This window comes from Vibrio sp. R10-SG3-ISO3 (assembly GCF_059834225.1).
In genome coordinates this window covers 1-115,343 of record NZ_JCBDHE010000016.1, presented here as the reverse complement: position 1 = coordinate 115,343, position 115,343 = coordinate 1, and the positions used below count along the sequence as shown (strand labels likewise).

The 115,343-nt window shown below is 49.8% G+C and carries 93 protein-coding genes, 2 tRNA genes, 1 other RNA gene and 1 other annotated feature (1 of these 97 running past the window's edge); of the genes, 30 read left to right on the top strand and 66 right to left on the bottom strand.

The genetic code is table 11. The features are described from left to right. On the top strand, positions 1 to 402 hold the 3' portion of the coding sequence (locus AC6R1A_RS03960; RefSeq protein ID WP_500633942.1) for a DUF721 domain-containing protein. It extends 54 nt beyond the left edge of the window; only the last 402 of its 456 coding nucleotides appear in the window; its start codon lies off the left edge, out of view; it ends in the stop codon at positions 400 to 402. Between the two features lie 109 nt (positions 403 to 511). Here the strand turns inward: AC6R1A_RS03960 and lpxC are convergent, their stop codons facing one another. From lpxC to rsmI, 16 genes are all read right to left on the bottom strand, one after another. Further along, positions 512 to 1,429 (bottom strand): UDP-3-O-acyl-N-acetylglucosamine deacetylase, encoded by a 918-nt coding sequence (gene lpxC / locus AC6R1A_RS03955; RefSeq protein WP_487901315.1) that lies wholly within the window; start codon positions 1,427 to 1,429, stop codon positions 512 to 514. A 99-nt stretch (positions 1,430 to 1,528) separates the two neighbouring features. Further along, on the bottom strand, positions 1,529 to 2,752 hold the full coding sequence (gene ftsZ, locus AC6R1A_RS03950; RefSeq protein ID WP_500626517.1) for a cell division protein FtsZ: 1,224 nt from the start codon (positions 2,750 to 2,752) through the stop codon (positions 1,529 to 1,531). A gap of 30 nt (positions 2,753 to 2,782) precedes the next feature. Then, positions 2,783 to 4,045: a cell division protein FtsA gene (ftsA, locus tag AC6R1A_RS03945; protein WP_487901317.1), complete on the bottom strand. Its 1,263-nt coding sequence runs from the start codon at positions 4,043 to 4,045 to the stop codon at positions 2,783 to 2,785. Then, positions 4,038 to 4,820, bottom strand: a complete 783-nt coding sequence (locus AC6R1A_RS03940; RefSeq protein ID WP_500633943.1) for a cell division protein FtsQ/DivIB — start codon at positions 4,818 to 4,820, stop codon at positions 4,038 to 4,040. The genes ftsA and AC6R1A_RS03940 overlap by 8 nt, the downstream gene beginning before the upstream one ends. 179 nt (positions 4,821 to 4,999) lie before the next feature. Beyond that, positions 5,000 to 6,460, bottom strand: coding sequence for a UDP-N-acetylmuramate--L-alanine ligase (gene murC / locus AC6R1A_RS03935; protein ID WP_334554346.1), 1,461 nt, complete (start codon positions 6,458 to 6,460; stop codon positions 5,000 to 5,002). 9 nt (positions 6,461 to 6,469) lie between these two features. Next, complete coding sequence (gene murG / locus AC6R1A_RS03930) at positions 6,470 to 7,534, bottom strand: undecaprenyldiphospho-muramoylpentapeptide beta-N-acetylglucosaminyltransferase (RefSeq protein WP_500633944.1); 1,065 nt, start codon at positions 7,532 to 7,534, stop codon at positions 6,470 to 6,472. After that, positions 7,521 to 8,714, bottom strand: coding sequence for a cell division protein FtsW (gene ftsW / locus AC6R1A_RS03925; RefSeq protein WP_500631762.1), 1,194 nt, complete (start codon positions 8,712 to 8,714; stop codon positions 7,521 to 7,523). The genes murG and ftsW overlap by 14 nt, the downstream gene beginning before the upstream one ends. 13 nt (positions 8,715 to 8,727) lie before the next feature. Continuing rightward, positions 8,728 to 10,071: a UDP-N-acetylmuramoyl-L-alanine--D-glutamate ligase gene (gene murD / locus AC6R1A_RS03920; RefSeq protein WP_500633945.1), complete on the bottom strand. Its 1,344-nt coding sequence runs from the start codon at positions 10,069 to 10,071 to the stop codon at positions 8,728 to 8,730. A gap of 39 nt (positions 10,072 to 10,110) precedes the next feature. Beyond that, positions 10,111 to 11,193: a phospho-N-acetylmuramoyl-pentapeptide-transferase gene (gene mraY, locus AC6R1A_RS03915; RefSeq protein WP_334554339.1), complete on the bottom strand. Its 1,083-nt coding sequence runs from the start codon at positions 11,191 to 11,193 to the stop codon at positions 10,111 to 10,113. After that, entirely contained in the window at positions 11,190 to 12,548 is a 1,359-nt protein-coding gene (locus tag AC6R1A_RS03910) for a UDP-N-acetylmuramoyl-tripeptide--D-alanyl-D-alanine ligase (protein WP_500631765.1), read from the bottom strand. Before AC6R1A_RS03910 ends, mraY begins: the two co-directional genes overlap by 4 nt. Then, positions 12,545 to 14,023, bottom strand: a complete 1,479-nt coding sequence (murE, locus tag AC6R1A_RS03905) for a UDP-N-acetylmuramoyl-L-alanyl-D-glutamate--2,6-diaminopimelate ligase (RefSeq protein WP_500633946.1) — start codon at positions 14,021 to 14,023, stop codon at positions 12,545 to 12,547. Before murE ends, AC6R1A_RS03910 begins: the two co-directional genes overlap by 4 nt. A 12-nt stretch (positions 14,024 to 14,035) precedes the next feature. Further along, positions 14,036 to 15,763: a penicillin-binding transpeptidase domain-containing protein gene (locus AC6R1A_RS03900; protein WP_500633947.1), complete on the bottom strand. Its 1,728-nt coding sequence runs from the start codon at positions 15,761 to 15,763 to the stop codon at positions 14,036 to 14,038. Beyond that, positions 15,760 to 16,077 carry a cell division protein FtsL gene (gene ftsL, locus AC6R1A_RS03895; protein WP_500626510.1) on the bottom strand — a complete coding sequence of 106 codons (318 nt, stop codon included), beginning with the start codon at positions 16,075 to 16,077 and terminating at the stop codon, positions 15,760 to 15,762. Before ftsL ends, AC6R1A_RS03900 begins: the two co-directional genes overlap by 4 nt. A gap of 6 nt (positions 16,078 to 16,083) precedes the next feature. Continuing rightward, positions 16,084 to 17,034: a 16S rRNA (cytosine(1402)-N(4))-methyltransferase RsmH gene (gene rsmH, locus AC6R1A_RS03890; RefSeq protein ID WP_500631768.1), complete on the bottom strand. Its 951-nt coding sequence runs from the start codon at positions 17,032 to 17,034 to the stop codon at positions 16,084 to 16,086. 183 nt (positions 17,035 to 17,217) lie between these two features. After that, positions 17,218 to 17,621, bottom strand: an RNA gene (gene rnpB / locus AC6R1A_RS03885) — RNase P RNA component class A. Between the two features lie 81 nt (positions 17,622 to 17,702). Next, positions 17,703 to 18,563 carry a 16S rRNA (cytidine(1402)-2'-O)-methyltransferase gene (rsmI, locus tag AC6R1A_RS03880; protein ID WP_500626508.1) on the bottom strand — a complete coding sequence of 287 codons (861 nt, stop codon included), beginning with the start codon at positions 18,561 to 18,563 and terminating at the stop codon, positions 17,703 to 17,705. Between the two features lie 63 nt (positions 18,564 to 18,626). Between rsmI and AC6R1A_RS03875 the strand changes: the two genes are divergently transcribed. The 4 genes from AC6R1A_RS03875 to AC6R1A_RS03860 are packed head-to-tail and all read left to right on the top strand — an operon-like array spanning position 18,627 to position 21,972. Continuing rightward, positions 18,627 to 20,441, top strand: coding sequence for a penicillin-binding protein activator (locus tag AC6R1A_RS03875; protein ID WP_500633948.1), 1,815 nt, complete (start codon positions 18,627 to 18,629; stop codon positions 20,439 to 20,441). Next, complete coding sequence (locus AC6R1A_RS03870) at positions 20,383 to 20,793, top strand: YraN family protein (protein WP_500633949.1); 411 nt, start codon at positions 20,383 to 20,385, stop codon at positions 20,791 to 20,793. The genes AC6R1A_RS03875 and AC6R1A_RS03870 overlap by 59 nt, the downstream gene beginning before the upstream one ends. Positions 20,794 to 20,796: 3 nt before the next feature. After that, positions 20,797 to 21,387: a phosphoheptose isomerase gene (locus tag AC6R1A_RS03865; RefSeq protein WP_334554322.1), complete on the top strand. Its 591-nt coding sequence runs from the start codon at positions 20,797 to 20,799 to the stop codon at positions 21,385 to 21,387. A 3-nt stretch (positions 21,388 to 21,390) separates the two neighbouring features. Further along, the gene (locus tag AC6R1A_RS03860) at positions 21,391 to 21,972 is read left to right on the top strand and encodes a BON domain-containing protein (protein WP_500626505.1); all 582 of its coding nucleotides are present in this window, start codon (positions 21,391 to 21,393) and stop codon (positions 21,970 to 21,972) included. A gap of 95 nt (positions 21,973 to 22,067) precedes the next feature. Here the strand turns inward: AC6R1A_RS03860 and sspB are convergent, their stop codons facing one another. From sspB to zapE, 8 genes are all read right to left on the bottom strand, one after another. Next, a complete protein-coding gene (sspB, locus tag AC6R1A_RS03855; RefSeq protein WP_334554318.1) occupies positions 22,068 to 22,538 on the bottom strand; it encodes a ClpXP protease specificity-enhancing factor in 471 nt (156 codons plus the stop codon). 8 nt (positions 22,539 to 22,546) lie between these two features. Next, positions 22,547 to 23,182 (bottom strand): stringent starvation protein SspA, encoded by a 636-nt coding sequence (gene sspA, locus AC6R1A_RS03850; protein WP_334554316.1) that lies wholly within the window; start codon positions 23,180 to 23,182, stop codon positions 22,547 to 22,549. 96 nt (positions 23,183 to 23,278) lie between these two features. Further along, positions 23,279 to 24,016: a cytochrome c1 gene (locus AC6R1A_RS03845; RefSeq protein ID WP_487901329.1), complete on the bottom strand. Its 738-nt coding sequence runs from the start codon at positions 24,014 to 24,016 to the stop codon at positions 23,279 to 23,281. Beyond that, a complete protein-coding gene (locus tag AC6R1A_RS03840) occupies positions 24,013 to 25,278 on the bottom strand; it encodes a cytochrome b (RefSeq protein WP_334554312.1) in 1,266 nt (421 codons plus the stop codon). Before AC6R1A_RS03840 ends, AC6R1A_RS03845 begins: the two co-directional genes overlap by 4 nt. Further along, the gene (petA, locus tag AC6R1A_RS03835; RefSeq protein WP_334554311.1) at positions 25,278 to 25,871 is read right to left on the bottom strand and encodes a ubiquinol-cytochrome c reductase iron-sulfur subunit; all 594 of its coding nucleotides are present in this window, start codon (positions 25,869 to 25,871) and stop codon (positions 25,278 to 25,280) included. The genes AC6R1A_RS03840 and petA overlap by 1 nt, the downstream gene beginning before the upstream one ends. Positions 25,872 to 26,210: 339 nt before the next feature. Beyond that, positions 26,211 to 26,603, bottom strand: coding sequence for a 30S ribosomal protein S9 (gene rpsI / locus AC6R1A_RS03830; protein ID WP_005436094.1), 393 nt, complete (start codon positions 26,601 to 26,603; stop codon positions 26,211 to 26,213). A 15-nt stretch (positions 26,604 to 26,618) separates the two neighbouring features. Then, positions 26,619 to 27,047 (bottom strand): 50S ribosomal protein L13, encoded by a 429-nt coding sequence (gene rplM / locus AC6R1A_RS03825; protein ID WP_005372872.1) that lies wholly within the window; start codon positions 27,045 to 27,047, stop codon positions 26,619 to 26,621. Between the two features lie 247 nt (positions 27,048 to 27,294). Further along, the gene (zapE, locus tag AC6R1A_RS03820) at positions 27,295 to 28,401 is read right to left on the bottom strand and encodes a cell division protein ZapE (RefSeq protein ID WP_500633950.1); all 1,107 of its coding nucleotides are present in this window, start codon (positions 28,399 to 28,401) and stop codon (positions 27,295 to 27,297) included. 151 nt (positions 28,402 to 28,552) lie between these two features. On the opposite strand from zapE, the gene zapG reads away from it, so the two are divergent. From zapG to degS, 3 genes are all read left to right on the top strand, one after another. After that, positions 28,553 to 29,020: a Z-ring associated protein ZapG gene (zapG, locus tag AC6R1A_RS03815; protein WP_500631773.1), complete on the top strand. Its 468-nt coding sequence runs from the start codon at positions 28,553 to 28,555 to the stop codon at positions 29,018 to 29,020. A gap of 116 nt (positions 29,021 to 29,136) precedes the next feature. Next, positions 29,137 to 30,504 carry a DegQ family serine endoprotease gene (locus AC6R1A_RS03810; RefSeq protein ID WP_500638699.1) on the top strand — a complete coding sequence of 456 codons (1,368 nt, stop codon included), beginning with the start codon at positions 29,137 to 29,139 and terminating at the stop codon, positions 30,502 to 30,504. Positions 30,505 to 30,657: 153 nt separating this feature from the next. Further along, a complete protein-coding gene (gene degS, locus AC6R1A_RS03805; protein WP_487901332.1) occupies positions 30,658 to 31,725 on the top strand; it encodes an outer membrane-stress sensor serine endopeptidase DegS in 1,068 nt (355 codons plus the stop codon). Between the two features lie 91 nt (positions 31,726 to 31,816). Here the strand turns inward: degS and parC are convergent, their stop codons facing one another. From parC to nudF, 6 genes are all read right to left on the bottom strand, one after another. Next, positions 31,817 to 34,099 (bottom strand): DNA topoisomerase IV subunit A, encoded by a 2,283-nt coding sequence (gene parC / locus AC6R1A_RS03800; protein ID WP_500633472.1) that lies wholly within the window; start codon positions 34,097 to 34,099, stop codon positions 31,817 to 31,819. A 3-nt stretch (positions 34,100 to 34,102) separates the two neighbouring features. Beyond that, positions 34,103 to 35,983: a DNA topoisomerase IV subunit B gene (parE, locus tag AC6R1A_RS03795; protein WP_500633471.1), complete on the bottom strand. Its 1,881-nt coding sequence runs from the start codon at positions 35,981 to 35,983 to the stop codon at positions 34,103 to 34,105. Between the two features lie 205 nt (positions 35,984 to 36,188). Continuing rightward, positions 36,189 to 36,770, bottom strand: coding sequence for an esterase YqiA (yqiA, locus tag AC6R1A_RS03790; protein WP_500628720.1), 582 nt, complete (start codon positions 36,768 to 36,770; stop codon positions 36,189 to 36,191). Between the two features lie 2 nt (positions 36,771 to 36,772). Next, entirely contained in the window at positions 36,773 to 37,594 is an 822-nt protein-coding gene (cpdA, locus tag AC6R1A_RS03785; protein ID WP_500633470.1) for a 3',5'-cyclic-AMP phosphodiesterase, read from the bottom strand. 9 nt (positions 37,595 to 37,603) lie between these two features. Then, positions 37,604 to 38,044: a DUF1249 family protein gene (locus tag AC6R1A_RS03780; protein ID WP_334554536.1), complete on the bottom strand. Its 441-nt coding sequence runs from the start codon at positions 38,042 to 38,044 to the stop codon at positions 37,604 to 37,606. 16 nt (positions 38,045 to 38,060) lie between these two features. Then, entirely contained in the window at positions 38,061 to 38,696 is a 636-nt protein-coding gene (gene nudF, locus AC6R1A_RS03775) for an ADP-ribose diphosphatase (RefSeq protein ID WP_500633469.1), read from the bottom strand. Positions 38,697 to 38,927: 231 nt separating this feature from the next. Between nudF and tolC the strand changes: the two genes are divergently transcribed. Next, a complete protein-coding gene (tolC, locus tag AC6R1A_RS03770) occupies positions 38,928 to 40,259 on the top strand; it encodes an outer membrane channel protein TolC (protein WP_500633468.1) in 1,332 nt (443 codons plus the stop codon). Positions 40,260 to 40,341: 82 nt separating this feature from the next. On the opposite strand, the gene AC6R1A_RS03765 is transcribed toward tolC, so the two are convergent. From AC6R1A_RS03765 to mnmL, 3 genes are all read right to left on the bottom strand, one after another. Continuing rightward, the gene (locus AC6R1A_RS03765) at positions 40,342 to 40,788 is read right to left on the bottom strand and encodes a hypothetical protein (protein ID WP_500633467.1); all 447 of its coding nucleotides are present in this window, start codon (positions 40,786 to 40,788) and stop codon (positions 40,342 to 40,344) included. 4 nt (positions 40,789 to 40,792) lie between these two features. After that, positions 40,793 to 43,135 (bottom strand): aerobic respiration two-component sensor histidine kinase ArcB, encoded by a 2,343-nt coding sequence (arcB, locus tag AC6R1A_RS03760; protein WP_487901340.1) that lies wholly within the window; start codon positions 43,133 to 43,135, stop codon positions 40,793 to 40,795. 133 nt (positions 43,136 to 43,268) lie between these two features. Continuing rightward, positions 43,269 to 44,213, bottom strand: coding sequence for a tRNA modification radical SAM protein MnmL/YtqA (gene mnmL, locus AC6R1A_RS03755; protein WP_500633466.1), 945 nt, complete (start codon positions 44,211 to 44,213; stop codon positions 43,269 to 43,271). 513 nt (positions 44,214 to 44,726) lie between these two features. Here mnmL and gltB (AC6R1A_RS03750) point away from each other — a divergent pair. From gltB (AC6R1A_RS03750) to AC6R1A_RS03730, 5 genes are all read left to right on the top strand, one after another. Next, positions 44,727 to 49,265 carry a glutamate synthase large subunit gene (gene gltB / locus AC6R1A_RS03750; protein WP_500633465.1) on the top strand — a complete coding sequence of 1,513 codons (4,539 nt, stop codon included), beginning with the start codon at positions 44,727 to 44,729 and terminating at the stop codon, positions 49,263 to 49,265. Further along, the gene (locus AC6R1A_RS03745; protein ID WP_500628114.1) at positions 49,265 to 50,734 is read left to right on the top strand and encodes a glutamate synthase subunit beta; all 1,470 of its coding nucleotides are present in this window, start codon (positions 49,265 to 49,267) and stop codon (positions 50,732 to 50,734) included. Before gltB (AC6R1A_RS03750) ends, AC6R1A_RS03745 begins: the two co-directional genes overlap by 1 nt. Before the next feature lie 397 nt (positions 50,735 to 51,131). After that, positions 51,132 to 55,595, top strand: a complete 4,464-nt coding sequence (gene gltB, locus AC6R1A_RS03740; RefSeq protein WP_500633464.1) for a glutamate synthase large subunit — start codon at positions 51,132 to 51,134, stop codon at positions 55,593 to 55,595. A gap of 14 nt (positions 55,596 to 55,609) precedes the next feature. Then, positions 55,610 to 57,022, top strand: a complete 1,413-nt coding sequence (locus AC6R1A_RS03735) for an FAD-dependent oxidoreductase (protein WP_500631784.1) — start codon at positions 55,610 to 55,612, stop codon at positions 57,020 to 57,022. 43 nt (positions 57,023 to 57,065) lie between these two features. Further along, the gene (locus AC6R1A_RS03730) at positions 57,066 to 57,506 is read left to right on the top strand and encodes a DUF1499 domain-containing protein (protein WP_500633463.1); all 441 of its coding nucleotides are present in this window, start codon (positions 57,066 to 57,068) and stop codon (positions 57,504 to 57,506) included. Positions 57,507 to 57,581: 75 nt separating this feature from the next. Here AC6R1A_RS03730 and truB read toward each other — a convergent pair whose 3' ends face one another. From truB to ubiT, 10 genes are all read right to left on the bottom strand, one after another. Further along, the gene (gene truB / locus AC6R1A_RS03725) at positions 57,582 to 58,526 is read right to left on the bottom strand and encodes a tRNA pseudouridine(55) synthase TruB (protein ID WP_500631786.1); all 945 of its coding nucleotides are present in this window, start codon (positions 58,524 to 58,526) and stop codon (positions 57,582 to 57,584) included. Then, entirely contained in the window at positions 58,526 to 58,927 is a 402-nt protein-coding gene (rbfA, locus tag AC6R1A_RS03720) for a 30S ribosome-binding factor RbfA (protein ID WP_500631787.1), read from the bottom strand. Before rbfA ends, truB begins: the two co-directional genes overlap by 1 nt. Positions 58,928 to 59,036: 109 nt before the next feature. Next, positions 59,037 to 61,748: a translation initiation factor IF-2 gene (infB, locus tag AC6R1A_RS03715; RefSeq protein ID WP_500633462.1), complete on the bottom strand. Its 2,712-nt coding sequence runs from the start codon at positions 61,746 to 61,748 to the stop codon at positions 59,037 to 59,039. A gap of 22 nt (positions 61,749 to 61,770) precedes the next feature. Further along, positions 61,771 to 63,258, bottom strand: a complete 1,488-nt coding sequence (gene nusA / locus AC6R1A_RS03710; RefSeq protein ID WP_334554270.1) for a transcription termination factor NusA — start codon at positions 63,256 to 63,258, stop codon at positions 61,771 to 61,773. Positions 63,259 to 63,282: 24 nt separating this feature from the next. After that, a complete protein-coding gene (gene rimP, locus AC6R1A_RS03705; RefSeq protein ID WP_334554268.1) occupies positions 63,283 to 63,738 on the bottom strand; it encodes a ribosome maturation factor RimP in 456 nt (151 codons plus the stop codon). A 252-nt stretch (positions 63,739 to 63,990) separates the two neighbouring features. Next, positions 63,991 to 64,067 (bottom strand) — tRNA-Met (locus tag AC6R1A_RS03700). 55 nt (positions 64,068 to 64,122) lie between these two features. After that, positions 64,123 to 64,206: transfer RNA gene (locus AC6R1A_RS03695), tRNA-Leu, on the bottom strand. 27 nt (positions 64,207 to 64,233) lie between these two features. Next, positions 64,234 to 64,566 (bottom strand): preprotein translocase subunit SecG, encoded by a 333-nt coding sequence (gene secG, locus AC6R1A_RS03690; RefSeq protein WP_500631789.1) that lies wholly within the window; start codon positions 64,564 to 64,566, stop codon positions 64,234 to 64,236. 215 nt (positions 64,567 to 64,781) lie between these two features. Further along, positions 64,782 to 65,285, bottom strand: a complete 504-nt coding sequence (locus AC6R1A_RS03685; RefSeq protein ID WP_500633461.1) for a GNAT family N-acetyltransferase — start codon at positions 65,283 to 65,285, stop codon at positions 64,782 to 64,784. Further along, entirely contained in the window at positions 65,269 to 65,796 is a 528-nt protein-coding gene (gene ubiT / locus AC6R1A_RS03680) for a ubiquinone anaerobic biosynthesis accessory factor UbiT (protein ID WP_500626487.1), read from the bottom strand. The genes AC6R1A_RS03685 and ubiT overlap by 17 nt, the downstream gene beginning before the upstream one ends. 199 nt (positions 65,797 to 65,995) lie before the next feature. On the opposite strand from ubiT, the gene AC6R1A_RS03675 reads away from it, so the two are divergent. The 4 genes from AC6R1A_RS03675 to AC6R1A_RS03660 all read left to right on the top strand — a co-directional run bounded on the left by AC6R1A_RS03675 (position 65,996) and on the right by AC6R1A_RS03660 (position 70,721). Then, positions 65,996 to 68,035, top strand: a complete 2,040-nt coding sequence (locus AC6R1A_RS03675) for a sensor domain-containing protein (RefSeq protein WP_500633460.1) — start codon at positions 65,996 to 65,998, stop codon at positions 68,033 to 68,035. Between the two features lie 165 nt (positions 68,036 to 68,200). Further along, entirely contained in the window at positions 68,201 to 69,214 is a 1,014-nt protein-coding gene (gene ubiU / locus AC6R1A_RS03670; protein WP_500633459.1) for a ubiquinone anaerobic biosynthesis protein UbiU, read from the top strand. Between the two features lie 20 nt (positions 69,215 to 69,234). Further along, positions 69,235 to 70,116: a U32 family peptidase gene (locus AC6R1A_RS03665; protein WP_500633474.1), complete on the top strand. Its 882-nt coding sequence runs from the start codon at positions 69,235 to 69,237 to the stop codon at positions 70,114 to 70,116. 101 nt (positions 70,117 to 70,217) lie between these two features. After that, positions 70,218 to 70,721 carry a type II secretion system protein gene (locus tag AC6R1A_RS03660; protein WP_500633458.1) on the top strand — a complete coding sequence of 168 codons (504 nt, stop codon included), beginning with the start codon at positions 70,218 to 70,220 and terminating at the stop codon, positions 70,719 to 70,721. A gap of 50 nt (positions 70,722 to 70,771) precedes the next feature. On the opposite strand, the gene nlpI is transcribed toward AC6R1A_RS03660, so the two are convergent. The 3 genes from nlpI to rpsO all read right to left on the bottom strand — a co-directional run bounded on the left by nlpI (position 70,772) and on the right by rpsO (position 74,534). Then, positions 70,772 to 71,689, bottom strand: coding sequence for a lipoprotein NlpI (gene nlpI, locus AC6R1A_RS03655; protein ID WP_500633457.1), 918 nt, complete (start codon positions 71,687 to 71,689; stop codon positions 70,772 to 70,774). Positions 71,690 to 71,818: 129 nt separating this feature from the next. Then, a complete protein-coding gene (pnp, locus tag AC6R1A_RS03650) occupies positions 71,819 to 73,948 on the bottom strand; it encodes a polyribonucleotide nucleotidyltransferase (protein ID WP_500633456.1) in 2,130 nt (709 codons plus the stop codon). A 316-nt stretch (positions 73,949 to 74,264) separates the two neighbouring features. Continuing rightward, a complete protein-coding gene (gene rpsO, locus AC6R1A_RS03645) occupies positions 74,265 to 74,534 on the bottom strand; it encodes a 30S ribosomal protein S15 (protein ID WP_032551549.1) in 270 nt (89 codons plus the stop codon). A 235-nt stretch (positions 74,535 to 74,769) separates the two neighbouring features. Between rpsO and mtnN the strand changes: the two genes are divergently transcribed. From mtnN to AC6R1A_RS03625, 4 genes are all read left to right on the top strand, one after another. Then, the gene (gene mtnN, locus AC6R1A_RS03640) at positions 74,770 to 75,465 is read left to right on the top strand and encodes a 5'-methylthioadenosine/S-adenosylhomocysteine nucleosidase (RefSeq protein ID WP_500626482.1); all 696 of its coding nucleotides are present in this window, start codon (positions 74,770 to 74,772) and stop codon (positions 75,463 to 75,465) included. 15 nt (positions 75,466 to 75,480) lie between these two features. Then, positions 75,481 to 76,455 carry a cobalamin biosynthesis family protein gene (locus AC6R1A_RS03635; protein ID WP_500633455.1) on the top strand — a complete coding sequence of 325 codons (975 nt, stop codon included), beginning with the start codon at positions 75,481 to 75,483 and terminating at the stop codon, positions 76,453 to 76,455. Next, positions 76,455 to 77,273, top strand: coding sequence for a vitamin B12 ABC transporter substrate-binding protein BtuF (btuF, locus tag AC6R1A_RS03630; protein ID WP_500631796.1), 819 nt, complete (start codon positions 76,455 to 76,457; stop codon positions 77,271 to 77,273). Before AC6R1A_RS03635 ends, btuF begins: the two co-directional genes overlap by 1 nt. Positions 77,274 to 77,342: 69 nt before the next feature. Beyond that, complete coding sequence (locus AC6R1A_RS03625; RefSeq protein ID WP_500626479.1) at positions 77,343 to 77,963, top strand: TRIC cation channel family protein; 621 nt, start codon at positions 77,343 to 77,345, stop codon at positions 77,961 to 77,963. A gap of 86 nt (positions 77,964 to 78,049) precedes the next feature. On the opposite strand, the gene thrC is transcribed toward AC6R1A_RS03625, so the two are convergent. Genes thrC through thrA form a run of 3 tightly spaced genes read right to left on the bottom strand, consistent with a single transcriptional unit; the run spans position 78,050 to position 82,762 of the window. After that, positions 78,050 to 79,333 (bottom strand): threonine synthase, encoded by a 1,284-nt coding sequence (gene thrC, locus AC6R1A_RS03620; protein ID WP_500633454.1) that lies wholly within the window; start codon positions 79,331 to 79,333, stop codon positions 78,050 to 78,052. After that, complete coding sequence (gene thrB, locus AC6R1A_RS03615; protein WP_500633453.1) at positions 79,330 to 80,286, bottom strand: homoserine kinase; 957 nt, start codon at positions 80,284 to 80,286, stop codon at positions 79,330 to 79,332. Before thrB ends, thrC begins: the two co-directional genes overlap by 4 nt. Before the next feature lie 16 nt (positions 80,287 to 80,302). Next, positions 80,303 to 82,762, bottom strand: a complete 2,460-nt coding sequence (thrA, locus tag AC6R1A_RS03610; RefSeq protein ID WP_487901359.1) for a bifunctional aspartate kinase/homoserine dehydrogenase I — start codon at positions 82,760 to 82,762, stop codon at positions 80,303 to 80,305. A 29-nt stretch (positions 82,763 to 82,791) separates the two neighbouring features. Further along, positions 82,792 to 82,913: a sequence feature (Thr leader region), on the bottom strand. Between the two features lie 366 nt (positions 82,914 to 83,279). Between thrA and AC6R1A_RS03605 the strand changes: the two genes are divergently transcribed. Then, positions 83,280 to 83,744 carry a hypothetical protein gene (locus AC6R1A_RS03605; RefSeq protein WP_500633452.1) on the top strand — a complete coding sequence of 155 codons (465 nt, stop codon included), beginning with the start codon at positions 83,280 to 83,282 and terminating at the stop codon, positions 83,742 to 83,744. On the opposite strand, the gene AC6R1A_RS03600 is transcribed toward AC6R1A_RS03605, so the two are convergent. Together AC6R1A_RS03600 and AC6R1A_RS03595 are read right to left on the bottom strand one after the other, a co-directional pair. Then, a complete protein-coding gene (locus AC6R1A_RS03600; protein WP_500633451.1) occupies positions 83,741 to 84,223 on the bottom strand; it encodes a putative 4-hydroxy-4-methyl-2-oxoglutarate aldolase in 483 nt (160 codons plus the stop codon). The genes AC6R1A_RS03605 and AC6R1A_RS03600 overlap by 4 nt on opposite strands. Before the next feature lie 81 nt (positions 84,224 to 84,304). Beyond that, on the bottom strand, positions 84,305 to 84,694 hold the full coding sequence (locus AC6R1A_RS03595; RefSeq protein ID WP_500631800.1) for a DUF3293 domain-containing protein: 390 nt from the start codon (positions 84,692 to 84,694) through the stop codon (positions 84,305 to 84,307). A gap of 326 nt (positions 84,695 to 85,020) precedes the next feature. Here AC6R1A_RS03595 and arcA point away from each other — a divergent pair, with 326 nt between their 5' ends. Continuing rightward, positions 85,021 to 85,737 (top strand): two-component system response regulator ArcA, encoded by a 717-nt coding sequence (arcA, locus tag AC6R1A_RS03590; protein ID WP_334554234.1) that lies wholly within the window; start codon positions 85,021 to 85,023, stop codon positions 85,735 to 85,737. A gap of 84 nt (positions 85,738 to 85,821) precedes the next feature. On the opposite strand, the gene hldE is transcribed toward arcA, so the two are convergent. The 3 genes from hldE to AC6R1A_RS03575 form a co-directional block, all read right to left on the bottom strand. Next, complete coding sequence (gene hldE, locus AC6R1A_RS03585) at positions 85,822 to 87,252, bottom strand: bifunctional D-glycero-beta-D-manno-heptose-7-phosphate kinase/D-glycero-beta-D-manno-heptose 1-phosphate adenylyltransferase HldE (RefSeq protein ID WP_500631801.1); 1,431 nt, start codon at positions 87,250 to 87,252, stop codon at positions 85,822 to 85,824. A gap of 141 nt (positions 87,253 to 87,393) precedes the next feature. Next, entirely contained in the window at positions 87,394 to 90,252 is a 2,859-nt protein-coding gene (gene glnE / locus AC6R1A_RS03580) for a bifunctional [glutamate--ammonia ligase]-adenylyl-L-tyrosine phosphorylase/[glutamate--ammonia-ligase] adenylyltransferase (protein ID WP_500633450.1), read from the bottom strand. Between the two features lie 135 nt (positions 90,253 to 90,387). Beyond that, positions 90,388 to 91,644 (bottom strand): methyl-accepting chemotaxis protein, encoded by a 1,257-nt coding sequence (locus AC6R1A_RS03575; RefSeq protein WP_487901363.1) that lies wholly within the window; start codon positions 91,642 to 91,644, stop codon positions 90,388 to 90,390. A gap of 122 nt (positions 91,645 to 91,766) precedes the next feature. On the opposite strand from AC6R1A_RS03575, the gene AC6R1A_RS03570 reads away from it, so the two are divergent. Continuing rightward, entirely contained in the window at positions 91,767 to 92,549 is a 783-nt protein-coding gene (locus tag AC6R1A_RS03570; protein WP_500631803.1) for a potassium channel family protein, read from the top strand. A gap of 28 nt (positions 92,550 to 92,577) precedes the next feature. Here AC6R1A_RS03570 and AC6R1A_RS03565 read toward each other — a convergent pair whose 3' ends face one another. Then, a complete protein-coding gene (locus AC6R1A_RS03565) occupies positions 92,578 to 94,095 on the bottom strand; it encodes a CYTH and CHAD domain-containing protein (RefSeq protein ID WP_500631804.1) in 1,518 nt (505 codons plus the stop codon). A gap of 207 nt (positions 94,096 to 94,302) precedes the next feature. Here AC6R1A_RS03565 and AC6R1A_RS03560 point away from each other — a divergent pair, with 207 nt between their 5' ends. The 3 genes from AC6R1A_RS03560 (at position 94,303) to AC6R1A_RS03550 (ending at position 97,173) form a co-directional block, all read left to right on the top strand. Then, positions 94,303 to 94,983 (top strand): TIGR00153 family protein, encoded by a 681-nt coding sequence (locus AC6R1A_RS03560; protein WP_334554222.1) that lies wholly within the window; start codon positions 94,303 to 94,305, stop codon positions 94,981 to 94,983. A gap of 127 nt (positions 94,984 to 95,110) precedes the next feature. Next, positions 95,111 to 96,370 carry an inorganic phosphate transporter gene (locus AC6R1A_RS03555; RefSeq protein WP_500626469.1) on the top strand — a complete coding sequence of 420 codons (1,260 nt, stop codon included), beginning with the start codon at positions 95,111 to 95,113 and terminating at the stop codon, positions 96,368 to 96,370. A 191-nt stretch (positions 96,371 to 96,561) separates the two neighbouring features. Then, positions 96,562 to 97,173, top strand: coding sequence for a TIGR04211 family SH3 domain-containing protein (locus AC6R1A_RS03550; RefSeq protein WP_334554218.1), 612 nt, complete (start codon positions 96,562 to 96,564; stop codon positions 97,171 to 97,173). A gap of 84 nt (positions 97,174 to 97,257) precedes the next feature. Here the strand turns inward: AC6R1A_RS03550 and AC6R1A_RS03545 are convergent, their stop codons facing one another. Both AC6R1A_RS03545 and AC6R1A_RS03540 read right to left on the bottom strand, forming a co-directional pair. Continuing rightward, entirely contained in the window at positions 97,258 to 98,025 is a 768-nt protein-coding gene (locus AC6R1A_RS03545) for a general secretion pathway protein GspB (RefSeq protein ID WP_500633449.1), read from the bottom strand. Further along, a complete protein-coding gene (locus tag AC6R1A_RS03540) occupies positions 98,025 to 99,680 on the bottom strand; it encodes an ExeA family protein (protein WP_500633448.1) in 1,656 nt (551 codons plus the stop codon). Before AC6R1A_RS03540 ends, AC6R1A_RS03545 begins: the two co-directional genes overlap by 1 nt. 116 nt (positions 99,681 to 99,796) lie before the next feature. On the opposite strand from AC6R1A_RS03540, the gene AC6R1A_RS03535 reads away from it, so the two are divergent. Then, positions 99,797 to 101,044 (top strand): multifunctional CCA addition/repair protein, encoded by a 1,248-nt coding sequence (locus AC6R1A_RS03535; protein WP_500633447.1) that lies wholly within the window; start codon positions 99,797 to 99,799, stop codon positions 101,042 to 101,044. 82 nt (positions 101,045 to 101,126) lie between these two features. On the opposite strand, the gene AC6R1A_RS03530 is transcribed toward AC6R1A_RS03535, so the two are convergent. The 6 genes from AC6R1A_RS03530 to rlmD form a co-directional block, all read right to left on the bottom strand. Continuing rightward, a complete protein-coding gene (locus AC6R1A_RS03530; protein ID WP_500631808.1) occupies positions 101,127 to 102,500 on the bottom strand; it encodes an L-cystine transporter in 1,374 nt (457 codons plus the stop codon). 390 nt (positions 102,501 to 102,890) lie between these two features. Next, on the bottom strand, positions 102,891 to 104,192 hold the full coding sequence (gene eno, locus AC6R1A_RS03525; protein ID WP_500633446.1) for a phosphopyruvate hydratase: 1,302 nt from the start codon (positions 104,190 to 104,192) through the stop codon (positions 102,891 to 102,893). An 82-nt stretch (positions 104,193 to 104,274) separates the two neighbouring features. Beyond that, positions 104,275 to 105,915, bottom strand: coding sequence for a CTP synthase (pyrG, locus tag AC6R1A_RS03520; RefSeq protein ID WP_500633445.1), 1,641 nt, complete (start codon positions 105,913 to 105,915; stop codon positions 104,275 to 104,277). Between the two features lie 172 nt (positions 105,916 to 106,087). Next, a complete protein-coding gene (mazG, locus tag AC6R1A_RS03515; protein ID WP_500631809.1) occupies positions 106,088 to 106,897 on the bottom strand; it encodes a nucleoside triphosphate pyrophosphohydrolase in 810 nt (269 codons plus the stop codon). A gap of 101 nt (positions 106,898 to 106,998) precedes the next feature. After that, positions 106,999 to 109,218, bottom strand: coding sequence for a GTP diphosphokinase (relA, locus tag AC6R1A_RS03510; protein WP_500628645.1), 2,220 nt, complete (start codon positions 109,216 to 109,218; stop codon positions 106,999 to 107,001). A gap of 50 nt (positions 109,219 to 109,268) precedes the next feature. Next, positions 109,269 to 110,588: a 23S rRNA (uracil(1939)-C(5))-methyltransferase RlmD gene (gene rlmD / locus AC6R1A_RS03505; protein ID WP_500633444.1), complete on the bottom strand. Its 1,320-nt coding sequence runs from the start codon at positions 110,586 to 110,588 to the stop codon at positions 109,269 to 109,271. A 175-nt stretch (positions 110,589 to 110,763) separates the two neighbouring features. On the opposite strand from rlmD, the gene barA reads away from it, so the two are divergent. Beyond that, complete coding sequence (barA, locus tag AC6R1A_RS03500) at positions 110,764 to 113,556, top strand: two-component sensor histidine kinase BarA (protein ID WP_500633443.1); 2,793 nt, start codon at positions 110,764 to 110,766, stop codon at positions 113,554 to 113,556. Positions 113,557 to 113,570: 14 nt separating this feature from the next. Here the strand turns inward: barA and acpS are convergent, their stop codons facing one another. The 3 genes from acpS to recO form a co-directional block, all read right to left on the bottom strand. Beyond that, entirely contained in the window at positions 113,571 to 113,954 is a 384-nt protein-coding gene (gene acpS / locus AC6R1A_RS03495) for a holo-ACP synthase (protein ID WP_500633442.1), read from the bottom strand. 5 nt (positions 113,955 to 113,959) lie between these two features. After that, a complete protein-coding gene (gene pdxJ, locus AC6R1A_RS03490) occupies positions 113,960 to 114,691 on the bottom strand; it encodes a pyridoxine 5'-phosphate synthase (protein WP_500646144.1) in 732 nt (243 codons plus the stop codon). Next, positions 114,691 to 115,343: DNA repair protein RecO (gene recO, locus AC6R1A_RS03485; protein ID WP_500646143.1), on the bottom strand; the 653-nt coding region annotated here is incomplete at its 5' end. The genes pdxJ and recO, both read right to left, overlap by 1 nt.

Sequence of the window (115,343 nt, the reverse complement as noted above, 5' to 3'; positions counted from 1 at the left end):
TCGACACTGCAACAACACGCTGAAGAGATCATCTTGATCAACCGAGCACTGCAGGCCATTTTGCCTCGTGGTACGGAAAAGCATTGCCGGGTGGCAAACATCCGTGAAGGGCAATTGATCCTCGAGGTGGCTAGCGCAGGGATCAAAATGAAGATCGATCGTGATCGTCTGCATATTTTGAATCAATTACGATCTCAGGGATTCGCTCGACTGATCGCTGTCAGCGTACAAATCAATCCAGAGCTATATCGATCAACCAGTGAGAAAGGCGAGCAGTCAGCTCCCAAAAGGGATCCGATCTCTTCCACTGCCGCGAGCTATCTTGAAATGATCGCCTCAAACGCCTCGCCCAAAGTAAAGGCACGACTTGAAAGCTTGGCGAAATTAGCCAAGAAGTCGTAGGACTTCGCCACACTGATATTTGGCTGATATTTGTTAGGGCGATCAAAAAAGGCCAGATCCTGCGATCTGGCCTTTAAAATTTTTAGCTTGTTGGCTTAATACCCGCGCTTTATGCAAGCACCATATTAGGCTCTGCAAAAGCCATCGGTGCTGGTGCCTCTTCTTCAAAGGTCACCCACTCCCACGCTTCTTGGTCTGCGAGGACTGCACGAAGCAGTTGGTTATTGAGACCATGGCCCGATTTGTAAGCTCGGAATTCGCCAATGATAGGGTGACCACACATGTACAGATCGCCAATGGCATCAAGCACTTTGTGCGTCACAAATTCATTTTCAAAGCGTAGACCTTCTTCGTTCAGAATACGGTATTCATCCAGTACGATGGCGTTGTCAAAACTGCCACCCAACACCAAGTTTTGAGACTGGAGGTATTCGATATCACGCATGAATCCAAAGGTACGAGCTCGTGAAATCTCTTTCACAAAACCGTTTGTCGAGAAATCAAACACCAAGTGCTGCTCGTCGGCATCAATAGCTGGGTGATTAAACTCGATTTCGAAATCCATACGGAAGCCATTAAACGGAACAAACTCCGCCCACTTGTCTTCTTCTTCAAAACGGATAGGTTTCTTGATACGAATAAAACGTTTTGCGACATTTTGCTCTTCGATACCCGCTTGTTGAAGCAAGAATACGAATGGACTTGCGCTGCCATCCATAATTGGGATTTCTGGCGCATCGACTTCAACGATAACGTTATCGATACCCATTCCCGCAAGGGCAGCATTCAAGTGTTCAACTGTTGAAATACGGACACCTGCGTCATTAACCAGAGCGGTACACAATTTGGTGTCGCGCACAGAGTCTGGGTTCGCAGGGAAGTCGACCGCTGGCTCTAAATCCGTGCGGCGATAAATGATACCAGTATTTGCAGCAGCTGGGCGTAGCGTGAGCGTGACTTTACGACCAGAGTGGAGACCCACACCAGTTGTTTTCACTATTTCTTTCAGAGTACGTTGTCTGATCATCTACCTTGCCTCAACAATATTGCCACAAAACGCGGTCAATCTTTAACATCGACCGCGAATCCTACCACATAATCGAACAGTGTCAAATTATGGATGCCATCAATCAGCTTGGCGACGTAGGAAAGCAGGAATATCTAAGTAGCCACTTTCTTTATCGGCTTTCGGTGCAGCAGCGCTTTGGCTTGCCCCACCGCCAACACCTGACGTCGTCGGCTGAGGTGAAACTTGTGGTTTCTCTTGCAAAGATGGTGCCGCTTTTTCTTCCACTTTGTTGACGCTCGCTTGAGGCGTCACCGTTTGTTGTGGTTGAGTTTGCGTAACCGGCTTCGCTTTGCCACCCGCAACCAGAGTAATGTCAGGCTTTTTCTCGTTACCGATACCTGTCGCTACAACGGTGACACGGATTTCATCAGCCATGTCTGGGTCAAGAGAAGTACCAATCACCACAGTTGCATTGTCAGAAGCGAACGCCTTAACTGTGTTACCCACAGTTTCGAACTCATCGAGGCGCATATCCAGACCCGCTGTGATGTTGACCAAGACGCCACGAGCGCCCGCAAGATCAATATCTTCAAGCAGTGGGCTAGAGATTGCCATCTCTGCCGCTTCTTCCGCACGGTCTTCACCTTTCGCGACACCACTGCCCATCATAGCGTGACCCATTTCCGACATCACAGTGCGAACATCCGCAAAGTCGACGTTAATCATGCCAGGGCGAGTGATAAGCTCAGCAATACCTTGTACCGCGTTTTTCAATACGTCATTTGCACTTGCAAATGCTTCGAGTAGTGTGATGCCTCGGCCAAGAACCTTGAGCAATTTCTCATTGGGAATCGTGATAAGCGAGTCCACATGCTTTGAGAGCTCTTCAATACCTTGCTCAGCAAACGCTAGGCGCTTTTTGCCTTCGAAGCTAAATGGCTTAGTGACTACAGCGACGGTCAATACACCGAGTTCTTTTGCCACTTCTGCAATAACAGGTGCCGCACCGGTACCAGTACCACCGCCCATTCCGGCCGCGATAAATACCATATCGGCACCTGACAACTCTTCTTTAATTCTTTCTCTATCTTCAAGAGCAGCGTCACGTCCTACTTGCGGGTTTGCCCCTGCACCTAGACCTTTTGTCATGTCGCCACCAATTTGGATGACACTACTGACACTGGTTTTTCGAAGCGCCTGAGCATCAGTATTGATACTGATGAACTCAACACCTTCGATGGATTCACGCACCATGTGTTCGACAGCGTTACCGCCGCCGCCACCAACCCCAACGACTTTAATTACTGCATCGTCAGACATTTCCATCATCGGTTCAAACATGTGTTATCTCCGTTTTTCCTGCTGCTCAGGTTAAAACTCTTTTTGTATCCAATTACGCACTCGAGCAAAAAAACCGGTAACTGACTGGCGAGAAGGCTCGTTGTATTCCGTCTCATCATTTACCTGACTGTCGCGCGCGTAATGAAGTAAACCCACAGCCGTAGAATGATACGGCTCTTTGACATAATCCGTTAAGCCGCTCACCTCTAGTGGCTTGCCAACTCGTACTTGGTTGCGGAACACGCGCTCCGCACACTCAACCAAACCTTCAATTTGTGATGCGCCACCTGTGAGCACCACACCTGCGGCAAGATGGTGTTTAATCCCCTCTTCACGCAGTCTTTCTTGAACAGTATCGATCGTCTGGTTCACCAGACCCATTAACTCAGTATAACGAGGCTCTATCACTTCAGATAGAGTTTGACGTTGTAAACTTCGCGATGGACGCCCTCCAACGCTAGGAACGTTAACTGTGTCATCTTTGCTGACCAATTCACTCACTGCACAGCCATATTTGACTTTAATCTCTTCAGCATCGCTGACTGGCGTGCCAAATGCAAAGGCTATATCACTAGTCACCGCATTTCCTGCGTAAGAAAAGACCTCAGTGTGACGTAATGCGCCGCCGGTCCAGATGGCCACATCCATGGTGCCTGCACCAATATCAACCACACACACGCCGAGTTCACGCTCATCTTCTGTAATGACCGCATTACTTGACGCAAGGCCAGAGTAGACCAAATGCTCCACCGTTAAGCCGCAACGCTCAACCGCTTTAATAATGTTTCTCGCCATATCATTGTGGCAAGAGATGAGGTGCACGCTGACTTCCATGCGCACCCCTGACAGACCGAGTGGATTTTTGATTCCCTCTTGGTAGTCGATCGTAAACTCTTGTGGGATGACATGCAAAATACGCTGCTCATCGCCAATTTTAATAGACTTAGCGGTATGAATCGCACGATCCATGTCTTCTTGTGACACTTCTTCTTCGGAGATAGTGCCCATCCCCTTTTCGATACGGCTAGCAATATGGCGACCAGACAGCGAAATGTAGACGTTGCGAATTTGGCACTCAGCCATCAACTCCGCTTGGTCCACCGCGCGCTGAACCGATTTCACTACCGACTCTAGGTCGTTGACTCCGCCTTTATCCATACCACGCGACGGGCTAATCCCAGCGCCAATAATATTAATTTGACCATCAGGCAATACTTCGCCCACCAGAGCCGATACGGTTGCAGTGCCTATATCAAGACCAACAATAATGTTGTCATCAGCGGTCTTAGTCATCTGTACTCTCTTGTTCTAACTCTTGATCAGGGAACCATCCAACGGATGCTCCCGTGTCATACCTGAGGTCAATGTAGCTCACTCTTAACGTGTCGCTACCTAAATTTTGATACAGAGAAACAAATCGATTGATGCGTTCCTCTAACGACTCTTTACCCAATTCCAAACGAATGCCGTTATCTAGAATAATTTGCCACGCTCGGCGCTCGTTTTGCACCAAGGACGTAATCGACAAATTGAGCGCGGTAAATTTCGGGCTAATTCGACGCCACACGTCCAACACTTCTTGGCTGGTACCCTGTGGGCCGTAGAGCTTTACCCGCTCTTCTTCTAGTTGGCTGATGTCACCATTGAAGACGTCTCCCTGCTCATTCAGCAATGCGTTGCCATTCCAAATTGCCGCCGCTTGGTGCTCAGTAAGAAACACTTTGACGGTGTCTGGCCATTGCTTGCGTATTGAGGCGTGAGAGACCCAAGGGATCGCTTCAGCCATCGTCTGCAACACCTTGATATCTTGTGACATAAAGGTTCCGACATGATCCAAATGCGCAAAAGCACGTTGGACATCGAGGGCAGAGACGTAGTGCAATTCACCTTGCAAGACAATTTTAGAGAGTGGCAGACGCTGGTCATCCCACATCCATGAAATCGTCGAATAAAGAAGGGAGCCAATTAACAGCAAAACCACCAGTAAAAACCCACCGCCAACCGCGTGGTTTTTAACAAGTGGGGAAGAGGTTAGATGACGGCTTTCATTAAAAGCACTTTTAATCAAAGTCCATAGTCCTTGCTATTTGTTCGCAATTTTCCCTATCTTCTTTTGCAATAAGGCAAAAGCACTTATTTTAACTTTCGGATTATACTGGCGTCACTGAAAGTATCAAATACTGAAAGTGAGAAATCGCCGCTTAAAACACAGAAAGTGCATCAAACCACGATTTTTCACCCTTAAATCTACGCCTGACGCATCTTATCGATATTTAACTCAAAAGCCGCCAACTGTTTTGCCACTTTACCGACATCCCCAGCCCCTTGAGTAAGCACTAAGTCACCGTCTTGTAAGACATTCGCAAGAACGGAAGGTAACGTACTGCTGTCCGGGACAAAAATTGGGTCAATACGGCCACGTGAACGAATCGTTCTGCACAATGATCGACCATCTGCACCAGCAATGGGCTTTTCACCTGCCGCATAGACATCCAGCATGATCAAGACATCCACTTGTTCCAGCACGTTGGCGAAATCATCGTAGAGGTCTCGCGTTCTGCTGTAACGGTGAGGCTGAAAGATCATCACTAAGCGCTTTTCTTGCCAACCGTTTCTCGCGGCTTGAATGGTCACATCAACTTCTGTCGGGTGGTGGCCATAATCATCAACCAGCATTGCATGTCCCTTGCCAGTTTCGAACTCACCTAGATGATCAAAGCGGCGGCCGGTTCCTTGAGTGCCTGCCATGGCGCGTAAAATCGCCTCATCGCTGACATCATCTTCCGTTGCCACGGCGATGGCCGCTGATGCATTGAGCGCATTATGGCGCCCCGGAATATTCAGGGTAATGTCTAGGTTAGCGCGATGTTTACGTACGACAGTAAACTTGCCCTGCTGGCCTTCTTGGCGATAGTTTTCAATGCGCACATCGGCATCTTCTGAAAAACCGTAAGTAATCACTTGGCGGCTCACTTTAGGAATCAGTTCACGCACGACCGGGTCATCGACACACAAAATCGCTTGGCCATAAAACGGCAGGTTGTGCAGGAAATCGATGAACGTTTGTTTGAGCGTTTCAAAATCGCCGCCATAGGTGTCCATATGATCCGCTTCAATATTGGTAACGATACTGACCATAGGCTGCAAATGGAGAAACGAAGCGTCGCTTTCGTCCGCTTCCGCAATCAAGATACGGCTAGAGCCCAGTCGCGCATTGGTTCCCGCGCTTTTGACCAAGCCACCGTTGACGAACGTCGGGTCTAAGCCTTCTTCAGAATAAATCTGCGTGACCAAGGCCGTTGTCGTGGTTTTACCATGTGTGCCCGCCACCGCAATACCGTGACGAAAACGCATCAGCTCAGCCAACATTTCTGCGCGGCGAACCACAGGGATACGGGCTTCGCGGGCAGCCTTAATTTCTGGGTTTTGCTCGTTGATGGCAGTAGAGACAACCACCACACTGGCGTTGGCGACGTTGTCTGCATGGTGACCGATATAAATCGTCGCCCCTTTTTGCGCGAGCCCCTGCGTAACCGGATTCTCTGCGATATCTGACCCCGTGATTTGGTAGCCTTCGTTGAGCAACACTTCTGCGATGCCACTCATACCCGCACCACCGATGCCGATAAAGTGAATGCATTTCACGCGGCGCATTTCTGGCACCATGGCACGAATCTGCGCCAAATCTTGTGTATGTTGAATTGTCATAATCGTTCTCTATTTCTGTGCCAGTTCGATGATCGCCGTTGCCACCACTGTATCAGCGTCCAGTTTGGCGGCCGCGCGTGCCTTCTCTGCCATAGAGAGAAGATCATCACGGCTCAGATGGCGAATACCTTCGGTCAATGACGCCACACTGAGCGCCGGCTGCTCAATCATTTTTGCGGCGCCGCATTCTACCAGATGATCCGCGTTCAACGCTTGTTGGCGATCTTTGTGCATAAAGGGAATAAAAATCGCCCCGACCCCCGCCGCTGACACTTCCGACACCGTCAACGCACCAGAGCGGCAGACCAGAAGATCGGCCCAAGCGTATGCCGCAGCAACATCATCGATGAATTCCACCACTTCAGCCTGCTCGACGTTTTGATCTTGATAGGCTTTTTTCACAGAATCCGCGTTATTTTTACCCGCTTGATGACGAACTTGATAACCACTTCCTAGGTTGGCCATCACCTCAGGTAAGGTTTGATTTAAAATCCTCGCACCTTGACTGCCACCCATAACCAAAATACGAATCTCATCGCTACGCTCACTCATGCGCACTGTTGGGCTTGGCAGTGAAATCACATCCTCACGCACGGGGTTCCCCACCACTTCTGCATGAGTAAATGCACCCGGAAACGCCTGAAACACCTTGCTCGCAATACGTGATAACCATTGATTGGTGAGACCTGCAACCGCATTTTGCTCGTGCAGTACTACTGGAATGCCCAACAGTTTCGCTGCCACGCCACCTGGGCCACTGACATAGCCGCCCATGCCCAATACCACATCCGGTTGCCAGCGTTTCATGTGCGCTTTGGCCTGAAAGATCGCATTGATGATTTGAAACGGCGCCGCGAGAAGTTTCGCTAACCCCTGTCCACGCAAGCCTTTGACTTTGATAAAGTCGATATCGATACCGTGTTTGGGTACCAACTCGGCTTCCATTCGATCCGCAGTTCCTAGCCAGCGAATTTCCCAACCTTGCTGCTGAAGTTTTTTGGCAACGGCTAAGCCAGGGAAAACATGACCGCCCGTACCACCGGCCATGACCATAAGTTTTTTAGTCTGAGTCATTATTCGATTTCTGTGTTGAGTCAGGCGCATCAACCCGGCATTCGAAGTCAATGCGAAGTAAGATAGAGACGGCCACCGCCATGATAATCAAGCTAGATCCGCCGTAACTGATAAGCGGCAAGGTGAGACCTTTGGTCGGCACCATACCGGCCGCCGCACCGACATTGACTAAGGTTTGAAACGCAAACCAAATGCCGATACCAAATGCCAGATAGCCGCCAAAAAGATGCTGGTTCTCAAACGCTTTTCTGCCAATAAAAATGGCTTTGATCACCAAGCTAAAAATCAGCATTAGCACGAGCACAACGCCAACAAAGCCCAACTCTTCCGCTAACACGGCAAACACAAAGTCCGTGTGCGCTTCAGGTAAGTATTCGAGCTTTTGAATTGAATTACCAAGGCCTTGACCAAACCACTCACCTCGGCCAAAAGCCATCAATGACTGCGTCAATTGGTAACCGCTGCCGAAAGGGTCTTCCCACGGGTCGAGAAACGAGGTGACGCGGCGCATGCGGTAAGGCTCGATCCAAATCAATCCGACTACCGCTGAAATGCCGACCACCATCAAGGCAAGAAACTGAGTCAGCTTGGCTCCGGCGATAAACAGCATGCCAAACAGCGTCACCAACATCACGATAACGGTGCCTAAATCGGGCTGAAGAAGCAGCAAACCGGCTAATGTTCCAAATACGATGATGGGCTTAATAAACCCACCAAAGAAGCTCGATTGAACCTCATCGCGTTTACGCACTAAGTATCCGGACATAAAAATAAACAGTGACAATTTCGCCACTTCGGCAGGCTGTAAGTTAAACAGTCCTAGCGGAATCCAACGTGAGGCGCCATTGACCGATTTTCCCGCCACCAGCACCACGCACAGCAAGAAAATAGACAACAGCAGCAACCAAGTACTGTAGTCGAGCCATTTGCGCATCGGGACTTGTAAAATAACCGCGGACGTTCCGAGCGCGAGGACAAGAAAAAGCGCATGGCGAAACATAAAGTGGAAAGGCTGGTCAGTAAGACGCGAACTGATAGGAAACGATGCGGATGTCACCATCACCAAACCTGTCAACATTAACCCAAGCGCAATCCAGACCAATTGTCGATCGTACAGTGAGTCTGGGCTGTCACTGGTGAGCCAATGTTGCACTCTGTGGATGGCACTGGAAATCGGCATATCGTCCTTGCTGTTATGCGTAGGTGAGAGCAAGCTCGCGGAATGCATCACCGCGCGCCATAAAGTTGTTGAACTGATCAAAGCTCGCACAAGCCGGTGAAAGCATCACCATGTCACCCTCGCTGAGCTGAGGGGCAACCCACTCAATCACATCACTCATACGGTCAAATCGTTTGGCACTAGGATGCAAGGGCATAAACGCCTCACCATCCACGCCAAAGCAGCAAAGCTGCACGTTGAGCTTCGACAGTGGCGATACCAATTCGGAAAAATCTGCCCCTTTACCGACACCGCCGACAAGTAGGTAGAGTCGTCCTGTCAAGGATAGTCCAGATAGCGCCGCCAACGTACTGGCAACATTGGTCGCTTTAGAATCATTGACCCACTTAACGCCGCGTTTGTCAGCCACCACTTGGCAACGATGTGTTAAACCTTGATAAGCCTTGATAGCCGGTAAGGCTCCCTGGAGCTCTATACCCGCTTGATTCAGCAGCGCCAGTACCACCATCACATTCGCAACATTGTGCTGGCCCACCAGAGCAAGCTCATCGGTCGCTAAAATAGGGCTATCTTGAAACACAATCCAGTCACGACCTTGAGATTGGCGTAAATGGTAATCAGCCTCTTGCTTGAGCGAGAACGTCACGAGCGCGCAAGTGTTGTGTTCTGGGTAGGTTTGCTTGTCGTCTGCATTCACAACCCCTTTGATAGCATGGTCGAAAATGCGTAGCTTGGCCGCACGATACGCCGCCATTCCAGAGTAGCGGTCCATATGGTCTTCACTCAGATTGAGAAAAGCCGCGGCCACTAGATGCAAAGAAGAGGTCGTCTCTAATTGAAAACTCGACAGTTCAAGAACGTAAAGATCCGCCTCTTGCTTTAGCAGATCCAGCGCGGGAACGCCGATGTTTCCACCCACGGCGGTCTTGACGCCCGCAGCGTTCGTCGCCACACCGGTGAGATCCGTGACGGTGCTTTTGCCATTCGAGCCAGTAATCGCGATCACCGGTTTGCTGACATGCCAAGCAAATAGCTCAATGTCGCCCACGACTGGCGTGCCTTTAGCAATTACTTGCTGAATATCAGCCGTCGCCAACGCAATACCCGGGTTGACCACGACCAAGTCTGCACGCTCTAGCCATTGCGTTTGCCATCCACCACTGTGCAATGCAACATCACTCGGCAGCGACTCTTGACCTGGCGGGCACTGGCGCGTATCGATCACCTTAATGTCGAGCGCATTCGGTAAACGCTTAAGGTAATTCACCACCGACAAACCGGTGATACCCAAGCCAACCACGACGACGTGGTGAATCGACTCCCATCGAGAGGGGTTGGCATGAATAGACTCGCGCATGGCCATTCCTTTTATCCTATTGGCGAAACAAAACGGGGATTAGCGAACTTTCAGCGTCGCCAGTCCAATCAAAACAAGTACGATAGAGATGATCCAAAAACGAACGATAACCCGAGGTTCCGGCCAGCCTTTTAACTCGTAGTGATGGTGAATCGGCGCCATACGGAAAATTCGCTGCCCACGCAATTTGTATGAGCCCACTTGAAGGATCACCGATAAGGTCTCCATCACAAACACGCCGCCCATGATCACCAATACAAACTCTTGACGCACCAACACCGCAATCGTACCAAGCGCACCGCCAAGAGCCAGTGAACCGACATCGCCCATAAAGACTTGTGCAGGGTAGGTGTTAAACCATAAAAAGCCTAGCCCCGCTCCCACGATCGCCGTACACACGACGACTAACTCTGATGCGTGAGGCACGTATGGAATGTGCAGGTAATTGGCGAAATTAACGTTACCAGTAGCCCAGGCAATGGCGGCAAAACCTGCAGCGACCAGCACCGTTGGCATGATCGCCAACCCATCCAAACCGTCGGTTAAATTGACCGCGTTGCTGGTGCCGACAATCACAAAATAAGTCAGCACGATATAGAACAGACCTAACTGCGGCATAATGTCTTTGAAAAAGGGCACCACCAGTTGTGTCGCCGCGGTATCTTTACCGTGAGCATAAAGTGCAAACGCCACCACTAATGCGATCGCGGATTGCCAGAAATACTTCCAACGCGCGATCAAGCCATCGGTGTTTTTGCGCACGACTTTGCGATAGTCATCGACAAACCCGACGGCGCCGTAGCCCGCAAGTACGGCGAGCACAGCCCAAACATATGGGTTAGCCAGATCCGCCCAAAGCAGAACCGTTGTCATGATCGCAGTTAAGATCATCACACCGCCCATGGTTGGCGTGCCACGCTTACTAAAGTGTGACTCTGGCCCTTCGTTACGTACCACCTGACCAATTTGCAACATCTGCAAACGGCGAATCATACGAGGCCCCATCCACAAAGAGATCGCTAAGGCCGTCAATACACTGACAATGGCTCGGAACGACAAATATTCGAACAGGCGAAAAAATGAAAAGTATGGCTGTAGCAGCTCCGCAAGCCAAATAATCATGCAAACATCTCCTTCACAGCAGCCGCGACTTTAAACATACCGGCGCTATTGGCACCTTTGACCAGCAAAGTTTGTGGCCCTTGGTGCGTCTTTATCTGCTGCTTAATATAATCAATCATGCTCTCATGAGAGCAAAAATGTGTCCCCTGGCAAACCTGGCTGATAACCTCTGCGTCATCACCATAGGTCAACACATAAGGGAAGTTAAAGGGGGCAGCATGTTCACCGACTTGACGATGAAGTGCAAGGCTTTCGTCACCAAGCTCTGCCATATTCCCCAAAATTAGCCAGCGCGTCCCATCAAAACTCGACAAGAGATCCACCGCCGCTTTCATGGCGGGGACGCTGGCGTTGTAGCTGTCATCGATAAGACGAATCTCATCGGTCAATGCGACGGTTTCGACGCGCCCTTTCACTTTGGCAAGACTTTCTAGCCCTTTGACAATCATCTCATCGCTGGCACCTAACTCTTTCGCCAGAGCCGCCGCAGCCAGTGCGTTGGCAACATTGTGCTGACCAATAATACCGAGTTTGACGCTCAGCTCACTACTTGGAGTGCGCAAAATAAAACTTGCCTCACCCAACGCGTTTAACACCACGTGAGTAGCAAAGTAATCTGCGCTTGCATCGGTCATAGAAAAGGTTTTGACCTGTTTATCGGCCAAGACACCACTCCAATGCTCACCACCATGACTATCGAGATTGACGATCGCCACTGAGCCAGACGCAAGCCCTTGGTAGATCTCTCCTTTTGCTTGCTTCACGCCCTCAATCGAACCAAAGCCTTCTAAATGCGCCGCCGCAACGTTGTTCACGAGGGCAACATCGGGTTTGACCAAGGCGGTCGTATAGGCGATTTCACCAATGTGGTTGGCGCCGAGTTCAATCACGCCATAATCATCTTCCGGCGTCGAACGGAGCAAGGTCAACGGCACACCTATATCGTTGTTGAAGTTACCCGCAGTAAACAGCACTTGTCCTTGAAGACTCATGATGCTAGCGACCATCTCTTTCACCGTGGTTTTACCGCAGCTTCCTGTGATCGCCACCGTCGGGGTTTGGCATAACTGATGAACGAAGGCGCCTAACTGCCCTAGCGCCACTTTGGAGTCTTTGACCAATAGCTGAGGGATATCAAGCGGCAAAACTCGACTGACCAACAGCGCCGCCGCGCCGGAATCAACGGCTTTGGCCGCAAAATCGTGCGCATCAAAACGCTCACCGACCAAGGCAACAAACAGCGCGCCCGTTTCGATGGCACGCGTGTCAGTTGACACACTCTCGATCGCCACATCTTGGCCAATCAACTCCGCCGACAGTGGCTCGACTAATTGAGATAACATCATAGTGATCATAAAGGAGACTCCAATAGCTCTGCCGCCGACTCACGATCAGAGTAGTGCACGGTTTTATCTGCCAAAACTTGATAATCTTCATGGCCTTTGCCTGCAAGCAAGATAATGTCTTGCGCTTGGCTGTTAGCTAGCGCGTAACGCAAGGCTTGATAGCGATCATGCTCGACAATCGCCAAGTTTGGCTTCGCCATGCCATCCAGCATATCTTGCACGATGGTCTTAGGATCCTCGCTGCGCGGGTTATCATCGGCCAAAATAACCTGATCAGCCAGTTGTTCACCAATCGAAGCCATCATTGGACGCTTACCCGTATCCCGATCGCCACCGCAACCGAAAATCGCCCACAGTTTGCCGTGACAATGAACGCGCAGCGCTTGCAACGCTTTTTCTAATGCGTCTGGCGTGTGCGCATAATCGACCACCACTTTTGCTTTCCCGGGTGAAGCGAACAGCTCCATACGTCCAATGACGGGCTCTAGTTGAGGCGCTGTCGCCATCAAGGCCGATTTATCAAAACCCAACTCAAGCAGCGTTGTCATCGCCACAAGCACATTACTGGCATTGAACTGGCCGATGAGGGGTACTTGAAGCTCACCTTGGCCATAGAGACCATCAAAGTGCAGCTCGATACCCTGTTCTGAATACAATACATGATGAGCAAACACGGCACGTTTGTGGGTCGTTGGAGAGAGAGAAACCGCCGTCACGTGATCAAGCTCAGTCAGCCACTGGGCACCGACGGCGTCGTCGGCATTGATGATCGCGTGCTGGCAGGCATGATCAGTAAAGAGCATTTGCTTAGCACGAGCGTATTCATCCATCGTGCCGTGGTAATCGAGGTGATCACGACTTAGGTTGGTAAACACGCCCGCTGCAAACGGAAGCGCTTTCACCCGGCCTTGAACCAAACCATGAGACGAGATTTCCATCGCGGTGTAGTGTGCACCTCGCTGCTGAAGCTGAGACAGCATCTGACAAATCGTCACGGCACTGCCTGTGGTATTGACCGCAGGCTGCAAGTTCTCGAGAAAACCATTACCCGCAGTGCCGAGCACCGCCGCACGCAGCCCTAGCAACTCTAACCATTGAGCGATGAGCTGCGTCACTGTGGTTTTACCGTTCGTACCGGTGACGCCAATCAGATGATTCCCTGCGACTGGATATAGGGAGAGCGCCAACTGAGATAAACGCTGATCAAGTGCATCGACATACACCACAGGCACCGACTGAATGTATTCCACCAAACCATGCGGAGCACGCGAACACGCCTGTGCAATAACGGCATTGGCCCCTTGAGCAATCGCGGCCGGAATAAACCTCCTCGCATCCAAAGCGTGACCTTGGATGGCAACAAAGGTCGATCCTTTGGTTACTTGGCGACTGTCGAGCTCAAGTTGGCGAACAGGTATCGCGAGCTCATCGCCCAACTCAAGCCAAGGTCGTAATAATTGCGTTAATGTGAGTGTTGTTGGCATTGGCTCTCTCACTTACTCATTTTTAAATCGGTTTTCATCAGGGGCAACATTAAGCAGTTGCAGTGTCCCTTTGAGAATTTCAGCAAACACGGGACCCGCGACCGAGCCTCCGTAGTAGTTATCACCTTGAGGCTCATTGATCACCACTACCAGCGCCACTCGCGGTTTACTGGCCGGCGCTACCCCCGCGGTATAGGCGAAGTATTCATCTCCGTATCCCCCCGCGATCGCTTTGCGTGATGTGCCGGTTTTCGCCGCAACTCGATAGCCCGGCACTGCCGCTTTGGTTGCAGTGCCGCCCGGCTGTGTGACAGTTTCTAGCATTCTCAACACCATTTTCGCGTGCTCGCTGTCAATGACCTGACGTGAAAAATCTTGTTGGTTGTTCTCTATGATGTGTACGGGCTGATAGACGCCGAAGTTGCCCAAGGTGGAATACGCATGCGCCAGTTGGAGCGGGGTAATGGTCAAGCCATACCCGAATGATAAGGTCGCAATTTCAAACTTCGACCAGCGACGGCGATTGGGGAAGATACCGGAGGTTTCACCGACCAAGTTTAATCCCGAAGGTTGACCAAATCCGACCGAACTGTACATACCAAGCAGAGCCTCAAGCGGCATATCGAGTGCCAGTTTGGTCACGCCGATGTTACTCGATTTCTGCAAGATGGTCGTCAGATCGGCTTTGCCCACTTTCGACGTATCTCTAACCTTGCTGCCACCAATTTCAAACACGCCATTGCCGGTATCGATGACCGTATTGACATCGGCGCTGCCATTGTCGAGTGCCGCTAATACCACAAAGGGTTTCACGGTTGAGCCCGGCTCAAACGCGTCGGTGATCACGCGGTTGCGCATTTTCGCTGATTGAAGGTCACTACGATTGTTGGGGTTGTAGGACGGCGCATTCACCATCGCCAACACCGCGCCCGTTTGTACATCAAGCACCACAGCCGATCCTGACGTTGCACGGTGATCGGCGACCGACTGCTTAATCGCTCGATACGCAATCGCTTGAATTCGCTGATCGATGGTCAGCTCAAGCGGTTTGCCCTCTTCACGCTCTTCGAGTGAGATATTTTCAACGACTCGGCCATAACGGTCTTTACGAATGATCTGTTTACCCGCTTCTCCGGTGAGCCATTTATCATAACTGCGCTCAACCCCTTCGAGGCCGTGACCATCAATTCCCGTCACACCCACTAAGTGTGCACTGACTTCGCCCGCGGGGTAATAGCGACGTGATTCCGCTTTTAATCCTACGCCAGACAGCTTCAGCTCTCGCACGTAATTGGCCATGGCTGGGCTAACTTGCCGTTGCAAATAGACAAAGCGTCTTGAGCGGTTACGATTGATTTTGTCGATCAGCTCCTCGCGCTTAAGGCCCAATACATCGGCCAACGCGTGCCAACGATCAATATCGCTCAGGCCACCATGTTTGAAAATGTTAACAGGGTCGGCCCATACAGCCTCAACGGGCACGCTGACCGCAAGTGGCTCACCATTACGATCGGAAATAATGCCGCGCGCCGAGTGCAAGGTTTTCGCGCGCACTGAGCGAAGATCGCCCTGTTTGATCAAGTTGCCCGGCTCAACCACCTGAATAAACGCAATACGAGCAACGAGCGCCATAAAAATGCAGAACACAATAAAGATCACCAAATAAAAGCGCCAGCGAATCAGGCTCGCCGGAGTGTCCTTTTCTTGCGGTTTGATGGGTTCGACGTTCTTTTTGCTCATGGGAGTGTAATGATGACTTCTTTGTCTGAATCGGGGCGCTTCATCTCGAGCTCTTTGATCGCCACATCTTGGACTCGGCTGTGCTCAGCCAGAGCCGTCTCTTCCAAGATTAAGTTGCGCCACTCGTTATCAAGGCGCTCTCGCTCACCAAGAGCACTATCTTTCTCAGTGACCGCCTGTCTCGTGTGATGGGTAGTAAAGACCACCGCCATAGCGCTGGAAAAAATCAACATCAATAAAAGCAGCGGCACTCGACCTACGGTCAGTAGATCGAGTGCGATAATTTTAGCGAGGTTCCCTTTTGCCTGACTCATAGGAGGTTACAGCTTCTCGGCAATCCTTAACACCGAGCTGCGCGAGCGCGCATTGAGCTCAATTTCTTGTTGGGTCGGTTTAATCGCCTTACCCACCGCTTTGAGGTTGGCACTACCAAGCGCACGAATCTGCGCTTCAGTCATTGGGATGCCATGTGGCACCTCTGGGCCTTTGCTCTCTTTGCGGATAAAACGTTTCACCATACGATCTTCAAGGGAATGGAAGCTGATCACTGACAGTCGTCCCTGCGGCGCAAGAATGCTCGCGGCGCCCTTGAGTGCGGTGTCGATCTCTTCAAGCTCACTGTTGATGTAGATTCGAAAGGCTTGGAAGGCGCGCGTCGCTGGGTGTTTTTTCTCTTTGAAGCTTTTCGGAGCCGCGTCGGAAATCAGCTTCGCCAGCTGACCGGTGCGCACCAAGGGCTCGTTCTCTTCGTTTTCACGATAGGCAACAATGGCTTTGGCAATTCGGCGAGCATGCTTATCTTCGCCAAACTCACGAATTACCCAAGTAACATCATCAAGGTCTGCTTGTGCGAGCCATTGAGAGACCGGCATGCCGGAAGTAGGATCCATACGCATATCGAGGGGGCCATCTTTCATAAAGCTGAAGCCGCGTTCTGCGTCGTCAAGCTGTGGCGATGACACGCCAAGATCAAGCAGCACGCCATCCACCTTACCCACGAGATCATACTGTTTCGCGTATTCAGCCATGCCTGAAAATGGACCATGGATGATGGTAAATCGCGGATCATCAATCTTGTTGGCTTCTGCAATCGCTTGTGGATCACGGTCAATACTATAAAGGCGTCCGTTTTCACCAAGCTGAGATAAAATCGTACGGCTATGACCACCTCGTCCAAATGTGCCATCGATATAGACGCCATCAGGTTTAATGGCCAATCCATCAATCGATTCATGAAGTAAGACGGATATGTGTTTAAATGCTTCGGTCATAGTTATCTCGGTTTGCTCTCGCATTCACGCGCTAAGGGTTCCAGTGTACTGATTTAACGCTCATTCGCCACCTTTAGACACAAGGAAGGCGTGATTTTGCGCTAAGTTTATTGCTTACAAAATAAATTTCGTCAGCGTAAAGCAAAAAACCCATCATAACCTAAGTTACGATGGGTCTTAAAAAGGTGGAGCCGACATATAAGCCGGGTTCTGTACCGTTTGCACGGTGGTAGCCATTCGTCTAGGCCAGCAATCACTCACTGGCTCGAGCAACCTACCCGCCCCCTTACGCGAGCAACGCAATGTGGAGGCCTATTTGGTCTTGCTCCGGGTGGAGTTTACCTTGCTACGAACTGTTGCCAGTCGCACGGTGCGCTCTTACCGCACCCTTTCACCCTTACCTGTGCTCATTCCGAAGAAATTGAGCCATCGGCGGTCTTCTCTCTGCTGCACTTGTCGTAGGCTTGCGCCCCCCAGGCGTTACCTGGCACCCTGCTCTATGGAGCCCGGACTTTCCTCCCCTTCATCAGTCTCCCCCACACAAGGTAAGGGGACATCAATAAAGCAGCGGCTACCGAGTCGACTCCGGTGGCGGATTGTATAGAGAAGCCATCAGCCTGTCTAGGGGAATGTGTGTGAGCGCCCAAATAACCAACAACTTGGCTAGATTAGAGGTGTTCCAGCCCCCATTTATAGAGTGCATTTTTTTTCAGGTTGTAGATCTCAGCCGCCAGCGCCGCAGCTTTTTTTAACGGCAGTTCTTGGGTCAAAATAGCCAATGTTCGAGTAGCTTCATCCGGCAGGCCGTCATCACTGTCGGCACGGTAACCATGAACCAACAGCGCCATTTCGCCTTTTTGTTGGTTTTCATCACTGCGCACCCAATCAACGAGCTCACCGAGTGGCATGCCTTGAATGGTTTCGAACGTTTTCGTCAGTTCTCGCGCTAACACCACTTCACGCTCAGGGCCTAAGATCTCCAGCATGTCAGCAAGAGAGTCAAGAATGCGGTGTGGCGACTCGTAAAAAATACAGGTTCGCTCTGCCTTTGCGATCTCTAAGAACTTGTCTTTACGACCTTTGCTTTTGGCAGGCAGAAATCCCTCAAAACTGAAACGGTCAGAGGGGAGACCGGAGGCGCTTAATGCTGTGACCACCGCACATGCTCCAGGCAAAGGCACAACTTTGACGCCCGCTTGACGACATTGAGTGACCAAATGGTAACCTGGGTCACTGATCAGTGGCGTTCCTGCATCCGAGACCAGCGCAATGGAGTGCCCAGCTAACAATTTATCAACTAACACTTGCGCTTTTTGCTGTTCATTATGATCATGGAGGGCGAAAGTTCGAGTTGGGATATTGAAGTGAGACAGCAGCTTACCCGTGTGACGGGTATCTTCTGCAGCAATCAAATCCACCGATGACAACACCTCTATCGCTCGCTGAGTAATGTCGCCCAGATTACCGATCGGGGTGGGTACAATGTAGAGGGTTGGCACCTCTGTCGGTAAGGTTTTGCTATCTGTCATTTGTTTACCATCACTTCAACGATTAATATAGACACAATTTTATACGGAATTACGAAAGAACTCATGGCTAACAATCACCATAAGCGCCCAAGTGTAACACGCTTACTTACTCCTGTAGCACTCGCTATTACATTGGCTGCGTGTTCCTCATCGCCCAAAACGCCGCAGTCTGTCGATATTTTACTCGATCCCTCTCAACCGGTAGAAACCTACCTAATGCGGGCAGACAGCACGACCGGCAGTTTGCAAGTGGATTGGTTGATCATGGCACTGAAAGCCTCCGTTGAGGCCGGTGACGTGGTGCAGTCAGAGTTACTGATTAAGCGCCTTGCGAGACAAAGCCTCACGCCACAGCAGCAAGCTGAGTGGCAATTGACTCGTGCCGACTTACTCATCAGTCAAGGTCAGCACAGCGATGCCTTGTCTCAGCTGAATTTTCCAGTGTCTTGGTCACTGCCTCGTCAGCAGTGGCAAGAGTACTATCAAAAACGCGCCGCGCTGCAGAGCAAGCAAGGTCTCTACCTTGACGCGTCGCGATCCTTAATTGCCCAAAGCGAACTACTCAATGCCTCAGAGCAAGCCTCTATCGCCGATGGCGTCTGGCAGAACCTGTCGCAGTACTCGCTGTCTGAGCTTGCCAAACTGCGTGTGGCACCGAATGAAACCGTGCTGACAGGTTGGCTAGAATTGGCCAATGACAGTAAAGCGTTTGCCAGCAACATTCCGCAATTAAAATCGCGCTTGGAACGTTGGATGGCGAGCAATCCTGACCATCCAGCCGCGCTGTATACACCCCAAGCCCTCAGCGACATTCTGGCACTCGATATTACAAAACCCGTGAACACTGCGCTGCTTCTGCCTCTTTCTGGCAAGTTTGCTAAACAAGCGCAACTGATTCGCGATGGGTTTATTTTCAATATGATGAATGATGATGCGCGTGATGAGAACGCGACCCTGACCGTCATTGATACCAATACACTGGATATGGCGAACTTAGACGCGACGCTAATCGAAAAGAACATCGACTTTATCGTTGGTCCGCTATTGAAAGAGAACATCGAAGCGCTGCAAGAAGCACAACAAGCCAGTGCCCACTCACTGCAGATGTTGGCTCTCAATATTCCGGATGAAACCAACTTTGGTCACAACACCTGCTACTTAGCGCTTTCTCCTGAACAGGAGGTGGCACAAGCGGCGAAGCACTTGTTTGAACAAGGCGCTCGCTACCCACTCATCCTTGCGCCGCAAGGTCGTTTGGGCGAGCGCGTCGTCGAGTCCTTCGAACAAGAGTGGGATAAATACAGTGAGAATAAAGTGGCAGTGAGTCTCTTCGGTGACAAGCGCCAGTTGCAAAAGAACATCAACACCATTTTTGGTTTGCAAGAGAGCCAGCAAAACATCGCGCAAATGGAATCACTGTTGAATATCCCACTTGAAACACAGCCACGCAGCCGTCGAGATGTGGATGCGGTGTACATCGTGGCGACCAGTGCCGAAATTACCCTGATCAAACCCTTCATCGAAGTGGCGATCAACCCAGACACGACGCCTCCTGCACTCTACTCTAACTCTCGCAGTAACAGCGGCCAACGTCAGTACGAGGATTTGACGGGCGTCAGCTACAGTGATATTCCACTCCTTATCCACCCTGATGCCCACCTGAAGCAGCAGATGGACAGTCTGTGGGCCAACAGCTCACACGCGGAGAAACGACTTCAAGCGATGGGGATGGACGCCTACACCCTGATGGAAGTGCTGCCACAAATGAAAGTGATCGAAGGCTACTCAGTCGAAGGACAAACAGGAATTCTGAGTATCGATGAGCACTGTGTCGTACAACGTGAAATCAGCTGGGCTCAACTCGGTAGTGCGCAATAAACGCGCGCACGGCGAACACTATGAACGCCTGGCTGAGCAGCACCTGCTGAGTCAGGGGTTAGTCCCGCTTGAACGCAATTTTACTGCGAAAAGCGGCGAGTTAGATCTGATCATGCGCGATGGCGACGCCATCGTATTTGTTGAAGTTCGTTACCGAAAGAGCACTTCGTTTGGTCATGCGGCTGAAACCGTGACCTACAGTAAAATGCAAAAACTCGTGCGAGCCGCCAATGTGTGGCTCCTCAAGCATGGCCTTTCGGTGCACGATACCCATTTTCGATTTGACCTAGTGGCGATTCATGAGCAAGGTAGCCAAATCGAATGGATAAAAAACGCAATCACTCAAGGATAATCAATGCTAGAGAGCATTAAAGACAGTTTCAAAGAAAGCATTCAAATTCAAATTGCCGCCGCAGAAGCGCTACCCGATGCGATCACTCACGCAGCGCAAGGTATGGTGGCAAGCTTACTCAACGGTAACAAGATTCTATGTTGCGGTAATGGTGGCTCTTCATCGAACGCACAACAATTTGTCTCTTGCTTGCTCAATCGCTTTGAAACAGAAAGACCTAGCCTGCCCGCGATGGCGCTGACTGCCGACAACACAACGCTGACCGCCGTCGCCAACGATTACCACTACACTGAGATTTTCTCAAAACAAGTGCGTGCTTTTGGCCAACCTGGCGATATTTTACTGGCGATCTCAACCAGCGGTAACAGCAAGAACATCATCAAAGCGATGGAAGCGGCAGTGACTCGCGATATGACCATCATCGCGTTAACCGGCAAAGACGGTGGCGAGATGGCTGGGTTACTGGGTGAGCATGATGTGGAAATTCGCATTCCATCTCACAGAACCGCGCGAATTCATGAGGTTCATATGGTGACTTTGCACTGCTTGTGCGATCTTATTGACCAAGTGTTGTTTCCTGCTCACGAAGAGTAAGCCATGAAGTCATTGAAAACGATTATCTTTGTTTTAATTGCCAGCCTATCCCTGACAGGCTGTGCCGGGTTGTTTATTGCTGGCGCTGCAACAACGGCCGCCATTGTGATTGACCCACGCACCACACAAGAGATCTGGAACGATAACAATATTGAGTTCGAAGTGGCGGGAATCGCAAACAAAGAGCCGGTTCGTGGTAATGCTCGTGTTACCGCCAGCTCCTACGAAGGAACAGTCGTCCTAATGGGGCAAGCAAACGATGCGGCGTTGAGTGAGCAAATTGAACAAAAAGCTCGTGAAGTGAAAGGCGTTAAAACCGTCTATAACCAAATTCGCATCAAAGCGCCGCTGAGTGCTGGCGAAGTAAGTCATGACAGTTGGATCACAACCAAAGTGAAATCAGCGATCTTGACCGACTCTGAGCTGAGCGGCATCAAAATCAAAGTGATCACAGAGGATAAAGAGGTCTTCTTGCTTGGCTATGTCTCACCACAACATGCCGATAAAGCGACCGACATTGCGCGTAATATCTCTGGGGTAAAACAAGTCATCCGCGCCTTCCAGATTGCAGAAAGCAACGAATAAACGACTCGTCGCTTATCCCTAATCGAGCTGTTCCCTAATCGATATATAAAAAAAGCCGCATCACAATGCGGCTTTTTGCTATCGTTTCATTCGCGTTACTTGATGACACGCAAACTCGGTCGACCTTTGGGCCTAGGTGGTTCATCACTTGGCTCAGTCTCTTCGACCTCTTCCTCAGTCGCTACAGACAGTGGGAATAGAGGTTCATCTTCCAAGCTTTCTTCAATCTCACCAAGGTAAGCATCTTCGGGTTCAAACATCGTCCCTGCACCATTTTCACGGGCATAGATGGCCTGAACAGCATAAAGAGGCACGATGACAGAGTGTGGGCGGCCACTGAAACGGGCGCTGAAGGTGATCGCCTCATTGCCCAGTTCCAAATTACCCACAGCGCGAGGCGCAATATTGAGGATAATTTGGCCATCTTGAATAAACTCTTCCGGCACACGAACGCCTGGTAATGTTGCTTCAACAACAAGGTGAGGCGTTAAATCGTTGTCCACCAACCAGTCATAAAATGCACGAAGCATATACGGTCGGCGTGGGGTCATTTTCTCGATATCCATGCCAACCATTAACGCATTAGACGCATTTCACGTTCAGCTTCAGTCAAGGATGCTAGGAATGAATCACGCTCAAAGACACGGTTCATGTAAACCTTCAGCTCTTTTGAGCCTGGGCCAACCAGTTCGATTCCCATTTGTGGTAAACGCCACAATAAAGGAGCAAGGTAACAATCGACCAAGCTGAACTCTTCGCTCATGAAGTATTCGTATTCCGCGAAGACTGGGCCAAGAGTCAAAAGATCCACTCTGAGTTTGTTACGTGCAGATTCTGCTTCATCAGCTGTGCCGTTAAGCACTTTTTCAGCCAATGAGTACCAGTTTTTCTCGATACGGTAGATCATCAAACGCGTGTTACCGCGAGCAACCGGATAAACCGGCATCAATGGAGGATGAGGGAAACGCTCGTCCAAGTATTCCATGATGATCTTTGAGTCATACAGTGACAACTCACGATCTACTAAGGTTGGTACTGATTTGTATGGGTTCAGTTCACCAAGTTCCGCAGGTAGGTTTGCTTCATCAACAAGCTCTACTTCAACACTTACGCCTTTCTCTGCTAGAACAATACGTACCTGATGGCTATACATATCAGATGCACTTGAGAATAGAGTCATCACAGAACGTTTATTGGCAGCTACAGCCATGGAGCCCTCCAGCACACTTACATAAATAAAACAATGGAGGCTAAGCCTCCATTGTCAACATAAAAATTTGGAAATTAGCGCAGTATGATAGCACAATTAATGCACATCACGCCAATACTCTTTCTTGAGCAGCACAACCACGATACTAAAGATCACTAGGAAGCCCATTACCCACCAACCTAGCGCATGGCGCTCAAGTTTCACTGGGTCACCGGAGTACTCAAGGAAGTTCACCAAATCGCGTACCGCGTTGTCGTACTCTTCTTGGTTAAGCTCGCCCGTCCCATCCGATTCAATACCGACGACCACTTGCACCTCTTCACCATTCACGACTTTGGTGCCGTAAACAGGTTTAGGAATGCCTTGCAGCTCTTCCAATACATGCGGCATACCGACACTTGGGAACACAACGTTGTTGACCCCAAATGGGCGCGCAGGATCTTCATAAAACGAACGTAGGTAAGTGTACAACCAATCCGTACCACGCACTCGAGCGACAAGCGTCAAATCAGGTGGTGGCGCACCAAACCATTTAGCGGCCGACTCTTCAGGAATGGCATTTTCCATCAAGTCGCCAACCTTGGCTTCTGGGTCAAAAATCAAGTTCTCTTTGAGCAGATCCACTGGAATGCCAATGTCACGTCCAACACGCTCATAACGCTGATACTGCGCGGAGTGACAGCCAAAACAGTAGTTCATAAAGAGCTTGGCACCGTTTTGCAACGACGCTTGATCTGAGATGTCGTTGTTCGCTTTATCGAGTGGAACGCTCACACCCGCTGCCATTGCCAACGATGGCAGCATTGCAAATAAAACTACAATCCATTTTTTCATTTGAATGTCACCCTTTCTGGTAATGGTTTCGTCGCTTCATTTTTGCTGTAGAAGAACAGCAAGACGAAGAACATGAAGTAACCCAAGCTAAAGATCTGCGCAAGGAGTGTGTACGTCGGAGTCGCTGGAAGCGCACCCAAAATACCCAAGGCGATAAAGCTGATGGTGAACTGGATGATATTGAATAAATGGAACTTACTGCGGTAGCGGTAAGAGCGAACTTTACAACGGTCAAGCCAAGGCAAAATGAACAGCACAGCAATCGATGCGCCCATAGCAAGAACACCAATAAGCTTATCTGGCACCGCACGTAAGATGGCATAGAATGGCGTAAAGTACCAAACAGGGGCAATGTGCTCTGGCGTTTTCAGCGGGTTTGCCGCTTCAAAGTTTGGCGGCTCAAGGAAGTAACCGCCCATTTCTGGGTTGAAGAACAACACATAACAGAACAGGAACAAGAAACCAGCCACACCAATCAGATCTTTCACCGTGCCGTAAGGGTGGAACGGGATAGAGTCGATGATGTCGTATTTCTTAGTGTAGTACTCATGGAACTTAAATTGAGGTTGGTAATCATCACCCATTGAGCCTTTTGGCAGCTTAGTTTCGATACCATCTGGGTTGTTTGAACCCACCTCGTGCAGCGCAAGAACGTGCAGCACAATCAGCAGCAGCAACACGATTGGCAGAGCGATGACGTGCAAGGCAAAGAAACGGTTCAATGTGGCGCCCGAGATAACGTAGTCACCACGAATCCAAAGGGTGAGATCATCACCAATGACCGGAATCGCGCCAAAGAGTGAGATGATAACCTGAGCACCCCAGTAGGACATTTGGCCCCAAGGCAGCAGGTAACCCATGAATGCTTCGGCCATCAAGACCAAGAAGATCAACATACCGAAGATCCAAAGCAGCTCACGAGGCTTCTGATATGAGCCGTAGATCAAACCACGGAACATGTGCAGGTAGACAACAACAAAGAACGCAGACGCGCCTGTGGAGTGCATGTAGCGAAGTAACCAACCGTACTCCACGTCACGCATGATGTATTCAATCGATGCAAACGCCCCATCGCCTGATGGCACGTAGTTCATGGTTAACCAAATCCCCGTCAGGATCTGGTTCACTAACACCAACATTGCTAGAGAGCCAAACAGATACCAAAAGTTAAAGTTCTTCGGCATTGGATACTCAGACAGGTGCTTTTTGTACGCATTCATTGCGGGTATGCGTTTTTCTACCCAATCAAGTAGAGCTTGCATTATGCCTCCCCAGTTTCATCAACACCGATAATGATTTTGGTATCACTCAGGTACATATGTTTAGGGACCACTAGGTTTAGTGGTGCCGGAACGCCTTGGAATACTCGACCAGCCATATCAAATTTTGAACCGTGACATGGACAGAAGAAACCGGATTTCACGCCTTGCACTTGCTCACTAAAAGTGTCGGGTAGATAAGTCGGCGAGCAACCTAGGTGTGTACAAATCCCCACAGCAACGAAGTACTCTGGTTTGATAGAACGGTAGGCATTTTGTGCATATTCAGGCTGTTGTTCTTCGCCTGACTGCGGGTCTCGAAGTTGGCCTTCGAGGTTTTTCAATCCATCGACGACGGCTTGTGCACGACGGACAACCCAGACAGGCTTACCACGCCACTCAACACGAACCATCTGCCCTTCTTCGAGCTTTCCGATTTCCACTTCAACAGGGGCACCCGCAGCTTTTGCTTTTTCACTTGGGTTCCAAGATTTTATAAAAGGAACGGCGACAGCAGCAGCTCCTAAACCACCGACAACCGCAGTTGTCGCAGTCAAGAAACGTCTGCGGCCGTTATTTAAAGGCGCATTGCTCATCCAAACATTCTCCCATTTGCTCCCTATGGTCTGGGCCTCGTGACCCTATTAAAATCCCTTAAAGAGCATGGCTAACAAAATACGAATTTAGTTGTATTTATTTGATGGCAAATGATAAATAAAACCCTACTTTTTGACAAGATAAAGCTACCTTTTTGTAACATTCATCAAGTAATTCGCCTATGACGTCACAAAAGATGAACAGCGGCTGAAGCAGAGTTGAGAAGCGTAGTAGGAAAGCCAGAATGGGGGAGACTAAAAAACAAAAAGCCTGGCATGAAGCCAGGCTTTTGAGACCACAATCCAGTAAAAACTGGACGCCAATCTTTGCAAGAAAGATTAACGCTTAGAGAACTGTGGACGACGACGTGCTTTACGTAGACCAACTTTCTTACGTTCAACGCAACGAGCGTCACGAGTGACGTAACCTGCTGCACGTAGAGTAGGACGTAGAGACTCATCGTATTCCATTAGAGCGCGAGTGATACCGTGACGGATAGCACCTGCTTGACCGGAAATACCGCCACCTTTAACAGTCACGTATAGGTCTAGTTTCTCAGTCAATTCAACTAGCTCTAGAGGCTGTTTAACAACCATGCGAGAAGTTGGACGACCGAAGTACTCATCAAGGCTACGCTTGTTGATTACGATGTTGCCGCTGCCTGGTTTGATGAAAACACGTGCAGCTGAGCTTTTGCGACGGCCAGTGCCGTAGTATTGATTCTCTGCCATTTTCGAAATCCCCGATTAGATGTCTAGTACTTGTGGTTGTTGAGCAACATGGTTGTGCTCAGCGCCAGCGTAAACTTTAAGCTTACGGTACATAGCACGGCCTAGAGGACCACGTGGAAGCATACCTTTAACCGCTAGCTCAAGCGCCATTTCAGGCTTACGATCGATCAACTTTTCAAAAGTGATTGATTTTAGGCCACCTGGGAACTCAGAGTGACGGTAGTAAACTTTGTTTTTAGCCTTGTTGCCTGTTACAGCAACTTTCTCAGCGTTGATAACGATGATGTAATCACCAGTGTCAACGTGAGGAGTGTATTCAGCTTTGTGTTTGCCACGTAGGCGAGATGCAATTTCACTTGCTAGACGGCCAAGAGTTTTACCTTCAGCGTCTACAACGTACCAGTCGCGTTTTACAGTTTCTGGTTTAGCAACGAAAGTTTTCATGCTAACAATAACCCGTTAATTTATTAAATTTACACTTAAAGGAGCTTTCGCTCCCACTGACTAAGAGTCCAGTCAACACCCCTTCGAGTGGTTGGTTCTCTCGACCCGTTATCTCGAAATACCTTCGATAATCAAGGTCTGCAGTAACGGTGGGTCGCAGGATTATAGAGAAGTCAGTAGAAAAAATCACCTTTTTTTCAGTGAAAATTGCATTTTTTTTTCGCCTCTCCCTTCCCTCGCAAGCGTGTCACGCTAAATGCTCGCGCGTAAGGTACTCATGACTTTGCATTTCGATCAAACGAGACTGGCAGCGCTTAAATTCGAACGCCAATTGCCCGCCGGTGTATAGCGCATCGAGTGGCACTTCTGCCGAGATGATCAAAGTGACATGACGCTCATAAAACTCATCCACCAACGCGATAAAACGACGCGCCGCATCGTCTATGGTGTGGCCCATCTGTTTCACGTCAGCCAGCAACACTGTGTGGTAGAGTTTAGAGAGCTCAATGTAATCATTTTGACTGCGTGCACTTTGACATAGCTGCGCAAACGTCGCGTGCAGGACACCTTCAGCGCTTTGGACGACTTCTATCTGACGGTGGTTGATTTCAATGCGCACTTCACCGACCTTCCCATCGCCCACCAGTTGATGAAAGTAGTGAACCAGGTTTTGACTGGCCTTATCATCCAGAGGGAAATGGTAAATTTCCGCTTGCTCAAGGGTGCGCAAGCGATAATCAATGCCGCTGTCGACATTCAATATGTCACAGTGCGTTTTGATTAGATCAATAGCAGGCATAAAGCGCGCACGTTGCAAACCATTTCGATAAAGATCATCGGGAGGAATATTGGACGTGGCCACTAAAATGACGCCGCGTTTGAACAGCGCTTGAAACAAGGTACCCAAGATCATCGCGTCAGTGATATCCGACACGAAAAACTCATCAAAACAGATGATCTCCGCTTCTGCCTTGAAGATGTCGGCGACCTCCTCTAGCGGATCGTTCCTTTCTCCTAGTCGATTCAACTCATCGTGAACTCGATACATAAAACGGTGAAAGTGCACACGCATTTTTTTCTCAGAGGGCAGCGCATCAAAAAACGTGTCCATCAGATAGGTTTTTCCTCGTCCGACGCCCCCCCAAAAATAGAGACCTTTCGGCGCTGTCACAGGTGTGGCAGCACGCTTGCCAAACCATGCTTTCCAGCCGGTGACTTGAGGCTGGGGCTGCGCTTGATAATCAATAAATTGGTGATAGAGACGATCCAGTGCTGTCACCGCTTGCAACTGAGCAGGGTCAGACTGAAAACCGTTTTTTTGGATATCGTTTTGGTAAATCTCTAGTGGTGTCATGACTTCACGGCCTATTAGGGAGTCGTTGAAACTGCTAACGAGAGCACACGCATTTTTCTTTATCGGCTCAGGAAGTCATAGTACCATGTCAAAACAGCATGTGTAATCAATCCGTAAAAAACATGTTAAATAACAATCATAAGGAGCCATTATGCCTTGGATTTACGCCCTCGTAGGTTTGCTTGTTGGTGCCGTTTTAGGCGTGCTTTTTTCCCGTATCAGCACTCCAGGTTACAAAAAACAGAAGAACATCCAAAAAGACCTAGACAACACTAAGTTTCAACTCGAGCAACAAAAGCAAGACCTTACCGATCACTTTGCCCAAACGGCTGAAATGCTTGATGCCCTCGGCAAAGAGTACACCAAGCTTTACCAGCACATGGCCAAAACTTCTGGCGAGCTTTTGCCGAATATTCCTGAACAAGACAATCCTTTTGTTAAAAAAATCACAGAGCAAGCCAGTACAGAATCTGAGGTAACTTCCGAGCAAACACACAGTGTGGATACACCAATGGATGAAGCACCTAAAGATTACGCTCAAGGTGCGACGGGTCTTCTTAAAGAACAAAAGAAACCCGTCGTCGATGAAAAAGAAGTGCTATCTGCTAAAGCTTCTTGATTGAATTTCATGAACTTTACAAAGGTTTTTGAGTCATAACTCCCATGAGTGGCCATTGAGTTTTGATTTTGACGTACAAATATCAGACGAGAGCCTTCACTTAATAGGAGTATCCGATGAAAAAACCTTTGCTTGCCTTAACCGTTCTATCCTTAAGCTTAAGTTCCATCATCGCCCCCATGCCGGCGAGCGCAGCCCTACCACTCTCCGTCAATGGAGAGCAGCTTCCTTCTCTTGCCCCGATGCTTGAGAAAGTGACGCCAGCTGTGGTGAGCATTTCTGTTGAAGGTACCCAGGTATCACGTCAACAGATCCCCGATCAGTTCCGCTTCTTTTTTGGTCCAGACTTCCCTACCGAGCAACTGCAAGAGCGTCCATTTCGTGGCTTAGGCTCAGGCGTCATTATTGACGCTAAAAAAGGGCATGTCGTGACCAACTACCACGTCATCAACGGTGCGGAAAAAATTCGCGTCAAACTGCATGATGGTCGTGAGTATGATGCCGAGCTGGTCGGGGGCGACCAGATGTCAGATGTGGCCCTGCTCAAGCTAGAAAAAGCCAAGAACCTCACTCAAGTCACCATCGCGGATTCTGATCAGCTCCGCGTCGGCGACTTTACCGTCGCGATAGGTAACCCGTTTGGCCTCGGCCAAACCGTGACCTCAGGTATCGTCTCGGCCTTGGGACGCAGTGGTCTCAATATCGAAAACTTCGAGAACTTTATTCAGACCGATGCGGCGATCAACAGTGGCAACTCTGGGGGGGCTTTGGTCAACCTCAAGGGGGAGTTGATTGGTATCAACACTGCTATTTTGGGTCCTAACGGCGGCAACGTCGGTATTGGCTTTGCGATTCCATCGAATATGATGACCAACTTGACCGATCAAATTCTTGAGTTCGGTGAAGTGAAACGCGGCATGCTGGGTGTACAAGGCGGTGAAATCACCTCAGAGCTGGCAGAAGCACTGGGCTATGAGTCAAGTAAAGGCGCCTTTGTCTCACAAGTGGTGCCAGACAGTGCCGCCGATGACGCGGGGCTGCAAGCCGGTGACGTGATCGTGTCGGTCAATGGCAAAGAGATCAACTCGTTCAGTGAACTGAGAGCGAAAGTCGCCACCTTAGGCGCGGGCAAACAGATCACCTTGGGTATCGTGCGTGACGGTAAGTCAAAATCCTTCGATGTCACCCTAGGCGAACAAACCGATGTGAAAACCACCGCCGATAAGCTGCACGAAGGGCTATCGGGCGCTCAACTGACCAACACCAATGCGAGCGACACTGTTCAAGGGGTGAAAGTGACATCGGTTGAAAAAGGCTCGAAAGCGGAAGCGTATCAGCTTCAAGCGGACGACATCATCATCGGCGTCAATCGCAAACGAGTGAAAAACTTGGCTGAGTTCCGCAGCGCACTGGAAAAACAACCGGGCGTATTGGCTCTCAATATCCAACGTGGTGAGCGTACCCTGTACCTTGTGATTCGCTAACCCGTTCGAGATTTTCTTTGGTTAAGGCAGCCTTCTCACGGCTGCCTTTTTGTTGATGCTCGCACTGCGCCGCTCACTAACTTCACGTCTGACGGGGTTAGTGCTATTCTTGGCCAACTTACCTGTTGAAAATGAATAACAAATGAGGAAAGCATGCTGCGATTTTTATTGCGCTCAGTCGGATTGGGGTTAATCACAGCATTGCTCTTGTTATTGGCGATTCCGTCGTTGCGCTCCAATATTTTACCGAAACATGTGCCGACTGACCTTCCTCTCTTCTCCCGTGAACAAATTTCGTTTAACCAAGCGGTTAGAAATGCAGCGCCAGCCGTGGTCAACATTTACAGTCGAAAATACACCGAATCCGATCGCACTAAGCTCTCGACACAGGGGCTAGGTTCTGGGGTTATCGTCAGTGAAAAAGGCTATATCATCACCAATTATCATGTTGTCGCTCAGGCGGATCAAATCATCGTCGCAGTACAAGATGGTCGCGTTGCCGCGGCGCAATTAGTCGGGAAAGATCGCCGTACAGACATCGCGATATTGCAGATCGAAGGCAGTAACCTGCCGGTCATTCCACTCAATCCAGAGTACACCCCAAAAGTTGGTGATGTAGTGCTTGCCATCGGTAACCCGTATAACCTAGGGCAAACCACCACATTTGGAATTATCTCCGCAACCGGTCGCTCCTCCATCAGTGCCGATGGTCACCAAGCCTTTATTCAAACCGACGCGGCAATCAACGAGGGGAACTCGGGGGGCGCTTTGGTCAATACTCGTGGTGAATTGGTCGGCATCAATACGGCCTCTTTCCAACAAGCAACCGAGCTCGAAACCTACGGTATCTCTTTTGCGATTCCCTACTCGTTAGCAAATAAAATCATGCAAAAAATCATCGCCGATGGACGCGTAATTCGTGGCTATATCGGTATCGATGGTCAAGACATCAACTCTGTGACGTCGCGTTTACTCGGCAATGAGCATCTCGGTGGCATCGTGGTGTTGGGGGTCGACCCGAATGGACCTGCCGCGCAAGCTGGGTTTGAATCGCAAGACATCATCTTGAAAATCGACGGCAATAAGATCAATGGTCGTCAAAGTGTGTTAGACATAGTGACAGAACTTCGTCCCGGTACGGTTGTGGATGTTCTTATTCTGCGTAAAGGGGAAGAGAAGACATTGTCTGTGACCATTGCTGAAGATACTCGCCTCAATTAACGCGACTTTTAGAACACACATAAACCAAATAAAACGCCCACCTTATTGATTAAGGTGGGCGTTTTGCTTTTCTATCACGATGATCTTAGCGTTAAGACTCCGACGTCTCGCTGTCCGAACTGACGTTGCCTACATCAATCTCAATGGCTGTCACACGCTGCAAGCCACGTGGCAGCAAACCACCACGACGACCACGCTCACCGCGGTAGTTGTCGAGATCGTTAGGCTTCAAGCCCAACTTGCGCTTACCGGCGTACAGCGTCACGGTTGCCGCTTTCGGCACTGCAATCAGGTGAGAGACAATCTCTTCACGCTCTTTGGCTTTGGCGGCAGGGATATTGATGATCTTGTTGCCTTTACCTTTACCAAGCTGAGGCAAGTCTTTAATTGGGAACAAGAGCATGCGACCTTGGTTGGTGATGGCCAAGATCTCATCATTGTCTAAATCGCCCACGGCATGAGGTGGCATGACTTCCGAGTTGGCAGGCAAGGTGACCAGCGCCTTACCACTGCGGTTTTTCGACAATAAATCACTGCCTTTACAAACAAATCCGTAACCGGCATCAGAGCCCACCAACCACAGCTGATCTTCTTCGCCCATCACAACCTGACGAACGGTCGAACCTGCACTGATGTTCAAACGACCGGTGATCGGCTCACCTTGGCTACGCGCCGAAGGTAACGAGTGCGATTCAAGCGAGTAACTGCGACCATCACTGCCAAGGAAAACCGCCGGCTGATTGCTCTTACCACAGGCATGAGCGAGATAGTTATCGCCAGACTTATAGTTCAAGCTTTCCACGTTCACATCATGGCCCTTCGCGTGGCGAATCCAACCTTTCTCTGACAATACGACCGTGATCGGTTCACTTGGTACTAAATCACGCTCTGTCAGCGCTTTGGCTTCTTCACGCTCGACCATAGGTGAACGGCGGTCGTCACCGTACTTCTCAGCATCGGCTTTGATCTCTTTCTTCAACAAGGTGTTGAGACGACGTTCAGAACCCAGCAGCTGCTCCAGTTTTTCTCGCTCTTTTTGTAGCTCATCTTGTTCACCACGGATCTTCATCTCTTCCAGTTTGGCGAGATGACGAAGTTTGGTGTCCAAAATCGCGTCAGCTTGAATGTCGGTGATGCCAAAACGTGCCATTAACACGGCTTTTGGCTCATCTTCCGTGCGGATGATTTCAATCACTTCATCCAAGTTGAGATAAGCAACCAGCAAGCCTTCCAAAATGTGCAAACGCGCCATGACTTTATCCAGGCGATATTGCAGGCGGCGACGCACCGTCGAACGACGAAACTCAATCCACTCAGAGAGAATCTGCACCAACCCTTTCACTTGAGGGCGATTATCCAAACCGATCATGTTTAAGTTCACACGATAGTTTTTCTCGAGATCTGTTGAGGCAAACAAGTGATTCATCAATTGGTCGCAGTCAACGCGATTGGAGCGTGGCACCACCACGATACGCGTTGGGTTCTCGTGATCCGACTCATCACGCAAGTCATCCACCATCGGCAGTTTTTTCGCTCGCATCTGGGCGGCGATTTGCTCAAGCAGTTTCGCGCCAGAGACTTGGTGTGGCAGCGCGGTGATCACAATATCACTGCCCTCTTTGTGCCAAACCGCGCGCATTTTAACACTGCCGCGACCGGTGCGATAAATCTTCTCTAGGTCCGCTTTGGGCGAGATGATTTCAGCTTCGGTTGGGTAATCGGGGCCTTGCACAAAGCCCATCACATCATTGAGGTCCGCTTTCGGGTGGTCAATCAGGTGAATGGTTGCCTCAGCCACTTCGCGCACATTGTGCGGCGGAATATCCGTGGCCATACCTACTGCAATACCGGTGACGCCGTTAAGCAAGATATGCGGTAAACGTGCTGGCAGCATTTGGGGCTCATTCATCGTGCCATCAAAGTTAGGCTGCCATTCAACGGTGCCTTGACCTAACTCACCCAGCAATACTTCCGCAAACTTTGATAATTTCGCTTCGGTATAACGCATCGCAGCGAAGGATTTCGGGTCGTCCGGCGCGCCCCAGTTCCCTTGACCGTCCACCAATGGGTAACGGTAAGAGAAGGGCTGAGCCATCAACACCATCGCTTCGTAACAGGCTGAGTCGCCATGCGGGTGATACTTACCCAGCACGTCACCGACCGTACGAGCGGATTTCTTATATTTCGCCGACGCCGAGAGACCAAGCTCTGACATGGCGTAGATAATGCGTCGTTGAACCGGTTTTAATCCGTCACCGATATAAGGTAACGCACGGTCCATAATGACGTACATTGAGTAGTTTAAATAGGCGTCTTCCGTGAACTTGCGCATTGGCAACTGTTCGACACCATCATAGGTAATTTCTGTCGACATTCGCTATACCTCTGCCAAATCGCCGTTGCTCTGTAACCATGATCGGCGGTCATCCGCACGCTTTTTACCCAACAACATATCCATCATCTCTAATGTCGCTTCGTTGTCATCAATGGTTAGCTGCACCAGACGACGGGTGTTCGGATCCATAGTGGTCTCACGCAATTGCAGTGGGTTCATCTCACCCAGACCTTTGAATCGCTGTACGTTGATCTTGGCTTTTTTCTTCGATAAACGCTCCAAGATGCCTTCTTTTTCATCGTCATCCAGTGCGTAAAACACTTCTTTTCCGCAATCGATACGATACAAAGGAGGCATAGCAACATAGATGTGTCCCGCTTCCACCAGCGCACGGAAGTGGCGAGTAAACAGCGCACACAGCAGCGTGGCGATATGCAGACCATCGGAATCCGCATCGGCAAGAATACAGATCTTGCCATAACGCAGTCCTTCAAGGTTGTCGTTGTCTGGGTCAATGCCTAGTGCCACGGAAATATCGTGCACCTCTTGCGAAGCGAGCACTTGGTCAGCCGAGACTTCCCACGTATTGAGAATTTTACCCCGCAGTGGCATCACCGCTTGGAACTCTCTATCACGCGCCTGTTTGGCAGAGCCGCCCGCGGAGTCACCCTCGACAAAGAAAATTTCGGTTCGGTTGAGATCTTGCACCGAGCAATCGGTCAGTTTACCTGGTAAGGCTGGGCCAGAGGCCACTTTTTTACGCACGACCTTCTTGCTCGCTCGCATGCGGCGATGAGCATTGGCAATACAGACTTCAGCCAATTGCTCTGCCAATTGCGGCTTTTCATTCAGCCACAAACTGAAGGCATCTTTGACCACCCCAGACACAAACGCTGCGGTTTGGCGCGAAGAGAGACGCTCTTTAGTTTGGCCTGCAAATTGCGGATCTTGCATCTTGACCGAGAGCACGTAAGAACAGCGATCAAAAATATCATCGCCCGTCAGTTTGACGCCGCGTGGCAGCAAGTTGCGGAACTCACAGAATTCACGCATCGCATCCAACAAGCCTTGGCGTAAACCATTGACGTGCGTACCGCCTTGTTTGGTCGGCACCAAGTTGACGTAACTTTCCGTGATCATCTCGCCGCCTTCTGGCTGCCAAATCACGGCCCAATTGGCCATTTCCGTCTCAGCGACGAATTCACCAATGTACGGTTCCTCAGGCAAGACCGGATAGTCTTTTACCCCTTCTGCGAGATAATCTTTTAGGCCATCTTCGTAGAACCATTTATGCTCTTCGTTGTTAACTTGATCGACGAAAGTGATCTCAAGTCCTGGGCAAAGTACCGCTTTTGCGCGCAGGTTGTTGACCAAGCGAAGGGCAGAGAACTTAGCGCTGTCGAAGTATTTGGCATCTGGCCAGAAGTGAACGGCGGTACCCGTATTACGGTTACCACAGGTGCCCGTCACCGTGAGTTCGGTGACGGCGGCGCCATGTTCAAAGGCAATTTCGTGCACTTGCCCTTGACGCCTAACGATCACTTCCACGCGTTTTGACAACGCGTTTACCACAGAGATCCCCACCCCGTGGAGACCGCCAGAGAATTTGTAGTTGTCGTTGGAGAACTTACCACCCGCGTGAAGCTTGGTCATGATGAGTTCTACGCCAGAAATTCCTTTCTCTGGGTGAATATCCACCGGCATGCCGCGGCCATCATCAATCACCTCTAATGATTGATCGGCGTGCAGAATGACTTTGATCTTCTTAGCATGTCCAGCGAGAGCCTCATCCACTGAGTTATCAATCACTTCTTGCGCTAAGTGGTTGGGTCGCTCTGTTTCGGTATACATGCCAGGACGATGTCGTACTGGGTCGAGACCTTCAAGAACCGAGAGGTCTTTCGCATTATATTGTTCAGTCATAATACGGAGTTCGTTATAAAGAATGAAAACATGACTGTGCGCTGATGAAATCAGGCTTCGAATTGAAAAAGTGGCTCGTGTGACAAATCAACACTTTTGCCAAAACCGCACAAGTATAGGTGGAACATAGTCTGGAAGAGTATCAACTATGTCAAGTGAGACAGCGAAGTAACAAGCAAATTTATGACTCTTCCCTCAATGAGGGCTAGAGCGCTAGGAACTCCACAATCGCCGCCGGGTAGTATTCAAAGCCGACAAAACTGTGATCGCCGCCTTCGATAACGGTCTGTTTCGCGCCAGCTAATTTGCTCACGGCTTGACGGTAGTCCAACACTTCATCGCCGGTTTGTTGCAGCAGCCAAAAATCACTCGGATTTGCAATCACCTCAGTGTCGAGCGCTTTAAGCTCCTCGATATGGCACGCTTGTAAACAATACTCTTCTTGAGTGTAGGGGTTTTTCTGAGGGCCTAAGAAATCCGCCAATAGTTCATAGGGCTTGATAGCAGGGTTAATCACTACCGCTTTAAAGCCAAATTTTTGATTGAGCCACATCGATAAATAGCCACCGAGCGAGCTGCCCACCAGGGCTATCTGATAGTCATGTCGATGCTGTTCGACAATCGCCAGTAAATGCGCGGCCGCTTGCTCAGGAAAGCTGGGCAGACGGGGGATCTCTACTCGAATATCTGGGCGGTGAAACTGGCAATAGTCTCGCATCACATTGGCTTTTAGCGACTGAGGTGAGCTGTTAAAGCCGTGAATGTACAAGAGCATTGAAGGTTTCATGATCAGTATCCTGCTGAGCTAAAGTCCGGTTGAAATTGCCCTTCTGGCAATCGCTGAACACGAGTCTCAAGCGAGCCATCGGCATTAAGAATCAGTTCTCGCCAGCCTGGTGAGCGCGCATCAAGCGCAAAGTCGTTCGAGTTGGGTTTAAATTGCACGCAAGTAGACGGCGTCGCCATCACTTGTACACCCTGATGATTCACCTTCATGTCTTGATGGACATGACCACACAGCACCGCTTTGGTGTTGTTGTGTTTACTCACAACCTGCCAAAAGTTATCTGCGTCTTTTAAGCAGTGCTGATCAAGCCATGCACTACCAACCAAAATTGGGTGGTGATGCAACAAAACCAAAGCGTGTTTGTCTGGGTATTGCGCCAGCTTGCTATCGAGCAGGTCTAACTGACTGTCGCTTAAACGACCATGAGGAACGCCAACCACTTGCGAGTCAAGTAAGATAAGTTGCCAATGCTCACCGAGCAGCACGTGCTCAGCAGGCTGAATTTGTGAGGTTGGCAATACCGAAGTCATACTGGGCTTAAAATCGTGATTACCCGGTAGCCAAAAGCACGTTTTCTCAAGCGGAGCAATACCATTGACGAAGCGTTGATAGGACTTTTCGGTGTGATCCTGAGAGATATCGCCAGTCGCCAGAATGGCATCAAACTCGACGTGACGTTCGACAATGGCGTTGACCACTGCGTGGAAGCTGTCGCGCGTATTGACGCTCAGTAAGCTGCCATCTTCGGGTTCAAAAAGATGCGTATCGGTAATCTGAACTAATTTGATACTGCCATTCTGCGCTGTATTAGACACTACTTTCAAAATATAAACCTAGATATTTAACGGAGCTTTACTAATGCCCTGCTTCAAACAAAACGACAGCCAATCGCCTAAAAAGCGGTTGAGTTGCACTTTTTCATCTTGTTGAACCATCTTATCGTTCGGATAGTCGTAACGAGGGTTCACCCGTTTTAGATGCTCGCAACCACACACTTCCGCCACGCGAGCATCGTGGTAGAGCCTGACAGACATTTTTGGCAATGGAAATACTGGAACGTCATCACTTTGACAAATATCGACCAAAGTTGTGTACTTTGTGACTTCGCACACTTGAATTTGATACGTCATGCTCGCCGCTTCATAGCAGCGAACGTCGTCGATGCTCGGCTGCGCAGGCAGCAAGGCATTCAACTTGGCGTAATTGGTCTCATAAGTCCGCATCAGATCCGCTAAATCAACATGATACGGTTTCTTCATTGCTACTTGTGTCATCATTCTCTCAAGTGAGTTATGCCTTAGTGGCCCAGTTGGCTCGGACTCGTTGTTGGTTCAATTGCAACCATTGCAGCGCGATGATCGAGGCACCATTTTCAATCGAACCATCCAACACCGCTTGGTACGCGTGTTCACGAGTCATCACGTGCACTCGAATGTCCTCTCCTTCATAGTCTAAACCATGAACGCCATGCGCTTTAGAGGCATCCACCTCTCCAACAAAAACATCCAGCTTTTCAGAGCAGCCACCAGACGATGGATAATAAGAGGTTACTTTCTCAAGGCGCCCAACTTCAATCCCTGCCTCTTCCACCGCTTCTCGGCGCACTACCGACTCGGCGTGCTCGCCAGGCTCAATCATGCCGGCGACAATTTCTAACTGCCAAGGGGAGTCATGCTCTAGAGCGCCAACACGAATCTGCTCGATGATCACCACTTGATCCCGCTCTGGATCGTAAGGGAGCATCGCCGCGGCATGGCCGCGTTCAAACATCTCACGCTCAATGGGTTCACTCCAGCCCCCCTCAAACAGCTTATGTCTAAAACAATATTTGACCATTTTAAAGAAACCGTCGAATAGCGTCTTCTTCGAGATGATTTCAATATCGCGTCGGGTAAAATGCGTTTTCTGCGGGCTCGATTGTTGCATTTGGCACCTCTCTGAGTGAATCTTATAGTTTACTCAGTCAATTGCTGAACTTCCAAGGGCATAGCTCAACTTTTTGTGCAAAATTTATAGATTTATTTAAATTGATTAATTTTTTATATTGCACAGTTGGACAGTTACATGTAAAACTCTGAAAAGATTCGAGCAAAATGACAACAAATTGGGTTAAACTCCATGAGTCAACTTTTTCATATATAGGCAGGAATAGGACCAATGAAGAAACTGCTTCCCCTTTTTATTAGCGCAGCGTTAGGCGGCTTAAGCACTCAAGTATCAGCTGACACGCTGGCAGAAATCTACGATCAGGCAAAAGAGAATGATCCCACCCTTTTGAGTGCAGCGGCTCAGCGTGACGCAGCGTTTGAAGCGGTGACTTCCAGTCGCGCCACGCTACTGCCTCAAATCAACTTAACGGCAGGTTATAATCTGACCCGTGGTGAAAAAGAGTTAGATAGCGGTTCTACGACCGATAATGATGTGAATTCGTTGACGGCAGGTATTGGTTTCTCACAGCAACTTTATAACCGCACCAGTTGGATTACGTTGGACACCGCGGAGAAAAGCGCCCGTCAACAAGACGCCTCTTATGCGGCGATCCAACAAGCGTTGATCCTACGTGTTGCCACTGCCTATTTTGATGTGTTGCGCGCACAAGACAACCTCGAATTTGTCCAAGCGGAAAAAGCCGCGGTCGGTCGTCAGCTTGAGCAGACTAAGCAGCGTTTTGAAGTGGGCCTGTCAGCGATTACCGATGTGCATGATGCCCAAGCACAATACGACTCAGTGCTTGCCGATGAAGTGCTGGCGCAAAACACATTGACCAACAGCTATGAAGGGCTACGTGAGATCACGGGTCAATCGCACTCTGAACTGTATGTGCTCGATACGGACCGTTTCTCGGCAACGAAAACTCAAGCGGCCATTGATGCCCTAGTGGAAGAAGCGCAGCAGAAGAACCTCAGCTTGCTCTCAGCGCGTATCGCGCAAGATGTGGCAAAAGACAACATCTCTTTGCAAAGCTCTGGTCACCTACCGTCATTAACCCTCGACGGTGGTTACAGCTACACGGATTTAGACAAGTATTACAGCGACTCTACAAACGGTACCACTAACGACTTTAATATCGGTCTTAACCTTAGCGTGCCACTGTACACCGGTGGTGCGACGACCTCGCTCACCAAGCAAGCGGAATTCAACTACGTTGCTGCCAGCCAACAACTTGAAGCGACCTACCGCAGCGTGGTGAAAGATGTTCGTGCGTTCAACAACAACATAAGCGCATCGATTGGTGCCCTGCGTGCTTATGAACAAACCGTCGTCTCTGCAAAATCCGCGCTGGAAGCAACAGAAGCGGGCTTTGATGTCGGGACACGTACCATCGTTGACGTACTTGATTCAACACGTCGTCTGTACGATGCCAACAAAAACCTCTCCAATGCACGTTACGATTACATCCTAAGCGTGCTTCAATTGCGGCAAGCTGTTGGTACCTTGAGTGAGCAAGACATTCTTGATATCAACGCGGGTTTGAAAGCGTCAAGCTAAGCCCACACGTGACTGACAATAAAAAATGGTTGGCTTGTGGGCCAACCATTTTTTCATCTAGATTCTTCTAACCTAATAGCGTTTAGTAGACCTTATCAACCGTCACTTGGTTTTGCACCAGCCACTTCACCATGCCATGGTAAGTAAGAGCGACGGCTACATCAATCGGCTCTTCGCTGCCCACATCGAACGGCTGACTGAAGGCCACTTCCCAGTGATGCTCATCTTGAGTACGCAAATCAAATTGGTCTGGCGTCAACTGCCAAAGCTGATCGCCCTGCTTGAGCGTGACGGTTTCCACATCAAGCTCCGCAGGTAACACGGCATTGCTTTTGATGTACAAGGCCCCGTGCAGTGTATCTTTGATGTCATCACCCACTGTGGGCATTTTATCTAACCAGAGGTTGCTTTCGAGCACCACGGTTGCCTCAGCGACATCGAGTTGATCGCTGCTGTTCCACACCACATCTTGTGCCGCACATCCGAGCAGCAAAGCACTGCCCAATACAAGAGAGACTAACTTTTTCATCACGTTACCTTTGTGCTAACCAGTCTTTGAGAACTTGAATATCATACTGGTATTCGTTTTTCATTTCCTCAACCCAATCATCAATGTTTTCCCACCAAGCGGGTAATTGGGGTGATTGCGCCTTTTGCGCCACACTTTGAATGCGTTTTAACCCTATCGAGCCGGCCGCCCCTTTGATCTTATGCGCTTCAGAGACGATACCCTCTTGATGTTTGGCAGTCATGTTGGAATCGAGCACTTGCAAATACTCTGGCATCATCTCTTCAAACATGGTGATGCTGTCAAGCACGGGCTGTGGCCCGACGATGCCGACATAAGACTCCAACATATCGATATCGAGCAGCTGCTGATAGGCTTCAAGATGTTCGTGGCTGTCAGGCGCGGTTTCGCTCTCTGTTGGCTCACTGCCCGATTGCACCTCGGAGAACTTGGCGATCACATCTAACACCGCTTTCACCGACAGCGGTTTACTGATCGCATCGTCCATCCCTTGGTTGAGATACTCGCTTTTATCCTTTATCACGTTAGCTGTGAGCGCGACCAAAGGCGGCAGGTGAGAGTATGTGCGACGGAAATAACTCGCCACATCAAAACCGGTCATATCGGGCAATTGGATATCGAGGAACACCAGATCATAGATCTCTGGATCAAACATCTCCATCGCTTCAGCGCCATCCATCGCAATCGTCACTTCATGGCCGAGGCTCTCAAGCAGTGAACGCGCTACGGTGACATTCAGCTCGATATCTTCCACCATAAAGATATTAAGCTCTTGTGACGCGGCTTGCGTCACCGACTCAGGTTCATTCAAAGAGACAAGCGGCGCTTTGAGCGTCACAGTAAAGGTACTGCCAAAGCCCTCTTCACTGCTGACGGTAATGTCACCTTCCATCATGTTGATCAGTTGTTTAGAGACCGCAAGACCAATCCCCGTCCCGACTGCGTGCAGGTTGTCCGTTTCCGATTTGACTTGATAATACATGGCAAAGATCTTATCGAGCTCCGCCTCGGGAATACCGATACCACTGTCTTCCACCTCAAAGCTAATGTAGGCATGAGCGTCGTCTGTTTCTGCACTAACGCTCATCACCACCCCACCTTCTTTGGTAAATTTCATCGCGTTGCTGATCAAATTCCACAGCACCTGACGCAGACGAGTCGCGTCCACTTCGATACCGTGAGGCAGCTCGCTAAGCCGCTCAAGATCAAAACGTAGGCCTTTTTGCGAGGCCATCAGCGCAGAGATACTCTCCATCTCTGCCACGAACTCTTCAAAGTTCATCGGCTCTGGATAGAGCTCCAATTTGCGACGATCAAACTTATCCATATCGATGATATCGTTGAAGATATTCCCGAGCGTAATCGCGCTGACGTTAATGGTTTGCATGTGCTTGCGCTGCTCTTCACTGAGCTGCGTATCAAGCAACATGCGGCTCAATCCCACAATCCCATTCAGCGGGGTGCGCAGTTCATGGCTGATGGTGGAGATAAACGTGGTTTTATCGCGACTGGCTTTCTCCAGCGACTCTTCATGACGTTTACGCTCGGTGATATCGCGGCCAAAACCCACCAGCCCTAAATGACGACCGTCCTTACTGTAAAACGGCACTTTGCGCAGCTCAAAGTAATTTTTTCGCCCATCTGGATATTCCAGCCACTGCTCGTAGGTCAACGCGCGATTGTCGGCAAACACCTTTTGGTCGGTATCGACAATCGGTTCCGCTATTTCTCGGCTATAAACATCCCAAGGGGTTAAACCGACTAACTGGCTCTCTTTCTTACCAGTCAACTCTTCCATCGCTCGGTTACATCCAGAGAAGACCCCATCGGCGTTACGATAATAGATAAGATCGGGCGAGGCATCGATGAAGGATCGCAGCAGCGCGGTGCGCTCCGCCAACTCGACTTGAGTACGCTCACGTTGATAGACCTCATTTTCAAGATCTTTCATCGCTTCTTCGCGCGCCGATTCGGCTTTGATCCGCTCTTCAATTTCTTGATTGAGTTTTTCGATGTTTTGTTGAAGTTTGTAGTTCAGCTCTTGGTCTCTTGAACGCATGTCTTTGAGTTTAGAGACGAGCTTGGATAAGCGTTGACGAGACTCTTCAAGCTGATCCACCACCACAGAAAGAAAATAGACCGCCCAAGGTGTGATCAGTAGACCAAAGAAGACTGAGCGAACGATGTCAATATCATCCACGTGGCCACTTAACACCAGCGTGATCCCCACCTGGACCACCACGGCCAGTGCCACCAACGCCAAAGCAAGCAAAATTGAGAAACGTAAAATGCCAAGTTTGACCAAGAGGTCGACATAATACTGAGCGAGGTTTTTTATCGGTTTCATTAAACGCTCCGAGCCTAGAATCACCACTGCCTCATGATGGACAGTGGTTTCATACTACCTGTTTTGCCCTTGGGCTGCTAAAGCTTCTCTGACTCGGGAACGTTTAAATGTGGGATGTGTGAAGCGACAAGGCTTAGGGCGTGGCAAGTGGCGGCGCTGTGTAAACGAATGGACGCTCAATCAACGAACCTTGCGCACCCAACGCATTGAGTGAACGACCAATTTCCGTCATCGCCAGCCAGCGGTTTTCACACCAAAGCGGTGCCAACAAGGTAGGTCTGCGTGCCGCCGAAGAGACGCGATGATAGACCACTTCCGGTGGCGTCATGCGGATCATTTCACTGGCAATAGCAACATATTCATCAAGCTCAGGCGCCTGCAGTTTACCAGCTCGCCACGCTTTAGCCATGGTACTGCCTTCTACAATGTGCAAGCCGTGCAGTTTGATGCCATCGGTACCCACCGCCAACACTTGGTGCAAAGTCTCCAGGTTGTCATCGCGTGTTTCGCGCGGCAAACCCACAATCAGGTGAGTACACACTTTGATCCCGAGCGCTCTAGCGCGCTCAGTGATGCGCGCATAACACTCAAAGTCGTGGCCACGGTTGATGCGTTTAAGGGTGTCGTTGTTGGCGGTTTGTAAGCCAAGCTCTAGCCAGATTTCATAGCCTTGCTCAACGTAGTCAGAGAGCAGTTCAAGCACCGCATCAGGCACACAATCTGGCCGCGTCCCTACGCACAATCCGACGATGTCCGCCGCTTTGAGCGCCTCTTCATACATCGACTTGAGCACTTGCACCTCAGCGTAGGTACTGGTGTAAGCCTGAAAATAAGCCAGATACTTGTTCGCGCGGCGAATCTCCCCCGCTCGGTCAGTGAGTTGGGCTTGAATGCTTTTTACTTGAGCTTGCTCATCAGCAAACGAAGCGACATTGCAAAAGGTACAGCCACCACGGCCAATCGTCCCGTCGCGATTCGGGCAACTGAACCCACCGTGCAAGGTCAGCTTGTGCACTTTCTCTTTATAGCGACGCTGGAGATCTTGACCAATGGTATTGACTAATTCGTGTAGCTGCATTTCCCACCCAAACGTAAATAAATCTCATTAAGATTTATGTAAAAAAATTACAATCATGAAAATAATTCGGGGAGGAATCTACCGATTTCAAACAGGCGCAACTTTAATCAGAGTCAATAAACATTCATTAAATACAGGCATTTCGCTAAATGTTACGCAAAAGTTAAACGCAATGGTGCATGTTCATGCGAAAAAAGTGGGCGACAAGGGCGAGTTTTCATTGCATTTGCTGCTGACAAAATTGTAGGATACTTACAGTTTTTGTGATTTTTATTACAGACAAAATTGCAAAATCATCGGCGGTATCCACCTCCCACCTATATAAATCACTACATAGTGACAATAAAAACATGGATATCACCAAGGATTGTTTTTCTCGCAATATTTTTCCTGCGAGATACGGAACGGAATCTAAGTCTCCCACCTCGGTTGACTTCGAATCATACAAATCAAGGACAAGACGCCCCTGCGGATTAGGGTAATTGCGTCTAATTGAACTGGAAGGATGTATCTATGGTAGATAGAGAGCAAAGTTCTCAGGGTCTATATACTCCAGAACTGGAGCATGACGCCTGTGGTATCGGTTTTGTTGCTCACCTGAAAAACCGTAAATCACACGAAGTTGTGACTCAAGCACTCGATATGCTCGCTCGCATGGAACACCGCGGTGGTCAAGGTTGTGACCCTTGTAGTGGTGATGGTGCGGGTATCTTGTTGCAAAAACCCCATGAATTTCTTTTAGAAGAAGCAGTAAAGCTCGGTATCAAACTGCCTTCTTTTGAAAAATACGGCGTTGGCGTGGTTCTCTTCCCGAAAGATGAATACAAACGCGAGCAATGTCGTGACATCTTAGAGCGAAACGCCAAGCGTCTCGACCTAGAAATCATTGGCTACCGCGTACTGCCAACCGACAACTCTATGATCGGCGCCGATCCTCTCAGCACTGAGCCTCAGTTCGAGCACGTGTTTGTCACTGGCGGCCCAGGTATGACGCCAGAAGAGCTTGAGCGCAAGCTGTACGTGCTGCGTAACTACACGGTACGCGTCTGCCTTGAGAGCGTGTCGAACATTGGTGATGATTTCTACATCAACTCCATGTCTTACAAAACCTTGGTGTATAAGGGTCAGTTGACCACAGAGCAAGTGCCTCAATACTTCCTCGACCTGCAAAACCCAACCATGGTGACGGCGCTAGCCTTGGTACACTCTCGCTTCTCTACTAACACCTTCCCGAAATGGCGTCTGGCGCAACCTTTCCGTTATATCGCCCACAACGGTGAGATCAACACCGTTCGCGGTAACTTAAACTGGATGAAAGCCCGTGAGGCGATCATCGAGTCGGATCTGTTTACACAAGCAGAAATCGACATGCTATTGCCTATCTGTCAAGAAGGCAGCTCGGACTCTTCAAACTTCGATATGGCGCTTGAGCTACTGGTCCTCTCAGGTCGTAGCTTGCCACACGCATTGATGATGATGATCCCAGAGGCATGGCAAGAAAACAAAACCATGGATCCGACACGTCGCGCGTTCTACCAGTATCACGCAAACATCATGGAACCTTGGGACGGCCCAGCGTCAGTCTGCTTTACCGATGGTGTCCAAGTAGGTGCAACGCTCGATCGTAACGGCCTGCGCCCGTCTCGCTACACCGTGACCAAAGACAACTTCCTTGTGATGGCGTCTGAGTCTGGTGTTGTGGATATTGCCCCAGAGAACGTCGAGTTCCGCGGCCGCTTGCAGCCAGGTCGTATCTTCGTTGCGGACTTAGAGCAAGGTCGCATTATCTCTGACGAAGAAGTCAAAGATACCATCGCAGGCGCTCAGCCTTACGAACAATGGGTGAAAGATAACCTACTTAGCCTGAAGAAACTGCCTGATGCGAGCAACCAGTTCAGCCAGCCTTCTCCAGAGCGCCTTCTCCATCGTCAACAAGCGTTTGGTGTCAGCACTGAAGAAGTGAATGAAATCATTGTTCCAATGGCGAAAGAAGGCAAAGAGCCACTGTCTGCCATGGGCGCAGACTGGCCATTGGCTGTCTTGTCTCACCAGTCTCAGCATCTATCCAACTACTTTAAGCAGTTGTTTGCTCAGGTTACCAACCCACCGATCGACCCGATCCGTGAGCGTATGGTGATGTCACTCAATACCTACCTAGGTAAAGATCATAACCTGCTGACTGAAACTCCGCTTCACTGTCAAAAAGTGGAACTGGAATCTCCAGTGCTCGCGAACTCTGAGCTAGAGAAATTGCGTGCGATCGACAACGAACACCTACAGGCGAAAACGCTCGATATCGTGTTCCAAGCCAATGAAGATCAAGGCAAACTAGAGCGTGCATTGAAGCGTATCTGTCAATACGCCGAAGATGCGGTGGTCGATGGCTACTCGATCATCCTACTCACAGACCGCGCAGTGAACTCAAACCACGCGGCTATTCCAGCCATGTTGGCCGTCGGCGCCGTTCACCATCACCTGATCCGCAAAGGTCTACGCGCGAAGTGTGACATTGTGGTTGAAACCGGTGATGCGCGTGAAACGCACCATTTCGCGACGCTACTTGGCTACGGCGCCAATGCCGTCAACCCGTACTTGGTAATTGAGACCATTGTTGAGCTGCAACGCACCAAGAAGCTCGATCCAGAAGCCAGCCCACGCGATCTGTTTGATAACTATCGCAAGGCGATCAACGGCGGCCTGCTGAAGATCTTCTCTAAAATGGGCATTTCAACCTTGCAGTCTTACCATGGCGCACAGATCTTTGAAGCGCTTGGTATCCACAAATCCGTGGTCGACAAATACTTCACGGGTACCGTCTCTCGTATTCAAGGTTTGACGCTCGATGACATCGCAAAAGAAGTCCTCATTCGTCACCGTGTCGGTTACCCCCAACGCGAAATCCCAGTGCAAATGTTGGATGTCGGCGGCGTCTACCAGTGGAAACAGCGTGGTGAAAAGCACCTCTTCAATCCTGAGACGATTTCGCTGTTGCAACAATCAACACGCAACAAAGATTACGATCAATTCAAGCAATACGCGGCCGCGGTGGATAAGCAAGGCGACAACGCGGTGACGCTGCGTAGCCAGTTGGAGTTTGTTAAGCACCCTGCTGGCTCAATTCCCATCGACGAAGTAGAACCGATTGAAAGCATCGTGAAACGCTTCGCTACCGGCGCGATGTCGTTTGGTTCGATCTCTTACGAGGCGCACTCAACACTGGCCGTTGCGATGAACCGATTGGGCGCGAAGTCTAACTCGGGCGAAGGTGGTGAAGACCCAATGCGCTTTGAGCGCAAAGAAAACGGTGACTGGGAACGCTCAGCTATCAAGCAGGTCGCGTCTGGTCGCTTTGGGGTGACTTCATACTACCTCACTAACGCAGACGAACTGCAAATCAAGATGGCGCAAGGCGCGAAACCGGGTGAAGGCGGTCAGCTTCCGGGTGACAAAGTCGATGATTGGATCGGCGCCACTCGTCACTCAACACCGGGCGTCGGTCTGATTTCTCCACCGCCACACCACGATATTTACTCTATCGAGGATTTGGCTCAGCTGATCTACGACTTGAAGAACGCGAACCGCGCTGGCCGCGTGAACGTCAAATTGGTCTCCGAAGCCGGTGTCGGCACGATTGCCTCTGGCGTTGCGAAAGCCAAAGCAGACGTTGTGCTTATCGCAGGTTTCGACGGCGGTACCGGTGCCTCTCCGATGTCATCGATTCGCCATACGGGCCTACCTTGGGAATTAGGTTTGGCGGAAACGCACCAAACGCTACTGAAAAACGGCCTACGTAACCGTATCGTTGTTCAAGCGGATGGTCAGATGAAAACGCCTCGTGACCTCGCTGTCGCCACATTACTGGGCGCTGAAGAGTGGGGTGTCGCAACCGCTGCGCTGGTAGTAGAAGGCTGTATTATGATGCGTAAGTGTCATAAGAACACCTGTCCTGTGGGCATTGCGACACAAAACAAAACGCTGCGTGAGCGTTTTGACGGCCGCGTCGAAGACGTCGTGACCTTCTTCCAATACATGGCACAAGGCTTACGCGAGATCATGGCGGAACTTGGCTTTAGAACCATTGATGAGATGGTCGGTCAAGGTCAGAAAATGAAGATTCGCCAAGACGTATCGCACTGGAAATACAAGAACTTAGACTTGTCTCCTGTGTTGCACGTTGAGCAACCGCGCGAGCAAGACGGCGTCTACAACCAGACCGTACAGAATCACAACCTAGAGCAAGTGCTTGACCGTAAACTGATTCAAGCGGCGATCCCTGCGCTCGAAAAAGGCGAAGCGGTCAACGCTGAGTTCCCGATCGTCAACACTGACCGCTCTGCTGGCACCATGTTGTCTAACGAGATTTCCAAGGTGTACAAGGATGAAGGTCTGCCTCAACCGATGAACGTTAAGTTTACCGGTAGTGCTGGCCAGTCGTTCGGTGCGTTCCTTGCGAAAGGCGTCAAATTTGAAGTCGAAGGCGATGCGAACGATTACTGGGGTAAAGGCCTATCTGGCGGTACCTTGGTGCTCTACCCAGATGCCAAATCAAGCATTGTTGCCGAAGACAACATTGTGGTGGGTAACGTCTGTTTCTACGGAGCGACCTCCGGAGAATCCTTCATTCGCGGTATGGCCGGTGAGCGCTTCTGTGTACGTAACTCGGGCGCGAAAGTGGTTGTCGAAGGCGTGGGAGACCACGGCTGTGAATACATGACAGGTGGCGCGGCGATTATCCTCGGTTCGACTGGTCGCAACTTTGCCGCGGGCATGAGTGGCGGTGTCGCTTACGTTTGGGATAAGTCGGGTGACTTTGAATCCAAACTCAATCCAGAGTTGGTCGATTTGGATCCTATCGAACAAGAAGACAAAGCCTTCTTACAAGATATGTTGACGAAACACGTTCAATTCACAGGAAGTGAAGTAGCTCAGTCTTTCTTAGACAACTTTGAAGCAAGTTTAGCGGCGATGGTGAAAGTCATGCCACGTGACTACAAAGCGGTGCTTCAAAAACGTCAAGCTGAGGCAGAACAAGCAGAAACGGAGGCAGTGTAATGGGTAAGCCGACTGGATTTTTAGAGCATGGTCGTGAACTTCCACAAAAGATCGACCCCAAAGAGCGCATCAAGAACAACAAAGAGTTCGTCCTGAACGACGAATTTGGTAGCAAGATCAATACGCAAGCATCACGCTGCATGGACTGTGGTGTACCGTTTTGTCATAACGGTTGCCCCATTGGCAACATCATTCCTGAGTTCAATGATGCTGTGTACCGTGATAGCTGGGAAGAGGCGTGGAACATTCTAAGCTCCACCAATAACTTCCCAGAGTTTACTGGTCGCGTCTGCCCTGCGCCGTGTGAAAGCGCGTGTGTATTGGGGATCAACCAAGACCCTATCACCATCTGTAACATTGAGAAAACCATCGTAGAAACGGCGTATCGTGAAGGGTACGCCAAACCGAAAACGCCACGCTCTCGCACAGGTAAAACGGTGGCGATCATCGGCAGTGGCCCGGCGGGTCTATCGGCAGCCGAGCAGCTGAACAGCGCCGGCCATAGTGTCACCGTGTTTGAACGTGATGAAAAAGTGGGCGGATTGCTACGCTTTGGCATTCCAGACTTTAAACTGAGCATGGAAGTGATCGATCGCAAGATCAACCTGATGGCCGAAGCGGGCGTTGAGTTTAAAGTCAACCAACACGTGGGAGTTGATGTCAACGCTCAGCAGCTTCGTCAAGAGTACGATGTGGTGTTGCTCACCGGTGGTTCAACCGTACCGCGCGACTTGCCAGTCCCGGGGCGCGAGCTTAACGGTGTGTACTTTGCGATGCAGTTTCTCGCACAAAATAACCGCCGAGCCAACAACATGGATCTCAAAGGTGAAGAGATTCATGCCGCCGGTAAACACGTGGTGGTGATTGGTGGTGGTGATACAGGTTCAGACTGTGTCGGTACTTCTAACCGTCACGGCGCTGCCAGCGTCACCCAGGTCGAAATCATGCCGATTCCACCAGAGAAACGCCCAGCGAACATGCCTTGGCCACAATACCCAATGATCCTACGTACCTCGACTTCACACGAAGAGGGCGTTGATCGTCACTGGAATATTCTGACCAAAGAGTTTATCGGTAATGACCAAGGTGACGTCACTGGTCTGCGTATCGCTGACATTGTTTGGCAAGACGCCAAAGCGGGTGAGCGCCCGAGCTTCAAAGAAGTCGAAGGCAGCGAGCGCGTGATTCCATGTGATATGGCGTTTTTGGCGATGGGTTTCTTGCATCCAGAACCGACCGGCGTTCTTGCTCAGCTTGATGTAGCACTTGATGAGCGTGGCAACGTCGCGACACAAGACTTCGCCACCAATCAAGCGGGTGTCTTTGCCGCAGGTGATATGCGTACCGGCCAATCTTTGGTGGTACGTTGTATCAATGAAGGTCGAGAGTGTGCACGTGCTATCGACCAGTACCTGATGGGGGGAACCCACCTTGAAGCGAAAGCGGATTCACTTATGCTCTCTGCATAACCGCTTACACTGACATCCTTCCAAACCTATCCAGTTGACCAGCACATTGTGCTGGTCTTTTTTATCCCTCACACTTTTATTGTTACAAAAATGTAACAATAAGAATTCTATCCCTCTGATTTGGCGAACTTTTTTCAGTCAATTACTTGGTAAATAGTCACCTAGCGTGATCATTCACCAAAAACTTGACCTTTTTCATCATAAGCTATACGTTGTGAAATCGATGAAAATGAATTCATCCAATTTTGTAAAATAATAAAAGATAATTTTGTGTATATTTATGCAAAATTTAACAATTTGAAAGCATAGTTAGTCATATTTACCAACCCTTTTTGAGTTCAAGCTGGATACGTTGGTAGTACTGTCTGGAAGACAGCGAAGCAAAGGGAGAATTGCAATGGCTCTATATGATCCTCGTCTTGAAAAAGACAACTGTGGATTTGGTTTAATTGCACACATGGAAGGTGAACCTAGCCACAAGCTAGTTCGTACCGCAATTTCAGCATTGGATCGCATGACCCACCGTGGTGGCATCGCCGCCGACGGAAAAACCGGCGATGGTTGTGGGTTGTTGTTGCAAAAACCCGATTCCTATCTGCGCCTGATCGCCAAAGAGAAAGGCTTCAATCTCGGTAAACAATACGCCATCGGGATGATTTTTTTCAGCCCAGACCCGGTCAAAGCACAATCTGCAAAAGACATTATTAACAAAGAGTTAGCCAAAGAAACCTTATCAGTCGCTGGCTGGCGCGAAGTGCCGACCAACTCTGCGGTCCTTGGTCCCATCGCGTTAAACTCATTACCGAACATTCAGCAGGTGTTTATTTCAGCACCGGCAGGTTGGCGTGAGCGCGACATTGAGCGCCGCCTCTATATTGCACGCCGCCGCATCGAAAAACAGATTCACGATGACAGCGATTTTTACATTTGTAGCTTGTCGACTCAGGTCCTTGTCTACAAAGGTCTGTGTATGCCAGCAGATTTACCGCGCTTTTACCTCGACTTAGCGGATCTGCGCATGGAATCAGCTATCTGTTTGTTCCACCAGCGCTTTTCTACCAACACCCAACCTCGTTGGCCATTAGCGCAGCCGTTTAGATATCTGGCGCACAATGGTGAAATCAACACCATTGAAGGCAACCGCCAGTGGGCGCGCGCACGTGCGTACAAATTTGCCTCGCCGCTTCTTCCGGATTTGCAAACGGCGGCACCTTTTGTCAATGAAACCGGTTCAGACTCCTCGAGTCTAGACAATATGCTGGACTTGTTCCTTGCTGGTGGAATGGATATCTTCCGCGCTATGCGTATGCTCGTGCCGCCTGCATGGCAAAACCACCCAGATATGGATGCCGATCTGCGCGCATTCTATGACTTCAACTCCAAACACATGGAGCCTTGGGATGGCCCGGCAGGCATTGTTCTATCCGATGGACGTTACGCGGCGTGTAACTTAGACCGCAATGGTTTACGCCCTGCCCGCTATGTGATCACTAAAGATAAGCTGATCACCCTCGCCTCTGAAGTCGGCATTTGGAACTACGCCCCGGATGAAGTGGCGAAGAAAGGTCGTGTCGGCCCCGGTGAGCTCTTGGTGATTGATACACGCCAAGGCAAGTTGTGGCAATCGAGCGAGATCGACAACGATCTCAAGAGCCGTCACCCTTATCGCGAATGGATGGAGCACAACGTTCGCAAGCTGACGCCATTTGCTGAGTTATCAGACGATCAAGTCGGCCAACGGAGCTTCGATAACGATCTTTTAAAGACGTATCAAAAGCAGTTTGCGATGAGTAACGAAGAAGTCGATCAAGTGCTGCGCGTACTCGGCGATATGGGGCAAGAAGCCGTCGGCTCTATGGGTGATGACACGCCAATGGCAGTGCTGTCATCCAAAGAGCGCTTAGTGACCGATTACTTTAGACAGAAATTTGCTCAGGTGACCAACCCGCCTATCGACCCACTGCGCGAAAAGCACGTGATGTCATTGGCGACCAGTATCGGCCAAGAGATGAATGTCTTTTGTGAAACCGATGGTCACGCCCATCGAGTCACGTTTGGCTCTCCGGTTCTGCTTTACTCAGACATGCAGCAGTTGCTTGGGCTTGATGATGACCACTACCGCAACACCATCTTAGACATCAACTACGATCCGACTCAGAAAGATCTCAAACAAGCGATTGATGATTTATGTGCACAGGCTGAGCAAGTCGTGCGTGAAGGGACGGTATTAGTGGTGTTGTCAGACCGCGCATTAGTCAAAGGCCGTTTGCCGATTCCTGCAGCCATGGCAGTAGGTGCGGTACAAACCCGTCTTATCGATGCCAACTTACGTTGTGATGCCAATATCATCGTCGAAACAGCAACCGCGCGCGATCCACACCAGTTCGCGGTACTGCTCGGTTTCGGCGCTACCGCTGTCTACCCTTACCTGGCCTACGAAGCGCTAGGCAAACTCATTGATGACGGTGCGGTAGAAAAGAGCTACCGAGAAGTGATGCAGAATTACCAATACGGTATTGATAAAGGTCTGTATAAGATCATGTCCAAGATGGGCATTTCAACCGTGGCCTCTTATCGCTGCTCGCAGCTGTTTGAAGCGGTCGGCTTACACAAAGACGTGGTCGAATTGTGCTTTAAAGGCGTCACTACGCGCATTCAAGGCGCCAACTTTGACGACTTCCAACAAGACCTCTTTAATCTCTCGCGCAAAGCGTGGGCGAAGCGTAAGTCTATCGACCACGGCGGGCTACTGAAATACGTACATGGTGGTGAATACCATGCCTACAACCCGGATGTCGTCGGCACATTGCAAAAAGCGGTGCGCTCTGGCGAGAGCCAAGATTACCAAAGCTACGCCAAGCAAGTGAACGAGCGCCCGGTTGCCATGCTGCGTGACTTGATGACGTTGAAAAAAGCCGAGTCGCCTTTGCCACTTGAGCGCATTGAGCCAACAACGGAGCTATTCAAGCGCTTCGACTCTGCCGCCATGTCCATTGGCGCTCTAAGCCCCGAAGCGCACGAAGCGCTGGCTACGGCGATGAACCGACTAGGCGGCTACTCCAACTCTGGGGAAGGCGGTGAAGATCCTCGCCGTTTTGGTACCGAGAAAAACTCACGCATTAAGCAGGTTGCTTCAGGCCGTTTTGGCGTGACGCCCCACTACCTGACCAATGCTGATGTGTTGCAAATCAAAGTGGCGCAAGGTGCCAAGCCCGGTGAGGGTGGTCAGCTGCCCGGGCACAAAGTGACGGCAGAAATTGCCAAACTGCGTTATTCCGTCCAAGGTGTGACCCTGATTTCACCGCCACCTCATCATGACATTTACTCCATCGAGGATTTGGCACAGCTGATTTTCGATTTGAAACAGGTCAATCCAAAGGCCTTGGTTTCCGTTAAGTTGGTCTCTGAGCCGGGAGTGGGCACTATCGCCACCGGTGTGGCAAAGGCTTACGCTGACCTTATCACCATCTCTGGCTACGACGGCGGAACCGCCGCCAGCCCACTCACCTCAGTGAAATACGCGGGCAGCCCATGGGAGCTCGGTCTAGCGGAAACCCAACAAGCACTGGTCGCAAATGGTTTGCGTCATAAAATTCGCCTACAAGTCGACGGCGGTTTAAAAACCGGTCTCGATGTGGTCAAAGCGGCCATACTCGGTGCGGAGAGTTTTGGTTTTGGTACTGCGCCTATGGTTGCGATGGGATGTAAATTCCTGCGTATCTGTCACTTAAACAACTGTGCTACGGGCGTCGCGACACAAGACGAAACCTTGCGTAATCAATACTTCAAAGGCCTACCCGAACAGGTAATGAATTACTTCACCGGCCTTGCTGAGGAAGTGCGAGGCTTACTCGCCGAGTTGGGCGTTGAAAAACTCACGGATCTGATTGGCCGCACCGATCTGCTGCAAGCGGTGGAAGGGATGACGGCGAAACAAGCAAAACTGGATCTATCGAATATCCTCGAAGCACCGGTTTCTCCAGAAGACCATCCGCTGTTTTGGACTGAGCCGAACGCGCCGTTTGACAAAGCGCACTTAAACCAACAGATGGTCGATGATGCGATGAGCGCAATCGAAGCGCAGCAGCCCGCAAGCATCTTCTACAATGTCATCAATACCGATCGCTCAGTGGGCGCACGTCTGTCGGGCGAAATCGCCAAACGCTATGGCAACCAAGGCATGGCCGCCACGCCCATCAAGATTTACCTTGATGGTACAGCGGGTCAATCGTTTGGTGTCTGGAACGCTGGCGGCGTTGAACAAATCCTCACGGGCGATGCCAACGATTACGTGGGTAAAGGGATGGCAGGTGGCAAACTGGTCATCAAACCTCACTTGGGTACGGCGTTCAAATGCCATGAAGCGACCATCATAGGCAATACCTGCCTATATGGCGCGACAGGCGGCAAACTGTTTGCTGCAGGAACGGCGGGTGAGCGTTTTGCGGTGCGTAACTCAGGTACCATTGCCGTCATCGAAGGCGCGGGTGATAACGCTTGTGAATACATGACCGGTGGCATCGTCGCGATTCTTGGCGCAACAGGCGTCAACTTCGGCGCGGGTATGACGGGCGGTTTTGCTTATGTACTAGATAATAATCAAGACTTTGCAGGGCGAGTGAATAACGAGTCGGTAGAAGCGATTTCGTTGGCCGACCTCTATATCCACCAAGAGCATCTACGCGGCTTAATTGCCGAGCACTTGGAGGAAACCGGTTCGGCACATGCCGAGCATATCCTAGCGAACTTTGATGAATGGATTCCGAAGTTCTACCTAGTTAAACCTCAAGCAGCGGATCTGAATACCTTGCTTGGTCACCAAAGTCGTAGCGCTGCTGAACTTCGCGTTCAAGCACAATAAGTCATGGAGGATGTATGAGCCAGAACGTATACCAATTTATCGATGTCCAGCGTGTCGACCCGGCTAAAAAACCGATTAAGATCCGTAAGATAGAGTTTGTCGAGATTTATGAACCCTTTACCAAGCAGCAAGCGACTGCCCAAGCGGATCGCTGCTTAGATTGTGGTAACCCTTACTGTGAATGGAAATGTCCGGTTCACAACTACATTCCGCAATGGCTAAAGCTCGCCAATGAAGGGCGTATCCTTGAAGCCGTTGAGCTGTCTCACCAAACCAACAGCTTGCCCGAAGTGTGTGGACGCGTCTGCCCGCAAGACCGTCTTTGTGAGGGTTCCTGTACCCTCAATGATGACTTTGGTGCGGTGACCATCGGCAACATTGAAAAATACATTACGGACAAAGCGTTCGAAATGGGCTGGAAGCCCGACTTGTCTAAAGTCGAGTGGACGGATAAAAAAGTCGCCATCATAGGCGCGGGCCCTGCAGGTCTCGCTGCAGCCGATGTGTTAGTCCGAAATGGCGTGAAACCAGTCGTGTTTGATCGCTACCCAGAGATCGGCGGGCTGCTCACCTTTGGTATTCCCTCCTTTAAATTAGAAAAAGGGGTGATGGAAAACCGTCGCCGCATCTTTAGTGACATGGGTGTTGAGTTCCGTCTCAATGTCGAAGTCGGTAAAGACATTCAAATGAGTGAGCTGATTAACGACTACGACGCGGTCTTCTTAGGGGTGGGTACGTACAAAAATATGCGCGCTGGACTTGAGAATGAAGACGCACCTGGCGTGTATGACGCGCTGCCGTTTTTGATTTCCAATACCTATAAAGTGATGGACCTTAAAGACGACAAACCGTTTATTGATATGGCTGGGAAAAATGTCGTCGTCCTCGGCGGGGGAGACACCGCGATGGACTGTGTGCGCACCTCTATCCGCCAAGGCGCTGCAAACGTGATTTGTGCTTACCGCCGTGATGAAGAGAACATGCCTGGCTCAAGGCGCGAAGTGAAAAACGCCAAAGAAGAAGGGGTAGATTTTATGTTTAACCTTCAGCCTTTGGGGTTAGAAGTCAACGCAAGCGGTCAGGTCACTGGGGTCAAGGTGGTCAAAACGGCATTGGGTGAACCAGATGCTGCTGGGCGCCGCCGCCCAGAGCCGGTCGAAGGCAGCGAACACGTACTGGCCGCCGATGCAGTCATTATGGCGTTTGGTTTTCAGCCGCACCAAATGAGCTGGTTAGAACCTTATGGTGTAGAGCTGGATCAGTGGGGCCGAATTAAAGCGGCATCTGAACAAACTTACCGTTACCAGACCAGTAACGAGAAGATTTTTGCCGGTGGCGATGCTGTGCGCGGCTCCGATCTTGTAGTCACGGCCATCGATGAAGGACGCAAAGCGGCAGAAGGTATCTTAGACTTTCTAGAAGTGTAACCTTCTTAAAGTCCGTGAAGCCCCCTCTTAGTAAGGAGAACCAATGAAACCCCAATGGCGAACCCTAACCACTCTGCTACTCGCGTCGATCGCTCTCGCGGGTTGCAGCCAAGGAGTGACGACAATGACAGACAGAAGCGCCGAGCCATGTGGTGACAAACCCAATTGTGTCTCTACTCAGGATACGCGAGAGAAGTTTTCTCTCGCACCCTTTATCCTGACTAAAGAGGCCAACATCGATGCGATAGAGCGCGCTGCCCTGCAATTACCCGGCGCCAAAACCGCGGTCAGCGATGAAGGTTACTTACGTATTGAGTGCACCTCAAAAATCCTGCGTTTCGTCGATGACTTGGAGCTAAAAATGACCGACGGAGCACTAATGGTGCGCTCAGAGTCGCGTGTGGGTTACTCTGATTTTGGCGTCAATCGCAAACGCGCAGAGCAACTTCGTGACATCCTGAAAGCCGAAGGGCTCATAGAGTAACCAAGACGCTTAAAATAAAAAACCGAAGCGCTGATAGTGCTTCGGTTTTTTGTCGTTGAGAGAGGCTTATCGGTATTAAACCGGGTCTCTGAATACGACGAGACGCTTTGGGGCAATCTTACCGTCGTCGTTCATTTCACCAACGCCGATAAAACACTTCTCTTCACCTTTCGTCAGGCGAACCGTACCCTCGGTCGGAGCGCCGAAAACTTGCACAGGCTGACCATGCATGACGAGATCGGCCAATTCAGGAATCAAGTTCACCTCAGGCAGATCTTCAACAGCGGTGTCCATAGGGAGCAACAGCGGGTCAAGTAACTCACGCGGCGCGCGCTCTTCACGATGCGCTTGTTCAAGAAGCTCATTAAGCTGCTCTAGCGTCACCATATTCTCGTACGGGTAGTTAGCGACCGCCGTGCGACGCAGCATGGTCACATGCGCGCCACAACCGAGCATTTCACCAAGATCGTCTACGATAGTGCGGATATAAGTGCCTTTCGAGCAGTGTATTTCCATCTCGACTTCATCGCCTTCGAAGCGATGGAGGGTAATCTCGTACACGGTGATCTTGCGCGCTTCACGAGGGACTTCAATGCCTTGACGAGCATACTCATACAGCGGCTTACCCTGATATTTCAGGGCCGAGAACATTGACGGTACTTGGTCGGATTCGCCGCGGAACTTGTCGATACACGCTTCGAGCATAGGGAGCTCAACATTCACAGGGCGCGTTTCGACCACTTCTCCGTCTGAATCTGAGGTGTTGGTTCGCTCGCCCAGCTTGGCAATCACTCGGTATCGCTTGTCCGAATCGAGCAAGAACTGAGAAAACTTGGTCGCTTCGCCCAAACAAATCGGCAGCATGCCGGTTGCCAAAGGATCGAGCGCCCCGGTATGACCCGCTTTCTCCGCAAAGTAGATGCGTTTGACCTTTTGCAGTGCGTCGTTGGATGAAATCCCAGTGGGTTTATCCAATAGGATCACACCATCAATAGGACGACCTTTACGACGACGTGCCATTAGTTCTCTTCCTCTTCATCACGACCTGCGTTGTGTTGTTTGCGTTTGTCTTGACTAATCACCTCACTAACGAGGTTAGACATGCGCATACCTTCAACTAAGGTGTTGTCGTAATGAAAGCGGATTTCTGGTGTCAGACGCAGACGAATACGCTTACCCAGCATCATACGGATGTGTACTTCGTGCTCACGCAGTGCCGCCAGACATGATTCTGGGGTTTGCTCGCCAACACATAGGAAAGTGACAAACACTTTGGCGTAGGCCAAATCACGTGACACTTCGACATCGGAAATAGTCACCATGCCCAGACGTGAGTCACGAACTTCACGCTGGAGGATCATCGCCAATTCTTTTTGTAACTGCTGCGCAACGCGCTGAGTACGGCTAAATTCTTTTGACATCTCTTTTCTCACATTAGAAAGAATGGGGGGATGGTCAAGCCAGCCCCCCATGGTGTATTCAACAACCCATTGCTCTCGTCTTTCGACCTTTGAGAGTAATGTTAGTCAATTAGTCCAGTGTACGTTTGATTTCCACTGTTTCGAAGACTTCGATTTGGTCACCGACGCGAACATCATTGTAGTTCTTAACGCCGATACCACATTCGTAGCCGTTCTTAACTTCTTGAACGTCATCTTTAAAGCGACGTAGGGACTCAAGCTCACCTTCGTAGATAACAACGTTTTCGCGCAGTACGCGGATTGGGTTGTTACGCTTGATCACGCCTTCTGTGACCATACAACCAGCGATTGCGCCCAGTTTCGGTGACTTAAATACGTCACGTACTTCAGCAAGACCAATGATCTCTTGCTTGAATTCTGGAGCAAGCATACCGCCCATTGCTTGTTTCACTTCGTCAATCAATTGGTAAATGATTGAGTAGTAACGTAGGTCAACGCTTGCCGCTTCAATTGCACGACGAGCTGATGCATCCGCACGTACGTTAAAGCCAAGGATGATAGCGTTAGACGCTTCAGCCAGTACTGCATCTGTCTCAGTGATACCACCCACACCAGAACCCACGATGTTCACTTTCACTTCGTCAGTAGAAAGTTTCAGTAGTGAGTCTGCGATTGCTTCAACCGAGCCCTGTACGTCCGCTTTTAGTACAACGTTCAGCTCAGCCACTTCACCTGCAGCCATGTTAGAGAACATGTTCTCAAGTTTGGATTTCTGCTGACGAGCCAGTTTCACTTCACGGAACTTACCAGCGCGGTAGTTAGCGACTTCACGTGCTTTACGCTCATCACGGACAACCGTAGCTTCGTCACCTGAAGAAGGCACACCAGAAAGACCCAAGATCTCTACAGGGATAGATGGACCAGCTTCTGTGATTTCGTGACCTAGCTCGTCGCGCATAGCACGAACACGGCCGTATTCTTGACCACAAAGAACGATGTCGCCCTTATTTAGGGTACCTGACTGAACCAGTACTGTAGCCACTGGACCGCGACCTTTATCTAGACGCGATTCAACCACAACACCAGACGCCATGCCTTCTTTCACAGCTGTAAGTTCAAGAACTTCAGACTGAAGAAGGATCGCTTCTAGAAGACCGTCGATGTTGGTACCCTGTTTCGCAGAGATGTGAACGAACATGTTCTCACCGCCCCACTCCTCAGGAATAACGTCGTACTGAGCAAGCTCATTCTTCACGTTATCTGGGTTCGCATCTTCTTTATCGATCTTGTTCACCGCAACGATTAGAGGCACTTCTGCCGCTTTCGCGTGCTGGATAGCCTCAACCGTTTGTGGCATTACGCCATCGTCTGCCGCAACCACAAGAACAACGATATCCGTCGCTTGAGCACCACGAGCACGCATTGCGGTAAACGCCGCGTGTCCAGGAGTATCAAGGAAGGTAATCATACCGTTTTCAGTTTCTACGTGGTAAGCACCGATGTGCTGGGTAATACCACCCGCTTCGCCTGAAGCCACGTGTGTACGACGGATGTAGTCAAGCGTCGATGTTTTACCGTGGTCAACGTGACCCATGATGGTCACAACTGGCGCACGAGGTGTCGCTTCTGCGTGGCTATCACGATCGTTTAGAACCGCTTCTTCAAGCTCATTCTCTTTACGCAACACGACCTTGTGACCCATTTCTTCAGCGATCAATTGCGCTGTTTCTTGGTCAATCACTTGGTTGATGGTCGCCATTGCGCCCATCTTCATCATCGCTTTAATCACTTCTGTTGCTTTCACTGACATCTTGTTTGCCAGTTCAGAAACCACGATGGTTTCACCAATCACAACGTCCGCTTTTGCAACCGCAGCGGTCTTGTCGAACGCTTGTTGCATAGAAGAAGGCTTCGCTAGACGACCTTTCGCGCGGCCTTTACCACGTCCAGGGCGAGCGTTGCGTTCTTGATCATCGTTTTTGCTAGAGAGTTTCTTCTTCTTGCGACGACGACCCGCTTCTTCACGGCGATCTGCTTCATCTTCGGCTTCACGTGCGTAGGTTGAAGTCGTTACATGGTAATCTGTATTTTCCATATCACCCTTTTTCTTTTCAGCAGCAGACCAACGCTCTTTATTCTTCTCAGCCAATTCGCGAGCTTCTTCAAGCTGGCGCTGACTTTCCTCTTCAGCCTTACGCTTAGCTTCTTCTTCCTGACGACGTTTAAGCTCGTCGGCCTCTTTTCGCGCTGCTTCTTGCTTAGATTTCTCTTCAGCGCTACGTTCGTTCTGTTGTCCAGATTGACGTTTCGCCTTCTCGGTAGCGTCACGTTTGGCTTTCTCTTCTGCCTCACGTTTCGCTTTTTCTTCCGCTTCGCGTTTTGCTGCTTCTTCTGCTGCACGTTTTGCTGCTTCTTCGGCTTCACGTTTTGCTACTTCTTCAGCTTCGCGTTTTGCCGCTTCTTCAGCTTCACGTTGAGCGGCTTCTTCAGCCTCACGTTTCGCTTCATCTTCAATTGTGCTCGCTTTCACGTAAGTACGTTTCTTACGAGTCACAACGTTGACTTCTTTGCTTTTGCCGCCACCCGCATTAACACTCAGTGTGCTGCGAGTTTTACGTTGCAGGGTTAAGCGAGTTGGCTCAGCATCACCATTGGTGTCGCCGTGCGCTTTTTTCAGATGAGTCAGCAGTTTCTGTTTTTCATCTTCTGTGACTTGATCTGTGCTCGCTTTTTTCATTCCTGCGTCAGCAAGTTGCTCTAATAGGCGGTCTACTGGCGTACCAATTTCTTCACTTAGTGCTTTAACGGTAATTTGCGTCATGCCGCTCCTCCTTGCTGGGAAATTATGCTTCTTCGCCGAACCAACAGATGTTACGTGCTGCCATGATCAGCTCGCCCGCACGCTCTTCAGTTAGGCCTTCAATACCTTCTAGGTCATCAATACCCTGGTCAGCAAGATCTTCCAATGTGGAGACACCTTTTGCTGCCAGTTTAAATGCCATTTCGCGTTCTAGGCCTTCAAGACCTAGTAAATCTTCTGCAGGCTCTAGACCTTCAAACGATTCTTCTTGTGCTAGGGCGATCGTGGTCAATGCTTCTTTGGCACGGCTACGTAGCTCTTCAACAAGATCTTCATCCAAACCATCAACCTCTAGTAGCTCGTTTACGGGTACGTAAGCAATCTCTTCTAGAGTCGAGAAGCCTTCTTCAACAAGCAGTTGAGCAAAGTCTTCTTCAATATCTAGGTACTTCATAAAGTTTTCGATAGACGCTTGTGACTCTTCAGCGTGTTTCTTCTGAAGATCTTCAACCGTCATGACGTTCAGTTCCCAACCCGTTAGCTGAGAGGCGAGACGAACGTTTTGACCGTTACGACCAATCGCCTGAGCTAGGTTGTCCGCTTCAACCGCGATGTCCATTGAGTGCGTATCTTCATCAACAATGATGGAAGCGACATCAGCCGGTGCCATAGCGTTAATCACGAACTGCGCTGGGTTATCATCCCAAAGCACGATATCAATACGCTCACCGCCAAGTTCACCCGATACGGCTTGAACACGCGCACCACGCATACCCACACAGGCACCGACAGGGTCAATACGCTTATCGTTGGTCTTCACGGCAATTTTTGCACGAGAACCAGGATCACGCGCTGCACCTTTCAGCTCGATGATTTCTTCTGCGATTTCTGGCACTTCAACACGGAACAGTTCTGCCAACATTTCTGGCTTAGAACGTGTGATGAATAGCTGGAAGCCACGCGCTTCTGGCGCGACGCGGTACAGTAGGCCACGTACACGGTCACCAGGACGGAAGTTCTCACGTGGTAATTGGTCATCACGCAGAATAACCGCTTCCGCGTTGTTACCCAGATCAAGAATGATGGTGTCGCGGTTCACTTTCTTCACCACGCCAGTCACAAGCTCACCTTCGTTGTCGATGAACTGTTCAACGATCTGTGCACGCTCTGCTTCGCGAACTTTCTGAACAATCACTTGCTTCGCAGTTTGCGTCGTAATACGGTCAAACGTCACCGATTCGATTTCGTCTTCTACATAATCGCCAACTTGCAGCTCAGGATCTTCGAATTGTGCCGCTTCTAGTGAGATCTCTTTCGTTGGATGCTCAACCTCTTCCACCACTAACCAACGGCGGAAAGTATCAAACTCACCGGTTTTACGGTCGATAGCTACGCGAACCTCGATTTCGATTTCGTACTTTTTCTTAGTCGAGGTAGCGAGTGCGATTTCTAATGCTTCAAAAATACGCTCACGAGGTACCGCTTTTTCGTTCGATACCGCTTCTGCTACCGCTAAAATTTCTTTACTCATTTTAAATAGCCTCTAAGACTTCGCTTAAAATTTAGGGATCAGGTTAGCTTTTGAAATGTTGCTTAATGCAAACTCTTCATCGTTGCCATCCACAGTAATCGTCACTGTTTCACCTTCGACAGAGTGGATAACACCTTTCCACTTACGACGGTTACCGACAGCCATTTTCAAAACGATGCTGACCTCGTGACCAATAAATTGCTCATAATGTGCCGCTTTGAAAAGTGGTCTTTCTAAACCTGGTGAAGACACTTCTAGGTTGTAAGCCACTGTGATTGGATCCTCAACGTCCATCACCGCACTGACCTGACGACTCACTTCTGCACAGTCATCGACGGTAATACCATTTTCATGGTCAATAAAAATACGCAACGTTGAGTGTTCGCCTGCGCGAATAAATTCTAATCCAACTAACTCATAACCTGATGCTGCTACAGGAGCTTCAAGCATTTCAGTAAGTTGTCTTTCTAAACCAGTCATTTAAACCACTCCAGAAACAAAAAAAGGGCTCAGAGCCCAATTTAAATTCCAAGCAAGCTCTGAACTTTTAAAAAGTTCAGATAACAAAAAACCCCGATATAGTCGGGGTTTTTTGTTGCTGGACCCTGATACGTTAAACGATGCATTTCATCATTTAACTCGCAGTGACTATTCGACATAATCAAGACTGCGAAAACTTGCAACATCCTACTTTTCATCAGATAAGAACTGGTCAAATCTCAATGTAGGAATTGGTTGCGGGGGCCGGATTTGAACCGACGACCTTCGGGTTATGAGCCCGACGAGCTACCAAGCTGCTCCACCCCGCGTCCGACTTGTCGAGCATTATACGCTCTCCAAGGTGTTTTACAAGTTTGTAAATAATGGTGCCGAGAGAGGGACTCGAACCCTCACACCAAAGGCACTAGCACCTCATGCTAGCGTGTCTACCAATTTCACCATCTCGGCATAAATCTTACTTAAGCGAGCTATCGCTTATTGAGGAATTTCGTCACCCGTTGTAGGGGCAGGAACTTCACTCACGTCACCAGCTTGAATTACTTGACCTTGCGTTGGGTCAACCCACTGAGACTCTGTCTTGTGTGTCGACATGTTGCCAAGCACTAGGCTGATAACGAAAAATACTGTTGCAAAAATTGCAGTCATTCGGGTTAGGAAATTTCCTGAGCCACCTGCGCCAAACACTGTGTTTGATGCGCCTGCACCGAATGAGGCTCCCATATCTGCGCCTTTACCTTGTTGAATCAGCACGAGGCCGATTACACCAACCGCTGCCAACAGGTAAATCACAAGTAGAACGGTAAACATGCTTTCCACCTATGTTCCAAATTGTTGAGCCAGCGCCGTTCTAGGAGTCGTCCTGAACAAGGCTAGCGACCTCCTCGTTGAAGGCGGAGCAATACTAGCGAAACGACATAACGCTGACAAGTGGTATTTTTGAAAAAATTGGCTTTATCGTGTCGAACGCTTAAAAAAAGGACAAAACCAAGCTTTTCGTGGATAAATCTTGTTCAAACCGCCACTTAGAGGGCGGTAAACTCCGGACTGTAGTCCACCAAGCCCTGTGCAGCTTGCACTTCACCTGCTGCTAACTCTATGACTTGGAACGCGCCAGCCGGCACATCCCAACGGCAATGCAACTGATGCTTCTCCGCTGACTCGAAGCCAAAACGGCCATAATAGTTCGGATCGCCTAAGACCACACAGGCGGGATAACCAAACTCATGCAGTGACGCGAGCCCTTCTTCAACTAACTGTGCCGCGATCCCCTGATTGCGATACGCGTTCGCCACCGCTAACGGCGCGAGCCCTTGCCAGCTTTTCTCTTCACCATTAACGGTTACTGGGCTAAACAACACGTAGCCGACGACGTCACCCTCATCGTTGCACGCAACAAAAGACAAAGTGCGATTGCCGTTTTCTCGCAGGCTCATCACCAAGTTGGCTTCAGCGTCAGTGTCAAAAGTGGTTTGGAGTAATTTTTCGACCGACAGAATATCAGCGGGCGCTTCAGTTCGAATAAGCATGGACAACCTCTTTGTTTAAGGTCTCAGATTGTACGCCTTTCTGAACAAAGTCGGCCAGTTGATTCATGCACATTTGCAAGGGTTTAGGTAAAAGCGTGAGATCAACACTGTCCATCAAGTTTTTGACTTCCAGACCAAGCTCGGTATCCCCCTCGATAGAAAGGCGGCGTTGGAAAAAGAGCGTATCTGGATCTTCTTTGCGACCTGCAATCAACACCAAATCATTGAGGTTGCCACTGAAGGTCACATCGGCGGTCATCGGAGTATCAGCAACCTGTAGCTGTTCATCTTGATAACTGATGAACCAGCAGAGATCGAGATCTTTGATCGCGACTTTAAGCCATTTGTCTTGCAAGAAGTCAAAATCGCCGTCTTCGAGGGCTTCTTTAAACACCGTGTTTAGTCCATCCAACAAGGCTCTTTTTTGAACAAAATGAGGCAAGAAGTGGATTGGAGATCGCAAAATTGATGCGGCATTACGAACTAGCTGAGTGCGAATCTTGTTAATCACGCTGATGATCCGTTAATTTGTCAAACACAACTCGCCATCATAGTGGATGTCACTGAGAGAAATCCTGTTATTTATCAAAAAACAGTCTTTATCCTTCTCTTCCTTGTCATCACGTCACAAAGGTCGTTATAGTTGTATTGACGTCTTAGTAAATATGCCGCTTACTAAGAAGAATCCTCGGAGAACTGGTACAAACTTGATGCTCTCGCAACAACTTCAGCATTGGTTTACAAAAATAACGGCGAAGAGTCCGTTTTTTTTTGCGATCTTAGATAACCAACATCACTATGCTTTGGTGAATGGGCGTTACTGCGACCTTTCTGGCCTCACGCCTGCGGAAATGGTCGGAATGTGCGACAGCGAAATTCTTGGTAAACAGTTCTACCAACAGCTCAAACCCTATTATGAGCGGGCGTTTAATGGCGAAACGTTAGAGGCAGAAATCACCCTTGATGACATCGACCTCGAGACCAGCGTTCATTTTAGTCTGACTCCTGTTGAGACTGAAGGCCAAGTCGAACATATCGTCTTTCATGCCATCGATACCTCTGAAAAACAAATTTTGGTTCGCTCTCTCGAAGAGTCAGAAGGTAAATTCAGTACCTTAACCACGATACTGCCAGATGGGTTATTGCTGGTCGAAGACGACTGCATTCTATCGGCCAACCCTGCAGCGCTGCGTCTACTCGGTTTTGAGATGATTCAAGAACTGCTGGGCGAAAGCTTCTCTCGCCTGTTTGTCGACGAGAAAACCAAGACCGTCTTTGCCAAATCGCTAGAAAACCAGATCGTTAAAGCGCCTTTGGTCTGTTTAACCGGGCCACGCTGTGGTTTTGAGCGTAAAGTTCAGCTGCACGCAGGCGCAACCAAACTGCTTGGTGGCAACACACAAATCGTGCTGATTCAAGACGCCGAAGTGAGTAACAAAATACTCTCACCAACCAGTAAAGAGGATGCGCACCTCGACTCACTAACCGGTCTATACAACCGCTTTGGGTTTACCAAGCGCCTTGAGCAACTGATTCACAACGAAACGCCGTTGATTATGCTCTATCTAGACATTGATAACTTTAAAAATATCAATGACTCACTGGGTCATCACATCGGTGACAAAGTGATCAAAGAAGTCTCATCAAGACTCAAACGTCTCTTGCCTCCCCAAGCGATTTTGGGGCATCTGGGCGGCGATGAATTTGGCCTTATTCTGCCCGAGCCAGAAAACAACCGCATGGCCGAGATGCTCTCTGAGCGTATTATCTCGCTGATTAACCAACCTTTTGATTTGCACCACTTTAGTAAGCGCTTAGCCTGCTCTATCGGCAGTGTTGCGTATCCAGGCGATGGCAACGACGCACGCATTTTGTTGCAAAATGCCGATACCGCGATGTACGAAGCGAAAGATCGTGGCCGAAATCGTTTGATCAAATTCAACGATCAAATGAACAAAGAAGCGAGGATGCGCCTTTGGCTCGAAATTGAGCTGCAAAAAGCGCTCCAGCAAAACGGGTTAGAGGTCTGGTATCAGCCGAAAGTGAACGCGCGCGATTTCAGTATCAATGGCGCCGAGGCACTGATCCGTTGGAAACATCCCGTTGAAGGCTACATCAGCCCGGGCGCCTTTATTCCGGTGGCCGAGCGCGCTGGATTAATTGAGCACCTTGGACGCGTGGTGATGCGTGATGTGTTCAATACGGTCAAACGCTGGAAGCTGCAAGGCATCTTGCCGGGACGTGTCGCCATCAACTTGTCACCCGAGCAGTTTGGCAACCCTAAGCTTATCGACTACATGGAAAAGCTCTTGCGTACCACTGAGCTGGACCCGAACTGCATCACCTTTGAGTTGACTGAAAGCGCCGTTATGAGTGACAGCGAGCACACGCTACAGATGCTCAACGCGATCAAAAAGCTCGGTTTTTCCTTGTCGATTGATGACTTCGGTACCGGCTACTCGTCACTCTCTTATTTGGCACGCTTTCCGATTGATGAGCTCAAAATAGACCGTGCCTTTATCACCGACATCGACACGCTACCTAAGCAGATCACCGTCATCGAGAACATCATTAATCTCGGTAAATCGTTGAACTTAACCGTGGTGGCCGAAGGGGTAGAAACCCAACAGCAAGCGACCTTGCTCTCTAATCTCAATTGTCATTCGATTCAGGGTTTCCACTTTCATCGCCCTCAACCGAAACAGGACATTGAAGAGCTGTTCGCGCAAAACCGCCGTCACAAGAACTAACCCTGCGGTATTTTTTACCACTAAGTGATTATTTTCAGAGCGAATTCGCTCAAACCTGCCTCACATCAAATTTGCTATTCATAAACCTTCATAAAATGCCCAGCATACTTTGACACCTCTTCGCCCACGCCTTGGACGTGGCGGATTAAGAACGGGTAATGTGCAATGGAACTCCTATGCCCAGCAGGCAATCTTCCTGCTTTAAAAACCGCGATTGATTGCGGTGCTGACGCGGTCTACATCGGCTTTAAAGATGACACCAATGCTCGTCACTTCGCAGGCCTCAACTTTCAAGGTAAGAAGCTCGACAAAGCGGTCGACTACGTTCATGACCACAACAAAAAAATTCATATTGCGTTGAATACCTTTGCTCATCCGAATGGGTTTGAACGCTGGACCAACGCCGTCGATCGTGCAGCCGATTTAGGCGTGGACGCCTTGATCGTCGCAGACATTGCGGTGCTCGATTACGCCGCCAATAAATACCCAGATCTTGAGCTGCACTTATCGGTCCAAGCTTCAGCCACCAATGTTGCCGCAATCGAATTCTACCAACAGAACTTCAACGTCAAACGTGTCGTGCTGCCTCGTGTTCTCTCAATTCATCAGGTAAAACAGCTGTCTCGCAACATCACCTCAGATGTCGAACTGGAAGTGTTTGCCTTTGGCAGTTTGTGCATCATGTCGGAAGGTCGTTGCTACCTATCCTCATACATGACAGGAGAGTCCCCCAATACCGTTGGTGCCTGCTCGCCCGCGAAATACGTCCGCTGGCAAGAGACCGAGCAAGGATTAGAATCACGCCTCAATGATATCCTGATTGATCGCTATCAAGCGGGCGAAAACGCTGGCTACCCTACCCTATGCAAAGGGCGTTTTGACGCAGAGATCGCAGGAGAGCACAAGCGCTATCACGCTCTTGAAGAGCCGACCAGCTTGAATACTTTGTCTATGCTACCTGAGCTGTTTGCGGCGAATGTGGCTTCGGTCAAAATTGAAGGACGCCAGCGCAGCCCGGCGTACGTCGAGCAAGTCACGCGAACATGGCGCGCTGCTATTGACCGCTACCAATCCACGCCAGAGCAGTATCAGGTGGAACCGCAGTGGGATGCAACTCTTGCGAACGTTTCCGAAGGGACACAAACCACACTGGGTGCATACCACCGTAAATGGCAGTAGAGACTGATATGGAAAACACGATGAAATACGCCCTTGGCCCCTTACTCTACTTCTGGCCAAAGCAGAACGTTGAAGACTTTTATCAACAAGCGAAGCAGAGCGATGCGGATATTCTCTACTTAGGCGAAAGCGTCTGCTCTAAACGACGTGAGATGAAACCTAGCCACTGGTTTGGCTTGGCGCAAGAGCTGAGCCAAGCAGGTAAACAGGTGGTGCTCTCCACCATGGCACTTCTTGAAGCGCCGAGTGAAGTCAACGTGATGAAAAAGTACATCGACAATGGTGACTTCGCTATTGAAGCGAACGATGTCTCCGCGATTCAGCTCGCCTCACAACACAAAGTGCCTTTTGTGGTCGGCCCTGCGGTCAATACCTACAACGCCCACACGTTAAAGCTGTTTCTTAAACAAGGGATGATACGCTGGTGCATGCCCGTTGAGCTCTCGCGAGAGTGGCTCTCAAACACCTTATCGCAATGTGAGGATCTAGGCATTCGCGGCCAATTTGATGTTGAAGTGTTCAGCCACGGTTACCTGCCTTTGGCCTATTCAGCGCGCTGTTTTACCGCGCGTGCGGAAAACCGCGCCAAGGATGAATGCGAAACCTGCTGCATAAAATACCCGACGGGTCTCAAGGTACGCAGCCAGGAGGGGCAAGAGGTCTTCAACCTCAATGGCATTCAAACGCAATCCGGTTATTGCTATAACTTGGTCAATGACTTGCCGAGCATGCAAGGCTTGGTCGATGTGGTGCGCTTAAGCCCACTCGGATTGGAGACCTTTTCACACGTCAGCGAGTTTAAAGCCAATGAACAAGGTCAAAAACCTCAGATGTTGCACGATCGCCAATGCAATGGCTACTGGCATCAAATTGCTGGGCTTGAAGTGAAAAACATCACTTAACGTGTAGATAGCCATCACCTTTGCATCACTTCACAGCTGAAAATCGCTACCGATAGCGATATAGTGGTGCGATAAGTTGTAGTGATGGCACAAGGTTTTTAATGCAGTTTGGTAATGGTAGAGGTGCACAGGAAGGCTTTACTCTTATTGAGTTGGTCACTGTGATTATCATTCTCGGTATATTGGCAGTGGCGGCACTGCCTAAGATGTTGAACCTTTGGACAGACAGCCGTATCCGCGTATTGGAACAGATCGAAGTCAGTGTTGAAACCGCTAACAACCTCATCAATATGAAATCTCAGATGCCAAGTTACTCTACTCAAGCAGTACCGAATCGAGATGATTTATTGGACATCGATCTCGATGGCAATGGCGAGTTTGACATCCGCCTGAAATGGAATTACCTCGACAATACCGATATTGAAAAACGCATCGTGCTTGATGAGAGTTTCGTGATTGAGTACGAAGGAATCTCTGAGACCTACATCGGCTATGACTTTGATGATGACGGGCAAAGTAAAGATGACAACTGCTACTTCCAGTACACTCAAGCCAGTGATGCCAGTACCCCTCCGGTCTATCAAACCGTGATCTCAGGTTGCTAATCTCCTATCACACCATGAATAAAGCCATCGCATTGCGATGGCTTTATTCATTATTGGGTCGCCTCTATGGCTTGCTGCTTCGCTTTGGCGAGCTGTTCCGCTTTCACTTGGTTATAAATCCGGCTCAGTTCCAAGAAAGAGTAGCGGTGCTCGACATACTCATACACATTGAAGGAGATCGCGAGCTTATATAAAGAGATTGCACTAGCGAAATCCCCTTCGCTTTGATAGCGCTTGCCTAGGTAGAAATACGCTTCAGTGAGACGCTGAGCCAGCAACGTGTTATCACGGGTTCCCGCTAAGATCGCTTTAAAGGCTTGCTGCTCCGACACTTCACCTAACGTGATCGCCACCAGCACCCATCCCCACTGCTCATCTCGGTCATGATAACGCTCAAGCAAGGTCGTACGGGCTTGCTCTGGTGCGCGCTCCGCTTCAATGATGTAGAGCCACAGCGCTCGAAACGGATCACTCTGCTCCTCGGCAAAATGCTTGTTCATGTCTTCAAGAGCAAGATCAAGTCGATCGCCATAGTACAAGGCAATAGCTCGATTGCGCGCCGCATAAGAGTTCTCAGGATCGAGCTCTAACGTCGAATCGAACGCATCGTACGCTGCGTCGAATTCACCAATTTGGGTAAAGTAGACGCCAAGCAGGTTAAACAGATCGGGCTGCGCGGGATTGAGTGACAAAGACTGATTGAAATCGAGTCGAGCTAAGTCACGCAGACCAACACTGTCATAGTAGTTTCCACGCTCATAAAGCATCTTCGCCCGCACATCATCATTCAGATCCGTACGTTGCAGTAACTGACTCAAACGCGCTATTTGCACTTCCTGTTGAACACTGGCTTGCAGAGGGACAGCCATGGGAGGGTAGAGCCACTCCGCATTTTGGTGAGACTGAGTGGCACAGCCTGCGGTAATGAGAAGGGTCAGGCCTAGAGTTGCGGTTTGAAACCATTTCACAAATAGATACTCCTGTAGCTAAGCGAGGCTTAGCGAAATCCCTGAAAATAATAAAGGGAGCGTAATGCTCCCTTTATAACATGCTTTTAGAGTAATAATCTAATTTACCCCCTTAGGAGGCAAACGCGATTATGCGTCAGACGCTGGCTTCTCTTCTGCCGCTTCTTCCGCTTTCTCTACCGCTTCTTTCATGCTTAGACGAACGCGGCCTTGACGGTCAATCTCAAGCACTTTCACTTGAACTTCTTGACCTTCTGCAAGGTAGTCAGACACTTTCTCTACACGCTTGTCAGCAATTTGAGAGATGTGTACTAGACCATCTTTACCTGGAAGGATTGTTACAAATGCACCAAAGTCAGCTAGACGAGCCACTTTACCCGTGTAGATGCGGCCCACTTCAACTTCAGCCGTGATCTCTTCGATGCGGCGGATAGCTTCTTTCGCTGCCGCGCCTTCCGTTGCTGCAATCTTGATTGTGCCGTCGTCTTCGATTTCGATAGTTGTACCTGTCTCTTCAGTTAGAGCACGGATAACTGCACCACCTTTACCGATAACGTCTTTGATCTTCTCAGCGCTGATCTTCATAGTGTGGATACGCGGAGCGAACTCAGAGATATCTTCACGAGCACCAGAGATAGCTTCATCCATTACAGATAGGATGTGCTTACGTGCACCTTGTGCTTGGTTAAGCGCAATTTGCATGATCTCTTTAGTGATACCTTCAATCTTGATGTCCATCTGAAGTGCAGTAATACCAGTGTTAGTACCTGCTACTTTAAAGTCCATGTCACCTAGGTGGTCTTCGTCACCAAGGATGTCAGAAAGAACAACGAAATCGTCGCCTTCTTTAACAAGACCCATTGCGATACCCGCAACAGAAGATTTAATTGGTACACCAGCGTCCATAAGAGCTAGAGACGTACCACATACCGAAGCCATTGAAGAAGAACCGTTAGATTCTGTGATTTCTGATACAACACGTACAGTGTATGGGAACTCGTCTACTGATGGCATTACCGCAGCAATACCACGCTTAGCTAGTTTACCGTGGCCGATTTCACGACGCTTCGGAGAACCTACAAAACCAGTCTCACCTACACAGTATGGAGGGAAGTTGTAGTGTAGTAAGAAGTGATCTTTACGCTCACCAGTTAGCTCGTCGATGATTTGAGCATCACGCTGCGTACCAAGAGTTGCCGTCACTAGCGCCTGAGTTTCACCACGAGTGAATAGTGCGCTGCCGTGAGTACGTGGAAGAACACCAGTGCGTACGTCTAGCGCACGAACCATGTCTTTTTCACGACCATCGATACGTGGGTTGCCCGCGATGATGCTGCGACGTACCACTGTCTTCTCTAGATCGTGGAAGATAGTGTGGATTTCTTTCGTGTTTGCTTCTGGATCTTCAGCAAGCAGAACATCGTTTACTTCACCTGCGATAGCGTGGATACGGTCGTAACGCGCCATCTTTTCAGTGATTTGGTAAGCTTCTACTAGTTTAGCTTCTGCAAGTTCTGCAATCTTGTTTACAAGCGCAGTGTTCTCTTCTGGAGCAACCCAATCCCAAGCAGGAGTCGCCACTTCAGCTGCGAACTCATTGATCGCATTGATAACAACTTGCTGTTGGTCGTGGCCGTAAACCACTGCAGATAGCATCTCTTCTTCTGTTAGGTTGTCAGCTTCTGACTCAACCATTAGAACAGCGGCTTCAGTACCCGCTACAACTAGGTCAAGCTTAGACGTTTCTAGCTCTGTGTTGCTTGGGTTAAGAACAAGTTGACCATCAACGTGACCAACGCGCGCTGCACCGATAGGACCATTGAATGGGATACCAGAGATAGCTAGCGCAGCTGAAGTACCAATCATAGTTACGATGTCTGGCTGTACGTCTGGGTTAACAGAAACAACAGTTGCGATAACTTGTACTTCGTTTTTGAACGAATCTGGGAATAGTGGACGGATTGGGCGGTCGATTAGACGAGCCGTTAGCGTTTCACCTTCAGAAGGACGACCTTCACGCTTGAAGAAACCACCAGGGATTTTACCTGCAGCGTAAGTACGCTCTTGGTAGTTTACTGTTAGAGGGAAGAAGTCTTGACCTTCAACCGCTTCTTTTTTACCTACGACAGAAACGAATACCGCGGTATCGTCCATAGTGACCATAACGGCAGCCGTAGCTTGACGTGCAATAACGCCAGTTTCTAGAGTAACTGTGTGGTTACCGTACTGGAACGTTTTAACAACTGGTTTTTCAAACATTGTTATTCCTTGTGTCTAGGTTCACGCCGTGATGCGAAACCTAAAAAGAGTGGATTAAGACTCAAGGCATTACGAATTAAACAGTCTAGAGTTTAGTTTCTAACTCCCAACCTAAGGGCTAAGTTATCGGTGAGAAGCTGGAAACTAAATTCTATGACTGGCCCAAATGGCAATTGTAATGCAATGAGCTAATTGAAAATCCTAATCAGGATTTGCCGCCCGTAGTATAACGGCATAAATGAGGTTTGGCTAAATTTAGACAACAAAAAAGGGGCTATAAGCCCCTTTTTTACAAACTATTCTATGCAGACGCTGATTAGCGACGTAGGCCTAGACGTTTGATTAGCTCTTGGTAGCGACCTAGATCTTTACCTTTTAGGTAGTCTAGAAGCTTACGACGGCTAGAAACCATACGTAGAAGACCACGACGGCTGTGGTGATCGCCTTTGTGAGCTTTGAAGTGACCTTGTAGGTGGTTGATAGAAGCTGTAAGTAGAGCTACTTGAACTTCTGGTGAACCAGTGTCGCCTTCAGAGCGCGCGTATTCTGCAACGATTGCTGCTTTAGTTTCTGCATTCAGAGACATCATTCTCTCCTAATAAGAGTAAGTTAATATTTGTGCCAGCCAATCTCTGATTCAGCCGACACGAGGAGCGCGAATTATAGGGGATGCGACTAGGCGGTGCAATAAGTATTTTGGTTATCAAGGGTTGCACCAATGGTGGGTGCGGTAGCGCCGCGGCGACAAAGGGTGCCCTGCGGCATTTTTCTGATAAACTGTCGGGCAAACAGTATTCTAGTGAAAATGAACAGGATTCATTATGAAAATCGGTATTATCGGCGCGATGGCGCAAGAAGTTGCGATTCTAAAAGACGCGTTAGACAACGTCCAAACCACGACTAAGGCAGGCTGCACCTTTTATGCAGGTCAACTTCACGGTGTGGATGTCGTATTGCTGCAATCTGGTATCGGTAAAGTGGCCGCGGCCGTCGGCACCACCTTGTTGATCAGTGAGCATCAACCAGACGTCGTGATCAACACTGGCTCTGCGGGCGGGTTCGACTCATCGCTAAATCTTGGTGATGTCGTGATTTCGAGTGAAGTTCGCCACCATGACGCCGATGTGACCGCGTTTGGCTATGAAATGGGCCAAATGGCCGGCCAACCTGCTGCGTTCGCGGCGGATGAAAAATTGATGGCCGTCGCTGAGCAAGCACTAGCAAAAATGGACGACAAACACGCGCTACGCGGTCTGATTTGTACTGGCGATGCGTTTGTCTGCACCGCAGAGCGTCAAGCCTTTATCCGTACCCACTTCCCATCTGTCATTGCCGTAGAGATGGAGGCTTCTGCCATTGCTCAGACGTGTCATCAGTTCGCGGTGCCTTTTGTTGTCGTCCGCGCAATCTCTGATGTTGCAGACAAAGAGTCACCGATGAGCTTTGAAGAGTTTTTACCTCTGGCTGCGCAAAGTTCTTCGGAAATGGTGATCAATATGGTTCAGTTACTGAAATAAGCGCAGTGGAGCATCATGGAAGATCTGTTCACTCAATTCTACGCTGGGGGCGCACTGCTGGTGATGTGGGGCGCCCTGCTTTGCAACTGGCTGCTTCCTTTCCCCAGAGAGGCGCACCCTGCAATCCTCTGGCACAAATTTGCCGAGCAGTTAGCTGAGAAGGTCAATACCCGCGCCAGCTACTCGCACAGCCTCATCTCTGGGACACTGGCATGGGGCTTAATGATACTGCCGACACTGGCGGTCTTAATCGCGCTCAAACCCTTGGTTTGGCAACCCGCCCTATTCGAACTCGCGTTTTTGCTGCTGGCGATAGAGTGGCGCAATACCCAACGTTTTGGCCGCCTCTTTGTTGAAGCGCTCGCTCGCAATGATAAAGAGCAAGCTCGGCTGCTTATTCGCCCCTATCTCAATCGAGAAACCCGTCCGTTGTCGCTACTTGGGCTTGGGAAAGCGGGCGTAGAAACGTTGACAATGTCGTACGGACGCAATCTGATTGGCGTCTTATTTTGGTATGGCATCTCTGGTGCGACTGGCGCCTTTTTGTATCGCATGTGTGTCGAACTGGCGAGGGCATGGTCACCTTCTCGTGAATACTTTCATCCATTTGGGCTACCCGCGGTGCGCGTTGTCGCGATACTCGACTGGTTACCGCTGCGCCTTTATAGCCTCTTTATATTGCTGGGTCAGCGTAGCCGTGCGACTTATCTCTTACTGAGAGAGCAAGCGAGGCAATGGCCGTTACCTGGCCCGGCTTGGCTATTGGTGAGTGTTGGCGCGAAGCTGGAGTTGTCGATGGGTGGGCCTGCCATCTACCCCACCGATGCCAAACATCAAGCGAGCAAAAAGCGTATCCGAGCGAAACTCGGCGGGCGAATCGCCCCGTCAGCCATTCATGTTGCCCAAGTCCTGACTTTACTCAACCAACGATTACTCGTCTGGTTTGTGTTACAAAGCCTGCTTATGGCAATGATTTATCAAGGATTCTAATGAGATTGCGACCTCTTTTCGCGCTGTTGGTACTGACTAGTGCCCCTTCGTGGGCCATCGAACGCATCGTCAGCTTGTCCCCTCACACCACTGAGTTGGCGTTTAGTGCTGGGCTTGGCGATAAACTGATCGGCGTCTCCGAGTACAGCGATTACCCTGATCAAGCGCAGCGCATAGAGCGAGTCGCCAACTACCAAGGCTTTAAGCTCGAGAGAATCATTGCCTTGGAGCCGGATTTGATTCTCGCGTGGCCGGGCGGAAATCCCGCCAAGGAGCTCGATAAACTGGCTCAGCTTGGCTTTGAGATTTATTACTCACAAGCGCACTCCATCCAAGACATCGCAGACAATATTGAACGCTTAGGGCAGTTTGCTGACGACCCATCGGTCGCCAAACAGCGAGCCGAGCAGTTTAGGCAAACGCTGAATGATATGGCTCAGCGCTACGACACCTCGCAACCTGTACGCTATTTCTATCAATTGAGCGAATCACCCATCATCAGTATTGCGCAAGGAAACTGGCCGAGCGAAGTGTTTACTTTTTGCGGCGGCGTCAATGTGTTTGAAGATGCAGCCATGCCCTACCCTCAAGTGGGAATGGAGCAAGTGCTGCTCGCCAATCCTGAGGTCATGTTTACCTCCGAGCACGCCATTGCCAATGGCAGCATGTGGCAACGTTGGCAGAGCGAGTTAACTGCCGTTCAAGCCAACAACGTATGGTCACTCCACTCAGACTGGATCAATCGACCCACTATGCGCACCCTCAAGGCCATTAAGCAAGTGTGTGACTATTTTCAGCAGGCGCGAGAAAAACGCTAGCGATGGCGCGAGCCTTTCCCTTACAATTGCGCCTCCTGTTTTTGCTGCAAATGAAGAGAAACTCGTGTCATGGACACTATGCTGCTCTACTTTTTTGACTTATTCGGTACGGCTATCTTTGCTATCTCTGGCGTCCTGCTGGCAGGCCGTTTAAAAATGGATCCCTTTGGCGTAGTGGTACTGGGTAGTGTGACGGCCATTGGTGGTGGCACCATTCGAGATATGGCGCTGGGTGCCACGCCTGTGTTTTGGATCACCGATACCAATTACTTGTGGGTGATTTTGTCGACCTGCTTGCTGACGATGTTGATCGTCCGCCGCCCTAAGCGCGTGGCGTGGTGGATACTGCCGGTATGTGATGCGATTGGTCTGGCGGCGTTTGTCGGTATTGGCGTGGAAAAAGCCATGGTCTATCAAGATTCGGCTTTGGTGGCCGTCATCATGGGCGTGTTAACCGGTTGTGGCGGGGGCATCATACGCGACGTGTTAGCCCGAGAAGTCCCAATGGTATTGCGCAGTGAAGTGTACGCGACGGCCTGTATTGTCGGCGGCGCTTTTCACACAACCGCCCTCAGCATGGGTTATGACACCAACACCGCTTTCTTATCAGGCGTCTTGTCTACCTTGCTGATTCGTCTAGGGGCGATTCGCTGGCATTTATCACTGCCCACCTTTGCGATTAACCGCTAAATCGCGTTAAACCAACATATAGAAACACAACAAAAAGGTCACTACGATGAGTGACCTTTTTGCTTAATCTAACGCCGATCTAGACGTTATTTTTGCACGCGGCGTAGAACCTGCTTCAGTGCGTCAAAATCGTTGCCTAAATCTTCAGACAAGAGTTCCATCGCGGCATGCTTGGCAAGGGGGCCTGGCAGTTCAATATCGGTATCCAGAATCTCATCAACCACTTCTTTGAATTTGGCTGGATGGGCAGTACACAGGAATAACCCCGTTTCGCCCTCTTGAAGCTGCTCATCCAATACGCGGTAAGCAATCGCGCCGTGTGGCTCACATAAGTAACCCAAAGAATGCAACGCTTTGACTGACTGAGCACTTTGGTCATCAGAAACAGCGCCTTTACCTAGTGTCTCCAAGCCCCACTCTTTGACGCGGCATAGCTCTTCGATGCGCGGCCAGTTGTTTGGCTGGCTGACATCCATCGCATTGGAGGTTGTCGCGACAGTTGGCTTAGGTTCCCACTGACCGGTCTCTAGATAACGTGGCACAGTATCGTTGGCGTTCGTCGCCGCAATGAAGCGTTTGATCGGCAAGCCCAACGCTTTTGCGAGTAGACCGGCGGTAAGATTACCAAAGTTACCACTTGGTACTGAGATCACTAGGTTCTCACGCTCGGCTTTACTCAACTGAGCAGCCGCTTCAAAGTAGTAACAGATTTGCGCCATTAGGCGGCTGATGTTGATTGAGTTAGCAGAGTTAAGACCAATCTCTTCACGCAGCGCTGCATCATCAAAGGCTTGCTTTACTAGTGCCTGACAGGCATCAAAATCACCATCGATAGCGACAGTATGGATATTTTGACCCAAGGTACAGAACAGCTTCTCTTGCAGTGGGCTGATCTTACCTTTCGGATAAAGGATCACAACATTGATGTCTTCCATACCATAGAAGGCATGGGCTACCGCTGCGCCCGTATCACCGGATGTGGCCGTTAAAATGGTAATTTTGCCGCCATCAGACACGGCTGCTAAAGATTGCGCCATAAAACGGCCGCCAAAGTCTTTGAACGCCAGCGTTGGGCCGTGGAACAACTCTAGTGCGTAGACCCCATCTTTCACTTTGTTGATCGGTGCTGGGAATTGGAATGCCGCATCCACCATCGAATGCACTTGCTCTTGCGTCAGTTCATCGCCGATCAATGCCGACAAAATCTTGGTGCTACGAGAAACAAAATCCTCTGCTAAAAGCGCATCCACATCATCGAATGTTGGCAGTTCGGATGGAAAAAATAGGCCTTGATTGCGACCTAACCCTTGGCGAACGGCTTGGCCAAAGGAAACTTGTTCATCATTTTCTTTTATGTTGTAAAGCTTCATAGCTCACTTCCTGTTACTGTCGACCCTTGTTTGTTCAAACGACAAACATGGACGAATCCTTCTTCATTTTGTACGTAGTTCTGCTCGAGCCAGTGAGCAACCCGCTCGGCGACGTCTTTGTCTTTGCAAACACTAAATAGTGTGGGACCACTTCCTGAGATGCCCGTTGCTAAGGCGCCCGCCGATGCCGCGTATTTACGCGCATCCGCAAAACCAGGCAGCAGTTTCTCACGATATGGTTCTGCGATCACGTCTTTGATCATTTTCGCAGCCAACTCAGACTGACCCGAGTGGCACGCGTGAATAAAGCCCGCCAAGTGGCGACCGTGAGCAATAATATCTTGGCGACGGTACTGAGCGGGCAAAATAGCGCGCGCTTGTGCCGTCGACACTTTAATGCCCGGGTAAGCCATCACCCAGTACCAATCATCAAAACAAGGCACTTCTTGGCTGATGATACCGAGCTCTTCCAACATCAACTGCACGCCACCTAAATAGCAGGGCGCAACGTTGTCGTAATGGATACCACCGGAAATTTGACCTTCCATTTCCCCCATCAACGCCAGTAGTTCGGTTTCATCTAAAGGCTGTCCATGAAAACGGTTAAGCGCATCCAATGCCGCGACAATAGAACAGGCGCTTGAGCCAAGCCCTGAACCAATCGGCATGTTTTTCTCTAACGTCATCTCAACCGGCAATACGGTCTGCCCTTTTTTGTCCAGCTCTCGCGAGAACACTTGCCAGCAGTGATAGACAATATTCTCTTTCGCATCGCTCGGCAGCTTATCGACGAAACGACCTGCGGTGCGTAGGTCAAACGCGTCATTCCCAGCTTTCACCAACACACGATCACCAAGTAAGGTGCCATCCACAGGTGACACCGCGGCGCCAAGTACATCAAAACCCACACTGACGTTACCAATTGACGCTGGAGCGTATACCACTACATCCATACCACGACTCATTGCATTACACCCCTAATTTCCAGCCAAGTGTACGCATCACGTCAGCAAAGACGCCCGCGGCAGTCACTTCCGTGCCCGCACCATAGCCACGTAGAACCAAAGGAATGGGCTGATAGTAACGGCTGTAAAACGCCAGCGCATTTTCACCATCTTTGATTTTGAACATAGGGTCGTTCTCATCGACCGCCGCCATGCTAACTCGGCACTCTCCATCTTTGATTTCACCAACGTAGCGCAGTACTTTACCCTCTTGGGCTGCCTGCTTTGACAGCTCTTGAAAGTAAGCGTCCGCTTGAGGAAGACGCGCCATAAACTCGTCTACCGTACCAGAATCATCAAAGCCTGGCGGCAGCGCCTGATCGACCACGACATCTTCAAGCTCAAGATTCATACCCGCTTCACGAGCCAGAATAAGCAGCTTACGTGCGACATCCATACCGGACAGGTCGTCACGTGGGTCAGGCTCGGTAAAGCCGTTCTCTTTAGCGATATTGGTCGCTTGGCTCAACGTCATGCCTTCATCCAATTTACCGAAGATGAAAGAGAGAGAGCCCGACAAAATACCAGTGAAGCGCTCAAGTTCGTCACCCGCTGAAATCAAATTTTGCAGGTTTTCGATGACGGGAAGGCCGGCACCAACGGTTGTTTCGTACATTAGCTTACGACGAGAGCTACGCGCGACATCGCGTAACTGATGATAGTAGGCCATGCTCGCCGTATTGGCTTTCTTGTTCGGAGTAACGACGTGGAAACCCGCCGCCAAAAAGTCCGCGTATTGGTTAGCAATCGCTTCGCTCGAGGTACAATCAACCAAGACTGGGTTGATGATGTGATTACGTTGAACGGTCGAGATCAGGCGCGCTAAGCTGAACTCTTCGCTTGCGCCATTCATACGATCACGCCAGTGATCCAAAGGCAGTCCGTCACTATCAAGTAGCAAACCTTTACTATTGGCAAGGCCGCAGACACGAAGCACGATGCCTTTTTCTGCTAACTTGGCTTGTTGACGCTCGATTTGATCCACCAACTCACCGCCCACACCGCCGACACCGACAATAAAGACATCAAGGAAGTGCTTTGAGTTAAATAGATTTTCATGACACGCTTTGATCGATTCAGAGATCTTATCTTCTGGGATCACCGCCGAGATTGCACGCTCAGAGGAACCTTGTGCAATCGCAACAATATTGACGTTCACTTCCGCAAGCGACGAGAAGAACTGAGAGGCCACACCGCGTGATGTGCGCATGCCATCGCCCACTAGGGTCACAATGGCAACGTTATCGATAAAATCTACCGGCTCGAGCAAGCCATCTTTCAGCTCCAACTCAAACGCATCAGCGAGCGCTTTTTGCGCCAGCGCTTTATCTTGCGCTTCGATACAGAAGCTGATGCTGTACTCTGACGATGACTGAGTGATCAAGACGATAGAGACGCCCGCCGATGACATCGCACCAAACACACGACTCGCCATGCCCACCATACCTTTCATACCAGGACCGGAGACGTTAACCATAGTCAAATCGTTGAGTGTCGTGATGCCTTTGATCGCCAGCTTGTCTTCGCCCGTATCTTGGCCAATCAAGGTACCTGCACCTTGAGGGTTAAAACTGTTTTTGATGAGGCAAGGGATATGGAATTGCGCAATCGGTGCAATCGTTTTGGGATGCAGTACAGACGCGCCAAAGTACGACAACTCCATCGCTTCTTGGTAACTCAGTGACTTAAGCAGACGCGCGTCATCAACTAAACGCGGATCGCAGTTGTAGACACCGTCAACATCTGTCCAAATCTCGCAGCAATCGGCACGCAAACATGCCGCTAACACTGCGGCAGAGTAGTCCGAGCCATTGCGGCCCAACGTGACTAACTCACCTTTGTCATTGCCCGCGGTAAAGCCCGGCATAATATTGACATGGCCTTGTGGAAGCGGCTTCTGACGAAAGTTCTGAGTGGAAATCTCCACATCTACCATAGCTTCAAGTGGCTCACCTTTTGCAAAAAGGTACTCAACCGGATCGATCAAGCTTGCCGCTTGACCTTTCGCTTCCAAGACTGCTTTCATCAATTGAATCGAGACGCGCTCACCTTTGCTGATGATGCGAGCATTCACGTTATCAGGACACATACCCAGTAGGTTGATGCCGTGAACAAATTGACGCAGTTGAGAGAGGGAGGTTTTCACTTGATGGTTGTAGGCACTGCCATCGATCGAAGGCAGCACTTGTTTGATGTCTTGGAACAGGTCGCGGAACGAATCTTCAAGCTCGGCGATTTGCAGTTCAGACTCTCCGTTTTTCAACGCTGATTCAATCACAGCCACGAGCTTGTTGGTTGTTTTACCCGGTGCGGAGAGCACCACGGCCACTTCTTCTTGTTGGGCATTATTGGCAATGATATCCGCCGCTCTTAAGAAGCGGTCGGCGTCCGCCAAAGACGAACCGCCAAACTTTAATACACGCATCCCTTCCTCCAAATGATAATAAATGGGTATAAAAAAAGGCCTGTATCTTGTTGGATACAGGCCTTTTTTTGAATTTCCTTCGCTTAGCAGCCTGCCCCAACATAAATAGTGTCGGTAATAATAATGGTTGTGGTCATTACTGAGCTGTTAAACATATTTGATTCTACTTGATGTGTTTGCTTCACATAGGTTTAACCTATTTGTGAATAGTGAGTCAACGAAAACTTGCTATTTTTTCATTTGCTTATTCTTGCACCAGGTTCACATCTACCGACCATAGCAACCAGGCTCATAACAAATCATCCACAGATGCTCTGCCTAATAACCAAATGCTATATAATTTCTGCTCAATACGGTGCACTTTTGTGCTTTAATGATAATTACCCTTCCGTTATGACTTGAAGGACAATACACCTCAAGCGTAATGTGGGCAGTGGAGAAAACAGCACGAATCAATCGAGCGACAACGAAATAGCCATGAGCTAAAACCACATAACCATAAGCTAAGGAGTGGCGTATGAAAACGACAATCGGCCTCTTGCTGCTGCTTACTACTTTTTCGTCTGTTGCCGCCACCTTGCCCCCCTTGCCTACCTCGCAACACACGTCACCGCACAAGCTCTTCCTTTCGAGTGAAAATGACAGCTTAGATTTTGACTCTTGGAAAATTGATGGCGGGTACTCTTATTCTCTGTTCGACAACATCGATCTCTATGTCGGTGCGCGTCTCAATCAAAGTGATACAAGCAGTGAATCAGGATTTCTTAGTGGGGTGAGTTACCAGCTTACGCCGCGTCTCTCAGTGAAAAGTACCTTGCACTCTTACAGCATAGAGAGTGTGGATGAAGGGAAACGTCAGCCAGCGCTCTCAGCCGAAGTATCTAGCCGAATGAAGCTGACTGAAAACCTCGATATTCATGCCACTCTCGATTATCAAGAGTGGCAACAAGGCGTTGAGGTCGGGTTAGGCTTTCGCTTCTAACTCCACTCTAACGCCTCAGAAGACATCAAGACGCCATTCCAATCCGCATAGATATAGTCGCCCGGTTGAATCATCTGGTTTTGTACGGTGAGGGTCACGTTAACTTCACCCGCACCGCGCTTCTCAGTCTTGAAAGGACAGGTACCTAGCGCTTTTATGCCTAGCTCCATTTCAGCCATTGTCGCGACATCACGTACCGCACCATTAACAATGACCCCTTCCCAATTGTTTTCGATCGCCATGATCGCCAATTGATCGCCGAGTAGCGCTTTTTGACACGAACCATGTCCATCGACTACCAGCACCTTTCCGCTGCCATCTTGACTCAGCATGTCTCGCACTTTGGAATTGTCGTGATAACAACGAATAGTGACGATCTCTCCCCAAAAAGCCAACTTACGGCCAAAGCTTTGAAGCGGTAACTCAAGCAGTGTCACTTTGTCTTCGTGCTGATCACAAATATCAGGCGTAATATCCATTGTATATCCTCCATGAAACATTCAATTGTTAAAACTGATTCTCTGACGTTCGCTTCGTAACCCCAGAGGGTAAATCGACCTTTATAGGCATCGAGTGCGCCACTGCCCTAGCGATTCTTGTCGACCATCAGGCAAACAAGATACCAAGATCAACGTCTCTCCTTGGACGTAGTAAATGGCATTTTGCCCAAAACGGTTGGCCAATGAAAGCGCGGTTTGCATCGGCATCGTCACCGCCAGGCTCTCTTCGCTCCATTCAAAACGGCTATCCCCTACCAAGACTTCACTCCATGCTGCGCCGCCTAGACTTGTGATCATCGCCTGCTGCCGAAGGCGATTTTGCTCTAAGGTAAGGCGTTGGCTGGCGGGGTTCCACGCCGTCACGATGGCGAACGCATCAACAGGTGGCGTACTGATAAATCGGAAAAATGGCTCGCGATAGGCTTGCCACAGCTGAGCATTGATTGTCATATCGTCAACAGTTTTACATTTACTCGAGACTATTAATATTTGTTACATTAGAACTCTTGATATAAATCAACAAAGTGATTGGAATTAACATTTCTGCATTGTTAGCATGCTGTTAACATTATAGAATCCGCTTCAACGACTAATGGGATACAGAGGACTAAGGGACCTCGCTGCAAGTCTGTTAGACACCAAGGATGGCGGGCAACTAAAGGCAGTGTAATTTTAAAGTCTTTGGTTTATTATCAACAAGACATTACCTGTATGTTATGTTTTTGCCTAGAATTTATTCTATTAGCACAGTTTTTTCACAAGTTTAGGTACCGCCAATGCAAACCCCGCACATTCTTATTGTTGAAGATGAGCAAGTAACTCGTAACACTCTAAAGAGTATTTTTGAAGCAGAGGGATACGCTGTTTTTGAGGCCAGTGACGGTGAAGAGATGCACCAGGTTCTGTCTGAGAGCCATGTAAATCTGGTGATCATGGATATTAACCTGCCTGGTAAAAACGGCCTGCTACTGGCTCGTGAGCTGCGCGAACAAGCCAATGTGGCACTGATGTTCCTAACAGGTCGTGACAATGAAGTGGATAAAATTCTAGGCCTAGAAATCGGTGCGGATGATTACATCACCAAACCATTTAACCCACGTGAATTGACCATTCGCGCGCGCAACCTGCTTAATCGTTCGATGAACGCCAGTGCCGTGCAAGAAGAAAAACGTAGCGTTGAGAAGTACCAGTTCAATGGTTGGGTACTGGACATCAACAGCCGCTCACTGGTGAGCCCAAGTGGCGATGGCTACAAGCTGCCTCGTTCAGAATTCCGTGCCCTACTGCACTTCTGTGAGAACCCAGGTAAGATCCAAACTCGCGCTGATCTTCTGAAGAAAATGACCGGCCGTGAGCTTAAGCCTCATGACCGTACTGTTGATGTTACGATTCGTCGTATTCGTAAGCACTTTGAATCGGTATCAGGCACGCCTGAAATCATCGCGACTATTCACGGTGAAGGTTACCGTTTCTGCGGTGATTTAGAAGAGTAATCGACATCTCGCAGTCAACATAAAAAATGGAGCCTAAGGGCTCCATTTTTGTTGGGTATTTTTGTTATGTATCGCTCGGTTGGATCAGCCTTTTCCACCACGGATGGCTTGAATGATTTCTGTGGTCGAGCAACCGTCTTCAAAATTGAGCACTTTGACTTCACCGCCGTTAGCAATCACCTCAACTCCACCAGCAATCTCTTCAGGCTTGTAATCACCGCCTTTGACAAGCAGATCCGGCAATACCGTGGCAATCAGGCGTTGTGGGGTATCTTCACTAAACGGTACTACCCAGTCGACGGCACCAAGTCCTGCCAGTACAGCCATGCGGCGATCAGTTGGGTTGACAGGTCGACCTGGACCTTTAAGGCGTTTTACCGACTCATCAGTATTGACGGCTACGATCAAACGATCGCCGAGCTCCGCTGCGTGATTGAGGTAAGAGACATGGCCGGCGTGCAAAATATCGAAACAGCCATTGGTCATGACCACTTTCTCGCCTTTCTGTTGCGCCTGCTTAACGGCAGTAATTAACGCTTTCTCGCTGATCACACCGTAATCGGTATCTTGGCTGCCATGTACAGCTTCGGCAAGCTCGATGGTTGATACCGTAGAAGTACCCAGCTTACCCACCACAACGCCTGCGGCGGCATTGGCCAACGCACACGCTTCATCCAACGCTTTCCCTGACGCAACGGAGGCAGCCAACACGGAAATCACCGTATCGCCGGCACCCGTCACATCAAACACTTCTTTCGCTTGAGTGGGAAGATGGAATGGCGCTTGACCGCGACGTAGCAAGGTCATACCGTGCTCACTGCGCGTCACCAAGAGTGCGTCCAAGTCAAACTGCTCGATAAGGGCTAAGCCCTTTTCCACCAAGTCGTCATCGGACTTCACTTTACCTACCACATGCTCAAACTCTGCCATGTTAGGTGTCAACAAAGTTGCGCCGCGGTAGCGTTCAAAATCTGCGCCTTTCGGGTCGATAAAGACAGGCACGTTCGCCGCTCGCGCTTTTTGAATGTACTGCTGGACGTGCTCGAGCGCGCCTTTGGCGTAATCCGATAACACCACCGCTTTGACGTTGGGCAGTGCATTCTCCATACGAGCAAGCACTAATGACGGGTCAACACCTTCAAACTTGTCTTCAAAATCGAGACGAATCAGTTGTTGCCCTCGGCTCATCACGCGCAGTTTTGTGATGGTTGGATACTCGGCCAAACCAACAAAATCGCAGGTCACGTTCAGCGCCGTCAGCGTCTCACTCAACACCTGAGCTGGCTCATCAATACCCGTTAGACCGACGATGTGCGCATGTCCGCCGAGTGACGCAATGTTCATAGCGACGTTGGCGGCCCCACCTGGACGCTCTTCGTTATTTTCTACTTTAACCACAGGCACCGGTGCTTCTGGTGAAATACGGCCAGTCGGTCCGTACCAGTAGCGATCCAGCATCACATCACCAATGATTAAGACACCAGAATCCTTGTAGTTCGGCAGGATAGGTTTCATCAACGATCTCCAAAATTAAATTCTCGCGAGAGTTTAGCACAGCGTTATACCACCCTAAACCCTTGCCTTAATGCCAAATTGTCGGAATTAGGCGATTTTTCTGCCAGCCACCGCGTATCGGCTTTGTCACTTTAGTAAACCTTAGGAGGCCGACTCCAAACTTAACCACTGCGCCCATATTCTCTGCACCAGCGCACGCTCATCGGTAAATTTATCTTGCGTGACATCGGCGTCAAGGTTGAGCAGATTGCGGTGATGAATTTGGTCGCGCATGGTGGTGTAGGCGTGAGTCAGCGCCTGCGCCGCCGAATCCTCAAGCACACCTTGCGCCATCATGGATTCGAAAATACGGACGTTATCACTCCAACGCGTGAGTTTTGGCTTCTCATGGCTATAGCGAAGCACCAAATATTGCGCCAAAAACTCCACATCCGTGATACCGCCTGGGTCTTGTTTGAGCATAAAGCGGCCAGGCTTTTTCCCACCCAGATGATCGCGCATTTTTTCTCGCATCTCGGCGACGTCTTTGCGCAAACTGGCTTCATCGCGCGGCGTCGCCAAGACCTCATGGCGCGTTTTAGCAAATGCAGCCTGTAGCGGCTCATCACCGTAAATCATGCGGGCGCGCACTAGAGCTTGATGCTCCCATGTCCACGCCTCTTGATGCTGATATTCATCAAAGGCGTCGGCAGGGCTAACCAGTAAACCAGAGATGCCGGATGGCCTTAAGCGGGTATCCACTTCATACAAAATCCCCGAGGCTGTGCGGGTTGAGAAAATATGGATAATGCGCTGGGCAAGGCGCAGATAAAACTGGCGCCCATCAATCTCTTTTGCGCCATCGGTGTAGACGTTCACTGGGCAATCGTGCATGAACACGATATCCAGATCCGAGTTGTAGCCCAGCTCCCAGCCTCCCACTTTGCCATAGCCAATGACCGCAAAGCCTTTGCCCTCTCTCTCTTTGAGATGCGTCGGCTCACCGTACTTCTCAGCCATTTGTAGCCAAGCTTGATGGACGACCGACTCAACAATAGCTTCGGCTAGGTAGGTTAAGTGGTCACTCACTTTCATGACAGGCAAGACACCGGCAATATCGGCGGCGGCAATACGCAAGATGCAAATCTGTTTAAATTGACGCAGCGCCTCCATCTGCTGCTCCATATCATCCTCTGGAATACGGGCAAGAAAGTCGCGCAATTCGGTGCGATAACTATCAAGTGGGACGGGGTTATACAGCTGCTGAGGGTCAATCAGTTCGTCAAGCAAGATCGGATAGCGACCCAACTGCTCCGATATCATGGGACTGGCGGTACACAAACGCACCAGTTGCGTCAACGCGGCAGGATGTTCATCCAACAGCTCAAGATAGGTGGTGCGTGTGACAATTTTATGCAATAGATGCAGCACTCTAGGTAAACCGAACTCTGCATCCTGATGTGAATAGATCGCAGCAAAGATCTTGGGCATCAAACGGTTGAGTACCTCACGCCCACGTGGGCCCAAGGTTTTTTTCGCCAAATCATGCTTAAATTGAATGATGGTCATCGCCATCGCACTGGCTTCTTCTCGCCCGATGTCATGAGATAAAATATGCTCCATCACATCCGGTTTTTCTGCCATATCCCACAGCTCATGAAAATGCTTGGCGACATCGCTCTGCTCATGCTCTTCTTCATCGTCACCAATTAATGCCTGAAACACATGGTGAACCCGCTGCATGTGCGCTTCTACCTCGCGCGTTAGTGCAGGCCAGTCAGCAAAGCCCATCGCCGTTGCTAACTGACACTGCTCAAGGTCAGACTCTGGCAAGGTTTGCGTCTGTTTGTCGGCCATCGCTTGGAGCAGGTTCTCCAAACGACGCAGAAAATGATACGCCTGAGTGAGATGAGTCACTTCATCCCTTGAGAGCAACGCCAGTGCTTCAATCCCCTCTAAGGTGACTAACAATCCACGCTGCCTTAAGCTCGGCTCTCGGCCCCCACGGATCAACTGGAACACTTGGGCGATAAATTCGATTTCGCGGATACCACCAGCCCCTAGCTTGATATTGTTACTCAGCCCACGGCGGCGTACTTCACTGCTGATCATGGATTTCATTCGGCGCAGCGATTGAATGGCACTAAAATCGATATAACGACGGAAAACAAAGGGTCGCAACATCTCTCGCAGCGCTTGATATTCGGGATACATCTCCCGCCCCATCACTCGCGCTTTGATCATCGCGTAGCGCTCCCAATCACGCCCCTGCTCTTGGTAGTAATCTTCCAACGCGGCAAAGCTCATCACCAAAGGACCACTTTCGCCGAAAGGGCGCAAGCGCATGTCAACGCGGTAACAAAAACCGTCAAAGGTGTGTTGATCGAGCGCTTTGATAATTCGCTGGCCCAAACGGGTAAAAAACTGAGCGTTAGCAATCGAACGACGGGCGCCTTGGGTTTCCCCGTTTTCTGGATAGGTAAAAATCAGATCGATATCGGATGAGAAGTTGAGCTCACCACCGCCAAGCTTACCCATACCAATGATCAACATCGGCTGTGGCTTCCCCGTCTCATCACAAGGCGTCCCCCACAATTCGCAGCACGCTTTGTATTGCCATTGATAGGTTTCAACAATCATCGCCTCAGCCAGTTCCGAAAGATGACTCAGGCTCTCTTGCAGTGTCCAACTCTGACAAAAGTCTCGCCAAGCGATGTAGGTCATTTCACGACGACGAAACTGTCTTAAGACTCGCTGTCCTTGCATCTCATCGGAACAGGTTTCAAGTTGCGCGCAAAGATCTGTGCGATAGTGCTGCTTGCGATCCTGCTCGGCAAGCATCTCTGGCAGCTGACGCAGCAGTGACTCATCTTTGGTCAGATTGTCTGCGACGAACTGACTTAACCCTAGGACGTACTTGAGCGACTCGAGCAACGCGGCTGGCCATTGCGCCAATGCCTCACTGGGCAGCGCCGCGAACGCTTTATCACTAAGAGGAGACAACGAGGAAGGCAAATGCATGAGGAGTCCTTACAATCGAATGCATAAAAAACCGAAGACGTTAGTTATACCAGACTTGCGTCAATAAAAAACGCCCATGCGTAGGCGATGGGCGTTGGTTCAATCAATTTTATTGGTCGTTGCGCGATTTATTCGTCAGACACGGAAAGAGGTAATTTTTTCATCCAACTCTTCAGCGTTGCGCTGCATCATTTCTGACGTCTCAAGCAGTTCCGTTACCACCACCACAGAGGCTTCCACCAGCTCACGAACATTGGTCAGGTTCTGGTTCATCTCTTCCGCCACGCTGCTTTGTTGGCCCGCTGCCGTCGCAATTTGGAAGTTCATATCATTGATTTGGTTAACTTGCGATACGATACCATCCAGCTCACCGCCAGCATTGGTGACCAATTCCACCCCTTCTGCCGCTTCAACAACACTCTTTTCCATCAACTCAACCGCCGAGGATGCGCTGCTTTGCAACTGAGAAATCATATCTTGGATCTCGACCGTCGCTTGCTGTGTGCGCTGCGCCAGATTACGGACTTCATCCGCAACCACAGCAAAACCGCGCCCGGCTTCGCCGGCACGCGCCGCTTCAATCGCCGCGTTCAATGCCAAAAGGTTGGTTTGCTCTGAAATTCCTTGAATGGTGCCGACAACACTGCCGATGGCTTCAACGCTCTCTTCGACCTCGTTAACGGCCTGCGCTGAGGCAGCGATGTCTTTCGACAACGCACTGATTTTATCGACCGTACCTTTCACAAAGTGTTGACCGCTTTGCGCTTGCCCTGTCGCACTTTCCGTCAGTGCAGAAGCATTCTGTGCATGATCAGCTACGGTTTGCACCGTTGAGGTCATTTCACTCATCGCCGTGGCTAATTGGTCAATTTCATTAAACTCTTCTTGCGCCGACTCTTTCGTCTCAGACATGCTAAGAGTCATCACTTCAGTCATCGTTGAGAGCTCTTGCGAGGCCTCTACTTGCAGTTTGATCACCTCTTGCAACTGACGGCGTGTTTTTTCTAGCTCACGCGCCACATCGCCATATTCATCTTTGCAGTCCATTTCAATCGGATTGGAGAGATCGCGATTCGCCATTTGTTTGATTGAATCATTCAAATACTGAGTTTGGCGCAGCATAATACGAGCAGCAAAGAGCAAAATAACGACAAAGACGCCAATCAAAATTACAGTTTGCCAAGCCACTTGTACTAAGTAGGCTTGATAATGCGCTTGCGCCACTTGGGCATTTTGAGTGGCGGCGAGCAAGGAGTCGTGGAAAGTACTGGCATCCCACAACTGTTTAGCCACGATAAGGACGGTACTGAATACCATCAGTAGCACCATTTTGGGGATCAAACGGACGTTCGTTATCGCTCGCTCCCATGGCTTAAATGCCATTTTGGTCATTGTTCGTTCTCCGCTAAGTCAACTATGATACGGTGTGATTGAGTACTTATCAGACACTTAATGCTTATCGCTGCCTACCGCGAGGGAACGGTCGCACTCATATTATTTATTTCGAGCCTCGTATGAAAAGAGATGATACCAAAGACGATACGAAACCAATGAGCTTACTGTCACTAATTTTGTCTTTCGTCGCACTATTTGTGATTTCAGGCTTATTGTTCTTTCCAGTCAGTCAAGAAACTCGACAAGTCCTTATCGGCTTGGACTTCGCAATCTGTAGCATATTTATCCTGCAGTTGAGCATAGATTTGATCCGTGCAACAGATCGCGTGAAATACATGAAACGCCATTGGATCGATTTTGTCGCCAGCATCCCGATGATTGAACCCCTGCGCTACGCACGTCTGTTTCACATCATGCGCGTGATCTTGGTGATCCGCGCCAGTAAGCACATCTTGCGTCAGATCTTAAGTAATCGTCATGAAATGACCTTAGCGTCGATCTTATTGCTGTTGATCGTTTTACTTACGGTTGGTTCAAGTATGATGCTGTTGATTGAAGGGGGATCAGATCACGCCAATATTCAATCCGGTGGGGATGCCCTGTGGTGGGCATTGGTCACCATCTCTACCGTTGGCTATGGCGATCACTTTCCCGTCACCCATGGCGGTAAGATCTTAGCGTCGGCCCTGATCATCTGTGGAGTAGGCTTGTTCGGTATGATCTCAGGGCTTATCACTTCGTTGATCACCTCGCCGTCCAAGTTGCAAGCCAAACGATCTGAGCACAAAGAACAACTACTCAAAGAGATTCTCGCCAATCAACGAGCCATCATTAAACGGCTCGATACATTGGAGAATAAAACGCAAAAAGCTACTCCCCAGACAACAAAAAGGGAGCCTTAAGCTCCCCAGTGATGGTGATGATGCGAGACTAGTGGCGCCAATAAGGCTGGGCCTCTAAGCAGATGATTCGCGTCTGCTCCATCGCATGCAAAATGGAGTTTTCTTGGCGAGTTAGCCAACGCAACAGTTGCTCGCGCTGCTCACCCTCTAATTTGTTGCTAAGTTGATCCAGCGTTTCAAGGGTCAGCAAATCATCGATGCCATGCAGCAAGTCACTCCAAGGCAAGCGGAAGCTGTTGCGCTCATCGACATTGAACAAGCTAGCAAAACTCACCCCTGTGTATAGATTGCGCATCAGATGGTACTGCTGCTCCACATACGCCGGCGCGTTGAGATCTTGCTCAGGCGAGAACACCTCAAGCAACTGTGACCAGGTTTTATCGAGCTGGGCGACAGCAAAGCGCTCTACACCCTCAGCCATCTCTTCACGGGCTTTCTCATCTAAAAACGGCTGCCAGCCGCGAGTCAAAATCCAACGGCTTAAATCCAGCAGCAAACCGGCGTAGCGGGCGGAATGAATCAGAGCCAACATCTCTTCTCTGTCAGGCAACTGCTGCTGAATCTCTTTCAGCTCTGCGACAAGGAACTTACGTGCCTCTAGTTTACGTAACGCGTGCCCTTTATCTTCCAGCAGCTCTTCAAGGTAATCGTACTGCTTAAGCCACTCTAAGCTTTGTTCAAGCCATTTGAGCTCTTGTCGAACCAGGGCGCTGGCACGACGTGGCACCACATCGCGATAGACGGTCAATACTTGGCGAATAAAACTGATGGCGTTTTTGATTTCATGCAGCGCATCAATCGACTCGCGCTCAGAGTAAATCTGCTCATGGTAGTGCCAGTGCGACAACGCATGCTCAAGCGACTGGACAAAACAGGTCTCTACGCTGTCTTTTTGCTGTGTCTCAACCAAACTTAGCGGTTTCACTTCGTCACCTTGGTAGCCAGATGCTAAGCGATAACCTTTGGCCGCTTTGCTTAAGTTGCCTAAGCGCATCCCTCCTTGCTCTGACAAGCTGCGCGCTAAGGTAAAGAGGGCATCGGTCTGGCCTGATTTCAGCTCCAGTTCCACTTCGCAAATCGGCGCGGTTAAATCCCCTGATTCGACACACCCTAGATCAAACGCCACTTCAATTTGGCTGCCATCTGGCATGCCAACCAGCCATTGCTCACGGGTAAAGTTGGTCGAGAAGAGAGGAGCGATTTGAGATTGCAGTTCCTCAATCGCGCGGCCATCGGGCCAGATGTCTTGCGGATGTAAGGTAAGGACGGGATCGTTGCTATTATGTTCTGCATTGTATTCCGGTCTTTGATGAAGCCCGGCGACCACACGTCCTGCGGTTTTGACCGTTTGCACGAACACATCATCATAACGACGAATTCTTAATCCAATATCATGTTGACGTAGCCAGTTGTCCGGGGTGTCAAAGTAAGTATTCCCTAACTCACGACAACTGTGCTGAAGTACTTTTGTTAACGCTATTTTTTCTCTTAACGTCTCTGAAAATTCAGGTGAAACAAAAAACTTCAGTTCTATCTCGGTTTCCATAGTGTTACCTTTTAACGCAGATAGCCAAAGGATATTGCCTATTTTCTTACTCGGCAAGAGAGAAATATCGCCCCATTGATGATCTAAAACAGTTTAAATGCACACTTTAATGGGTTAACATGCGCGCCTTTATAGCCATCGCTCAACATTTCACCATTCTTATTGGTGTCTGTTTTTTCTAGGTTATATTAATTGGGTTGAATGACCATGCCAGTAAATACAATTATGGGGTTATTTGCAAAGTCCCCTATCAAACCTTTGCAGCGCCACGTTGTGTGTGTGAACGAATGTTGCTCGCACCTAGTGAACTTCTTTGAAGTCAGTTCAAAGGGTGACTGGGAGAAAGCCGCAGAAATCCGTGCACAAATTTCTCACCTAGAGAAAGAAGCCGACGTACTAAAGCGCGAGATCCGTCTCAAACTTCCTCGTGGTTTGTTTTTGCCAGTCGACCGCAGCGACATGCTAGAGCTGCTGACTCAACAAGACAAACTGGCCAACCTAGCCAAAGATATTGCTGGTCGTGTCTACGGCCGACAACTGACTATTCCTGAGCCTCTTCAAGAAAACTTCATTGCTTACGTGAAGCGTTGTCTCGACGCCGCAAACCAAGCGCAAGAAGTCATCAATGAGCTCGATGAGTTATTGGAAACTGGATTTAAAGGTCGCGAAGTGACTCTCGTGGCTGAAATGATCCATCAACTGGATGTGATTGAGGACGACACAGACGCGATGCAAATCCAACTTCGCCAACAACTGATGGCGATCGAAAGCGATTTGAATCCGATTGATGTGATGTTCCTTTACAAGATTCTTGAATGGGTCGGTGGTATTGCAGATCAAGCTCAGCGTGTTGGTGCGCGTCTTGAACTCATGCTGTCTCGCTCATAAACATAAGTTAACCAAATAACGAAGAGCATTTTATAAGCACACCCCAGTAAGCGAGCTACACTGAATTCGCTGTGGGGTTTTGTCGTGTCCAATTTGCTCCGCTTGTTATCAACAACTAGGTATTACGATGGATATCCTTGCGAATTACGGCACTGTCCTGATTATTATTGCAGCAGCCTTCGGCTTTTTAATGGCGATTGGTATCGGCGCGAATGACGTCGCGAACGCCATGGGTACCTCGGTAGGTTCAAAAGCACTCACCGTAAAACAAGCGATCATTATCGCGATGATCTTTGAATTTGCCGGTGCCTATTTAGCCGGCGGTGAAGTGACAGATACGATCCGCAAAGGCGTAATCGAAACTTCTCTGTTTGCCAATCAACCTGACGTTCTTGTCTACGGCATGATGTCTGCGTTATTAGCAGCGGGTACATGGTTGCTGCTCGCCTCTTATATGGGTTGGCCAGTATCGACAACTCACTCTATTATCGGCGCCATCATCGGTTTTGCTTGTGTCTCTGTTGGCACAGAAGCAGTGGACTGGGGCAGTGTGAAAGGCATTGTCGGCAGTTGGATCGTTACCCCTGTCATCTCTGGTTTCTTTGCTTACGTTATTTTCGTCAGTGCTCAGCGCCTGATTTTCGATACTGAAAAACCGCTGATCAACGCCAAACGTTTTGTGCCTGTCTACATGTTCATCACCACCATGGTGATTGCGCTTGTGACCATTAAGAAAGGCCTAAAGCACGTCGGTCTTCACCTATCGAACAGCGAAGCGTGGATGTGGTCAGCTGGCTTCTCAGGGCTGGTCATGATTGGTGGTTACCTCTATATCCAGAAGAAATTTGCGAGCCGCGAAGATGACCACGGATTTGCCGGCGTTGAAGGCATCTTCAGTGTCCTGATGGTCATTACTGCGTGTGCGATGGCGTTTGCACACGGTTCGAACGACGTCGCCAACGCGATTGGTCCACTGTCTGCGGTCGTCTCTACGGTCGAGCACATGGGTGAAATCACTGGCAAGAGCACCATTGCTTGGTGGATTCTTCCGCTAGGTGGCTTTGGTATTGTGGTTGGTCTTGCGACATTGGGTCACAAAGTGATGGCAACGGTCGGTACCGGCATTACCGAACTGACGCCAAGCCGCGGCTTCGCTGCGCAGCTCGCTACGGCATGTACTGTGGTATTGGCATCGGGTACTGGTCTGCCTATCTCGACCACTCAAACACTGGTCGGCGCGGTACTGGGTGTCGGCTTTGCTCGCGGCATCGCAGCATTGAACCTAGGCGTGGTACGTAACATCGTTGCGTCTTGGATTGTGACACTCCCAGCCGGTGCACTACTGGCCGTGGTGTTCTACTACGCGATTCAAGCAATGTTTGTCTAAGTCATCTGTCAGCTAAGTCATCTGTCAGTACTGTGTTAGTGGATTCTTACTTCTGTTAATACACTGTCATTATTGACTCAATACCGCAGAAAGGGAGGCTCAGCCTCCCTTCTTTGTTGCGAAGCCCCTAGAAAATTCTTACTATTTGCCCTAGTAAAAATTAGACACAAAAAACTGTTAAAGGATTTACCGTGAAAAAATGGGTTTACCTGCTTTTGGCATCGATTGTGGCGGCCCCTGCCGCGTTTGCTCAAGACCGCTACATCTCTGATCAATTGTTTACTTACATGCACTCAGGACCAAGTAATCAATTTCGTATTATTGGCAGTGTCGATGCGGGCGAAAAAGTGACCTTTATCGAGTCCAATAAAGATTCCGGTTACAGTCACATCCAAGACTCGAAAGGACGCCGAGGATGGGTCGAAAGCCGTTTCGTGACCTCACAAGAGAGCGTGACACTGCGCTTACCTCGCGTAGAAAAAGAGCTGGCAGAAGTGAAAGAGAAGCTTGCCAACGCGCGCGCAAACTCTGATCAAGAAAAAGCGGGCTTGGTCGATTCTCTTGAAACACGCAACCGCCAAATCGCCGACCTAGAAAGCGGATACAGTGAGATGAGTCAGCAACTGACGGCTTCTCAAGAAGAGGTACGCAAGCTAAGAGCACAGCTTGACACCCAAAAAGACGACTTGCTGCTCAAGTACTTTATGTACGGCGGTGGCGTGGCTGGCATTGGCTTGCTGTTGGGTTTGATTCTGCCGCACATTATCCCGCGCAGAAAGCGTTCACCATCGGGCTGGGCGTAATCCCCTACCCCCCTAACCAAGATAACGAAAAGGTCGCCAATGCGACCTTTTCTTTTCCCTCTGTTTTTTACACTAGCCCTAGGGCTACCCTTGCCAATCATACAAGGCTGGGATTTCAATCCTCTCACCCGAGAAACTCACCATACAGTGCTGCGGTTCAATTGACACCAGTTGAACCCCGGTTGCGATCCAGTCTCCCTCTTGATACTCGATACCATTGACCTTAACCCAGCGTTTATCTTGCTTGCTTGAATAGACATGAGTTTGGAAATTGAGCGCGGGTAACTGCCCCGTCCACTTGAGACCTTGCTGCGCGAGTTGACTGACATTCGACGTCGGAGTGGGTGTTGACGACGGTTTGAGGGCACTTTGCACGCGAAGGGCTAACTCGGGCGATAGCTGAGAGAGATCTAAGTCATCAATGAAAGGTTGAGGCGAAGCCTGTACTTTAGATTGGCGATATACCAGCTGTGTATCCATTGGTTGACGACCCTCGGCCTCATGGCTACGAGAGTAGCTCGGCACTGCTTGTACATCATAAAGGGTGAGTTCGTACGTCATGGCCAACGCCTGCTCGTCTTGCCAAGGGGTAACACTGAACTCGACAGGGCGCTCAATGACACTAGGCGACGCCGTTTGCTTGAGGAGCCAGTCGGCTTCCACTTGACGGTAGTGACGCTCAACACCCAACCCTACTCCTAGCGAGGCAGGCAGCAATATCAGCAAGCTCATGACCATCATACTTGGGCGCGTTGCAACGCTGTCTATCGGCGAGTTGTTGACATCGCCAGGTGCAGATGCCGCTTGATAGCGATGCTGGGACGCCTTCAAAGCTTTCATCATTTGTGACATCAGCGGTTCTCCTGCGCATCCACGCTGTGATTAGCCATGACCATCCGGGTATCCAACCGCGGAGCCTCATGTAGACTCATCTGCTCAATTTTACGCAGCGTTTTCGAGCCAGCAATCCCATCAACCGTGAGCCCCTGCCAACGTTGGAACAATCTCACTTTTTGCTCTAGCGCCTCATCAAAGCGTGCACTTTGTGTTGAAGGCTGAGCAAGGATTGAGGAGAGATGAGCGTCGAGCGCGGCAATGGCCTTCCCTTCCATGCCAGGCTTGAGCGTGCCTCCCCAATAGCGCCGCCAAATATGTCGATACTCGCCATTCCAACGCCTCTCAAGTTCGGCGCTGGGCAAGGTGTACAACTGCCCGTCAAGCAACAGCGTTGCGTGATCTGAATCGAGTTGATACAACACCACATAACGTGGGGAGTCTGCCTCCCCCAACGTGAGCAGCACTGGGCGATTGGCTTGCACCAAAGTGGCTAAATCCCCTTGAGTCAGTTGGCATTGAAACACGCTTTGCTCATTCTCCAAACAGAGCTTATCCAACACGGATGCCTGATAGCCCCAGACGCGATACAAGTTCGCTAAACCTTGCTCAAGATTGATAGCGGAGTCGAGTGCCGTTTTCAGCGTATCTGGCAGCACATGGTTGATCATCGGTTCACGGTGCTGGATAGGGTGACTGCGGGCGACTTGCTGCGTAATCAGATCATCAGCCCAAAGCGGCGCACTTTGATAACCCACAACACTTAACGCGATACCTATTGCAGCCGCAAACCAATAGGGTGCACCTGAGGCTCTTACCGAATGGCGAGGGCGAGTGACTTGAAACGAAGGCTGGAAGCTCATCACCTCATCACAGGCACGCTGCACACTGTCATGGCTAGGCTTTAGCTCACCGCTCGAGTAGGCATGACGCAGCGCCGCGTCACACACCAAGTTGATCAACCTTGGGATCCCTTGCGTTTGGGTGGCGATCCACTTGAGCGAGCGCGAAGAGAAAAGATCAGGATCGCCGCCGGCGAGTGTCAGCCGATGACGAACATAGTTCGCGGTTTCGGCACCGTCTAGAGGGAGCAAATGGTAGCGGCCCGTGATCCTTTGCGCCAACTGACGCAAGATCGGCATTTGCAATTTTTGCTGTAACTCAGGCTGACCAATTAATAACACTTTCAATAGCTTGTGCTGCTCGGTTTCAAGGTTGGTCAATAGGCGCAGCTGCTCAAGCACTTGCGAACTGAGGTGCTGAGCTTCATCAATCACCAACAAGGTTTGTCGACCTTGCGCGTAACTCTCAATTAAAAACTGGTGGATGGCCTGACTCAATTGCTTCAGTGAGGCGTCATGAGAATAGGCAATGGAGAACTCATCACAGATGGCTTCTAGCAACTCTGATTCGGAAAAGGTTGGGTTGAGTATAAAACCAGCTTGCAGGCGTCCTTGATCGACGATCACATCCAAGTCATTCAACATCGCCTTGGCCACTGTGGTTTTGCCCGTCCCCACTTCTCCGGTTAACATGGCAAAACCGCCCCCTTCCCCTAAACCAGAGGTGAGGCGAAAGATCGCTTCTTTGTGACGCTGGCTGAGATAGAGAAAACGAGAGCTAGGCACAATCGAGAAAGGGAACTCATGAAAAGCAAAGTGGTGTTTGTACATGCATCTCGTCTCTGAGTGGGTGGCGACTATTTGTTGCTGGGCATTTGTTGATAAGAAAAGTACCATTGCACACCCAATTAGCCAACGGCTATGTTTTAAAATGAGAAGGAGTGGCCATGAAACGATACCTTGTCGGTGGCGCGGTACGCGATCACCTGCTCAATATTGACGTTTACGATCAGGATTGGGTGATCGTTGGGGCCACACCCGATGATCTTATCGCGCAAGGCTACACCCCCGTAGGTAAAGAGTTCCCTGTCTTTCTTCACCCTAAGACGAAGCAAGAGTACGCGCTTGCACGCACAGAGCGGAAAACCGGTGCGGGCTACACTGGCTTTGATTGCTACTTCGCACCGGATGTGACGCTCGAAGAGGATTTACGCCGCCGCGATTTGACCATTAACGCCATCGCGCAAGACAGTGAGGGACAGCTGATTGATCCCTACGGTGGCCTAAACGACATCGAGCTGCGCCAACTTCGTCATGTCTCAGAGGCGTTTGTGGAAGACCCGCTGCGCGTGTTAAGAGTCGCTCGATTCGCAGCAAAACTCCATCATTTAGGCTTTGAGGTCGCTCAAGAAACGCTGGGCTTGATGCGCTCCATTGCCGAGTCGGGAGAACTGTCTCAACTTACCCCTGAGCGAATCTGGCTGGAGTGGCAAAAGTCGCTCACCACAGAGAACCCGCACATTTTTCTTTCCGTACTGCGCGAATGCGGCGCGCTCGCAGTCGTTCTGCCCGAACTTGACGCCCTATTTGGCGTACCGCAACCAGAGCAATGGCACCCAGAAATCGATACTGGTATCCACACGCTAATGGTCGCTGAACGTGCGGCGCGCTTGTCGCCTTCTGCAAGCGTGCGTTTTGCCGCTCAAGTACACGATCTCGGCAAAGGTGTCACGCCGAAAAACGAGTGGCCAAGTCACAAACTGCACTGTCATACCGGGCTCAAATTGATTAGAGGCCTATGTGAACGAGTTAAGATCCCTAATGAATACCGCGATTTGGCGTTGCTCGTCTGCCAATACCACTCCAATATTCATCGCGCCGCTGAGCTCAAGCCGGCAACGCTACTCAAAGTGCTCGATACCTTTGACGTCTGGCGAAAGCCTGAACGATTAGACGATATCCTGCTCTGCTGCATGGCAGATAGCCAGGGAAGAAAAGGCTTTGAGACCGCACCCTATCCACAAAAACTATGGTTCGAACAAGCCTACCAAGCGGCGCTGAGCGTTGAAGTCAAAGACATCATTGCCGCTGGTTATCAAGGTGCAGAGATTCGCCAAGCGCTCAATCAACGCCGCGTCGAAGCGATTGCCCAAAGCAAAGCGAAGCGTCTCTCTAGTGACCAAAACGAAGAGTAGATGCTTAAAAGAAAAATCGTCACCGAAACGAAAAAAGCCTAAGCAACAAGGCTTAGGCTTTCCACTCTACACAGAGTAACGGTTATGCGCTTTGCTCATTGAGTTCCCGCTCATCCGCTTTCTGTTTTAACAAGCGACTGGTAATCGTACCGGCTGTCATCGCGCCTGAGACATTGAGCGCTGTACGTGCCATATCAATCAACGGCTCAATCGAGATCAATAGTGCAGCAATTGTTACCGGCAGCCCCATCGCAGGCAACACAATCAGTGCAGCAAAGGTCGCGCCGCCACCTACACCAGCAATACCGAATGAGCTAATAGTAATGATCGCCACCAACGACAGGATAAAGTTGATGTCCATTGGGTTGATACCAACCGTCGGCGCGACCATCACAGCCAACATCGCCGGATAGATACCCGCACAACCATTTTGACCAATAGTGGCACCAAATGAGGCGGATAAGTTGGCAATCGCAGGCGGCACTTTTAATTTGCTGATTTGCGCTTCAACGTTCAATGGAATGGTCGCTGCCGAGCTGCGTGACGTGAAAGCAAAGGTCAATACTGGCCAGATCTTAGTGAAGTACTCTTTCGGGCTCACGCCAACAAAAGAGACCAACACACCATGCACAAGGAACATCAACGCAATCGCAAAGTAAGAGGCGATGATAAAGCCCAGCAGATTAAGAATATCACTCGCACTTGAGGTCGCGACCACTTTGGCCATCAAAGCGGCAATACCGTAAGGCGTCAGAGCCATGATCATTTTCACTAGGCGCATGACAATGGATTGCACAGCTTCAACAAAGGTACGAATCGGCGCCGCCAGTTCGGTTTTTTCCAACATCACCTTACGCGCGGCAACGCCAGAAAGGATACCGAAGATCACCACGGCGATAATCGAGGTCGAACGCGCACCCGTCAGATCAGCAAAGGGGTTGGTTGGAATAAAGCTGACTAGCATCTGGGGAATCGTCAGGTCACTGACACGATCCATTCGACCTTCTAAGGCAGACAGACGCGCCGCTTCACGCGAACCTTCTGTTAAGCCTTCCGCAGAAAGACCAAAGCCTTGCGTCACTGCAATACCAATCAAAGCAGAAATCGCGGTGGTAAACAGCAGCACGCCAATGGTTAAGCCACTAATTTTGCCAAGGGAGGCCGAGTTCTCAAGCTTCACTACCGCCGCAAACATTGAGACCAGTACCAAAGGCATGATGACCATTTGCAGCAAACCAACATAACCGCGGCCAACCACATTGATCCAGTCTAGGCTCGCACCAATCGCTAGGCTACCTTCACCGTAAATCAGCTGTAACGCTAAACCAAATCCACTACCTAGCACCAATCCAATCAGCACTTGTCTTGATAGTGTTGCGCCTTTTCTTTGCTGAAGATTCAAGAAGAAAAGAAGCGCTGCAAATACCACTAAATTTGCAATCACTGCGACACTCATGATGTTTCCTTTTAACCAACGTTGTTATTTGAATAATGTAAGACAAATACGGTAACGGTTTGTTGGCAAAATAGAAAATACTCAATTTCCATTATCTAGACACTTTAGTTATAGAACTGAGTGCATAATGAACAGCAATGTAAATAAGTCGTAAACATCATTGATAATGTGGATAGAAAAACAAAAACGCCCCACCGAAGTGGAGCGTTTCCAAAAAGCGTTAAAGCTAAGCCTTATTCAATAAAGAATTAAGCTTGACCTTTTACTTCTTTGAGACCGCTTCCTTGAAATATGGAGGTGCACGCTCACCGAGCGTTTCCAAAAAAAAACGCTCCACCGAAGTGGAGCGTTTCTAAAGAGCTTTAAAGCTAGACCTTATTCAATAAAGAATTAAGCTTGGCCTTTTACTTCTTTAAGACCGTTGAAAGGTGCACGCTCACCTAGCGCTTCCTCGATACGGATTAGCTGGTTGTACTTAGCAACACGGTCAGAACGGCTCATAGAACCTGTCTTGATTTGACCTGCAGCAGTACCTACCGCTAGGTCAGCGATAGTTGCATCTTCAGTTTCGCCGCTGCGGTGAGAGATTACAGCTGTGTAACCTGCGTCTTTAGCCATCTTGATTGCAGCTAGAGTCTCAGTTAGAGAACCGATTTGGTTGAACTTGATAAGGATAGAGTTAGCTACGCCTTTCTCGATACCTTCAGCAAGGATCTTAGTGTTAGTAACGAATAGATCGTCACCTACTAGTTGAAGCTTGTCACCTAGTAGTTCAGTTTGGTGCTTGAAGCCAGTCCAGTCAGACTCGTCTAGACCATCTTCGATAGAAACGATTGGGAACTTGCTTGCTAGCTCAGCTAGGTAGTGGTTGAACTCTTCAGAAGAGAAAGTCTTACCTTCGCCTTTCATGTTGTAGATGCCAGCTTCTTTGTCGAAGAACTCAGATGCAGCACAGTCCATAGCTAGAGTTACGTCTTTACCTAGTTCGTAACCTGCCGCTGCAACCGCTTCTGCGATCACTTCTAGCGCTTCAGCGTTAGACTTAAGGTTTGGAGCGAAACCACCTTCGTCACCCACTGCAGTGCTGTAGCCTTTAGACTTAAGAACTTTAGCTAGGTTGTGGAATACTTCAGCACCGATACGTAGACCTTCTTTAAGAGTCTTAGCGCCAACTGGTTGAATCATGAACTCTTGGATGTCAACGTTGTTGTCTGCGTGCTCACCACCGTTGATGATGTTCATCATTGGTAGAGGCATAGAGAACTGACCAGCAGTACCGTTTAGCTCAGCGATGTGCTCGTATAGAGGCATGCCTTTCGCTGCTGCAGCAGCTTTAGCGTTCGCTAGAGAAACCGCTAGGATTGCGTTTGCACCGAACTTAGATTTGTTCTCAGTGCCGTCTAGCTCGATCATGATTGCGTCGATAGCCGCTTGGTCTTTCGCGTCTTTACCTGTTAGAGCAGTTGCGATTTCGCCGTTTACTGCTTCAACAGCTTTAAGAACACCTTTACCTAGGAAACGTGCTTTGTCACCGTCACGTAGCTCAAGAGCTTCGCGAGAACCAGTAGATGCGCCAGATGGAGCAGCAGCCATACCTACGAAACCGCCTTCTAGGTGTACTTCAGCTTCTACAGTTGGGTTACCACGTGAGTCGATGATTTCACGACCTAGAACTTTAACGATCTTAGACATTAATGTTTCCTCTCGTTCAAATATAAATGTCAAATTTAAAAGGCAGCAGCACAACCTTCGCCGCCGCCCGTATCCTTTTTACTTACTTCTCAAACTCGCCGCGTGAGTGCTGACCAGCGGCTTTCACGAAGCCTGCGAATAATGGGTGACCATCACGAGGCGTCGATGTGAATTCTGGGTGGAACTGAGCCGCAACGAACCATGGGTGCGCAGGGTTTTCAATCATTTCCACCAGCTTCTTGTCTGCAGAAAGACCAGAGACCTTCAAGCCCGCTTTTTCAATTTGTGGTCGAAGGACGTTGTTCACTTCGTAACGGTGACGGTGACGTTCATGAATCGTCGCGCTACCATAAAGCTCGCGAGCCTTAGTTCCTTTCTCTAAGTGACATAGCTGAGAGCCAAGACGCATAGTACCACCAAGATCCGACGTTTCGGTACGTTCTTCAACTTTACCTTCACCGTCGACCCACTCAGTGATCAAGCCTACCACAGGGTATTTCGTCTCTTTATTAAATTCTGTTGAATGCGCGCCTTCCATACCCGCAACGTTACGAGCGTATTCAATCAATGCGACTTGCATACCAAGACAGATACCAAGGTAAGGGACATTGTTTTCACGCGCGTATTGCGCTGCGCGAATCTTACCTTCGATACCACGGTCACCAAAACCGCCCGGTACTAGAATAGCGTCAAGACCGGCAAGCACTTCAATGCCTTTAGTCTCAACATCTTGTGAATCTACGTATTTAATGGTGACGTTCAAGCGGTTTTTCAAGCCAGCATGCTTGAGCGCTTCGTTGACTGATTTGTACGCGTCCGGCAGTTCGATGTATTTACCGATCATACCGATGGTCACTTCGCCCGTTGGGTTCGCTTCTTCATAGATAACCTGCTCCCATTCAGACAGGTCTGCTTCTGGAGCGTCGATACCAAAACGTGCACACACAAGATCATCAAGACCTTGCGATTTGATCAGTTGAGGGATCTTGTAGATCGAATCCACATCCTTCATCGAAATCACCGCTTTCTCAGGAACGTTACAGAAAAGGGCAATTTTCTTACGCTCGTTCGCTGGGATCATGCGATCGCTACGACAAACCAGAATATCAGGTTGGATACCGATAGAGAGCAGCTCTTTCACTGAGTGCTGAGTCGGCTTGGTTTTCACTTCACCCGCCGCAGCAAGGTAAGGGACTAGCGTCAAGTGCATGAACATCGCACGTTCACGGCCGAGTTCAACAGCAAGCTGACGAATCGCTTCCATAAACGGCAATGACTCGATGTCACCGACCGTACCACCAACTTCAACGATAGCCACATCGTGCCCTTCAGAACCGGCAATAACACGGTCTTTGATGGCGTTAGTGATGTGAGGGATAACTTGAATGGTGGCACCTAGGTAGTCACCACGACGCTCTTTGCGAAGCACGTCTGCGTAAACACGACCGGCAGTAAAGTTATTGCGCTTAGTCATCTTGGTGCGAATGAAACGCTCATAGTGACCAAGATCTAGGTCGGTCTCTGCGCCATCTTCCGTGACGAACACTTCACCGTGCTGAGTTGGGCTCATGGTGCCCGGGTCAACGTTGATGTAAGGGTCAAGCTTCATCATGGTCACTTTAAGACCACGAGCTTCTAGAATAGCGGCTAGAGATGCAGCTGCAATACCTTTACCTAGAGAGGATACAACCCCGCCAGTAACAAAAATGTAATTTGTCGTCATGTTTAACCTGAAATTGGTTGAATGAGGGAAATGGAATTCTTCTGGACGGGACGAAAATATACCAGAAGACCCTAACCGCCACAACGTGAAATCTATCACACTGTGATTTTTTCTTTTTTGCTTCAAATCAAATTCACACGACGGCTGACTGTACTCAGACGAATTCGCGTGATTACTCTGAGCGAGTATTTTTTTCCGCCGCTTTTACTTCATCCCACAGAGCATCAAGCGCCTCTAAGGGTAACTGTTCTAGCGTCTTATTCTGCGCCGCAACGCGTGATTCTACGCCTTTAAAGCGACGCACAAACTTAAGATTCGCCTTACTCAATGCCGATTCTGGGTCATGACCGAGGTGACGAGCAAGATTCACCACCGCAAACAGCAAATCACCGAGCTCCATCTCGACCTTGTCATCTTGCACCGAGACTTGGACCGCTTCCGCGACGACTTCATCGACCTCCTCGCGTACTTTATCCACCACTGGTCCTAAAGTGTCCCAATCAAAACCCACTTTGGCGCACTTTTTCTGAATTTTTGTAGCACGAGAAAGCGCCGGTAGAGAAGCTGGTATTGAGTCTAGGATACTTTGTTCATTTTTGCCTAGTTGCGCTTTCTCTTTGGCTTTTTCCGCCTCCCAATTGGCGTTAATTTCCTCGTCGCTGGCAAACTCCGCTTGACCAAAGACATGCGGGTGACGGCGCGTGAGTTTTTCATTCACTGTGTCGACCACCTCAGAAAAATCAAACAATTGCTGCTCTTTAGCCAGTTGACTGTAGAAAATCACCTGGAACAACAGATCGCCAAGCTCTTCTTTTAGATTGGTCCAATCGCGGTTGTGAATCGCATCCACCACTTCATAGGTTTCTTCAATGGTGTGCGGCACTATGGTGTCGAAAGACTGCTTTAAATCCCATGGGCAGCCGTGTTCTGGATCACGCAGCTTGGCCATGATTTGCTCTAATTGTTCAATTGGATGACTCATGCCTCTCCCTCACAAAATGAAAAGGTGAGCAGCATAACCACTCACCTTCGAACTGTTGGTCGCGCTTAACGCGCATTGTCAATAATTGCTACGGATTCCGGTTAGCCCAAACGTTTAACGCTCATCACGTCTCGGATCTGTTCCACACGTTTGATCACCCGTGATAACACCTCGATGTTGTTCACTTCAAGATCAAAATCCATGATCGATAACTGTTTACGGTAGTCGACGCGATTCTTCATGCTGGTCACTTTGATTTTCTCATTAGCAAACAGCGTAGTGATGTCTTTTAACAGCCCACCGCGCTCCATCGCCTCAACACGGACGGTGAGAATGTAGGAGCCCACAAAACCGCTGCCCCAAACGGTATCAATAATACGTTCTGGTGCATGGTGCCTTAACTCATCAAGCTGCTCACAATCGGCGCGATGTACTGAAATGCCACGGCCCTGGGTGATATAACCGCAGATTTCATCGCCCGGGATTGGCTGACAGCATCGAGCGAGGTGAGTCATCAAGTTGTCGACCCCTTCGACCACAACCGCATCCTTCTTAGGGCGGCTCTGAGCCGGCGCTTTGTGCTCTGCTTCTTGGAGCTTTTCTAGTGCTTGCTTGTCTTCTTCTTCAGCGGTGGGCTTGTTCACCAACGCATTGATATGATTAATGATCTGGTTAATCCGCAAATCACCACTGCCCACCCCAACAAACAGTTCATCGGTCGAGTTAACGTTGAAGCGCTTCAGCGAGTAACGCTCGGCGTCTTTTAACGTCGCACCAATTTTCGCCAGTTCCACCTCGAGAATCTCGCGCCCCGCCTCGAGGTTTTTCTCACGAGACTGCTTGCGGAACCAAGCATTGATCTTCGCGCGTGCTCGCCCTGAGGTCACAAACCCCATCGACGGGTTTAACCAGTCGCGCGATGGGTTGGGCTCTTTAGCGGTAATGATCTCCACTTGATCGCCCATCGACAATTTATGGGTAAAAGGTACGATACGGCCCGCTACTTTGGCACCAATACAGCGATGCCCCACTTCTGAGTGAATGTGGTAAGCAAAATCGAGCGGAGTCGCGCCCATCGGTAAGTCGACGACATCGCCACGCGGAGTAAAGGCATAGACGCGGTCATCAAACACTTGGCTGCGCACTTCATCCAACATCTCACCCGAGTCGGACATCTCCTCTTGCCAATCAAGCAGTTTGCGTAGCCAGGTAATTTTCTCATCGTACCCACTGCGACCAGCGCCGCCCTCTTTGTATTTCCAGTGCGCGGCCACGCCAAGTTCAGAATCTTCGTGCATCTGCTTGGTGCGGATCTGAATCTCGATGGTCTTGCCTTCTGGGCCGAGAATTACGGTGTGAATGGATTGGTAGCCATTCGGTTTTGGGTTTGCGACATAGTCATCAAACTCACTGGGCAGGTGTTTGTATTTGGTGTGCACCATCCCCAGTGCGGCGTAACAGTCTTGCAGTTTATCGGCGATGATGCGCACTGCGCGCACGTCAAACAGCTCATCGAACGCCAAATTTTTCTTCTGCATTTTGCGCCAGATGCTATAGATGTGCTTGGGACGCCCGCTCACTTCCGCGTTGATGCCCGCCTCTTTCATTTCATCGGAGAGATCATCGACAAAATCTTTGATGTACTGCTCACGGACAATGCGTCGCTCAGAGAGCTGTTTAGCAATCTGTTTGTAGGTTTCCGGTTGCTGGTAACGAAAGGCGTAGTCTTCAATTTCCCACTTCAACTGACCGATACCCAAACGGTTGGCCAGTGGTGCGTAGATATTCGCACACTCTTTCGCTGCAGCGCGGCGCACTTCATCGGGCGCTTTCTTTACTTCAATGAGGTTGCAGATTCGCTCAGCTAACTTAATGATTACGCAGCGAAAGTCATCAACCATCGCCAGTAGCATTCGGCGGACATTGTCCACCTGCGCCGATGCAGCGCTGCCTTCCATGGTGATGTTGAGCTGGCCAAGTGCCGCCATCTCTTCTACGCCATCAATCAGTTTGATGGTTTCTTTGCCAAAGTCTTCTTCAAAGGCATCACGCGCGTAGGCACCAGCCGAGACGAGCGGAAACAGCAGCGCCGCCACTAAGGTGGCTTTGTCCATCGACAGCGTGATTAAAATTTCGATCATTTCACGGCCACGCCATAACAGCAGTGGGCCTTGTTCATTACCCTCAAGTACCTTTTCACACTGGCGGTACACTTCTTTTAAGCGCTGGGCAATTTTTGCGTCCTGATTCAGGCTCGCAATCCATTTTTCTAGCTCAAACTGTTCGTCTTGATTTAAGTGTGCGCTTCTTACCGCAACCATCTCTATCGTCCTAGTTTTTTTATTTTTTTAACCTCGCCCAACGGGCGGGTCTAATCCTTAACAAATAACGCCATTGATTCTAAATGGCTGGTATGGGGGAACATATCCAACATCGCGAGTTTTTCTAATTGGTAGCCCTGCTCGAGAAGGCTTTGCGAATCCCTTGCTAGGGTAGCAGGATTGCAAGAAACATAAACGACACGAGTCGCACCCAAGGCAGAAAGTTGTTCTACGATACCACTCGCGCCCGCTCGTGCTGGGTCGAGCAACACTTTATCGAACTTTTCGCCCGCCCAGGCGTTATTTGCGATGGGCAGCTCCAAATTCGCTTGGAAAAACTCGACATTGGAGAGTTGATTGAGCGCCGCATTGTTCGCCGCTTTCTCAACCATCGCCTCCACACCTTCAACACCAACCACATGCGCAACCTGCTTAGCGATTGGCAAGCTAAAGTTGCCTAGACCGCAAAACAGATCCAACACACGATCGCTGTCGCTCAACGTTAGCCACGCCATTGCCTGTTGGACCATTTGCGCGTTGACCTTCTGATTGACCTGAATAAAGTTATTTGGTTCAAACGCAATAGTCACGCCTGCTTCTTGGTAGACCCCAGCCTCGCCCTTCACCAACTTCAACTGATGACTTTCCGGCATCAGGTAAAGAGTGATGTGGTGAGTGGTCGCAAAGGCGATCAACGCCGCCTCTTCACTCTCGGCCAGCGGCTTGAGATGTCTTACAACCAGAATATTGACGTTGTCTCCTTTCACCAACTCCACATGGCCAAGGTGCTCTGGCTGACTGAACTCCGACAACAAGGCATACAGTGGCGCCATTAACGCGCTTAGCTCTGGTGCCAATACTGGGCAATCGGTCAGTGTGATGATCTCTTGGCTCTGTTTTTTACGAAAACCAAACTGTAACTGATGCTGCTTTTTATCCCACTTGATACTGATGCGCGCGCGGCGGCGATAGCCTTGCTCATCCCCAGAAATCAGGGCTGAGAGCGCTGCATCCTGTCCGCTGAATTTGCGCATCAACTGCGCTAAGGTGCGCGATTTATGCGCTTGTTGATCGGCGTTAGAGACGTGCTGCATGTTACAACCGCCACACATGTCGTAATGCGGGCAAAATGGCGCAATACGCTCTGAACTAGGCGTGAGAACTTTGATCAATTTGGCACGCTCGTACTTGGCTTTGCTTTCCGTCAGTTGAATCAATACCTCTTCTTTAGGCAAAGCGCCTTCAATAAAAATCGGCTTTTTATTTTGGTATGCCATGCCCGCACCGTGGTGATCGAGTTTCTCGACCAGAACAGATTGATGCTTAGTATTGAGTTGAGTTTTCTTTTTAGGTTGGAAGAAACGCGCCATGTGCCGTGCCTATTTCGCAGTCAACAGACTGTATTTGCTCTAATTACAGTGTCGATTCCCGCTTTTACAGCAGAATCATTGTGTGAGCCGACCGAGTTGATTATGCTTAAACCTTCGGCGGCTTCTATTTATGGAAGTTATTTTCCCATATCCACACCACGATGTTTAGACAATAATGACCAGATATGGCTTACGCGCCCGCGTTATTTCTCTTACTCTCGCCCCCACATTGATCATCGGTCTTCTACTGACCGCCTTCTTTTCCTTTAATCGCTATCACGATTTGGAAACTCAGGTCATAAATTCAGGTTTAAATATCGTTGAGCCTTTGGCGATTGCCAGTGAAGATGGGCTTCGCAACAACAGCCGCGAAGCCGTCAGGCGCATCATCAGCTTTGCGCATCGTAAGAACTCGAAATTTGTCCGCAGTATTGCCGTATTTGATTACAAGCACGATCTGTTCGTGACCTCGAACTTTCACCCTAACTTCGAGTCGCTGACCTTTCCAAAACAAGAGCCCATACCGCTGCTACTCACCTCTGATTTGCGCGACAACACCTTAATTCTTCGCGCGCCCGTTATCTCTGAGGCGGGCTTAACCGCCACACTCGAAGGGCAAAGTACCACACCAGCACTCGGCTATGTCTCGATTGAGCTCGATCTCTCTTCGCTGCGCTTGCAGCAGTATCAAGAGATTTTTGCCGCTGCGTTAGTGTTGCTCGTCGGACTCGGCCTATCCGCCGTCTTCGCCTACCGCTTGATGTACGACGTGACCCGTCCGATCTCTCACATGAAAAACATGGTGGATCGCATTCGTCGCGGGCATTTGGATGTGCGTATCGAAGGCAAAATGCACGGCGAGCTCGACTCGTTGAAAAACGGCATCAACGCAATGGCGGTCTCGCTGTCGGAATACCATGTGGAAATGCAGCACAGCATCGACCAAGCCACTTCCGATCTACGCGAAACCCTTGAACAACTTGAGATCCAAAACGTCGAGCTCGATATTGCGAAAAAACGCGCGCAAGAAGCGGCGCGAGTGAAATCCGAGTTTCTGGCAAACATGTCACACGAGCTAAGAACGCCGCTCAATGGTGTGATCGGTTTTACTCGCCAGATGTTGAAAACCAAACTCACCAACAGCCAAACCGATTACTTGCAGACCATCGAACGCTCCGCCAACAACTTGCTCAACATCATCAATGACATCCTTGATTTCTCGAAACTTGAAGCAGGTAAGCTGGCGCTGGAGAATATTCCTTTTGAGTTCCAAGAGTCGCTGGAAGAGGTGGTTAGCCTGCAAGCCACCAGCGCCCATGAAAAAGGGCTAGAGTTGACGCTCAAAGTGGATCCGAAAATTCCGGCGGGTCTCGCCGGCGATCCGCTGCGCATCCAACAAGTGTTGACCAACCTGGTGGGCAACTCCATCAAGTTTACTGAGCGTGGCAACATCGATATCAGCGTCGAACTTCGCTCACAGCGCGATGACGTGGTCGAGTTGCAATTTATGGTACGCGACACGGGTATCGGTATCTCAGAGCGTCAACAAGCGCAGCTTTTCCAAGCCTTTAGTCAAGCAGACGCCAGCATCTCGCGCCGCTATGGTGGCACCGGGCTTGGGCTGGTCATCACGCAGAAACTCGTCAGTCAAATGGGCGGTGAAATCAGCCTAACCAGTCGCTTGCACCAAGGCTCTACCTTCTGGTTTACCTTGAGATTGCATGCCACCGATATGCCGGTGAGCGATCTCATCGAAGCGCAAGCCCTAGCGCAGCGCCAGTTGCTGCTAATTGAACCTAATATGCAAGCGGCCTCGATCGTACAAAACATGTTGACTCGCGAAGGGTTGTCGGTCACTTACCGCTCGTCGATGCCTGAAGAAGCCGCCAACTATGATTACGTGCTGCTTAATCTGGCGCCGAACCAAGATAACACCGTTAGCGAAGTGGAAAGCTTGGTGGAACGCGCCATGGCCTACGCGCCGCACGTTGTCCTCGGCATGCCAAGTACCGCCCTTGCTTTGTCTGATCACTTGATTCAAAAGTATCAAGTTCACTGCATCACCAAACCATTGTCACGCCGTAAGCTTCTACAGACGTTAGCCGCGAACCAAGAGGCGCTGCCTCTTCTGGAGCCCAACACGCCTGTCAGCACCGATAAATTGCCACTGACGGTGATGGCCGTGGATGATAACCCCGCGAACTTGAAACTCATCACCGCCCTACTCAAAGAGCGCGTTGAGCGAGTGATCACCTGTAGCAATGGCGAAGACGCCGTCACGCAAGCGGAACATCAGCATTTCGATATGATCCTTATGGACATTCAAATGCCGAAAATGGATGGGGTTACCGCCTCCAAAGCGATCAAAAAACTGCCGCTCAATGAGCAAACTCCAGTGATCGCTGTCACCGCTCATGCCATGCTAGGCGAGCGCGACCGCCTACTTAAAGCCGGCATGGATGACTACCTCACCAAACCAATAGAAGAGCATGTATTGCAGCAGGTGTTGATGCACTGGAACCCCAATGCCACTGTGCAAGAGTTGGAAAAGCTCGACCTTTCAGTCCACACAACGCCGGATTTACCGAGCACACCGTCCGCAAGTGAGAGCCAAATCGTCATTGACTGGCCCGCCGCGCTGAAGCAATCTGCCAACAAAGCCTCGCTCGCCAAAGAGATGCTACAAATGCTGGTCGACTACATCCCCGAGGTCAATTCGGTTGTCGAACAGGCGCTCTCGGGGGATGGGGATGAAGAAGCTCGAGAGAATCTGATTCATCATGTCCACAAACTCCATGGCAGCAGTTCATATTGCGGTGTACCACGTCTTAAGTCGATTTGCGCGACACTAGAGAAAGCGCTGCGCTCAGACGCGAGTATTGAAGAGGTGGAGCCGGAGCTGTTTGAGTTGCAAGATGAGATGGAAAAAGTGACCGAGGCGTCGGCCCACTACCTAGCACTTAATTAGGTCTCGGCCTGACATCAGGCCGATTCGTAAATCACCGTCGCCATCGCATAGTGGCGCTCATCAGAGATCGACAGGTGGACATGCGCCACCTGCTTTTGATTCGCCAATGCTAAAGCTTTATTGGCCAGCGTTAGGACAGGCGCACCGAGTTCGTCATTGCTGATGGTAAAGTCTTGAAAGGTCACGCCGAGCGCGATTCCCGTTCCCAATGCTTTTGATGCGGCTTCTTTCGCAGCAAAGCGTTTGGCGAGAAAACGCGCCTTCTGTTTAATGGTATGAAACGTATCGAGCTCAGGCGGCGTTAAGATTCGCTGGGCAAACGCATCACCACTGCGAGCGAGGGCTTTTTCCACTCGCTCGATTTCCGCAATGTCTGTGCCTAATCCTACGATCGCCATAGTGACTACTTTCTAGCTTCGACCATAATGGCCTTCATGTCAGCCACGGCTTTTGCCAAACCGTCAAAGGCCGCGCGGCCGATAATAGAGTGACCGATGTTCAACTCGTACATTTCTGGAATGGCCGCAATCGGAGCCACGTTGTGATAGGTGAGACCATGCCCGGCATTCACGGTAATGCCGAGATCGGCGGCGTAGCTGGCGCCTGCGGCGATCTTTTTCAGTTCGTCTTGTTGGTCTGCATCATTGGTTGCATCTGCATAGTGGCCGGTGTGCAGTTCAATGTAGGGTGCACCACACGCTTTTGCGGCGTCGATTTGCTGGCGATCGGCATCAATGAACAGAGAGACTTTAATGCCGGCATCGGTGAGTTTTTGGGTCGCTGCTTTGATTTTCTCAAGTTGACCTACCACATCCAGACCACCTTCAGTGGTCAGCTCTTCGCGTTTCTCTGGCACCAAGCAGACATACTCTGGCTGGGTTTGCAGCGCAATTTCGACCATTTCATCGGTAACGGCCATTTCCAGATTCATTCGCGTTTGAATCGTTTCACGTAAGATACTAACATCACGATCGTTGATGTGACGGCGATCTTCGCGAAGGTGGATGGTGATCCCATCTGCACCGGCGCGCTCAGCCACTTCTGCGGCATGGACAGGGTCTGGGTATTTTGTCCCGCGTGCGTTACGTAGAGTTGCGATGTGATCGATGTTCACGCCAAGGTAGATTGAGCTCATTATTCCATACTCCGTGCTCTGGGAACCCTTGCGATGAAAAGTTCCCTGCTTTTTAAAGGTTTGCCGCCAAGATACGGCTTTAAGGCCAGTCGTGTAAAGCGTTTTGCCGCTTTGAGTTGTTCTTTTGTGGTGAAGCGACGCTCGCTGATCGCGATCAGTTCATTGCCTAAAAACGTCAGGTTGTCGTTTCGCACTGAGGCAATGAATCCCTTCTGCTCGCGATAGCGATAGGTCATCTCCGGTGAGACTGGCTCGCCACTGCCCGCACAGTGTAAAAAATCCACGCCATACCCCATCGCCGACAGCAGCGCCAACTCAAAGCGGCGCAAGGCAGGCTCTGGATTCTCGCTTTGCGCCAACTCCGTCAACGCATGCAGGTAGTCATGAAACAGAGCAGGCATCGCCACTTCGGCCATCAACACTCGGCCGATCAACTCATTGACGTACATAGCGGAATAGAGATGAATACCAAAGAGAGGGAGACCTAAACTGATCGGCTCGGCTTGGCGCAGTGTTTTCATTGAACCTTTGCCTGACCATTTCAATAGCAGTGGTGTGAAGGGTTGCAGCGCCCCTTTGAGGTTAGAACGTTTGCTGCGCGCGCCTTTTGCCATCAAGGTGATGCGGCCATACTCTTCACTGAATACGTCAA

Coding starts and splice junctions, on each gene's coding strand:
- lpxC (WP_487901315.1), bottom strand. CDS start 1,429: ATGATCAGACAACGTACTCTGAAAGAAATAGTGAAAACAACTGGTGTG.
- ftsZ (WP_500626517.1), bottom strand. CDS start 2,752: ATGTTTGAACCGATGATGGAAATGTCTGACGATGCAGTAATTAAAGTC.
- ftsA (WP_487901317.1), bottom strand. CDS start 4,045: ATGACTAAGACCGCTGATGACAACATTATTGTTGGTCTTGATATAGGC.
- murC (WP_334554346.1), bottom strand. CDS start 6,460: ATGACAATTCAACATACACAAGATTTGGCGCAGATTCGTGCCATGGTG.
- murG (WP_500633944.1), bottom strand. CDS start 7,534: ATGACTCAGACTAAAAAACTTATGGTCATGGCCGGTGGTACGGGCGGT.
- ftsW (WP_500631762.1), bottom strand. CDS start 8,714: ATGCCGATTTCCAGTGCCATCCACAGAGTGCAACATTGGCTCACCAGT.
- murD (WP_500633945.1), bottom strand. CDS start 10,071: ATGCGCGAGTCTATTCATGCCAACCCCTCTCGATGGGAGTCGATTCAC.
- mraY (WP_334554339.1), bottom strand. CDS start 11,193: ATGATTATTTGGCTTGCGGAGCTGCTACAGCCATACTTTTCATTTTTT.
- AC6R1A_RS03910 (WP_500631765.1), bottom strand. CDS start 12,548: ATGATCACTATGATGTTATCTCAATTAGTCGAGCCACTGTCGGCGGAG.
- murE (WP_500633946.1), bottom strand. CDS start 14,023: ATGCCAACAACACTCACATTAACGCAATTATTACGACCTTGGCTTGAG.
- AC6R1A_RS03900 (WP_500633947.1), bottom strand. CDS start 15,763: ATGAGCAAAAAGAACGTCGAACCCATCAAACCGCAAGAAAAGGACACT.
- ftsL (WP_500626510.1), bottom strand. CDS start 16,077: ATGAGTCAGGCAAAAGGGAACCTCGCTAAAATTATCGCACTCGATCTA.
- rsmH (WP_500631768.1), bottom strand. CDS start 17,034: ATGACCGAAGCATTTAAACACATATCCGTCTTACTTCATGAATCGATT.
- rsmI (WP_500626508.1), bottom strand. CDS start 18,563: ATGACAGATAGCAAAACCTTACCGACAGAGGTGCCAACCCTCTACATT.
- AC6R1A_RS03875 (WP_500633948.1), top strand. CDS start 18,627: ATGGCTAACAATCACCATAAGCGCCCAAGTGTAACACGCTTACTTACT.
- AC6R1A_RS03870 (WP_500633949.1), top strand. CDS start 20,383: ATGAGCACTGTGTCGTACAACGTGAAATCAGCTGGGCTCAACTCGGTA.
- AC6R1A_RS03865 (WP_334554322.1), top strand. CDS start 20,797: ATGCTAGAGAGCATTAAAGACAGTTTCAAAGAAAGCATTCAAATTCAA.
- AC6R1A_RS03860 (WP_500626505.1), top strand. CDS start 21,391: ATGAAGTCATTGAAAACGATTATCTTTGTTTTAATTGCCAGCCTATCC.
- sspB (WP_334554318.1), bottom strand. CDS start 22,538: ATGGATATCGAGAAAATGACCCCACGCCGACCGTATATGCTTCGTGCA.
- sspA (WP_334554316.1), bottom strand. CDS start 23,182: ATGGCTGTAGCTGCCAATAAACGTTCTGTGATGACTCTATTCTCAAGT.
- AC6R1A_RS03845 (WP_487901329.1), bottom strand. CDS start 24,016: ATGAAAAAATGGATTGTAGTTTTATTTGCAATGCTGCCATCGTTGGCA.
- AC6R1A_RS03840 (WP_334554312.1), bottom strand. CDS start 25,278: ATGCAAGCTCTACTTGATTGGGTAGAAAAACGCATACCCGCAATGAAT.
- petA (WP_334554311.1), bottom strand. CDS start 25,871: ATGAGCAATGCGCCTTTAAATAACGGCCGCAGACGTTTCTTGACTGCG.
- rpsI (WP_005436094.1), bottom strand. CDS start 26,603: ATGGCAGAGAATCAATACTACGGCACTGGCCGTCGCAAAAGCTCAGCT.
- rplM (WP_005372872.1), bottom strand. CDS start 27,047: ATGAAAACTTTCGTTGCTAAACCAGAAACTGTAAAACGCGACTGGTAC.
- zapE (WP_500633950.1), bottom strand. CDS start 28,401: ATGACACCACTAGAGATTTACCAAAACGATATCCAAAAAAACGGTTTT.
- zapG (WP_500631773.1), top strand. CDS start 28,553: ATGCCTTGGATTTACGCCCTCGTAGGTTTGCTTGTTGGTGCCGTTTTA.
- AC6R1A_RS03810 (WP_500638699.1), top strand. CDS start 29,137: ATGAAAAAACCTTTGCTTGCCTTAACCGTTCTATCCTTAAGCTTAAGT.
- degS (WP_487901332.1), top strand. CDS start 30,658: ATGCTGCGATTTTTATTGCGCTCAGTCGGATTGGGGTTAATCACAGCA.
- parC (WP_500633472.1), bottom strand. CDS start 34,099: ATGTCGACAGAAATTACCTATGATGGTGTCGAACAGTTGCCAATGCGC.
- parE (WP_500633471.1), bottom strand. CDS start 35,983: ATGACTGAACAATATAATGCGAAAGACCTCTCGGTTCTTGAAGGTCTC.
- yqiA (WP_500628720.1), bottom strand. CDS start 36,770: ATGAAACCTTCAATGCTCTTGTACATTCACGGCTTTAACAGCTCACCT.
- AC6R1A_RS03780 (WP_334554536.1), bottom strand. CDS start 38,044: ATGACACAAGTAGCAATGAAGAAACCGTATCATGTTGATTTAGCGGAT.
- nudF (WP_500633469.1), bottom strand. CDS start 38,696: ATGCAACAATCGAGCCCGCAGAAAACGCATTTTACCCGACGCGATATT.
- tolC (WP_500633468.1), top strand. CDS start 38,928: ATGAAGAAACTGCTTCCCCTTTTTATTAGCGCAGCGTTAGGCGGCTTA.
- AC6R1A_RS03765 (WP_500633467.1), bottom strand. CDS start 40,788: ATGAAAAAGTTAGTCTCTCTTGTATTGGGCAGTGCTTTGCTGCTCGGA.
- arcB (WP_487901340.1), bottom strand. CDS start 43,135: ATGAAACCGATAAAAAACCTCGCTCAGTATTATGTCGACCTCTTGGTC.
- mnmL (WP_500633466.1), bottom strand. CDS start 44,213: ATGCAGCTACACGAATTAGTCAATACCATTGGTCAAGATCTCCAGCGT.
- gltB (WP_500633465.1), top strand. CDS start 44,727: ATGGTAGATAGAGAGCAAAGTTCTCAGGGTCTATATACTCCAGAACTG.
- AC6R1A_RS03745 (WP_500628114.1), top strand. CDS start 49,265: ATGGGTAAGCCGACTGGATTTTTAGAGCATGGTCGTGAACTTCCACAA.
- gltB (WP_500633464.1), top strand. CDS start 51,132: ATGGCTCTATATGATCCTCGTCTTGAAAAAGACAACTGTGGATTTGGT.
- AC6R1A_RS03735 (WP_500631784.1), top strand. CDS start 55,610: ATGAGCCAGAACGTATACCAATTTATCGATGTCCAGCGTGTCGACCCG.
- AC6R1A_RS03730 (WP_500633463.1), top strand. CDS start 57,066: ATGAAACCCCAATGGCGAACCCTAACCACTCTGCTACTCGCGTCGATC.
- truB (WP_500631786.1), bottom strand. CDS start 58,526: ATGGCACGTCGTCGTAAAGGTCGTCCTATTGATGGTGTGATCCTATTG.
- rbfA (WP_500631787.1), bottom strand. CDS start 58,927: ATGTCAAAAGAATTTAGCCGTACTCAGCGCGTTGCGCAGCAGTTACAA.
- infB (WP_500633462.1), bottom strand. CDS start 61,748: ATGACGCAAATTACCGTTAAAGCACTAAGTGAAGAAATTGGTACGCCA.
- nusA (WP_334554270.1), bottom strand. CDS start 63,258: ATGAGTAAAGAAATTTTAGCGGTAGCAGAAGCGGTATCGAACGAAAAA.
- rimP (WP_334554268.1), bottom strand. CDS start 63,738: ATGACTGGTTTAGAAAGACAACTTACTGAAATGCTTGAAGCTCCTGTA.
- secG (WP_500631789.1), bottom strand. CDS start 64,566: ATGTTTACCGTTCTACTTGTGATTTACCTGTTGGCAGCGGTTGGTGTA.
- AC6R1A_RS03685 (WP_500633461.1), bottom strand. CDS start 65,285: ATGCTTATTCGAACTGAAGCGCCCGCTGATATTCTGTCGGTCGAAAAA.
- AC6R1A_RS03675 (WP_500633460.1), top strand. CDS start 65,996: ATGCTCTCGCAACAACTTCAGCATTGGTTTACAAAAATAACGGCGAAG.
- ubiU (WP_500633459.1), top strand. CDS start 68,201: ATGGAACTCCTATGCCCAGCAGGCAATCTTCCTGCTTTAAAAACCGCG.
- AC6R1A_RS03665 (WP_500633474.1), top strand. CDS start 69,235: ATGAAATACGCCCTTGGCCCCTTACTCTACTTCTGGCCAAAGCAGAAC.
- AC6R1A_RS03660 (WP_500633458.1), top strand. CDS start 70,218: ATGCAGTTTGGTAATGGTAGAGGTGCACAGGAAGGCTTTACTCTTATT.
- pnp (WP_500633456.1), bottom strand. CDS start 73,948: ATGTTTGAAAAACCAGTTGTTAAAACGTTCCAGTACGGTAACCACACA.
- rpsO (WP_032551549.1), bottom strand. CDS start 74,534: ATGTCTCTGAATGCAGAAACTAAAGCAGCAATCGTTGCAGAATACGCG.
- mtnN (WP_500626482.1), top strand. CDS start 74,770: ATGAAAATCGGTATTATCGGCGCGATGGCGCAAGAAGTTGCGATTCTA.
- AC6R1A_RS03635 (WP_500633455.1), top strand. CDS start 75,481: ATGGAAGATCTGTTCACTCAATTCTACGCTGGGGGCGCACTGCTGGTG.
- btuF (WP_500631796.1), top strand. CDS start 76,455: ATGAGATTGCGACCTCTTTTCGCGCTGTTGGTACTGACTAGTGCCCCT.
- AC6R1A_RS03625 (WP_500626479.1), top strand. CDS start 77,343: ATGGACACTATGCTGCTCTACTTTTTTGACTTATTCGGTACGGCTATC.
- thrC (WP_500633454.1), bottom strand. CDS start 79,333: ATGAAGCTTTACAACATAAAAGAAAATGATGAACAAGTTTCCTTTGGC.
- thrB (WP_500633453.1), bottom strand. CDS start 80,286: ATGGATGTAGTGGTATACGCTCCAGCGTCAATTGGTAACGTCAGTGTG.
- thrA (WP_487901359.1), bottom strand. CDS start 82,762: ATGCGTGTATTAAAGTTTGGCGGTTCGTCTTTGGCGGACGCCGACCGC.
- AC6R1A_RS03605 (WP_500633452.1), top strand. CDS start 83,280: ATGAAAACGACAATCGGCCTCTTGCTGCTGCTTACTACTTTTTCGTCT.
- AC6R1A_RS03600 (WP_500633451.1), bottom strand. CDS start 84,223: ATGGATATTACGCCTGATATTTGTGATCAGCACGAAGACAAAGTGACA.
- AC6R1A_RS03595 (WP_500631800.1), bottom strand. CDS start 84,694: ATGACAATCAATGCTCAGCTGTGGCAAGCCTATCGCGAGCCATTTTTC.
- arcA (WP_334554234.1), top strand. CDS start 85,021: ATGCAAACCCCGCACATTCTTATTGTTGAAGATGAGCAAGTAACTCGT.
- hldE (WP_500631801.1), bottom strand. CDS start 87,252: ATGAAACCTATCCTGCCGAACTACAAGGATTCTGGTGTCTTAATCATT.
- glnE (WP_500633450.1), bottom strand. CDS start 90,252: ATGCATTTGCCTTCCTCGTTGTCTCCTCTTAGTGATAAAGCGTTCGCG.
- AC6R1A_RS03575 (WP_487901363.1), bottom strand. CDS start 91,644: ATGACCAAAATGGCATTTAAGCCATGGGAGCGAGCGATAACGAACGTC.
- AC6R1A_RS03570 (WP_500631803.1), top strand. CDS start 91,767: ATGAAAAGAGATGATACCAAAGACGATACGAAACCAATGAGCTTACTG.
- AC6R1A_RS03565 (WP_500631804.1), bottom strand. CDS start 94,095: ATGGAAACCGAGATAGAACTGAAGTTTTTTGTTTCACCTGAATTTTCA.
- AC6R1A_RS03560 (WP_334554222.1), top strand. CDS start 94,303: ATGCCAGTAAATACAATTATGGGGTTATTTGCAAAGTCCCCTATCAAA.
- AC6R1A_RS03555 (WP_500626469.1), top strand. CDS start 95,111: ATGGATATCCTTGCGAATTACGGCACTGTCCTGATTATTATTGCAGCA.
- AC6R1A_RS03545 (WP_500633449.1), bottom strand. CDS start 98,025: ATGTCACAAATGATGAAAGCTTTGAAGGCGTCCCAGCATCGCTATCAA.
- AC6R1A_RS03540 (WP_500633448.1), bottom strand. CDS start 99,680: ATGTACAAACACCACTTTGCTTTTCATGAGTTCCCTTTCTCGATTGTG.
- AC6R1A_RS03535 (WP_500633447.1), top strand. CDS start 99,797: ATGAAACGATACCTTGTCGGTGGCGCGGTACGCGATCACCTGCTCAAT.
- AC6R1A_RS03530 (WP_500631808.1), bottom strand. CDS start 102,500: ATGAGTGTCGCAGTGATTGCAAATTTAGTGGTATTTGCAGCGCTTCTT.
- eno (WP_500633446.1), bottom strand. CDS start 104,192: ATGTCTAAGATCGTTAAAGTTCTAGGTCGTGAAATCATCGACTCACGT.
- pyrG (WP_500633445.1), bottom strand. CDS start 105,915: ATGACGACAAATTACATTTTTGTTACTGGCGGGGTTGTATCCTCTCTA.
- mazG (WP_500631809.1), bottom strand. CDS start 106,897: ATGAGTCATCCAATTGAACAATTAGAGCAAATCATGGCCAAGCTGCGT.
- relA (WP_500628645.1), bottom strand. CDS start 109,218: ATGGTTGCGGTAAGAAGCGCACACTTAAATCAAGACGAACAGTTTGAG.
- rlmD (WP_500633444.1), bottom strand. CDS start 110,588: ATGGCGCGTTTCTTCCAACCTAAAAAGAAAACTCAACTCAATACTAAG.
- barA (WP_500633443.1), top strand. CDS start 110,764: ATGACCAGATATGGCTTACGCGCCCGCGTTATTTCTCTTACTCTCGCC.
- acpS (WP_500633442.1), bottom strand. CDS start 113,954: ATGGCGATCGTAGGATTAGGCACAGACATTGCGGAAATCGAGCGAGTG.
- pdxJ (WP_500646144.1), bottom strand. CDS start 114,691: ATGAGCTCAATCTACCTTGGCGTGAACATCGATCACATCGCAACTCTA.